Genomic DNA, 115343 nt, shown 5'->3' with positions numbered 1-115343 from the left:
CGAGGCGGCCGAGACGCTGAAGGCGGCGATGGTGACCGACCCGCTGTTCGGGGGCGCCGGCACCCCGGCCGACCCGGGCACGCTGCTCACCCCGTCGGCGGGTCGACGGGCCCGGGTGTCGGTGATCAGCTTCGTCGGGCTCGTCTCGGACCCGCAGCGGCAGAGCTTCGTCAACCAGCTCCAGATGGCGCTGTTCGCCTGGATCCGCCGGCACCCGGCCGGGGACCGGCCGCTGGGCGGGCTGTTCGTGATGGACGAGGCGCAGACCCTCGCCCCGTCGACCGGGCACACACCATGCACGGCCAGTTCGATCGCGCTCGCCTCGCAGGCCCGCAAGTACGGCCTGGGCCTGGTCTTCGCCACCCAGGCACCGAAGGGGCTGCACAACCAGATCGCCGGCAACGCGACCACCCAGTTCTTCGGGTTGTTGAACTCCCCCGCGCAGATCGAGGCGGCCCGGGGACTCGCCCACGCCAAGGGCGGCCGGCTGCCGGACATCGGACTGCTCGGCAGTGGTGAGTTCTACGCCGCCGGGGAGGGCTTCTCGTTCGTGAAGGTACGGACGCCGATGTGCCTGACCCACCATCCGCCCGCACCGCTCACCCCGGAGGAGGTGATCGACCGTTCGCGATGACAGCTCGGCGCACCAGCACGACACTCCGTCGCTGCGTCGTGGCAGCGCGTCTTGACTTACCTTTCCCGAGCCTATACACGTTGCAGGGCAACGTTACTCAGTGTCGTCAGACAGAATCAAGGAGTATCCGGATGCCGGAAGACATCGGGTCGACCGTGCCGCGTCGACAGCTCGGTCGGCTGCTGCGCCAGTTCCGCACCGAGGCGGGCGTGACACTCGACGCCGCCGCCGAGGCACTCGAATACAGCCGGCAGAAGATCTGGCGTATCGAGTCCGGGATGGGATCGGTCCGGGTGCTCGACGTCAAGGCGATGTGCGAGCTGTACGGGGTGTCGTCGGAGATGACCGAGACGATGCGCGCGCTGGCCGTCGAGACCCGTTCCAAGGGCTGGTGGCACACGTACGGCGATGTGGTGCCGAGTTGGTTCGAGCTGTACGTCGGCCTGGAGTCCGCCGCCGCCCAGCTGCGCTGTCACGAGGAGTCGCTGATCCCCGACCTGTTCCAGACCCGCGAGTACGCGCAGGAGATCCACCGACTCAACCGGCCACAGGCGAACGAGGAGGAACGGGGACGCGCGGTCGAGTTCCGGATGCACCGGCAGTCACTGCTGAACCGTTCCACCCCCGCTGCGCCCCGGGTGCGACAGGTCCTCTCCGAGGCGGTGCTACGGCGCGTCGTCGGTGGGTCGGCGCAGATGACGGCGCAACTCCAGCGGCTCATCGACGTCGGGGCCCTGCCCACCGTGTCCATCCGCGTCCTGCCGCTGGCCGCCGGGCCACCACCGGGCGCGGCAGCCGGCTCCTTCGTGATCCTGGACTTCCCGGCGGCCCGGGGCGGCCGGACCGCGGCCGAACCGTCGGTGGTCTACAGCGAGTCGCTCACCGGTGCGTTCTACCTCGACAAGCCCGACGACCTGGCCGCCTACGAGCAGACCTGGCAGGGCATCGACCGGCTCGCGCTTGACGAGGGCGATTCCGTCGACCTGATGAAGAAGATCATCGGGGAGTTGCGGCACGACTGAACGCCGGAGCGGACGACGACGAGGCAGGGGCTGAGCACCGCTCGGCGGCGAACCCGCCGGGCAGCGGCCAGGCGAGGGACGGCAGCGAGCGGTGCGCCTCGGCCGCCGCCGGACAGGGGAGAGTCCGCGCGGTCAGAGGCGCTTCTCGAAGCAGAGCTGGTTGTACGGCGAGGGGCTGTAGGAGACGACCTCCCGGTATCCGCCGCTGCGGTACAGCGCGATCGCCTCGCCCAGCGAGCGATGGGTCCCCAGCCGGACGGTGCCCATGCCCTGCGCGGCGGCGTCGGCTTCCAGGCGTTCCAGGAGCCGCCGGCCCAGGCCGAGGCCCGGCAAGTGGCGTCGGTCCTGTGGGCCTGGATCACCACCGCCACCCGGCCCGGTGAGCACCGCTGGCTACTCATCCGCCGCAACCGCACCACCGGTGAGCTGGTTTTCTACCTGTGCTGGTCACCCCGACCGGTGCCACTGCACACCCTCGTGACCGTGGCCGGCTCCCGCTGGAGCATCGAAGAACTGTTCCAAACCGGCAAAGGCCAGGTCGGCCTGGACCACTACCAGGTCCGCGGCTGGACCGGCTGGCACCGGTCCATCACCCTGGCCATGCTCGCCCTGGCCGTCCTGACCATCCTCACCGCTCAACAGCCCGACGCCGACCCGGAGATCATCGCGTTGACCGTCGCCGAGATCCGCCGGCTCCTGAACGCCCTCGTCCTCACCCGGCCGCTTCCACCAGAACACACCCTGCACTGGTCGATATGGCGACGAACATCCCAAGCCCGAGCCCGACGATCCCACTACCAGCGCAGACTCAGTCACCAAGCCAGCCGAAGGATCAAGTGACGTTGGAGTACTAACGAACCCCCAAGCCCACATCGGACATAGCCTCCCGAACCACCCCCTGAAACCCCAAAACACGCGAAATACGTGAATCAGACGTCCTCTAATGCAGAAGGTGTAAATTAAACGGCAACTCAGGATCTTGACCCGTTCCGGGTGGCGGTGGAGGGAGCGACGGTGCCGCCTCCCGCCAGTATCTCCCGACCGTGCTCTGGTTGGTCAGGTTGCCGGACAGTGTGGCTACCGCGTCCTGGGTGTAGGGGTGGCCGTCGGGGGTGGTCTTACCCTGCAGTCCCTGTGCCCAGGCTTTCACCCAAGCGGCCATCCCCGGCCACAGCCTCCCCTGTTTGTCGGGGTCCAGGGACACCCCGTCGGGGAGTTCCACCGTCTCCAGGTATGCGCGGAGGGTCGCGGGCCCATCCTCACCGGGCCGCCAACGAACCACGTGATCCGGCGGTGGGGGCAGCGGCGGCGCCGCCTCCCGCCAGTATTTCCCGACCGTTCGCTGGGCGATCAGGTCGCCGGACAGTGCGGCTACCGCGCCCTGGGTGTAGGGGTGGCCGTCGGGGGTGGTCTTACCCCGCAGTCCCTGTGCCCAGGCTTTCACCCAAGCGGCCATCCCCGGCCCCAGCTTCCCCTTTTTGTCGGGGTCCAGGGACACCCCGTCGGGGAGTTCCAGCGTCTCCAGATATGCGCGGAGGGTCGCGGGCCCATCCTCACCGGGCCGCCAACGAACCACGTGATCCGGCGGTGGGGGCAGCGGCGGCGCCGCCTCCCGCCAATATGTCCCGACCGATTGCTGGGTGATCAGGTCGCCGGACAGTGCGGCTACCGCGTCCTGGGTGTAGGGGTGGCCGTCGGGGGTGGTCTTACCCTGCAGTCCCTGTGCCCAGGCTTTCACCCAAGCGGCCATCCCCGGCCCCAGCCTCCCCTGTTTGTCGGGGTCCAGGGACACCCGGTCGGGGAGTTCCACCGTCTCCAGGTATGCGCGGAGGGTCGCGGGCCCATCCTCACCGGGCCGCCAAGTGGCCACGTGATCCGGCGGTGGGGGCAGCGGCGGCGCCGCCTCCCGCCAGTATCTCCCGACCGTGCTCTGGTTGGTCAGGTTGCCGGACAGTGCGGCTACCGCAGCCAGGGTGTAGGGGCGGCCGTCGGGGGTGGTCTCATCCCGCAGTCCCTGTACCCAGGCTTTCACCCAAGCGGCCATCCCCGGGCCCAACCTCCCCTTTTTGTCGGGGTCCAGGGACACCCCGTCGGGGAGTTCCACCGTCTCCAGATATGCGCGGAGGGTCGCGGGTCCATCCTCACCGGGCCGCCAATGAACCACGTGATCCGGCGGTGGGGGCAGCGGCGGCGCCGCCTCCCGCCAATATGTCCCGACCGTTCGCTGGGCGATCAGGTCGCCGGACAGTGCGGCTACCGCGCCCTGGGTGTAGGGGTGGCCGTCGGGGGCGGTCTCATCCCGCAGTCCCTGTACCCAGGCTTTCACCCAAGCGGCCATCCCCGACCCCAACCTCCCCTTTTTGTCGGGGTCCAGGGACACCCCGTCGGGGAGTTCCACCGTCTCCAGATATGCGCGGAGGGTCGCGGGTCCATCCTCACCGGGCCGCCAATGAACCACGTGATCCGGCGGTGGGGGCAGCGGCGGCGCCGCCTCCCGCCAATAATTCCCGACCGTGCTCTGGTTGGTCAGGTTGCCGGACAGTGTGACTACCGCGTCCTGGGTGTAGGGGTGGCCGTCGGGGGTGGTCTTACCCTGTAGTCCCTGTGCCCAGGCTTTCACCCAAGCGGCCATCCCCGGCCCCAACCTCCCCTGTTTGCCGGTGTCCAGGGACACCCCGTCGGGGAGTTCCACCGTCTCCAGGTATGCGCGGAGGGTGGCGGGCCCATCCTCACCGGGCCGCCAATGAACCACATGATCCGGCGGCTCCGGTAGCGGTACCGCGGTTGTGGATGTGGGTGGGGGTGGGGGTGGTGAGGACTGCGGGGTCACCGGTCGGGCCGCAGGGGCCGGCATGGACGCCGCCGGCGTCTGCAGAGCTGCCGGGCCGGGGGGCATGACCTGAGTGTCGGAGAGGTCCAGGGCAACCGTCCTGAAATACCCGGATCCGACAACATGGTCACCGTGGAATCCCGACCCGGCAGAGGTCACCGCGATGGTCACTTCATACACCTGCGACATCAGACGTAGCAGCGCCCCCTCAAGGTGAGGAACGGACGTCCCACGCGTGTCCAGGGCCTGCCGCAGCATCGCCACATCCGCCGTGGACAGACCATTCTCCTCCACGAAGCCGGTTCTGCCCACGACGTGGTCGAACTCCACCTGCAGACGATGACGCACATCCTCAGCTCCCGGCGCCAATGTCCGCTCACCCGCCGCCGACCCAAACCCCAGCACACCGGCGAACCGCGTGAACAACCGGTCCCACTCGTCCGACCACGACAACCCGGCCGGCCCGGACGGCAACAGGACAGCAGCGGAAACAGCGGCGTTGTAATGGTTGTAGAGGGCGGGATTCGCCGGGTCGCCAGCGACGTAATACAAGCTGACCCCCCGGCCGTCCAACGGCCCGAACACCGCCACCGGGCTCACCCCCCACCCGGTGCGCTGCAACACCGTGATCCGACTACCCGTGGCATGAGCCAACAACGGCAGCAGGAACTCCCCACCCGGCCCACCCCACCGACGACCCCAATCAGCCACCGTCTCCACGACCTCGGCGAACTCGTCCGCCTCCAACGGCCCATCAGACGTAAGCAACACATGCACCAGATAGTCACGCGCCCGCTCCGGCGCCAACAACGCCACCTGAAAACCCCGACCACGCTCATTGACAAAATCCAACTGCTCCTGCGGCACCTCCGTCACCGGACCCGGATCCCACCCCAACCCGACCAACTCCGCACGCGCCTCCTCATACCGCTGCCCGACCCGCCCCACATCCAGAAACCCAGCCTCAGTCACCACACCACCCGCAAACACCCCCTGACCACCCAGACGTTCCACCAACCGCGCCACCACCTGCCCATCACTGAGCCCCCGCACCTGCCGCCACGGCTCCCCCTGCGGCAGAAACGCCCGCCGCATCACCACATCCGCCGGCAACCCCCCGACCCGAGCACCCAGATACGACAGGACAAGCCCCTGCAACAACCCATCCACCCGGCCCAACTCAGACCCGACCGGCACCACACCACCCAACCGCCCCACACCGACACGCACCCCACCAGGATCAGACAGCCACGCATACAGATCCGCCGGCAACACCCCCGCCCCCGCCAACACGTCCCGCACCCACACCGGATCAGCCACCACCAACGCCGACAACACACAAAACCCATCAGCCGGCACCGGAAACTCCCACCCGGCCTGGGCAACCCCACCCACACCGGCCAGAACCCCCTCCTGCGCAACCCCCACCGGCGCCGGGTCCCCCACCACCGACGCCACCCACGCACCATCCTCATCAAGCGTCAGCACACCCAATCGACCCAGATCCAGATCCAGATCCAGATCCAGATCCAGATCCAGATCCAGATCCAGATCCAGATCCAGATCCAGATCCAGATCCGGGTCCGGGTCCTGGTCCTGGTCCAGGTCCAGGTCCAGATCCGGGCCCAGATCCGGGCCCAGGTCCGGCATCCCCGGATCCTCCACGACCGCCGGGTCAAGAAGCGCCGGGTCAGAGAGTTCCGGGTCGAGCAGTGCCGGGTCGAGGAGTTCCGGGTCGCGTTGAGACGGGTCGTGGTCCCCCGCGTCCCGCTGGTGCGGGACCGCCACGGTCGCGGTGTCCTCCACTGCTGAGGGCGCCCACGGACCATCCAGCCCGGGTACTCCCGTCAGCGGGGACTCGGCCTGTCCGGTGTCCCGCGGCGGCTCCCACTCGTCGTCGAGCTGTGGTGTGCCCAGATCCATCCCCTCCAGATCCGAGGGGACGACATCCGGGAACGCCTGGACACCAAACGCCAGACCAGGACCAGACGAGCCGTCCTCGCCCACCGGACCGGACCTCGGGGAGTCGACCGGGTCAAGAAGCGCCGGGTCAAGGAGTTCCGGGTCGCGTTGAGACGGGTCATGCCCATCCTCGCCGGGCCGCCAAGTGGCCACGTGATCCGGCGGTGGGGGCAGCGGCGGCGCCGCCTCCCGCCAATATCTCGAGACCGTGCTCTGGTTGGTCAGGTTGCCGGACAGTGTGGCTACCGCGTCCTGGGTGTAGGGGTGGCCGTCGGGGGTGGTCTTACCCTGTAGTCCCTGTGCCCAGGCTTTCACCCAAGCGGCCATCCCCGACCCCAGCTTCCCCTGTTTGTCGGGGTTTAGGGACACCCCGTCGGGGAGTTCCACCGTCTCCAGGTATGCGCGGAGGGTCGCGGGCCCATCCTCACCGGGCCGCCAATGAACCACGTGATCCGGCGGTGGGGGCAGCGGCGCCGCCTCCCGCCAGTATGTCCCGACCGATTGTTGGGCGATCAGGTTGCCGGACAGTGTGACTACCGCGTCCTGGGTGTAGGGGTGGCCGTCGGGGGTGGTCTTACCCTGCAGTCCCTGTGCCCAGGCTTTCACCCAAGCGGCCATCCCCGGGCCCAGCTTCCCCTTTTTGTCGGGGTGCAGGGACACCCCGTCGGGGAGTTCCACCGTCTCCAGGTATGCGCGGAGGGTCACGGGCCCATCCTCACCGGGCCGCCAATGAACCACGTGATCCGGCGGTGGGGGCAGCGGCCGCGCCACCTCCCGCCAATATGTCCCGACCGTTCGCTGGGCGATCAGGTCGCCGGACAGTGTGACTACCGCGCCCTGGGTGTAGGGGTGGCCGTCGGGGGCGGTCTTACCCCGCAGTCCCTGTACCCAGGCTTTCACCCAAGCGGCCATCCCCGACCCCAGCCTCCCCTGTTTGTCGGGGTCCAGGGACACCCCGTCGGGGAGTTCCACCGTCTCCAGGTATGCGCGGAGGGTCACGGGCCCATCCTCACCCGGCCGCCAAATGGCCACGTGATCCGGCGGCGGGGGCAGCGGCGCCGCCTCCCGCCAGTATGTCCCGACCGATTGCTGGGCGATCAGGTTGCCGGACAGTGTGACTACCGCGTCCTGGGTGTAGGGGTGGCCGTCGGGGGTGGTCTTACCCTGCAGTCCCTGTGCCCAGGCTTTCACCCAAGCGGCCATCCCCGGCCCCAGCTTCCCCTGTTTGCCGGTGTTCAGGGACACCCCGTCGGGGAGTTCCACCGTCTCCAGGTATGCGTGGAGGGTCGCGGGTCCATCCTGACCGGGCCGCCAATGAACCACGTGATCCGGCGGTGGGGGCAGCGGCGGCGCCGCCTCCCGCCAGTATCTCCCGACCGTTCGCTGGGCGATCAGGTCGCCGGACAGTGCGGCTACCGCGTCCAGGGTGTAGGGGTGGCCGTCGGGGGTGGTCTCATCCTGCAGTCCCTGTGCCCAGGCTTTCACCCAAGCGGCCATCCCCGACCCCAACCTCCCCTGTTTGTCGGGGTCCAGGGACACCCCCTCGGGGAGTTCCACCGTCTCCAGGTATGCGCGGAGGGTCCCGGGCCCATCCTCACCGGGCCGCCAACGAACCACGTGATCCGGCGGTAGGGGCAGCGGCGGCGCCACCTCCCGCCAATAATTCCCGACCGTTCGCTGGGCGATCAGGTCGCCGGACAGTGCGGCTACCGCGTCCAGGGTGTAGGGGTGGCCGTCGGGGGCGGTCTTACCCCGCAGTCCCTGTGCCCAGGCTTTCACCCAAGCGGCCATCCCCGACCCCAACCTCCCCTTTTTGTCGGGGTCCAGGGACACCCCCTCGGGGAGTTCCACCGTCTCCAGGTATGCGCGGAGGGTCGCGGGCCCATCCTGACCGGGCCGCCAACGAACCACGTGATCCGGCGGCGGGGGCAGCGGCGGCGCCACCTCCCGCCAATATGTCCCGACCGATACCTGGGTGATCAGGTTGCCGGACAGTGTGGCTACCGCGTCCTGGGTGTAGGGGTGGCCGTCGGGGGTGGTCTTACCCTGTAGTCCCTGTGCCCAGGCTTTCACCCAAGCGGCCACCCCCGGCCCCAACCTCCCCTTTTTGCCGGGGTCCAGGGACACCCCGTCGGGGAGTTCCACCGCCTCCAGGTATGCGCGGAGGGTAGCGGGCCCATCCTCACCGGGCCGCCAATGAACCACATGATCCGGCGGCTCCGGTAGCGGTACCGCGGTTGTGGATGTGGATGTGGGTGGGGGTGGGGGTGGTGAGGACTGCGGGGTCACCGGTCGGGCCGCAGGGGCCGGCATGGACGCCGTCGGCGTCTGCAGAGCTGCCGGGCCGGGCATGACCTGAGTGTCGGAGAGGTCCAGTGCGACCGTCCTGGGATACCCGGATCCGACAACATGGTCACCGTGGAATCCCGCAAGAAGCGCCGGGTCAAAGAGTTCCGGGTCGAGCAGTGCCGGGTCGAGGAGTTCCGGGTCGCGTTGAGACGGGTCGTGGTCTCCCGCGTCCCGCTGGTGCGGGACCGCCACGGTCGCGGTGTCCTCCACTGCTGAGGGCGCCCACGGACCATCCAGCCCGGGTACTCCCGTCAGCGGGGACTCGGCCTGTCCGGTGTCCCGCGGCGGCTCCCACTCGGCGTCGAGCTGTGGTGTGCCCAGATCCATCCCCTCCAGATCCGAGGGGACGACATCCGGGAAAGCCTGGACACCAAACGCCAGACCAGGACCAGACGAGCCGTCCTCGCCCACCGGACCGGACCTCGGGGAGTCGACCGGGTCGGCAACGGTGGTGTCAGCCCGCATCGCGTGCGACGGGCCGCGTGGCGTGCTGGTCGAGGCGAGCAGGAACCCACCGACATCGGTACCGGCCGCGGTGACCGGCCGCCGGTGCCCGCCGGTCCGGCCGAGGAGACCGCTGATCGTGGTGGGCCGCCCGTCCCCATCGAACACCGCCACCCGGGTACCGGATACGAACAGATGCCGCAGCCACGGATCACGTACCGGATCGTCCGGCTCGGGCCGGTCCACCGCCCCGGGCACCAGAGGATCCCGCACCCGGATCCTCGCCGGCCCGGAACCCCGCGGCTGGCTGGAAAGAGCGAACACATGCTGCGGTTCGTTCGGTGGCGCGACCCTGACCACGACCATCGACCCCGGCACCGCCCGCAACCCCGCCAGCACATCCTCTCCCGCAACCCCGCCCGGCTGAGCGACACGCTCCGGTACCGCATCGAGGATCTCCATCAGCTGCGACCAACCCATAGTCGGCGCGAGCCGCCCATCCGCTCCCATGACCCGGTCGTCGAACACCACCCGGTTACCCAGCCGCCCGTACTCGGCCCGGAACACATCGAACGTCGCCGCCACACACCACCACCCGTCACCGCCGCCGGGACGCACCTGCTCCGCGATAGCCCAGTCACCGCCCCGCCGCCCGGACTCGACCATCCCCACGGCCAGCCCAGTCGCCGTTACGGCCGGCCCAGTCGCCGTTACAGCCGGCTCACCGCGTCCGCCAGGCTCACCACCGATCGGGTCGTCCCACAAGGACACGCCACTGAACGAATCCGTGTCACTGACTTCGCCCTTGACGGGGTCACGGCTGATCGGCTCGTCCCGCGAGGAGAGGTCACTGACCGTCATGGTGTCGTTGAAGCTGCTGTCGCGGCTGAACATGTCGTCACTGGAGACGGACATGTCACTGACTGACATCCGGTCGCTGACGTTGTCGTGGATCGGCGTGCCGTCGGTGCGGGGGGCCGCGCCGACCGGCACCGTACTGCGGCCCCCGGCCGCATCCGGCGTGCCCGGGGTTCCCGGCGCATCCGGCGTGCTGGGGGTGCCCGGCGCACCCGGCATGCTGGGCGTGGCCGGCACGCTGGGCGTGGCCGGCACTCCGGACGTGCCTGCCGCGCCGGGGGTGGCGGTGGCCTGGGCGAGTACCTGGTGGTATCCGTCGACCCAGTCCTGTCGGAAGGACCCGGCGAGGACGTCGTGGTTGGCCGGCTCGACGCCGTACTGGTTGGCCAGGGCGGTGAACTGTTTTTCCGCCAGGCTGGTCGCTGCTGTGGTGTGCTGCTCCGGGGTCACCGGCACCGTCGGCACATCGGGGCGCCGGTTTGCCGGGGTGTCCGTGCTGGCTGGGGTGGCCTCCGGTCCGGTGGTGTCCGGTCCGGTGGTGTCGGGGACGGTCGCGGCCGTGAAGCGGGCGGGTAGGTCGGTGACCACCTGGCGGACCACGTCCGCCACGGCGTTGACCTGCGCGGCGCCCGGACCGGCCACCGCAGCCGACGGCACGGCGGGCGGCACGGTGAGTGGTGCGGTGAGTGGTGCGGTGAGTGGTGCGGTGAGTGGTGCGGTGAGTGGTGCGGTGAGTGGTGGGGTGGTGCCGAGGATCGCGTCGAGGCTCCGGTCCACGTGGGCCCGCACGTCACGCGCGACCGCGGCGCGCACGGCGTCCGACGGCACCGCCGCCGCCCCGGCGGCCCCCGGCACCGCCGCCGCCCCGGCGGCCCCCGGTACCCCAGCACCGCCGGGCACCCCACGGGCCCCCGGCACGCCAGCACCGCCCGGCACGCCAGCCCCTCCCGGCGGGTGAGCGGCCTCTGGCGGGACCACTGCGCCGGGCAGGGTGGCGGGCGTCGGTGTGCCGGTGGTGAGGTACTGGTCGATGTGGTGCTGGGCGGCCAGATGCACAGCCGCGCGCAACGCCTGCCGGTCGAACTCCACCGGCAGCGCGGCGACGACCAGCTCCGGCCGCACCCCCGCCGGGATCTGCCCGCCGGTGGTGACCGCCCCCGCGAGAGTCTCGGTGACACGGGCGACGGCCTGGTCCCGGACCCCGAACAGGTACCGCTCGGTGAGCGCGGTGGCCGGTAGGCCGATCCGGAACAGGAAAGCGGGAACGGCCGGGTCGTTCTGCCGAGCGTCGGCCCACTCGGTGAAGACCTGCTCGACCGGCACGGGAAGCGCGGCCAGGAACTGCCGCGCCTGCCCCGTCCCGGCAAGCAACCCACCGTAACGGTCCACCAGTTCCCGCTGGAACCGCTGCCACTGCTCCACCACCGGCGCGCCGGCGACCGCGACCCACTCCGGCACGGGCACCGGCGGCACCGTCGGCACCGAGAAGTTCGGCACGGACCACGACGGCACCGGCAGGTCCGGCGTCGACCACGACGGCACGGACAAGGTCGGTGCCGACCACGCCGGTACCGGCGGCAACAGCGCCGGTGCCGGCGGCACCGGTTCAGGCGCCCCCGACGCCGGTGCTGACAGCGCCGGTGCCGGCACCGGCGGGACAGGCACCGGGGCCTGCCCCCCGGAGCCCGCACCCGCCGGATCACCGACCTCCGACTGGTACAGGGACGGGTCCGCAGTGACCGGCGGGGGCGGCGGCACCGGCGCGACCGGCCTACCGTCCGCGGTGAAGCCGGTGCCAGCCGGCATCCGCCACCGGGGCCGGGTCGGGCTGAACCCCAGACCCACCGCGCCACGACGCGCACCCATCCCGGCCCCGGTCGCGCCCAGCTCACCCGACCCCGACAACGCCCCGGAAATCGCGGCCATACCGAGACCACTGGGGTCGTAGGTCCCGTCGACGATGTAGCTGGCGGCGATGTCGCCGACCACCTCCATGCCGACTTCCGACACCGGCACCATCGACAGGCTGGTCAACAGGTCACGCGTGGAACCCGACACCCCGAGGTGCGACAGACCACCACCGACGGCACCGGCGAACCGGGCCAACGCCGGCCCGGCCGCCGTGGTGACACCCGCCACCGCCAACCCGTACAACGCCTGCTTACCGACCTGCGCCCAGTCGACCCCCGGCATCAGACCATCAGCCAGCATGCTGATCTGCGCCAACAACGACGACCCCGGCATGAACAACATCTGGATCGCCGTGCTGCTCGCCGCCGCCCGCACCATCGACGACCGCAGGATCGTCTGGATGATCGTCCGAACCTTCACGATGTGCGCCGCCGCCTCCACCGGCAGGAAGAACGCCATCGCGAACGCGACCGCCAACTCCGTCATCATGAAGATGAACATGACCAGCGCCTGACGATCCGTCAGCTCCATCTGGTTCAGGAAGCCCCGCATCGCCTGAGCCACGCCGACCTTCACGTCGGCGACCCCGTCCAACAACTCCACGAACGGAGCCGTCTGCGCCACGAACCGGTCGAAGACCTCACCCTCCCCCGCCGCCCCAACCACCTTGATCGCCTGGGCCAGCTCCGGAACCAACACGGTCCGCACCCGATCCGCCAACACCTCCAACGCGTTCAGGTCATACGCCAACCGCAGCAGATTCGACCGGTGCAACCGCATCCCGGTGAACGCCTCCAACGCCCGCTTCGACGACTCACTGAGCCCAACGGAAGGAACCGCAGCCTCAGCCACCGCCAACGCCCCCTCCCCACCCCCACCAGGGGCACTCAATGCGAATCACCCAGCGGCGCAGACCACCGCCCCAGCCCTCGGCCATCTCGCCTCCGCGGATCAACCCCGCGTGCCACCACTCATGTCCGCAACCAGCTCGGCACCGGTGGCCTCGGCGTTCACCCCGACACAGCGAACCGGGTCCGCCTCCTCGCCCTGAAATCCACAGCCGCACGCATCTCCACCAACAGCTCCTCGTCGCTCAACGCAATCATCCCGTCACCCCCCTCTGTTGCCTCACGACTAAAGCGCGGCAGTGGGTTCACCACCCCGACCGCACGTTCCGAACAACAATGAATATCAGACCGCGCGGGCTCCGGCCTGCTCAGCCTCGGCGCGAGCCTCCCTGCGCGTCCAGCACGGCGGCCCAGCAGGTGCTGGGTGCCTTCACCTCGCTCAGGGCGGCTTCGCACAGGTTGTGCCACAGGTGCCATCTGTCCGCGACCTGCACCGCGTCCGGCAGGGCGCGGCGGATGGCCTCGGCATAGGTGGCGGAGCCGTCACGGCACACGACCTGCACGCCCGGATGCTCGCGTAGCCACGCTTCGAGGGTGTCGGCGGTGCGGTCGGGCAGCACCTCGATCCGTTCATGGGTCTCGGCGTCGATCAGCACAGTGGCGTAGCGGTGCCGCCGGCGCAGAGCGAAATCGTCCACGCTGATCACGCGGGGCATCCGCCCGGTGGGCAACGGGATGCGTAGCAGGGCGCGCAGGGCCGTGTGACGGGACAGACCCATGGCGAGTACCGCCAGCAGACGCGCTCCTGCCCGGCCCGCCAACTCCTTGACCACGGCCTTGACGTGCCGGGACAGGCGGGCCGTGCGTCGCTGGTATCGCTCCAGCACCCCGGGAACCTGTTCGCGGAAGGTGTGGCGGCAGCCGCGCGTGGGACACACCAGACGCCGCACCCGCACACGGACCACCACCCGACGCCCGTCGACCGGAACGTCGGCCACCGTCCGCCAGTGATAGCCGTGGACCCGTCCCGACGAGGCCCCGCACATCGGGCAGACCGCGGTGTCCTGCGGCGTCCGGGCCCGCACCACGATCCGCTCGCCCTCGTCGGCCACACCCTCTACGACCAGCGGAAGAAGACCCGAAAACACCGTCCGCGCAAGCTCATCGACATCCTTCACGCCAGTGTCGACGACCCCCACGACTCCCCGTCACCACCGAATGTGAGACAGGGCCGTTATTTGTACAGTCCCCCGGCGGGTCCTCACGTTCCCCACCCCGACCTGGTCAGCCTTCATCCGCGCAGTTCGCTGACACCTGATCACACGGCTTCGGCAGGTCGTTCGGGACCGATGCGCTACCGGGTACCCGCGTCCCCGTTCCTGTTCGGGCGGTCGTCCGCCGAGGCCGCCTCGGCGCGACCGAGGACGCACCGGCCCTTGACACGCTCAGGTCAGGACGTAGACGGCCAGCAGACCGAGCGACAGCACCGTCCCGACGAGCCCGAGGAGCACCGCCGCCAGGCCGACCCCGTGACTGCCGCTGTTCCTGAGCGACAGAGCACCCAGGACGACACCGGGGACGGCGAGAAGGCCACCCACGCCAGCGCAGAACGCCAGCGGAACGGACACCACGCTCAGTGCGAGCGCCACGGCCGCCATCGTGCCGCCGTGGGGGCGCGGCGGCGATGCGACGACCGGCGGCGTCGGCTGCCACCGGAACTGGTGGGGCAGGTCCCCCACCTGGGCGAAGAGGTGACCCACCGTCACCGCCCGGTGGGTGGCGGCCGTCCGTCGGTCGAACTCCGCGAAGTCGAGATAGCCCTCCGCCAGCGCGCTGGCCAGCAGCTCGGCGACAGCGGTGCGCTGGTGGGTGCCCACCCGCTCACGGAGGTTCATCGACGTGCCGCCGTGCCTGGCCATCGGCCAGTGCGGGGGACGCGGCGGAGCGGTCGGCCGCTGGTACCGCAGGCCGCCATCTCGGGGGGAGGCGGGAAAACGGGGTTCGACGTCCGGCATGTGGACCATGATGGTGCACCCGGTCCACCCCCTGGCCAGCTTCGACGCCCAGGTCAGGGCCAGTCGATCCGCAGCGGCTGCCCGACGAAGTGCCCGTACGGCCCGAACGCCTCCTCGACGCGGGCCCGCTCCGCCGGATCCAGGTCGACCAACGGCGCCACCCGCACCACCGTCTGCTTCCGCCCGACGGTGCGTTTCCAGGTGGCCACCACCCGTCCGGAGCGGACCACCGTCGACTGGAACACCCCGTTGCCGCCGGGGACGATCGCCGACAGGTGCTCCCGGTCGACCATCAGCGACCGGTCCTTGAAACCCAGCAGGTACTCGTCGAAGCCGGGCAGGGTCCACAGGTCGTCGGCCGGAGGTGGAGGGCCGGCGTCGCGCAGCTCGGGGGTCATCACCATCTCGACACCCTCGACGCGGACGGTGGTCAGGGCGTCGCCGGCCGCCGCGATCCCCCGTCGGGCGTCGGCGGCGGTCAGCCCCGTCCAGCCGGCGAAGTCCTGCCGGGTGGTGGGGCCGTGGCTGCGGAAGTAGCGCAGCGCGATGGTGGCCAGCGCCTCGTCCCGCTCCGGCCGGTGCGGGTCGGGCACCCACTCGTCGAGCAGCACGAACGTCTGCTCGGTGCCGACGTGCGGGGCGATGCAGAGCACGCCGCGCTGGCTGGCGTACCAGAGCAGGTGGTAGAGGAGCTGCCCGGCGCAGTCGACGCCGGCCTCGGCGAGCGCCTGGCGGCACTCGTCCCGGGTGAACCGGCCGCCACCGGCCAGCGCCGCGCCGAGCACCTCCACGGCCCGGTCGGCGGTCTGCTCGCTCAGCCCGAGGACCTCCCGGCGTCGCGCCGCGCCGGCCAGCGCCCGCTCCCCCAGCACCGCCAGCATCCAGTGCGCGTCCCGGGACGGCACCAGGTGCACCGTCCCGCGCATCGGCCAGGTGCGCAACGCCTCCCGCCGTTCCAGCGCCGCCTGCACGTCGCCGACGGTGGAGCCAGGCAGACGTACGCCGAGCGACCAGAGGCCGCTGGCGACGTCCTGGGCCTGCATCGCGCCGAACCACTCGACCACCCCGGCGACGTCGGCCGGCGGGCTCAGGTGTCCGGGTCGCAGCAGCAGGCTGGCCATCCGCCAGGCGAGCGTGTCCCGCGTGCTGAACTCCACCGTCGTGTCTCCCCACCGTTTCCGGACCCGTCTCCCCATGTGTAACGCACGGGTCCGACACTGATCGCGGCTACGGCCGGTGACCGTCGCGTCCTCGGCCACCCGGAACACGCGGGCCACGCGTCGGGGCGGCGCCTACCGGCCGGGGGTGGACAGGCCGGGACGCCCGACGGCCGCCGACGTGGACCGGGTCACCTTCGTGCAGGGCGGCCAGCGGCTCGGGGTGCCCCGGACCGACGGCTCGCTCTCCACCGGCCCGCTCACCGCCGCCGACTACACGGCCATGGTCTCCCCACGCTGACCGGGGGCGGGGTGGGTGGCCACCCACCCCGCCCGTACGGTCGCTACAGCGTCCGGGCGAGCCGGTCGGCGAGGATGCGGGTGAACCGGGACGGGTCGGCGAGTTCGCCGCCCTCGGCCAGCAGCGCCATGCCGTGCAGCAGTTCGGCCGTCTCGGTCAGTATCTCCTTGTCGCCGTCCTGCTCGTGCGCCTTGCGCAGCCCGGTGACGAGCGGGTGGGTCGGGTTCAGCTCCAGGATCCGCTTGACCGGCGGGACGTCCTGCCCCATCGCCCGGTACATCTTCTCCAGCGTCGGGGTCATGTCGTACGCGTCGCCGACGATGCAGGCCGGGGAGGTGGTCAGGCGGGACGAGAGACGGACCTCCCGCACCTGGTCGGCGAGCTGCTCGCCCAGCCAGGCCAACAGCGCCTCGAAGTCCTTGCGCTGCTGCTCCCGCTCCGGTTCGGCGTTCTTCTTCTCCTCCTCGGTGTCCAGGTCGACCTGCCCCTTGGCGATCGAGCGCAACGGGCGGCCGTCGAACTCGCCGACCCGCTCGACCCACACCTCGTCCACCGGGTCGGTGAGGACGAGCACCTCGTAGCCCTTGGCGCGGAACGCCTCCATGTGCGGCGAGTTCTCGATCATCGCCCGGGACTCGCCGGTCATGTAGTAGATGTCGCTCTGGCCGTCCTTCATCCGCTCGACGTACTCCGCGAGGGTGGTCAGCTCGGTCTCGTCCCGGGTCGAGGCGAGCGAGGTGATCTCCAGCAGGGTGTCCCGGTTCTCGGTGTCGTCGATCAGCCCCTCCTTGACCGCGCGACCGAACTCGGTCCAGAAGGTGCGGTACCGGTCGGGGTGCTCGGTCATCATGCTGCGGACCGTGGTGAGCACCTTCTTGACCAGACGGCGGCGGACCGCCCGGATCTGCCGGTCCTGCTGGAGGATCTCCCGGGAGATGTTCAGCGACAGGTCGTGGGCGTCCACCACACCCTTGACGAAGCGCAGGTAGTCCGGCATCAGCGCCTCGCAGTCGTCCATGATGAAGACGCGCTTGACGTAGAGCTGGACGCCGCGCCGCCCCTCCCGGGCGAACAGGTCGAACGGCGCGTGGGACGGCAGGAACAGCAGCGCCTCGTACTCGAAGGTGCCCTCGCCCCGCATGTGGATGGTCTCCAGCGGGTCGACCCAGTCGTGGCTGAGGTGCTTGTAGAACTCCTTGTACTCGGCCTCGTCGACCTCGCTGCGGGGCCGGGCCCAGAGCGCCTTCATCGAGTTGAGGGTCGCCACGTCGGTGGTCGTCGTTCCCTCGGCGTCGGTGCGCTCCACCGTCATCCGGATCGGCCAGGCGATGAAGTCGGAGTACCGCTTGACGATCTCCCGGATCTTCCAGTCGGCGGTGTAGTCGAAGAGGTTGTCCTCGCTGTCCTCCGGCTTGAGGTGCACGGTGACCGAGGTGCCCTGCGGGGCGTCGTCGACCTCCTCGATGGTGTAGGTGCCCTCGCCGGTGGACTCCCACCGGGTACCGCCGGCCTGCCCGGCCCGGCGGGTGACCAGCTCCACCCGGTCGGCGACCATGAACGTGGCGTAGAAGCCCACCCCGAACTGGCCGATGAGGTCCTGCGACGCGGAGGCGTCCTTCGACTCCCTCAGCTTGCGCAGCAACTCCGCCGTACCGGACTTGGCGATCGTGCCGATCAGCGTGACCACGTCGTCGCGGGACATGCCGATGCCGTTGTCCCGGACGGTCAACGTCCGCTTCTCCCGGTCGACCTCGATGGCGATGTGCAGGTCGGAGGTGTCGGCGTCGAGCTCCTTGTCGACCATCGACTCCAACCGCAGTTTGTCCAGCGCGTCGGACGCGTTCGAGACGAGCTCCCGCAGGAAGACGTCCTTGTTCGAGTAGATTGAGTGGACCATCAGCTGAAGCAGCTGACGCGCCTCGGCCTGGAACTCGCGCGTCTCGACCCCGTTGCTCACGGGCGACTCCTTTCCGTGACAGGTGGTGTCGCCGGACAGGATACGAGCCGGCGCGCCGGTGCCCCGGCCGGGGCACCCGCTGACGGGTGGCACAGCAGGTGGGGACGGCGAGCCGAGCCGGACGGGCTGTCGGCGGCGACTGTTACGGTGCCGTCGCCGTGGAGCTGCGAGCCGGAGGTTGGCGTGACCATCAGTACCCATGTGACGGCGTTCGACGGTCTGCCGATCGTCCGGTTCGACCGGGAGGCGGAGCTGCCGGCCGACCCCTCGGCGGTGGCGTGGCGGGTGGAGGCTCCCGACTACGACTCCGCGCCGGAGGACCTGGCCGCCGAGCTGGACGCGCTGCTGTCGCGGGTGCCGGCCGACGCGGACCGCTACACCGCCGTCGGGGAGTAGCACCGGTGCCCGTAACCGGCGACCCGCGCCTGGCCGTCGTCGGCAACCCCGACAACCGTCGGGTCCGGCTTTTCACCGAGGCGGCCGTCGGCGCGGGGCTGCCCCGACCGGCCGTACTGTCCTGGCGGGAACTGCTCACCGGGGCCGCGCCGCCCCCGGCGGGCACGCTGGTGCGGGTGGACTCCCCCGGTGAGGACGCCGAGGTCGACCGGCTGCTGCGCGGGGCCGCCGAGCCGGCTCGGCACGGTGAGATCGTCGGGACGGCCGCCGCGCACGCCGGCCTGCGGCGGGCGCTGGACCGGCTCGCCTCCGGCGGGGCGACCCTGCTCAGCCAGCCCGACGACATCGTCACCATGTGCGACAAGCGGCGCTGCCACGCGGTGCTCGACGCCGCCGGGGTGCCGGTGCCGGCGGCGGTGGGCGAGGTCACCGGTTACGCCGACCTGCGCGCGGCGATGCGCCGGGCCGGCTGGTCGCGGGTGTTCGTCAAACCGGCCCACGGCTCGTCGGCGTCCGGGGTGCTCGCCTTCGCGGCCGACGGGTCCCGGGTGGTCGCCACCACGCCGGTGGAGCGGGCCGAGGGGCGGCTGTTCAACTCGTTGCGGGTGCGCCGCTACACCGACGAGGCCGAGGTGGCGGAGATCGTCGACCGGCTCGCCCCGGACGCGCTGCACGTCGAGCGGTGGCTGCCCAAGGCGGGGCTGGACGGCCGGGTGGTGGACCTGCGGGTCGTGGTGGTGGCCGGGCGTCCCACCCACGCCGTGGTCCGGGCCGGGCGTGGGCCGATCACCAACCTGCACCTGGGCAACGCCCGGGGCGACCTGGCGGCGCTGCGCGCGGCGGCCGGTCCGACCAGCTGGGCGGCGGCGATGGAGACCTGCGCGCGGGTGGCGGCGTGTTTCCCGCGTACGCTGCACGTCGCTGTCGACCTGATGTTCCTGGTCGGCTGGGCCCGGCACGCCGTCGCCGAGGTCAACGCCTTCGGTGACCTGCTGCCCGGGGTGCTCGCCGACGGCCGAGACACCTACGCCACCCAGCTGCACGCGCTGCGCGGCGGCTGGCGTCCGGCCGGCGGGGCGGGACGGGAGACGGCGTGCGCGACCTGATCGACTCCCACGACCTGCTGCTGGTCACCCTGGACACGCTCCGCTTCGACGTGGCCGACGACCTGGCCCGCGCCGGGCGCACCCCGACGCTGGCCCGTGTGCTGCCCGGCGGGCGGTGGGAGCGGCGACACAGCCCGGCCAGCTTCACCTACGCCGCCCACCACGCGTTCTTCGCCGGCTTCCTGCCCACCCCCACCGGCCCGGGGCCGCACCAGCGACTCTTCGCCGCCCGCTTCCCGGGCAGCGAGTCCGCCGGGGTGGACACCTGGGTGTTCGACGCACCCGACCTGCCCACCGCGCTGCGCGCCGAGGGCTACCACACGGTCTGCCTCGGCGGGGTGGGCTTCTTCAACCTGCGCAGCCCGCTCGGGGCGGTGCTGCCCGGCCTCTTCGCCGAGGCGCACTGGGAGCCGGAGTTCGGGGTGACCGCACCCGACTGCCTGGGCGCGCAGCTGGACCGGCTGGCCGAGGTCGTCGACCGGGTGCCCACCGGCCGGCCGTTGTTCACCTTCCTCAACGTCGCCGCGCTGCACCAGCCGAACCGGCACTACCTGCCCGGCGCGGCCACCGACGACCGGGCCAGCCACGCCGCCGCGCTGGAGTACGTCGACAGCCGCCTGGACCGCCTGTTCGCGCTGGCCACCGCGCGTGGCCGACCCACCTTCGTGATCCTGTGCTCGGACCACGGCACCGCCTACGGCGAGGACGGGCACACCGGCCACCGGATCGGCCACGACGTGGTCTGGACCGTGCCGTACGCCCACTTCACCCTTCACCCGGGAGACACGTGACCCTCGACGGCTCGCCCTACCAGAGCTACCTCTACGCGTACCCGCACAAGACGGCGTACCGCCCACTGCGACCCCGGCCGCCACTGCGGGAGGTCTGGGCGGCCCAGCCCCGCGACGCGCTCTTCCTCTACCTGCACCTGCCGTTCTGCGAGATGCGCTGCGGCTTCTGCAACCTGTTCACCCGGGCCAATCCGCCGGCCGGGCAGGTGGCGGCGTACCTGCGCCAGCTGCGTCGGCAGGCGCGCCGGGTCCGCGACGCCCTCGGCGACGCCCGGTTCGTGCGGGCCGCATTCGGCGGCGGCACCCCCACCTACCTGGAGGCCGGCGAGCTGACCGAGCTGTTCGACATCGCCGAGGAGACCGCCGGTGGGCCGCTGGCCGGGCTGCCGATCTCGGTGGAGACCTCCCCGGCGACCGCCACCGCCGACCGGCTCGCCGTACTCGCCGAGCGGGGCGTCACCCGGGTCAGCATCGGGGTGCAGAGCTTCCTCGACACCGAGTCCCGCGCCGCCGGCCGGCCGCAGCGCCGTGCCGAGGTCGACCGGGCCCTCGACGCGATCCGGGCCTCCGGGGCGCCGGTGCTCAACGTCGACCTGATCTACGGCATCGACGGGCAGACCGCCGAGACCTGGCGGGCCAGCCTGGAGACCGCCCTGACCTGGCGGCCGGAGGAGCTGTACCTCTACCCGCTCTACGTCCGGCCGCTGACCGGGCTGGGCCGGCGGGCGCACACCCGCGCCGACTGGGACACCGAACGCCTGGCGCGCTACACCGAGGCGGTGGAGCTGCTCGGCGCGGCCGGCTACCGGCAGGAGTCGATGCGGCAGTTCCGCCGCGCCGACGTGCCGGCCCCGGAGGGGCCCGACTACTGCTGCCAGGACGACGGCATGGTCGGGCTGGGCTGCGGTGCGCGGTCGTACACCACCTCGCTGCACTACTCCTTCGACTACGCGGTCGGCGTCTCCGAGGTCCGGGCGGTGATCGACGACTACCTCGCCCGGCCCGAGGCCGACTTCGACCACGCCGAGGTCGGCTACCACCTCGACGCCGCCGAGCAGCGACGACGCTGGCTGATCCAGTCGCTGCTGCGCGTCGAGGGCCTCGACCCGGTCGCGTACCGGAAACGGTTCGGCAGCGGGCCCGCCGACGACTTCCCGGAGCTGGCCGAGCTGACCCGACGCGGCTGGGCGACCGACGACGGCAGCCGGCTCACCGCCGCCGGGCTGGCGCGCTCCGACGCGATCGGGACGTGGCTGGTCTCCGCGCCGGTCCGGCAGGCGATGGCGGGGTACGCGCTCCGGTGAACCTGTCGATCCTCTACCGGGGCCCGCTGGCCAGCTGCAACTACGACTGCCCGTACTGCCCGTTCGCGAAACGGCACGACCCGCCGGAGCTGCTCCGCGCCGACCGGGCGGACCTGGCCCGGTTCACCGGCTGGGTGGCGGCGACCGACGACGTCCGGCTGTCGGTGCTGTTCACCCCGTGGGGCGAGGGGCTGACCCGGAGCTGGTACCGCGAGGCCATGGTCCGTCTGTCCCACCTGGACCACGTGGAGCGGGTGGCGATCCAGACCAACCTGGCCGCCCGGCCGGACTGGCTCGCCGAGGCCGACCCGGCACGCGTGGCGCTGTGGACCACCTACCACCCCGGCCAGGTGACCCGGGAACGCTTCCTGGCCCGTTGCGACCGTCTCCGCGAACTGGGGGTGCGCTTCTCGGTCGGCGTGGTCGGGTTCCCCGAGCACCTGGCCGAGGCGCGGGCGCTGCGCGCGGCCCTGCCCGACGAGGTCTATTTCTGGGTCAACGCCGCCGAGGGGCACCGGTACGACGCCGAGCAGGAGGCGGCCTGGACCGCGTTGGATCCGCTCTTCGGCTACAGCGTCCGCCCCCACCTGTCCCTGGGCCGCCCCTGCCACGCCGGGGAGACGGCGGTGTCGGTACGCGGGGACGGCACCGTCCGCCGCTGCCACTTCATCGCCGAGCCGATCGGCAACCTCTACGACGGCTCGTGGCGGGCCGCCCTGGCCCCCCGGGCCTGCACCAACGCCGTCTGCGACTGCCACATCGGGTACGTGCACCTCAAGCCGCTCGGCCTGCGGGAGGTCTTCGCCGGCGGGGTGCTGGAACGTATCCCGGCCGGCTGGCCGCAGCTGCCCCGGTGAGCGGGGAAGCACCCGGGTTGCCTCGGTCTGCTACCTGTGTCGTCGTGTCGTCACCCGAACCGCTCGCCCGCACTGACGGACCGGCCGTACCCCGGCGGGTCCGTCGCCGCGTACCCTCGTCGCCGGTGTCGCCGCCCGTGCCCCGGCGGCTGCCCGGCGTGACCGGTGTCGCCGGTCGTCCGTACCGCCGTCCCGGGCACGGTGCTCTCCTGGAGGCAGCCCGGTGAACGCCCACGACTGGCAGGTCTCCGGCTACACGCACCGCCGCGAACTCGGCTCGGGAGCGTCGGGTCGGGTGGTCCTCGCCGTACACGACGCCACCGGCACGCCCACCGCGATCAAGTACCTGATCGGGAAGGTCGGCGACGACCCCTCGTTCCGGGCCGCGTTCCGGGCCGAGGCGGAACTGCTCGCCGCGATCGACGACCCGCACGTCGCCCGCCTCTACGAGTACGTGGAGGCCCCCCACGGCGCGGCCATCGTGATGGAACTGGTCGACGGGGTCTCGCTGCGCCAGATGCTGCGCGCGAACGGCCCCACCGAGCCGGAGGCCGCGCTGTACGTCCTCAAGGGCTCCCTGCTGGGGCTGCACGCCGCGCACACCCGGGGCGTCGTGCACCGCGACTACAAGCCGGAGAACGTGCTGGTCACCGCAGCCGGCGAGAGCAAGCTCGCCGACTTCGGGATCGCCATGCCGGTCGGGCGCGAGGCGGGTGCCTCGGTCACCGGCACGCCCCGCTACATGGCCCCGGAGCAGTGGCGCGGGGCGGCGGCCACCCCGGCGTCGGACATCTACGCCGCCACCGCGGTCTTCTTCGAGTGCCTGACCGGGCACGCCCCGTACCACGGGCCGGGCCTGATCGACCTGCGCGACCAGCACGCCCACGCGCCGATCCCGACCGACGCGGCCCCGCCGTCCGTCCACGACCTGATCCGGCAGGGCCTGGCCAAAGCGCCGGAGGAGCGCCCGCAGCCGGCCGCCACGTTCCTGGGCTGGCTGGAGACGGTCGCGGTCGGCGCGTACGGGCCGCAGTGGGAGGAGCGTGGCCGCAGCCGGCTGGCCGAACGGGCGGCGCTGCTGGCCCTGCTCTTCCCGTCCCACGAACCGAGCGACGGCAGCACCGCCGTCGCCGCCACCGCGCTCGCCGACGACCGGGGCCGAGCCTGGGGCTGGGGCCGTAAGGCGCTGGTCGCCGGGAGCGTCGCGGCACTGCTGGTGACCGGGGGCGTGGGCTACAGCTACGCCTCCCGCGACGAGCCGTCGGTCGAACTGGCGGTGGAACCGGGCCCGTCGGCCCCGGTCGTCGCGACACCGGCCGACGAACCCAAGGACCCCACGGACGGCCCGACGACCCCCACGCCCACGCCCTCCCCGACGCCCACCACCACGCCCTCGGCCGCCGTCGCGCCGACGGCGACCGTCAGCCGGACGCCCACGCCGACGCCGAGCCGGACCCCGACGGCGACGCCGAGTCCGCTGGTGAGCACCACCCCGCCCCCACCGCCGGACGTGACCGCCCCGACCCTCGAGGGCGTCGACGCCAGCCCTCGCACGATCGAGCCGGGCGGGTGCCCGTACGGCGCCAGGTCCACCACCGTCACCGCCACGGCCCGCGACGACCGCACCTCGCCCGGATCGCTGCGGGTGAGCTTCCGGTACACCGTCGGCGGGAGGACCTCGACCGTGTCGATGTCGTACACCCGCAGCGGCACCCACCGGGGCACCTTCGGCAACCTGCCGATGGACCCGACGACCCCGCGCATCCCGGTCGACGTCACCGCCACCGACGCCGCCGGCAACACCGCCGGGCCGGTCCGGGTGTACGTCTCCTTCCAGTCGTACTGCACCCCGGGCTGACCGCCGGTGCCCACTTCGTGTCGCAGCACGTCGCACCGCGCGACGCCCGGCGTGACCCCGACGACCACGGGAGGTCGTACCCGATGACCCAACCGACCCTGCCCACCGGGGCGCGCCTGGTGGGGCCGGCGCACGCCGGTGTCTGCGGGACGTGGTGGCGGGCACTGGCGCCGGACGGCACCGATCAGCTCGTCCTGCGGATCGCCACCCCCGACCCGGCGCTGGCGGACCGGGTGATCGTGGCGGCCCGCGCGGTGGCCGCCCTGCGCCACGGCGGCCTGTTCGGCCCCGGGGACCCGATCCGACACAACGGCGCGCTGTGGCTGGCCGCCACCGGGGCGTCCGGCTCGACGCTGTCGGAACTGGCGGAGACCGAAGGCGTCGGTCTCGACGTCCCGGCGGTGGCGACCATCGCGGTGGAGACCGCCCGGACCCTCGTCGCGGTGCACGCCGCCGGTCTCGGCCACGGCGCGGTGCACGGCCGCACGGTGGTGGTCTCCGGTCTCGGCGCGGTGACGCTCACCGAGACGGCCCTGCTGCCGGCGCTGCACGGCGTGCCGGCCGACCCTGCGACGGACCGGCGGGCCTGGGCGGAACTGGTCCGCTGGCTGGTCGCCCGGTGGTGCGGCACACAGCCCGGCGCCGACCTGCTGCTGCGCTGCGCCGCGCGGGGCGAGCAGGACCTGGCCCAGGCGGTACGGGAGCTGCGTGACACCCCGCTGCCGGTGGGATCCGACGGCCGGACCGGACTACTCGCCGCCGTCACCGCCCACCGGCACCGGGCCACGTCCACCGAGGACCAGGACGGGTCCGTGCCCACCGAGGCGTTCTCCGCCGGGGCCGTGGGCACGGAGGCGTTCCCCACCGCAGCCGTGGCCACGGAGGCGTTCCCCGGTGGGGCCGTCCCCACCGAGGCGTTCACGCTCGGCGGGTCGGCCAACGTGCTACCGGGCCAGGCCGACACGGCGCTGTCGATGCCGCCGCCGGTGGACCCGTTCGTGTCGACGCGGGTACCGACCCTCCTGCCCGACCAGCCGTCCCGCACCGGCCGGACCTACCGGTCGGTGGAGTCGACGGCCACAACCCCGCCCCCGGTGACCACCGATGCCACCGCCGCCGCCCCGGGCCCGACCACCGAGAGTTATCGGTCGACCGGGCGGCCCGAGCCCGCCGGCCCGCCCCCTCTGCCCAGCACCGAGGTGCGCTTCGGACCGGGCGTACCCGGCGGGCCGCCGACGGCACCCGGCTGGCAGCGCCCACCGGCCCCGCCTCGCCGCTCCCGCTGGCGGTTGGTCGGCTCGGTCCTGTCGACGCTGCTCACCCTCGCCCTGCTGGTCGCGGTGGGGCTGCACCTCTGGCAACGGATGAGTCCGCTGGAGATCCGTTCGGTACGGGTGACCGTAACCGAGCCGCCCGGCGAACGTTGCGACGTGACCGTGGACGTGGTGGCGACCGTGGAGACCAACGGTCGGGCCGGCACCATCCGCTACCAGTGGCTGCGTGACGGTGCCGAACCGGGTGGCCTGCTCACCCAGCGGGTGGCCCGGGGCCAGCGGACGGTGACACTGCGCCTGAAGTGGGCGTTCAGCGGGACGGGCTCGACGACGGAGACCGCCGTCATCAACATCACCGACCCCACCCCCACCCAGGGACGGACGGTCTTCCGCTACCAGTGCCCGACCGGGTGATCAGTCCCGTGACCAGCGGGTCGTCCCGGTCCGGGCACAGCCCCGCCGGGTAGCGTGCCGCCTGTGACCCTGCGCACCTCTGGCACCTGGCGGGAATGCCGGGCGGCCGTCGGGATTTGGTCGCAGACATGAGCGCAAACGATCAGACAGGCGGTACCCGTTGAGTGTCACCATGGAGGCCGCGCCACCACCGACGGCGACCCCGGGCGAGCTGATGAGCCCGGGGCAGCGGGTCCGGCTCGTCCTGGTCCTCGGTTCCCTCATCGCGATCGGGCCGCTGACCATCGACATGTATCTTCCGGCGCTGCCGTCGATCGTCGACGACCTGCGGACCACCTCGGCGGCGGTGCAACTCACTCTCACCGGCACGCTCGCCGGACTCGCGATCGGTCAGCTCGTGATCGGGCCGCTCTCCGACGCGCTGGGCCGCCGGGCGCCCCTGCTGGCCGGCACGGCGTTGCACGTGCTGGCGTCGTTGCTCTGCGTGGTGGCGCCCTCGGTGGAGGTGCTCGGCGCACTACGGGTGTTGCAGGGTCTCGGCACGGCCGCGACCGCGGTCGTCGCGATGGCCGTCGTCCGTGACCTGTTCAGCGGGGCCGCGTTCGCCACCCTCTTCTCCCGGCTGATGCTCGTGATGGGTGCCGCGCCGATCCTCGCCCCCACGCTCGGCAGCGAGGTGCTGCGCTGGACCAGTTGGCGGGGGATCTTCGTGGTGCTCGCGATCTTCGGAGTGGCCCTGCTCTCCGTCGCCGCCTTCGGTCTGCGGGAGACCCTGCCGGTGGCCCTGCGGCGGTCCGGCCGGATGGTCGACACCCTGCGGACGTACGGGGCGCTGCTGCGCGACCGCGTCTTCGTCGGGCTGGTACTGGTCGCCGGTCTCGCGATGGCGGCGCTGTTCGCGTACGTCGCCGGGTCGTCGTTCGTTCTCCAGGACCAGTACGGCCTCGACGAGCAGGAGTTCGGCCTGGCGTTCGGCGCGGGTGCGGTGGGTCTGATCCTGGCCACGCAGCTCAACGTGCGACTGCTGCGGCGGTACACCCCTCAGCGGATCCTGCTGGTCTCCCTCGGCGCCGGCACCGTGGCCGCGCTCGGGCTGCTCGTCTTCGCGGCCACCGGCCTCGGCGGGCTGCCCGCCCTGCTGGCCACCCTCTGGGTGGTGCTGGCGGCGGCCGGGCTGGCGATGCCGAACGCCCCCGCGCTGGCGCTGTCCCGGCACGGGGAGGCGGCCGGCACCGCGTCGGCGCTGCTCGGCGCGGTGCAGTTCGGCGTGGGCGCGGTCGCGGCACCGCTGGTGGGTGTGCTCGGTACCGGGGCCGTGGCGATGGCGCTGGTGGTGGCGGGCGGCATGGCCTGCGCGATGATCGTCCTGCTGGTCGTGGTCCGGCCGGCTCGTCTCGGCGCGGTACCGGTGGCCGGTCCCGGGCACTGACCGGGCCGCGCCGGGACAGCGGAGCGTCGCCCGCCACCGTCCAGCGCCGTTGTGCCAGGCTGTCCGCGTGGCTCAGCGACCTCTCCTTCTCATCGACGCCCCCAGCCTCTACTTCCGCGCGTACTTCGGCGTCCCGGAGTCCAGCGCGCGGACCGCCGACGGCAGCCCGGTCAACGCGGTGCGTGGCTTCCTGGACATGCTCGCCACACTGGTGCGGACCCGCCGGCCAGACCGGATGGTCTGCGCGCTCGACTACGACTGGCGACCGCAGTGGCGGGTGGCGCTGCTGCCGTCGTACAAGACGCACCGCCTCGCCCCCGAGGGTGAGGGGGAGGTGGTGCCCGACACGCTCGGCCCGCAGGTGCCGGTGATCCTCGACGTGCTCGCCGCGATCGGCATCCCGGCGGTGGGCGCCGACGGCTACGAGGCCGACGACGTGCTCGGCACCCTCGCCACCACGGAGCCCGCACCGGTCGAGGTGGTCTCCGGGGACCGGGACCTGTTCCAGCTCGTCGACGACGCGCGACCGGTGCGGCTGCTGTACGTCGGCCGGGGCGTCGCGAAGCTGGAGGACTGCGACGACGCGGCGGTCCGGACCCGCTACGGCGTCCCCGCCGACCGGTACGCCGACTTCGCCGCACTGCGCGGCGACCCCAGCGACGGCCTGCCCGGAGTGCCCGGCGTCGGGGAGAAGACCGCCGCCCGCCTGATCGAGCGGTACGGCAGCGTCAGCGGCATCCTCACCGCGCTGGACGAGCCCGGCTCCGGCTTCGCTCCCGGCCTGCGGGCCAAGCTCGACGGGGCACGGGACTACCTGGCCGTGGCACCGACGGTGGTGCGGGTGGCCCGGGACGTACCGCTCGGCCCGATCGCCACGGCGCTTCCGGCGGCTCCGGTCGACCCGGAGCAGCTGCTGGAGTTGGCGGAACGCTGGAACCTGGCCAGTCCGGTCCGACGGTTGGTCGACGCCCTCGCCGACCAGCGCTGATCCCACCAACGCGCGCCCTGCTACCACCTCAGGCGTGCGCCCCGCGTGTGTGTGCGCAGGTCAGCGGGGGGAGTCGTCGATGCGTCGGTTGCCGCATCGCAACCACCTTCCGTTACGTCAGGCGGGAGCGTGGTACGCCAGGACACCCCGGTTGACCGCGGCGATGGCCTGCCGGGCGGTGGCGCGCAGCTCCGTGCTCGCCCCACCGGAGTCGGCGAGCTGCCCGAGCAGGTCGACCACCTGCCGGGCCCACCGGACGAAGTCCCCGGCCGGCATCTCGCCGTCGAGCTGATGGCCGCTGGCCAGCACCTTGGCCAGCGCCTCGCCCCGCGCCCAACGGTAGATCGGCCAGACGAAGCCCAGGTCGGGTTCCCGGGTGACGTTGAGCCCCCGGCCCGCCTCGTCGGCCTCGATCTCGCTCCAGAGCTTCAGCGTCGCGTCGACCGCGTCGACGATCGCGCCGCGCGGCACCGAGGCCCGCTCGTCCACGTCCCGTCGGGCTTCGAAGACCACCACCGACACCGCGGCGGCCAGTTCGGCCGGGGAGAGACCGTCCCAGACGCCCCGGCGCAGGCACTCGGCGACGAGCAGGTCCGCCTCGGTCCAGATCCGGGCCAGCATCCGGCCGGCGTCGGTGACCGACCCGTCGGCGGTGAGGTAGCCCCGGGCGGTGAGCAGCGCCACGATCCGGTCGAAGGTACGGGCCAGCGAACCGGTCCGGCTGGACACCCGCTGGCGCAGTTCCTCGGTCTCTCGTTCCAGCCGGCGGCGGCGTTCCGCCCAGCGGGCGTGCTCCTCCCGCTCCGGGCAGGCGTGGCACGGGTGGCGGCGCAGCTCGGACCGGAGCTGGATGAGCCGGTGGTCCTCCCCCACCGCCTGCCGGGACCGGCCGCCGCGCCGTCCGCCGTGCCGGTCCAGACCGGTGCCGCTGACCTCGGCGGCGAGGTCCCGCCGGGCCGCCGGGGAGCGGTGGTTGAAGTGCTTGGGCACCCGGATCCGGGCGAGCACCTCGGCCGGGGTGGTGAAGTCGGCGGCGCTGATCCGCCCCGCCCAGCGGTCCTGGGTGAGCACCAGCGGGCGGGGTTCGCCGAACCCGCCGGTCGCGGGATCGATCACGACCGCGAGGCCGGCCCGCCGCCCCGACGGCACCCGGATCACGTCGCCGACCCGCAGCCGCTCCAACGCGGCGATCGCGGTCGCCTTGCGCTGGGTCTGCCCCTGCCGGGCCAGCGAGCGCTCCCGGTCGCCGATGGCCACCCGCAGCGCGAAGTACTCGTCGAAGTCGCCCTGGTGGCAGACCGCCTCCGCGCCGTACGCCTGGATGGTCTCGGTGTTGCGCTGCACCTGGCGGGCCAGACCGACCACCGAACGGTCCGCCTGGAACTGCGCGAACGACGACTCCAGCAGCGCCCGGGCCGGCTCCGCGCCGACGCTGCCGACCAGGTTCACCGCCATGTTGTACGACGGCCGGAAGCTGGACCGCAGCGGGTAGGTCCGGGTGGACGCGAGCCCGGCCACGTGCCGGGGGTCGGTCTCCGGCGACCAGACCACCACCGCGTGACCCTCGACGTCGATGCCCCGGCGGCCGGCGCGGCCGGTGAGCTGGGTGTACTCCCCCGGCGTCAGGTCGACGTGGGCTTCGCCGTTGTACTTGACCAGCCGTTCCAGCACCACGCAGCGGGCCGGCATGTTGATGCCCAGGGCGAGGGTCTCGGTGGCGAACACCGCCTTGACCAGACCGCGGACGAACAACTCCTCGACGACCTCCTTGAAAGCCGGCAGCATGCCCGCGTGGTGGGCGGCGAGACCGCGCTCCAGCCCGTCGAGCCACTCCCAGTAGCCGAGGACGGAGAGGTCCTCGCCGGGGATGGCGGTGACCCGGCTCTCCACCACCCGGCGGATCTCCGCGCGTTCCTCGGGCGAGGTGAGCCGCAGCCCGGCGGCGAGGCACTGCTGCACCGCCGCGTCGCAGCCGGCCCGGCTGAAGATGAACAGGATCGCCGGGAGCAGACCCTCGCGGTCCAGCCGGTCGACGATGTCCGGCCGCAGCGGACCCCGCCACCGGGGGCCACGCCGCCGGTCCGGGCCGACCCCGCGCACCTCCCCCAGTTCGAGTCGGCGCACCGTGTCGCGGGTGTAGCGGAGCAGCTCGGGGTGGACGTCGTGCTTGCGTGCCGCGTCGGCGTCGTGGAACAGGTCGAACATCCGCTTGCCGACCAGCATGTGCTGCCACAGCGGGACCGGCCGGTGCTCGCTGACCACCACGGCGGTCTCACCCCGGACGGTGACCAGCCAGTCGGCGAACTCCTCGGCGTTGGAGACGGTCGCCGAGAGGGAGACCAGGGTGACCGACGCGGGCAGGTGGATGATCACCTCTTCCCAGACCCCGCCCCGGAAGCGGTCGGCGAGGTAGTGCACCTCGTCCATCACCACGTACGCCAGGCCGTCGAGAGTGGCCGACCCGGCGTAGAGCATGTTCCGCAGCACCTCGGTGGTCATCACCACCACGGGGGCGTCGCCGTTGATCGCGTTGTCGCCGGTGAGCAGGCCGACGTGCGCGGCGCCGTACCGGTCGACCAGGTCGTGGTACTTCTGGTTCGACAGCGCCTTGATCGGGGTGGTGTAGAAGCACTTGCGCCGGGGCGCGCCGGCCGTCACCGGCCGGTCCGGAGTGCCGCGCAGCGCCAGGTGCACGGCGAACTCGCCGACCACGGTCTTGCCGGCACCCGTCGGGGCGCAGACCAGCACCCCGCTGCCCCGTTCCAGGGCCTGACACGCCTCGCGCTGGAAGTCGTCGAGGTCGAATCCCAGGTCGAGGGCGAACTCGTCCAGGGCCGGGAAGAGGGTGGCCTGCGCGGCCCGGCGGCGCGCCGCGGCGTACCGCTCGGCGGGACTCGACATGCCACCAAGATTAATGCGTCCCCGCCCGGCCCACCCGTCAAGGCCGCCAGCGCATCCGCACGGTCCCCCGGCGGGCCCGGCATGGCCGTCCGCCGGAGGCGTCGGGGGCGGTCGGTAGGGTGCACCCCGTGCCGGATCAAGCCCATGCGCCCGACCCCCGCGCCACCCACGCCACCGACCCCCGGGAGGTTCCCCGCCGCCGGATCGAAGCCGTTCTGTTCGATTTCCACGGCACCCTGGCCCAGGTGGAGGACGCTCGGGAGTGGGTGCTGGCCGCTGCGACGACCTGCGGGGTGACGCTGGAACGGATGCGCGCCACGGTGCTGGCCGACCGGCTGCTCACCGCCGGCCGGGCCGGCGGGCCGTTGCCGCACCGGGTACCGCCCCGGCTGGCCGAGGTCTGGTCCGACCGGGATCTCTATCCGCACGCCCACCGGGCGGCGTACACCGGGCTGGCCGCGACGGTGGACGCCGGGATCGACGGGCTCGCCGACGCCCTCTACGAGCGGGTCCTGAGCCCGGAGGGCTGGGTGCCCTACCCGGACACCGCCCCCACCCTGGCGGCGCTGAGGGCGGCGGGCGTGAAGGTGGCGGTGGTCAGCAACATCGGCTTCGACCTGCGGCCGTTGTTCGACGCGTGGGGGCTCACCGACCTGGTCGACGCCTTCGTGCTGTCGTACGAGGTGGGTCGGTGCAAGCCGGATCCGGGCATCTTCCTGCGCGCCTGCGGCATGGTCGGGGTCGATTCGGAACGGGCGCTGATGGTCGGTGACACCCCGGCGGACGCGGGGGCGGTCGGGGCGGGCTGCGCGGTGCTGGTGCTGCCTCCGGCCGAGGTGGGGCGACCGAACGGGCTCGGTGCCGTGCTCGACCTGGCGCTGGACGACCGGCCCGCTGGCACGGAACGCTGACAACACGATCATGATAGCGCCGATACGAGGCAACGCTAACGACTCGGCGCTAACGTCGCTGTCATGACCAGCCTCGAGGTTCCGGCCCGTGACCGGATCGTCCGGGCGGCCGCCACCCTGCTCGTCGAGGGCGGCCGGGAGGCCGTCACCACGCGGGCGGTCGCCCGCGCCGCCGGGGTGCAGGCCCCGACCATCTACCGGCAGTTCGGGGACATGCGGGGACTGCTCGACGCGGCGGCCAGCTACCACCTGGCCACGTACCTGGACGCCCAAGCGGCCCGGCCGCCCGCCGACGACCCGGTCGACGACCTGCGGCGCGGCTGGGACATGCAGGTGGAGTTCGGCTCGACCCACCCGGCCGTACACGGCCTCATGTACGGCGACCCACGTCCCGGCCCCGTCCCGACGGCGGCCCGGGTCGCCCGGGACATCCTGCGCCACCTGGTCACCCGGGTCGCCGAGGCGGGACGGCTGCGCATTGAGGTCGACCGGGCCACCGACCTGGTCCACTCGGCGTGCTGCGGGGTCACCCTCACGCTGATCCGTACCCCGGCCGGGCAGCGGGATCCGGGCCTGTCCACGCTGACCCGGGAGGCCGTGGTCCGCTCGGTGGCCACCGACACCGTCGCCGCCCGCGCGCCACGCCGCGTCGACCGACCGGTACGGCACGCGGTGGCGCTGCGGGCGGTCCTGCCCGAGGTGGCGGCCGACCTGACCGCAGCCGAGCGGGAACTGCTGACCGAGTGGCTGGACCGCATCGTCCACGCCGCCCCACCGCCCTGACGTCGCCGGTGCCGGATCCCGGCTACCGCAGGTTCTGCCACAGCAGGGCGAACCCGAACGCCGTTCCGAACGTGACGATCGCCACCCGGACCACCCTCTCGGGCAGCTTCCGGACGAGCCGGGCACCACCGTAGCCGCCGACGACGGTCGCCGGCACCAGGAGCGCCACCGCCGGCCAGTCGATGCGGCCGAGAAGGACGAAGAGCACCACGGCCGTGAAGGAGATCGCGGCCGACAGCAGGTTCTTGACCGCGACCGTCCGGGCCAGCGCCTCGTCCCGCAGGAGGGCCAGGGCGGCAACCAGGACGATGCCGAACCCCGCGCCGACGTACCCGCCGTAGACACCGCCCAGGGCGACGAGCGCCTGCAGGATGGCCGGGTGTCTCCGACGGGGGCCGGCACGCACGACCCACCCCATCAGTCGCCCCTGCGACGCGAAGACCGCGGAGGCGGCAAGGACGAGGAAAGGCACGATCAGGTCGAAGACACGGGTGGGCGTCAACAGCAGCAGCACCGCCCCGGCGACACCTCCGAGCAGTGCCGCCGGCAGGATGCGGTTCGTTGCGCCGGCCGATCAGCACCCGGGGCGTACCGGAGGAGGCGTGGAAGGCGACGTGCCGTTCGAGGAGGCTCTCGGTGGCGTACGAGTCGCTGTCCAGGAACAGGATCGTGTCCGCGGTGGCACGTCGGATGCCCTCGTTGCGTGCCGCGGACCGTCCGCGGCGGGCCGGCAGCTCGACGAGGCGGAGGTCGAGGCCCTTGCCGTGGTCCGCCACGGCGGTGTAGTCCTCGGCCCCCTCCGTCCCGCCGTCGCGCACCACGACCACTTCGAACCGGTCGGCCGGCAGTGACTGCCGGCTCAGCGAACGCAGCGTCAACTCGAGACTCTGGGCGTCCTTGAAGGTCGGAATGACGACGCTGAGCAGCGGCGCGTGCGGGGTCGCACCGCCGAAATGTAGCCACCATCCGGACAGGACGACATTCGTTTATCTGAATCTTGGCGGAAGCTTGACCTACCACGGCGGGCCTGGCCGGGCCACCACATGCGAAGGAGCCGGGAAGGGCATCGCCCTCCCCGGCTCCGTGCCGGTCGTACCGGTGGTCAGCCCTGCTCCGGGCGGGCACCGTGGGACGGCCCGAGGTGCCGGGCGTACGCGTCGGTGGTGAAGAACGCCGGCAGGTCCTCGCCGAGCGCGGTGTCCTCGAAGATCCGCGCCGCCGCCTCGGCCCGCTCCCGGGCGGTGTCGTCCCGACCCTCGGCGAGGGCGGCCAGTTCCTCGGCGAGGATCGACCGGACCAGGTCCTCGGTGACGCAGCCCCCGTCGGCCAGCGGCGTGCCATGGTGCAACCACTGCCACACCTGGCAGCGGGCGATCTCGGCGGTCGCCGCGTCCTCCATCAGGTTCCACAGCGCCACCGCGCCGGTGCCCCCGAGCCAGGCGTCGACGTAGCGCAGCGCCACCGCGACGTTGGACCGCACCCCGGCGGCCGTGACCTGGCCCGGGGTCTTGTCGACGGCCAGCAGGTCGGCCGCGGTGACCTGCACGTCGTCGCGGAGCCGGCCCAGCTGGTGCGGGCGGTCGCCCAGCGTCGCGTCGAACACCTCGCGGCACACCCCGACCAGGCCCGGGTGGGCCACCCAGGAACCGTCGAACCCGCCGTCGGCCTCGCGTTGCTTGTCCGCCCGCACCCGGGCCAGGGCGGTCTCGTTGACCGCCGGGTCCCGGCTGGGGATGAACGCGGCCATCCCGCCGATGGCGTGCGCGCCACGCCGGTGACAGGTCTGCACCAGCAGCTCGGTGTAGGCACGCATGAACGGCACGGTCATCGTGACGTCGGAGCGGTCCGGCAGGACGAAGTCCGGCCACTGCCCGAAGTTCTTGATGACGCTGAAGATGTAGTCCCACCGGCCGGCGTTCAGTCCCGCCGAGTGCTCGCGCAGCTCGTACAGGATCTCCTCCATCTCGAGCGCGGCGGTGATCGTCTCGATCAGGGTGGTGGCCCGGATCGTCCCGACCGGCAGGCCCAGGTAGTGCTGGGCGAAGACGAAGACGTCGTTCCAGAGCCGGGCCTCCCGGTGGGTCTCCAGCTTCGGCAGGTAGAAGTACGGCCCGGAGCCGGCGTCGAGCTGCCGCCGCGCGCAGTGGTACAGGTAGAGCCCGAAGTCGACCAGGCTGGCCGAGATGGGCCGCCCGTCGACGGCGATCCCCTTCTCCACGAGGTGCCAGCCGCGCGGCCGGACCACGATCGTCGCCACCTGGTCGCCGAGGGCGTAGCGCTTGCCACGCCCGTCGGTGAAGTCGATCCGCCGGTCCAGGGCGTCGATCAGGTTGAGCTGACCGCCGATGACGTTGTGCCAGGTCGGGGCGGTGGCGTCCTCGAAGTCGGCGAGCCACACCCGGGCGCCGGAGTTGAGCGCGTTGACGGTCATCTTGCGGTCGGTCGGCCCGGTGATCTCCACCCGCCGGTCGACCAGCCCCGGCGCGGGCGGTGCCACCCGCCAGGAGGGGTCCGCCCGGATGTGCGCGGTCTCCGGGAGGAAGTCGGGAAGCTGGCCGGTGGCGTACCGGGCCCGGCGGGCCCGCCGGGTGTCCAGCAGCGCCACCCGGCGGGCGGCGAACTCGCTGTCCAGCGCCACCAGGAACGCCAGCGCCTCGGGGGTGAGGACCTCGTCGAAGCGGTCCGCCAGCGGACCGATGATCTCGTACCTCATGCGAACTGCTCCTCTTCGGTGGAGCCGCGCAGGGCGGTGGTCTCGGCGGCCGGGTTGAGCACGGTGCTGATCAGGTCGAAGTAGCCGGTGCCGACCTCCCGCTGGTGCTTGACGGCGGTGTATCCGGTCTGCTCGGCGGCGAACTCGCGCTCCTGGAGGGAGACGTAGGCCGGCATGCCGTCGGCGGCGTAGCCGCGCGCCAGGTCGAACATCGAGTAGTTGAGCGCGTGGAAGCCGGCCAGGGTGATGAACTGGAACTTGTACCCCATGTGCCCGAGTTCGCGCTGGAACTTGCCGATGGTCGCGTCGTCGAGGTGCTTGCGCCAGTTGAACGACGGCGAGCAGTTGTAGGCGAGCAGCTGGTCCGGGTAGCGGTCCTTGATCGCCTCGGCGAAGCGGCGGGCCACCTCCAGATCCGGGGTGCTGGTCTCCATCCAGAGCAGGTCGGCGTGCGGGGCGTAGGCCAGGCCCCGGGCGATGCACGGCTCGATGCCGTTACGGACCCGGTAGAAGCCCTCGGCGGTCCGCTCGCCGGTGACGAAGGGCTGGTCCCGCTCGTCCACGTCGGTGGTGAGCAGCGTGGCGGCCTGCGCGTCGGTGCGGGCGATGACCACCGACGGCACCCCGGCGACGTCGGCGGCCAGCCGCGCCGCCTCCAGGGTGCGGATGTGCTGGCCGGTGGGGACGAGCACCTTGCCACCGAGGTGACCGCACTTCTTCTCACTGGCGAGCTGGTCCTCCCAGTGCACGCCGGCCGCGCCGGCCGCGATCATCGCGGTCATCAGCTCGTACGCGTTGAGCGGGCCGCCGAAGCCGGCCTCGGCGTCGGCGACGATGGGAGCCAGCCAGTCGGCCGCCGAGGTGTCCCCCTCGGCGGTGGTGATCTGGGCGGCGCGGAGCAGGGCGTTGTTGATCCGGCGCACCACCGCGGGCACCGAGTTGGCCGGGTAGAGGCTCTGGTCGGGGTAGGTGTGCCCGGCGAGGTTGGCGTCGGCGGCCACCTGCCAGCCGGAGAGGTAGATCGCCTTCAGCCCGGCCCGCACCATCTGCACCGCCTGGTTGCCGGTGAGCGCGCCGAGCGCGTGGATGTAGTCCTCGCGGTGCAGCAGCCGCCACAGTCGCTCCGCGCCGTGCCGGGCCAGGGTGTGTTCCTCCTGGATCGCGCCCCGCAGCCGCACCACGTCCTCCGCGCGGTAGCTGCGCCGCACCCCCTGCCAGCGCGGGTCGGTCTCCCAAACGTGTCGCAACTGCTCGACTGCGGTCAGCATGGTCCTGCTCCTTCCGGTGTGGTCGGCTTGCCGGTGTGTCGACTACGGTCACACGGGCGCGGCGGGCTGGTCGAGGGACGCAATCAGCCAATTATTGAAAAGTCTCCACGCCATTCTGTTAAGTTGCGAATGCCTTGATTCACAGCGGTGTTAATGTGGGGGAACGCAGTTCACGCGTGGGGAGGTGAGGGAGATCGCCAAGACCTTCGCCGGTGCCCGGCTGCGCCGGATGCGGGAGGACCGGGCGCTCAGCCAAGCGGATCTGGCCCGCCTGCTGAACATCTCGCCGAGCTATCTCAACCAGATCGAACACGACTCCCGGCCGCTGACCGTCCCGGTGCTCATGCGCATCACGGAGGTGTTCGGCGTCGACCCGACCGTCTTCGCCCCGCACGACACCCCCCGACTGGTCTCCGGGCTGCGGGAGGCGCTCGGCGGCCGGATCGGCATCGGCGACCTCACCGAATTCGCCGGCCGGCTGCCCGAGGTGGCCGAGGCCGTGCTCGAACTGCACCGCCGTCACCAGCAGGTGGAGGAGCAGCTCGCCGAGCTGGTCGGCGACCGTGACCTGGTGGGTCGCAGTCCGCACGACCAGGTCACCGAGTTCTTCTACCGCCGGCAGAACTACGTGCCGGACCTGGACGAGGCGGCGGAGCAACTGGCCGCGCGGATCGGGTTGCGACGCGGCGAGGTCCGCGCCGTCCTCCAGGACCGGCTGGCGCAGCGGCACGGGATCCGGATCGCCCGCGAGGAGGCCGGCGCGCTCGGCGGGGAACTCCACCGCTACCGTCCCCAGACCCAGACGCTGCACCTGTCCACGTCGCTGCGGGGTGGGCAGGAGGCGATGCGGATGGCCGCGCAGATCGCGCTGCTGGAGTACGCCGACGTGATCGACGAGATCGTCGAGGAGGAGCGGTTCGGCGACACCCAGACCCAGATCCTCACCCGGGTCGGCCTGGCGAACTACTTCGCGGCGGCGCTGCTCCTGCCGTACGGGCAGTTCCTGGCCGCCGCCGAGCGCCGCCGGTACGACATCGAGCTGCTGACCGAACACTTCGCGATGGGCTGGGAGACGGTCTGCCACCGGCTCAGCACTTTGCAGCGGCCCCGGTCGCGGGGCGTGCCGTTCTCGTTCGTCCGGGTCGACCGGGCCGGCAACATGTCCAAACGCCAGTCCGCCACCGGCTTCCCGTTCTCCCGTACCGGCGGCACCTGTCCGCTGTGGAACGTCTACGAGGCGTTCAGCTCGCCCGGCCGGGTGGTGACGCAGGTCGCCGCGATGCCGGACGGGCAGCGCTACCTCTGGATCGCCCGGACGATCACCCGCCACCACGGCGGCTACGGCCAACCGGGCAAGGTCTACGCGATCGGCCTGGGCTGCGAGACCCGGCACGCCGGCCGGCTGGTCTACTCCGCCGGGATGGACCTGCACGCGGCGGAGGCCGCGACCCCGATCGGGCCGGGCTGCAAGACCTGCGAGCGGATGAGCTGCCCCCAGCGCGCCGCACCGCCGATCAGCCGGCAGCTCGACCTGAACGAGAACCGCAGTACCTTCATCCCGTACCCGCTGAAGGACTGAACGGACGCGGCCCCGTTCCCGCACCGGCTCTTCACAGCGCCCGGGAACTCCGCCAGGATGAGAGAGCGCTCTCCCGCCGGGCACCGTGCCCCCGCCGCGGAAGCACCGACCGCCCCCGCCGATAGGACGAACCCCATGACCATCGCCCCCACCCACCCGTGGCGACAGCCCGGCCGGGCGTTCACGCTCGGGCTCGCGCTGGCTCTCGCCGCCACCGCGGCGAGCGGCCCCGCCGTCGCCGGCCCGCCCCGAGACGACACCCCGGACCTCGGACGCCACGTCACGGTCTTCGATCCGAGCATGCCGATCGGCGAGATCCAGGCAAGACTGGACGCGACGCACGCGGCGCAGGTCGACGCGGAGATGGGTACCGAACGGTTCGCGTTCCTGTTCAAGCCGGGCACCTACGGCACCGCCGAGCAGCCTCTCCAGATCAGGGTCGGGTACTACACCGAGATCTCCGGGCTGGGCGCCGCGCCCACCGACGTCGTGATCAACGGCAAGGTCGAGGCGTACAACCGCTGCCTCACCGGGGGCGGCACCGGCAACTGCATCGCCCTGGTCAACTTCTGGCGTACCGTGTCGAACCTGTCGCTGCGCGTCAACGCGGCGGGCCAGGACGGCTGCCGCTCCACGGCGAACTTCTGGGCGGTGTCCCAGGCGGTGTCGATGCGGCGACTCGACATCAGCGGCGGCGGGCTGTCGCTGATGGACTACTGCACCGCCGGCCCGCAGTACGCCAGCGGCGGCTTCATCGCCGACTTCCGGCTGCCCGCCATCACCAACGGTTCGCAACAGCAGTGGCTGACCCGCAACAGCGAGATCGCGGGCTGGTCGAACGGTGTGTGGAACCAGGTCTTCGCGGGTGTCGTCGGTGCTCCCGACGACGCCGGGTTCCCCGACCCGCCGTACACCACACTCGACACCACCCCGGTGAGCCGGGAGAAGCCGTACCTGTTCGTCGACGGGAAGGGCCGGTACCAGGTCCGCGTGCCCGCCGCGCGGCGCGACACCCGTGGCGTCACCTGGGCCGACGGCCTCACCCCGGGTCGGACCATCCCGATCGGCGACTTCTTCGTCGCCCGGCCCTCCGACCCGGTGCACGTGATCAACCGCGAACTCGCCCGCGGCCGGCACCTGCTGCTCACCCCGGGTGTCTACGACATCGCGCGCAGCATCAGGGTCGAGCGCCCCGACACGGTGGTCCTCGGCATCGGGCACGCCACGCTGACCGCCGTGGACGGCGCCGTCCCGCTGGACGTCGCCGGTGTCCCCGGTGTGGTCGTTGCGGGCGTCACGATCGACGCCGGTCCGACCGAGTCGCCGGTCCTGCTGCGGGTGGGCCGGCGGCACGGGCCCGACCACAGCACCCCGCACAACCCCACCACGCTCTCCGACGTCTACTTCCGCGTCGGCGGCCCCCACATCGGCCGGACGAACATCGCGCTGGAGGTCAACAGCGACCACGTCCTCATCGACCACAGCTGGGTGTGGCGCGGTGACCACGGCGTCGAGGGCTTCACCGAGGGCGTGAACGGCGACACCGACCGGTGGCGCACCAACACCGGCCGCTACGGGGCCGTCATCAACGGCGACCACGTGACCGCCACCGGCCTGTTCGTCGAACACTTCCAGCGGTACAACACCGTGTGGAACGGTGAGCACGGCACCACGGTCCTCTACCAGAACGAGCTGCCGTACGACCCGCCGACGCAGGCCGACTGGATGAACGGCGACGTCGAGGGCTGGGCGGGCTACAAGGTCGGTGACCGGGTGCGCCACCACACCCTCCACGGTGGCGGCGTCTACGTCTTCAACCAGAACAACCCCTCGATCCACACCGAGAACGGCTTCGAGGTCCCGGTGACGCCGGGCGTCCGGCTGCATCACGTGATGACGGTGAACCTCAGCGCCGGCACCATCGACCACGTGGTCAACGGCGTGGGCGGACCGGCCGACACCACCCGGATCGGCGTGCCGGTCCACCTCCCGCGGTATCCGGTGTCCTGACGGGAGGGTCGTCGACCGGGGCCGACGTCCGGCCCGCGCCGGCTCCGGTCGACGCACCCACCGGCCACCCGCTCCGCTGCGCCCCGACGGGTGCCGCCGGGCCGGAGCGGGTGGCCGGCTGATCGGCTACGGTGTGCGTCGTGTCCCGGAGGGCTCGCACGGGAGCCGTTCCGGCGTCGGGCGGGCCGCCCGGCGAGCTGACGGGAAAGGGCCCACGTGGCGAAGACGGTCGTACTCGACGATGATCCCACCGGCACCCAGTCCGCCAGCGGAGTCCGCGTGCTGCTGCGCTGGGACGCCGACCGGCTGACCGAGACGCTGCGCGGCGTGGACGCGGTCTACCTCCAGACCAATTCCCGGGCGATCGACGCTGCGGCGGCCGTGGCACTCGGTCGGCGCATCCGCGCCGAGATCGAGGCCGCCTCCACCGCCCTGGGCGAGCGGGTCGACGTCGTCCTGCGCGGCGACTCGACCCTGCGGGGGCACGTCTTCGCCGAGACCGACGTCTTCACCGGCGACGACACGCCGATCCTGTTTCTGCCGGCCTTCCCGGCCGGCGGACGGACCACCCTCGGCGGGGTGCACTACGTGCTGGTCGACAGGGTGCGGACCCCCGCGCACGAGACGGAGTACGCGGCCGACCCGGTCTCCGGCTTCCGTCACGGCGACCTGGTCGGCTACGTACGGGAGACGTGGTAGGTGTCCAGCTGGAGGAGCACGTGGTCGTGCCCCAGCCGGTCGATCAGGGCGAGCACGTCGGCGACCCGGGGCAGCAGGTAGCCGGGGATGTCGTGGTCGTTGATCGGTTCGACGACGAGCCGCCGGCCGGCCGCCCCGGCCACGTCGGCGGCCCAGCGCAGGTTGTCGACCAGGCAGTCGTGTTGCTCCTCCACGCCGAACCCCGGCAGCTGGATGCCGGCCAGCACGTTCACCAGCGGGCAGTCGACGTCGACGGCGAGCTGCACCGCCTCCCGCAGCCGCTGCCGCCACCGTACGGTCAGCCGGGGGTCGTTGCCGTACCCGCGCTCCCCGGCGGCGAGGTCCCCGGCGTCGGAGTTGAGCAGGGCGACCCGTGACCCGGCGGCCCGCACCAGGCGGGTCACCTCGTCGGGGGTCGGCGGCGGCCAGGGCGTCCCGCCAGAGCGCGCGACCGGCGAGCATACCGGACGCACCGGCCCGGCAGGCGGCCTCGACGGCGGTGGGGAAGTCCGTCGCGGCGACCCCGTTGGAAAGCACCACCCAGGGCCGGGCGAGCTGCCGGTCCAGTTCCCGCAGGCGGTCACCAGGTCGTCGAGGTCGCCCTGGCCCGGCGGGGCACCTGTCCCTTGTAGAGGTCCGGTCCGAGCGGCCCGAACGCGGCGGCGGCGTCGAGGATGGCCGCGTCGAGGTCGAAGTCCCGCTGGTCGGGGGCCGCCACCGCGACCGGTTCCAGGACGGAGAGCAGCCCGGCGCCCCGGCAGAGCGCCACGAACCGCTCGGCGGTGGCCACCCGGCGGTCCTCGTGGCCGTCCCGCTTCCAGATGACCAGGAGCTTCAACGCCACCACGCCGTCGCGGCGTGCCTGGTCGACGTCGACCGCCTCGTCCAGGTCGGTGTCCTCGACCGGGCCGCCCGGCTGCTGGGTGAGCGCGTCCACGGCGAGGATCAGCCCGCAGCCGGCCGGCAGCGGTCGGGTGCTGACGAGTTTCGGGTAGCCGTGGTACCGGTCGATGAGGAAGGCCGACGCCAGCGGGGCGAGTACGGCCGCGACGTCGAGTTTGAACGACACCAGCGCGGCGTCGTCGGCCGGGTGGGACTCCTCGCGGAGCATGGTCCGCAGGCTCTCCCGCTGGTCCATGGCGACCATGGCGAACCTCCCGGTGCCGGGGCGGGCCAGCCGGTCCAGGGTGGGGGGTGCGGTGGCGGTCACGGGGTTTCCTCACTGCCGGAAGGGTCGGGGCTGGTGGCCAACGGTAGGAATCGGGAGCGGTACGCCGTCTCCCACGCCGGGTGGGGCGCGGCGGCGGGTCGGGGTGGTGGCGGGTCGGGCGGGCCGTCCTCGACGCCGATCGCCCGGCCGGCGAGTTGCGCGGCACCGAGCACGGCGGACCGGTGGTCGGGCAGGACCACCACGGGCACCGGCATGACGGCCGCCTTGATCCTCATCCAGGTGGGGTTGGCGGTGGGGCCACCGAAGACCGTCACCGCGTCCGGCCGGTGGCCGCTGGTCGCCACCTGGCTCTCCAGCATCCAGCGCACCTGCATGCACAGCCCTTCGAGGACCGCGCGGCCGAGGTCGGCGAGGTCGTGTTCCGGGCGGACGCCGTGGAACGACAGGGCACGGTGCGGCTCCGGCTGCGGGCTGGCCCGCCCGTGCAGGTAGGGCAGCACGGTGATGCCGGTGGGTGGACGGTCGGTGGTGGCACCGACGAGGTCGGTGAACCAGCGGTACCGGTCCGGGCAGTCCGGCGGCGCGAAGCGCTCCAGCCACCAGTCGACCAGGCCGCCGCTGCTCGACAGGCCGCTGATCAGGCAGTACGACCGGCCGTCGAGGAAGGGGCCGACCGAGATGCCGGTGGGCGTGGCGGGCATCGGCGGCACTGCGGCGACCGGGGTGAGGACCGCCTCGGCCGTCCCCATCGAGTCGGCCGTCCGGCCGGGACCCCGGACCCCGGCGGCCCAGGCCGCGGCGAGGTGGTCGTGGCCGGCGAGGACGACCGGGGTACCGGCCGGCAGACCGGTGCGGGTCGCCATGGCCGGGGTGACCCGGCCGGCGACCCGGTCGGCGGCGACCACCGGGGGCATCTGGTCGGGCCGCAGACCCGCCAGGTCGAGCAGGTCGGACGCGTACGCCATGGCCCGGAGGTCGAACGCGCCGGTCCGGGCGGCCAGGGTCGGGCTGGTGGCGACCGTCCCGGTGAGGGCGGCCAGTACCAGGTCCGCGCTGCTCGCCCAGCGGGCCATCCGCCGGGTCCGGTCGGGGTCGTGCCGCCGCAGCCAGATCCAGCGGGCCAGCGGCAGCTTCGCGCTCGGGTGCAGGCCGGTCGCGACGAAGAACGGCGCGCGGCCGACCGTCTCGGCGAGGTGGTCGGCCTCCCGGTGGGCCCGGCGGTCCTGCCAGTGCAGCAGCTCGCCGATCGGCTCGCCGTCGGCGTCGAGCGGCACCCCGGTCTCGGCCATGCTGGCCAGACCGACGGCCACCGGCGGTACGGGGGCGACCGAAACGCACTCGGCGAGCAGTCGCAGGGCGGTGTCCCGCAGCCCCTCGGCGTCCGGCGGGGTGGCCGCCTGACGCTGCGCCACGGGGGTGCCGTCGGTTCGGTAGACCCCGGCCTTGGTGTGTGTGGTGCCGACGTCCACACCGGCCAGCAACGTCGGCCCACGTGTTCCCCCCGCCATCGGTGTCACTCTGCGGGTGTGAACGAAGGATGTCAATCGTCACGGCCGGGTGGCGGAGCCGGGTCAGGTCCCGGGTTCGTCGAGGGTCAGCGCCCGGCCGGGGCAGATGTGGACGGCCTCCCGCACCCGGACGACCGTCGCGTCGTCCGGGGGACGGTCGTCGAGGACGACGACCATGCCGTCGTCGTCCTGGCCGAACACGGCGGGGTCGGTGAGTACGCACTGGCCGGCGCCGACGCAGCGGGTCCGGTCGGCGGTCACCTGCATCATGCCTCCTCCCAGGTGACCGGGAGGGAGTAGAGGCCGTAGACACCGGCGTCGTCCTTGAACGGCAGCTCCTCGACGGGCGCCGCGAGCGCGAGGCCGGGGACCCGGGCGAAGAGGGTGTCGAAGACGATCTGGAGTTCGATCCGGGCGAGGTTCTGCCCGAGGCACTGATGGGGGCCGAAGCCGAACGCGAGGTGGTGACGGGCCTGGCGCCCGATGTCGAGGGTGTCGCCGTGGGCGAACGCGGCCGGGTCGCGGTTCGCGGTGTTGGCGAGCGTGATGACGCCCTCGCCGGCGCGGATCAGGACACCGCCGACCTCCACGTCCTCCCGCGCGACCCGGGAGGTGGCGAGCTCGGCGATCGTGAAGTAGCGGAGCAGTTCCTCGACGGCCCGGGGCGTGACGGCGGGATCGTCCTTCAGCGCGGCCAGCGCCTCCGGCCGTTCCAGCAGCGCCATCGTGCCCAGCGAGATCATGTTGGCGGTGGTCTCGTGCCCGGCGACCAGCAGCAGGAATCCGAGGCCCGCCAGCTCCCCCGGGTCCGCGCCCCGGGCGATCTGGCGGCCGAGCAGGTCGTCGGCCGGCGTCCGCGTCTTCTCGGCGATGAGTCCCGCCATGTACTCACGGACCTCGGTGACCGCCGCACGACGCTCGACGGTCGGGGTGGAGCGACCCAGCAGCGTGGCGGAGCGGCTCTGGAAGAACTCGTGGTCGGCGTACGGCACACCGAGCAGCTCGCAGATGACCAGGGACGGCACCGGTAACGACAGCGCGGCCACGAGGTCGGTCGGGCACGGCCCGGCGAGCATGGCATCGATGCACTCGTCGACGATCTGCTGGATGCGGGGACGCAGCGCGTTCATCCGTCGGACGGTGAACTCCCCGACGACCGCCCGTCGCGCCGCCCCGTGCTCCGGCGGATCGAGCCCGATCATGGACGGTCGCTCGGAGGAGAACGCGGCGCGCAGTTCGGCGGTGACCAGCGGGTACCCCTCCCGCCTGCGGTCGGAACTGAACCTCGGATCGGTCAGGACCGCGCGGATGTCGTCGAGTCGGCTCAGCGCCCACGCCCACGATCCGTCCGGCAGCGTCACCCGGGCCACGGGTGCGTCCCGTTGCAGTTGGAGGTGCTCGGCCGGCGGGGCGTAGGGGCAGGTGCGTTCCAGCGGAAGCAGTCGAAAATTGGTCATCCTGTGCCTCTCCACCTGAAGAATGATCAAACGGATGAAGCTCGTTCCAAGGGCAAAGCTTACTACCTAAGTGGAGGAATCCGATCCACTTGGGAGACCACCACTCCAGCGCGCGCAGTCGCGCGCCCGCCGAGCCACCGCGATCGTCGAGGCTTCCCCTGGCTCTAGATTTCTGCCACCATTCATCGACGCATTGAAATTTATTGCCTTGGAGGTGCGATGGTCACCCGTCTGCTCCGAATGGCGGCGGCTACCCTGCTCGCCGCCGCCGCTGCCGTGGTCGTCCCGGCGTCCGCGGCGATGGCCGCTCCGACGTTCAAGGTCCCGTTCCCGTGCGGGCAGTCCTGGTCGGGGCAGACCAGGACCGATCACAGCCCGGCCTACGCCATCGACTTCAACCGCACGGACGACCTCGGCGACCCGGTCGTGGCGAGCGCACCCGGCACCGTCGACGTGGTGACCGACCTCGGCGGCACCAGCTACGGCAAGTACGTGCGGATCAACCACGGCAACGGGTACACCACCTACTACGCCCACCTCAACGGCTTCAACGTCTCGGTAGGACAGAGCGTGGGCTACGGGCGGGTGATCGGCTACGTCGGCAGCACCGGCGGGTCGACCGGCCCGCACCTGCACTACGAGCAGCGCCTCAACGGCAACGACATCCAGATCCGGTTCAACGGTGCCCTCGCGCTGTACTGGGGCACCATGACCTACACCAGCGACAACGGCTGCTCCAGCGGCGCCGGCTCCGGCACCGTGAACACCAGCGGCACCGCGCTGACCGTCCGCTCCGGCCCGGGTACGGGCTACAGCGCCGTGGGCACCGTCGCCGACGGCACCCGGGTCACCATCTACTGCCAGACCACCGGCACCACCGTCACCGGCACCTACGGCACCAGCAACATCTGGGACCGGATCGGCTCCGGCCGGTACATCGCCGACGCCTACGTCCACACCGGCTACGACGGCTTCATCCCGGGCGTACCCCGCTGCTAGTCCACCGCCGGTGGGCCGGCAACCGGCCGACCCACCGGCATCCATCCGGCCCACCACCGCATCCCGGAAATCTGGAGTGGTCTTGCTGAACAGAAGACGCCTGCTCGTCAGCGCCGCTGCCGCGACGGCCGCGGTCGCCGTCGGGCGACCGGCCGCCGCGGTCCTGCCCCAGGTCAACATGGAGGCGCTGATCAAGGCCGCGCAGATCGATCCCCGGCGCGCGGACAGCGCCATCACCACCGGCAGCAAGGACAGCGTGCTGCTGGTGGAACGCGCGTTGCAGGCCCGTGGCCTGCTCGCCAGCACCTACGTGGACGGGCACTTCGGCACCAGCACCGTCGCCGCCTACGCCGCGTACCAGCGTTCCCTGGGATACTCCGGCCTCGACGCCACCGGCCTGCCCGGGATCACCTCCCTGCGGCTGCTCGGCGAGCAGCGCTTCACCGTCGTCCAGCCCCTCTCCCCGGGCGGTGTCGTCGCCTTCCGGGGCGTGAGCGTGAACACCCGCACCAGGGCCATGCTGCTGGAGGCGGAGCGGCTTCTCGGCGCCCAACTGGTCGTCACCCAGGGCTCCTACACCTCCGGCAACTCGACCTCCGCCGGCACCCACGACGGTGGCGGAGTACTCGACCTGTCGGTGAGCGGCATGACGACGACCTACCGCACCACGGTCGTGCAGCGCCTCCGCCTGGTCGGCTTCGCCGCCTGGCTCCGCACCCCGTCCCAGGGGGACTGGCCGTACCACATCCACGCCGTCGCGCTCGCCGACACCGACCAGTCCGCCCCGGCCCAGCACCAGGCCGGGGACTACTACCTCGGGCTCAACGGGCTCGCCAACCGCGCCCCCGACGACGGGCCCGCCGTCAGCCCCAAGCGGACCTGGGAGGAGTACCAACGAACCCTCTGAACGGCGGTCGAGCCCCTCGCCGACCCCGGTCAGCCGACGACGGCGAGGACGATCTTTCCGGTCGTACGTCCGGTCTCGCCGATCTCGTGGGCCCGGGCCACCTGGTCGAACGGCAGCACCACGTCGACCTCGGGGCGCAGCTGCCCGGCTTCGACGAGCGCCGCGACCGCCTTCATCCCCGCGTGGTCGGGTTCGACGATCGTGAATCCGGCCCGGAGGCCACGCTCGCGCGCCTCCGCCGCCAGGTAGGCCTCCGCCGGTGAGGTGAGCGACACCACGATGCCGCCGGGGCGCAGGGTCCGCAGTGAGCGCGGCCCGTAGTCACCCCCGATGGTGTCGATCACGATGTCGATGTCGCTCACCGCCGACGCGAAGTCGACATGCGTGTAGTCGACGACCTCGTCGGCGCCGAGGCCGCGCACGAAGGCGTGCTTGGCCGCGCGGGCCGTACCGATGACGTACGCGCCGTGTGCCTTGGCGATCTGGACGGCGAGGTGGCCGACGCCGCCCGCCGCGGCGTGGACCAGCACCCGCTGGCCGGGGCGCACCCGGGCGGTGTCGACCAGCGACTGGTACGCGGTGAGCGCCGCCACCGGCAGCGCGGCGGCCTCCACGTGGGAGAGCGCGGCCGGCTTGCGGGCGAGGTGCCGGGCCGGGGAGGTGACGTACTCCGCGTACGCGCCCGCCGGTCGGGGTAACCGCGGCATGCCGAACACCTCGTCGCCCGGCGCGAACATGGTCACGCCGAGTCCGACCTCCTCGACCACGCCGGACACGTCCCATCCGAGCCGGACCGGCGTGTCGCCCAGCAGGCCACCGGTGGCCCGGTGCCACCAGTCGGTCGGGTTGACGCCGGCCGCGTGGACCCGGACGAGGACCTCCGAGATCCCGGGTTCCGGGCGGTCCACCTCGACCACCTTCAACACCTCGGGTCCACCGAGCGAGTCCTGGCTGACAGCGCGCATGATCATTTCCTGTTGCTCCCATACGTTCGGCGATTGACGTACCGCCAACACTGCGGGACGCCGGACCGCCCCACGAGTGGCCAGATCGCCAACATGTGAAAGGATCTGGCCATGCATCGAGTCGTCGTTCTCGCCCTCGACGGTGTCTATCCGTTCGAACTGAGCATCCCGGTCCGGATCTTCGGCACCGCGACGGACGCTGGGGGCGCCCCGCTCTACGAGGTGGTGACGTGCAGCCTCGACCGTGGCCCGGTCCGGACCAGCGCGGACTTCGCCCTGGCCGTGGAGCACGGCGCCGAGGCCCTCGACACGGCCGACACCCTGGTGATCCCGCCGTTCGCCTGCGACCCGACCGAGGACCGGAGCTGGCTCCCCGACGAGCTGGCCGGGGCGCTCACCCGTCTCCGACCGGGCGCGCGAATCGTGTCGATCTGCACCGCGTCGTACGTCCTCGCCGCCGCAGGTCTGCTCGACGGCCGCGCGGCGACCACGCACTGGAACGAGGCCGACCGTTTCCAACGGATGTTCCCGCAGGTCAAGCTCGATCCGGACGTGCTGTTCGTCGACGACGGCGACGTGCTCACGGCGGCGGGGGTGGCCGCCGGACTCGACCTGTGCATGCACCTCGTACGCCGCGACCACGGCAGCGAGGTCGCCAACCGGGTCGCCCGCCGATGCGTCATACCGCCCTGGCGCGAGGGCGGTCAGGCGCAGTTCATCGAACGGCCGGTGCCCGAGCCCTCGGCGGCCACCACGTCCACGACCCGCGACTGGGCACTCCGCCAGCTCCATCGACCACTCTCCCTGTCCGAGCTGGCCGGTCACGCCCGGATGAGTGTGCGCACGTTCTCCCGGCGCTTCCGGGACGAGGTCGGCATGACCCCCGGCCAGTGGTTGACCCAGCAACGCGTCGAACACGCCCGTCGGCTGCTGGAATCGACCGACCTCCCGGTCGACCGCGTCGCCGGCGAGGCGGGATTCGGAACGGCCGCCTCGTTGCGCCAACACCTGACCGCCGCGATCGGCGTGCCGCCGACGGCCTACCGCCACACGTTCCGCGCCGGCCGCCCGGCGGCGGCCGGCGAACCGCTCTGACCGGTCTTCCCGGTCGACGGAGCCCGGCGGCCCCGACGCTCCGCCGTCCTTGACGCCGCACGGACACCGAGGTCACGCCCCTCGGCGAGCACCGACGAGGTACCGTCCAGGTCCACGTCGCCAGTCGCGCCGACCGAGAAGGGCACCATGAGCAACTCCACACCGCCGTCCGTCACCTGGTTGATCGACAGCGTGACCGGGCGGCCGGTACGTCGGCACCCGGACACCGGCGTCCTGTACGTCCGCAAGGCCGGCTGGCCGCACTTCTGGGGCCGGGCCCTGGACGCTCTCGTGGTGATGGTGGTGGCCGGGGCCCTGATGGGCGCGGTCCACGCGGCCAACCAGGACTTCGCGCTCGGCACGTTGGGTTCGGCCATGTCCGCCAGCACCGGCGGGTACGTCGCCGTCATGGTCGCCGTCTGGTTCGCGGTGGTCGTCGCGTACGGCATGGTCTGGGGCTCGATCGGCAGCCTCGGGGACGTCGTCGCCGGCATGCGCTCGGTCAGGATCTCCGACGGGCGGCGATCCGGCGCCTGGCGGGGAGGCTGGCGGGCCTTCTGGTGGTCCTTCGCCCCGTTCTACCTGCTGGTGGCCATCGCCGCCGCCTTCGAGGGCAGCGGCGGGGACACCTTCGACTCCAGGTACACCGCCGTCGACCTGCGTTCCGGCCTCGCCCGGGGCCACGATCCCGTTCCCGACGCGGCGGCCTCCCGCCCGACTGCGCCCACCCGGGTGGCGTGAGCGGGTCAGGGCTGCCCGGTCAGGCCCGGCTGCGGGCACTGGCGTTGCCGATCGCGTCACCCACCATGCCGGCCAGGACGAAGCCCGTCGGCCCGAACCAGAAGTGGCTGCTCTCCCGGTACTGCACGGTGGTGCCGTAGAAGCGGGCGTACCCCAGCGTCGTGTCACTGAAAATCGACTCGTCCGGGCTCAGCCGCAGGCCGGTGGGAGGCAGTGCGACCAGGTGGCCCCCACGCGCCAGGTGCTCGTACAGCTGGCAGGCACTGCTCCAGCCGTCGCGCAGCACGGCGTCGAGAGCGGCGGCCGAGTCTCTGCGGGCCGGAGCGAGCCAGGAGAGCTGTTCGATGCCGGCGCGCCGGCCGGCCGAACAGGCCGAACAGGACGAACAGGGCCGCCTGGAACGCGTTCAGCACCGCGAACACGGCGAGCTTCGCGCTGAGGTAGGCCCCGGGCGCCAGGCCCACCGCCCGTTCCCGGCGGTAGATGGCGCTCTCCCCGACGAACTGCCGGATCCCACCGGCCAGCCCGATGAAGATCGCTCCGGTGATCAGGATGACCAGCAGCTCGGCGGCCTCGGTGCCACGTCCGAGTGGTTGGGCAGGCACGCCGAGACCGTCGGACCCGGGGACCACGTGCAGCAGGGCGGCGAGACCCACCGGCAGGCCCAGGGAGAGGGCCGCGTACAACCGGTCGGCGAGGGTGACGGCGACCGTGCGGCGGGGCAGGATCGCCATCTGCCGCCACCAGCCCTGGCGCGGCGGCGGCGCGGCGGCCGGCGCGCGGGTGGCCGCGAACCGGGTGGCCCAGACGTCCGGCTCGGCGGCGGCCGCGGTGAACATGTCGGCGTACTCGGCCGCCCCGAAGAAGTCGAGCAACTCGTCCGGTGGGCCGAAGTAGGCGACCTTGCCGCCCCGGGCGAGGACGAGCACCCGGTCGCACACGTTCAGGTGCAGCGGGCTGTGCGTCACCACCACGACGGTCCGGCCCCGGTCGGCCAGCTCGCGCAGGCCGTGCATGACGTCACGGTCCAGCGCCGGATCGAGCCCCGAGGTCGGCTCGTCGAGGAAGAGCAGCGACGGCTCGGTGAGCAGTTCCACCGAGGTGCGCTTGCGCCGTCCGCCGGAGAGCGTGTCGATCCGCTGGTCGGCGTGCGCGGTGAGGGCGAGTTGGTCGAGCACCTCGTCGATGCGTCGGTCCCGCTCCGCGGGCGTCACGTCGGTGCCGAAGCGCAGTCCGGCCGCATAGCGCATCGCCCGGCGTACGGTCAGCTGGCGGTGCAGGATGTCGTCCTGCGGCACCAGGCCGATGCGGTGCCGCAGGTCGGCGTACTCGGCGTAGAGGTCGCGGCCCTGGTAACGGACCGTGCCCGCCTGCGCCGGGCGGTTGCCGGTCAGCGCCCCCAGCAGCGTCGACTTCCCGGCACCGCTCGGCCCGACCACTGCGAGCAGACTGCACTCGTCCAGCGCGAACGAGACGTCCGCGAGCAGGTTCCGCGCGCCGACCGTGACCCGCAGCCCCTCGGCGCGCAGCGACACCCGGCCGGTGTCGACGTAGTCGTGCAGGGCGATGCCGTCGAACACCATCTGGTGGTGCCCGAACGAGAGGAGGTCGCCGTCGGAGAGCGCCGCCTGCTCGACCTGCCGCCCGTTGACGTACGTGCCGTTCGAGGAGGCCATCAGGGCCGACGAGACTCTGTCGGCTTTGGCCCGCTCGACCAGCTGCTGCGCGAACTCCATCTCAGCCGCTGTCGGTTCAGGAAGCTGGACCGTCTTCTTCTTGTCTGCCCTGACGTGGTCCTTCCCGGACAGGGGCACCGTCCTGTCCAACGAGCCGCACCCAGGTCGCACAGGGAATCTAGGCAGTCCCCCGGTGAACCCACTGTCGGGATTCGGTCGTGGGGTAACAGGAGGGGGATGGAGTGGTCGCGTTGGGTGATGGGGGGTTGTTGGTCGAGGTGTGTGCGGTCGTGGATGTCGGGGCGAGGTGGTGGGCGTTGGTGGCGGTGGCCGGGGTGGGCATGGTCGCCGCTGGTACCGCGGGTTGGTTGCGGGCATGAGCGGTGGTGTGTGGGGCTGGTCCGGGTGAGAGGGGTGGTCGGGGGTGGGGTGGTGGTCTGAGGTTGTGGGGTGGTTCGTGGTGAGTGCCCCTGGTCGGGGGTGGGGAGGGGGCGTTGGTGGTGGGTGAGGCCCCCGTTCCCTCCGTTGGGCTCCCTGAGTCGTCGAAGCAGGCCCTGGAAAATTTCACCGGGATGCGGTTGCACCGGTCGAATCTGCCGATGTTGGCGTACGACCTGAACGCGTTGGAGGTGCTGGCGGATCGGGTGCGGACCCTGTTGGTTCCGGAGCTGATCCAGGCGATCAAGGCGGTTCGGGCGGCGGGGGAGGGTGAGGTCTTCGACCGGTTCGTGGCGCAGACGGCTCCGTTCGTGGAGTTGTTGGACGGGGTCGCCGATCTGAAGGTGAACGCGGCCCAGGCGATGCGGGGCTTCCTGAACCAGATGGAGCTGACGGATCGTCAGGCGCTGGTCATGTTCATCTTCATGATGACGGAGTTGGCGGTCGCGTTCGCGATGGCGTTCTTCCTGCCGGTGGAGGCGGCGGCGCACATCGTGAAGACCCGGACGATCATCCAGACGATCCTGCGGTCGTCGATGGTGCGGTCGGCGGCGAGCAGCACGGCGATCCAGATGTTGTTCATGCCGGGGTCGTCGTTGTTGGCGCAGATCAGCATGCTGGCTGATGGTCTGATGCCGGGGGTCGACTGGGCGCAGGTCGGCAAGCAGGCGTTGTACGGGTTGGCGGTGGCGGGTGTCACCACGGCGGCCGGGCCGGCGTTGGGCCGGTTCGCCGGTGCCGTGGGTGGTGGTCTGGCGCACCTCGGGGTGTCGGGTTCCACGCGTGACCTGTTGACCAGTCTGATGATGGTGCCGGTGTCGGAAGTCGGCATGGAGGTGGTCGGCGGTGCCGCCGCCGGCTTGATGGTCGACGGGTACTACGACACGGGCAGTGTCGGGCCGGACGCGCTTTCCGGGGCGTTGTCGGGGTCGGGTGAGTTGGCCGGGACGGCGGCCGGGATGGGTGCGCGTCGTGGCGCGGTCGGTTTGGGGTTCAACCCGACCCGGCCCCGGTGGAACATGCCCGGTGGCACCGGGTTCACCGCCGACGGTAGGCCGGTGGCGCCGGTGCCGCCGCCCATCCCGGTCACTGCGGACCCGTCGGCGTATCAGCCGGAGGTCGGCGATCCGGCCGGTGCGGGCTCCGGCGGGCCGGCGCCGGTGCCTGTCCCGCTGGTGTCGGCACCGTCGCTGTCGGCACCGGCGCCAGTGGCGCCTGAGCCGGTGCCGCCGGTGCCGGCGTGGTCGCCGCCGGACCTGTCCGTGCCGTCGTGGTCGGTGCCGGACCTGCCGGTGCCGTCGTGGTCGGTGCCGGACCTGCCGGTGCCGTCGTGGTCGGTGCCGGACGTGCCCGTGCCGGCTGCGCCGACGGTGCCGGTGGTACCGGTGCCGGAGTGGGTCGTGGCCGCCGGTGCGCCGGTGGTGGAGCAGTGGCAGCGGTTCCAGCGGGAACTGGTGGACCAGTACGGTGGGCTGCTGGCCGGGACGGGGCAGGCGCGGCAGTTCCTGGCCGCGCTTCCCGTGCCGGTCGAGCAGGTCTTCACCGAGTGGGCCGACGCCCGGCAGAACGACCCAACCGTTCCCGCTTTCCTGTCCCGGATCGGCCTACCCGCCACCGCGCTCACCGAGCAGTACCTGTTCGGTGTCCGGGACCAGGCCGTCGCCCGCATCACCGAGACTCTCGCGCAATCGGTCACCACCGGCGGGCAAATCCCAGCCCTGGTACGGCCGGAGCAGGTGATCGCCGCGCTGCCGGCGGAGTTCGACCGGCAGGCGTTGCGTTCGGTCGTGCACCTGGCCGTCCAGCACCACATCGACCAGTACCTCACCACCGGCCGACCCACAGACACACACACCCCGGCAGACACACACACGCCGGCAGGCGCGGATGTGTCGGGGGTGTGGTCGGCTGGCGTGTTCGGGGCGGTCGAGGGCGGTGTGTGGAGTCAGGTGGAGCGGGGGGTTGATGCGGTCCTTGGTGTCTCTGCCGTGCTGCCGGCTGTGGTGGCTGGTCCGGACGCTGGGCAGGTCAGTGCGGTGGCGAGGGTGGTCCGGCAGGTGGTTGCCGATCTGCCCGCTCGTTTCTCGGCGGCGGCTGTTCCTGGTGTCACCGCAGTGGCTGCTGGTGTGGTTACCGTCGATGGCGGAGAAGGCGGGGGTGTCGGCGGGCCGATGGTGCCGGTGATGTCCGAGCGGCACACCGCGGTGGCGGCCGGTCTGGCGCAGGCTCAGTTCACCGTGTTGGCCCGCCGTTACGGTGTCGATCCGGCCGGTCATGCGGCGCTGGTCGCCTCGTTTCAGCGGGAGTGGCTGCACGGGTATCACCAGGTGCTCGCGTCGGCCGGTGGCAGCGCGATGTCCGGGACGGTGGATGTGGTCGGGGCCCGCGGTCCGCTGCCGGGCGGCGCCGGTTCCCGTGTCGGTGGCATGTCGATCGCCGACGTCGTCAGCGCCGATGACACGACGCCGGTCAGTGACGTGTCTGCCGCGAGCGGTGCGGTGTTCAGCCCCGATCCCGGCTCCAGGAACACGGATTCCAGCGGTTTCAGGGACACGGGTTCGATCAGTGGGGTGTCGGTGCGAAACGAACCGGTCGGTGCCGGCTCTGGGGGTCTCGGTGCGCCGGCCGTCGCGGCCACCGGGCCGGCCGCGCAACGAATTCATGATCTCGCCAGTGGTGGCCACGGCCATGCCAGCGAGGTTCAGCTGCACCGGCTCGCCGCGGACCTCGGTATCCAGACGACGTCGCCGGACGGGGTCCTGCCCCAACTGTTCGAGGCATCCAGGGACATCGTCATGGCGGACACGTTCAGCGGGGTGCACTTCGCAGACCCGGCAGCGGCGGATCCGGACGCGGCGGCGGACCGCACAGCGGCGCAGGCGCTGCCGCGGGTGCAGGGATGGTTCACCATCGCCGGGCACCGGAACCTGGCCGAGCGGCTGGCCGACGATCCCGTACGTCAGGCCTTGTTCCTCCGGATGCTCACCGCCTCGCCCGCCTGGCAACACGCCGTCGCGCAGGCGCGGCAGCGCGGCGGCGACGCACCCGACATCATGCTGGTCTGGTGCGACGCGGCATGGCAGGCACCGGGACAGGCCACCTCCTTCGGTGAATGGCTGCGCCCCCGGCTACGTGCCCGACGCCTGATGTCCTCCACACACCAGGTGGACCAGATACCCGGCGAGTTACGGCCACACATCAACGAGCCGGCGCGGTCGGTGTTGTTCTCGGACGCTCCCGTGGAGTTGTTCGGGCCGGACCTGGTGGAGGCGGTACGGACCGCGGACATCGTGCAGAACGGTCAGGAACCCGGCGTGCGCTGGCCGGATCAACAAGACTTCGCCGCCGCTGGCGGCCGGCACCGGTGGGCCGGCAACACCTCAGGCAGGCCGTCCCCCGACCCAGCGGAAGGCCCCGACCCGTCCAGCCCCGCCCCGGTGTCCGCTACCCAGTGGATGTGGGACCCGACACGGAACCCAGCAGCCCAGTCGCCGCTGCCACACCCTGCCCTAGAAGCGGACCACCCACCCGGTGAGGACCTGTCCTGGCTGAACGACGGGAACACGTTACCGATACCCGGGCCGGCACCCGCCTCGCCGACGGGCACGAGCCTGCCACAGCTGCCCGGGCCGTGGGACGACCCGGACGCCCCCACCACGCCGGCCTGGCCGACAGGGTGGGCAGAGTGGGCGGAACCAGCAGGGTGGGCGGAACCGGGGTGGCTGGTTCCCGGCATGGATGTGACCGACGAGCACGGTGCGGCGATGTCCACCGACTTCGGCCAGCCCAGCATCGACGATCAGGCCGACGACGGCAGCAGGAACTTCGACGACTGGGCCGGCGACGGCGGGAACCTCGGCGACTGGGCCATCGGGCAGGGGCCGGACATGGACTGGCAACCATCCCTCACGCCACCCCCAGCGGTGACCCACACCGACGCCGGCACCATCCACACCGGCGACAGCCCTCACCACCCCACCGACGAGCCACCCGCCACACCCACCCCACTGCACCCCGACCAACCCCAACCCACCGCCAGCAGCCGACAAGTACGCCACCCGGACGAGGCCCGGGCCCTGTTCGACCTGCACGCCAACCACATCGCCACCAGCACAGCGCAGCGAGACCAACTGCGGCAGTTGTGGCACGCCCTGATCGACCGGATGGACGACAACGGAACCATCACCGCCAGCGAGTCAGACCTCGCCAAGGCGACAGCCACACCGCAGCGGACGGTGCATGACCGGATCGGGGTATTGCGCGACCGTGGTCTGCTGCAGCGGGTCCAGGAAGCACACGGTCGCGGGGCGGCGCGGTACGAAGTGACCGACCCGGGCCGGCCCCAGCAAACACCGCTGCCCGCCCCTCCCGAGGGCAGCCGGTGGGTGCACAACCCGGACGAGGCCCGGGCCCTGTTCGACCAACACGCCAACCACATCGCCACCACCACAGCGCAGCGAGACCAACTGCGGCAGTTGTGGCACGCCCTGATCAACCGGATGGACAACAACGGAACCATCACCGCCAGCGAGTCAGACCTCGCCAAGGCGACAGCCATACAGCTGCAGACGGTGCATCGCCGGATCGGGGTATTGCGCGACCGTGGTCTGCTGCAGCGGGTCCAGGAAGCACACGGTCGCGGGGCGCCGCGGTACGGGATGACCGATCCGGGCCGGCCCCGGCAAGCACCGGTGCCGGGCCCTGCCCTCGGACCGCACCGCCCACAGGGTGGAAATCTGTCCTGGCTGGACCACGGAGCTACGGCGCCGATACCCGGGCCGGCACCCGCCTCGCCGACGGACACGGACCTGCCACAGCTGCCCGGGCCGTGGGACGACCCGGACGCCCCCACCACGCCGGCCTGGCCGACAGGGTGGGCAGAGTGGGCGGAACCGGGATGGCTGGTTCCCGGCACGGGTGTGACCGACGAGCACGGTGCGGCGATGTCCACCGACTTCGGCCAGCCCAGCATCGACGATCAGGCCGACGACGGCAGCAGGAACCTCGACGACTGGGCCGACGGCAGCAGGATCCTCGGCGACTGGGCCATCGGGCAGGGGCCGGACATGGACTGGCAACCATCCCTCACGCCACCCCCAGCGGTGCCCCACACCGACGCCGGCACCATCCACACCGGCGACAGCCCTCACCACCCCACCGACGAGCCACCCACCACACCCACCCCACTGCACCCCGACCAACCCCAACCCACCGCCAGCAGCCGACAAGTACGCCACCCGGACGAGGCCCGGGCCCTGTTCGACCTGCACGCCAACCACATCGCCACCAGCACAGCGCAGCGAGACCAGCTGCGGCAGTTGTGGCACGCCCTGATCGACCGGATGGACGACAACGGAACCATCACCGCCAGCGAGTCAGACCTCGCCACGGCGACAGCCATACAGCTGCAGACGGTGCATCGCCGGATCGGGGTATTGCGCGACCGTGGTCTGCTGCAGCGGGTCCAGGAAACACACCGTGGCGGGGCGGCGCGGTACGCAGTGACCGATCCGGGCCGGCCCCAGCAAACACCGCTGCCCGCCCCTCCCGAGGGCAGCCGGTGGGTGCACAACCCGGACGAGGCCCGGGCCCTGTTCGACCAACACGCCAACCACATCGCCACCACCACAGCGCAGCGAGACCAACTGCGGCAGCTGTGGCACGCCCTGATCGACCGGATGGACGACAACGGAACCATCACCGCCAGCGAGTCAGACCTCGCCAAGGCGACAGCCACACCGCAGCAGACGGTGCATCGCCGGATCGGGGTATTGCGCGACCGTGGTCTGCTGCAGCGGGTCCAGGAAACACACCGTGGCGGGGCGGCGCGGTACGCAGTGACCGATCCGGGCCGGCCCCAGCAAACACCGCTGCCCGCCCCTCCCGAGGGCAGCCGGTGGGTGCACAACCCGGACGAGGCCCGGGCCCTGTTCGACCAACACGCCAACCACATCGCCACCACCACAGCGCAGCGAGACCAACTGCGGCAGCTGTGGCACGCCCTGATCAACCGGATGGACAACAACGGAACCATCACCGCCAGCGAGTCAGACCTCGCCAAGGCGACAGCCACACTGCAGCAGACGGTGCATCGCCGGATCGGGGTATTGCGCGACCGTGGTCTGCTGCAGCTGGTCCAGGAAACACACGGTCGCGGGGCGGCGCGGTACGGGATGACCGACCCGGGCCGGCCCCGGCAAACACCGCTGCCCGCCCCTCCCGAGGGCAGCCGGTGGGTGCACAACCCGGACGAGGCCCGGGCCCTGTTCGACCAACACGCCAACCACATCGCCACCACCACAGCGCAGCGAGACCAACTGCGGCAGCTGTGGCACGCCCTGATCAACCGGATGGACAACAACGGAACCATCACCGCCACCGAGTCAGACCTCGCCACGGCGACAGCCATACAGCTGCAGACGGTGCATCGCCGGATCGGGGTATTGCGCGACCGTGGTCTGCTGCAGCGGGTCCAGGAAACACACCGTGGCGGGGCGGCGCGGTACGGGATGACCGATCCGGGCCGGCCCCAGCAAACACCGGTGCCGGGCCCTGCCCTCGGACCGCACCGCCCACAGGGTAGTGAAGATCTGTCCTGGCTGGACCACGAAGCTACGGCGCCGATACCCGGGCCGGCACCCGCCTCGCCGACGGACACGGACCTGCCACAGCTGCCCGGGCCGTGGGACGACCCGGACGCCCCCACCACGCCGGCCTGGCCGACAGGGTGGGCAGAGTGGGCGGAACCGGGATGGCTGGTTCCCGGCACGGGTGTGACCGACGAGCACGGTGCGGCGATGTCCACCGACTTCGGCCAGCCCAGCATCGACGATCAGGCCGACGACGGCAGCAGGAACCTCGACGACTGGGCCATCGGGCAGGGGCCGAACATGGACTGGCAACCACCCCTCACGCCACCCCCAGCGGTGACCCACACCGACGCCGGCACCATCCACACCGACGACACCCCCCACCACCCCACCGACGAGCCACCCACCACACCCACCCCACTGCACCCCGACCAACCCCAACCCACCGCCAGCAGCCGACAAGTACGCCACCCGGACGAGGCCCGGGCCCTGTTCGACCTGCACGCCAACCACATCGCCACCACCACAGCGCAGCGAGACCAACTGCGGCAGCTGTGGCACGCCCTGATCGACCGGATGGACGACAACGGAACCATCACCGCCAGCGAGTCAGACCTCGCCAAGGCGACAGCCACACCGCAGCAGACGGTGCATCGCCGGATCGGGGTATTGCGCGACCGTGGTCTGCTGCAGCGGGTCCAGGAAACACACCGTGGCGGGGCGGCGCGGTACGCAGTGACCGATCCGGGCCGGCCCCAGCAAACACCGCTGCCCGCCCCTCCCGAGGGCAGCCGGTGGGTGCACAACCCGGACGAGGCCCGGGCCCTGTTCGACCAACACGCCAACCACATCGCCACCACCACAGCGCAGCGAGACCAACTGCGGCAGCTGTGGCACGCCCTGATCGACCGGATGGACGACAACGGAACCATCACCGCCAGCGAGTCAGACCTCGCCAAGGCGACAGCCACACCGCAGCAGACGGTGCATGACCGGATCGGGGTATTGCGCGACCGTGGTCTGCTGCAGCGGGTCCAGGAAACACACCGTGGCGGGGCGGCGCGGTACGCAGTGACCGATCCGGGCCGGCCCCAGCAAACACCGCTGCCCGCCCCTCCCGAGGGCAGCCGGTGGGTGCACAACCCGGACGAGGCCCGGGCCCTGTTCGACCAACACGCCAACCACATCGCCACCACCACAGCGCAGCGAGACCAACTGCGGCAGCTGTGGCACGCCCTGATCAACCGGATGGACAACAACGGAACCATCACCGCCAGCGAGTCAGACCTCGCCAAGGCGACAGCCATACAGCTGCAGACGGTGCATCGCCGGATCGGGGTATTGCGCGACCGTGGTCTGCTGCAGCGGGTCCAGGAAACACACCGTGGCGGGGCGGCGCGGTACGGGATGACCGATCCGGGCCGGCCCCGGCAAGCACCGCTGCCCGCCCCTCCCGAGGGCAGCCGGTGGGTGCACAACCCGGACGAGGCCCGGGCCCTGTTCGACCTGCACGCCGACCACATCGCCACCACCACAGCGCAGCGAGACCAGCTGCGGCAGTTGTGGCACGCCCTGATCGACCGGATGGACGACAACGGAACCATCACCGCCAGCGAGTCAGACCTCGCCACGGCGACAGCCACAACGCGGCGGACGGTGCGTCGCCGGATCGGGGTATTGCGCGACCGTGGTCTACTGCAGCTGGTCCAGGAAACACACGGTCACGGGGCGGCGCGGTACGGGATGACCGACCCGGGCCGGCCCCAGCAAACACCGCTGCCCGCCCCTCCCGAGGGCAGCCGGTGGGTGCACAACCCGGACGAGGCCCGGGCCCTGATCGACCTGCACGCCAACCACATCGCCACCACCACAGCGCAGCGAGACCAGCTGCGGCAGTTGTGGCACGCCCTGATCGACCGGATGGACGACAACGGAACCATCACCGCCAGCGAGTCAGACCTCGCCACGGCGACAGCCATACAGCTGCAGACGGTGCATCGCCGGATCGGGGTATTGCGCGACCGTGGTCTGCTGCAGCTGGTCCAGGAAGCACACGGTCACGGGGCGGCGCGGTACGGGATGACCGACCCGGGCCGGCCCCGGCAAGCACCGGTGCCGGGCCCTGCCCTCGGACCGCACCGCCCACAGGGTGGAAATCTGTCCTGGCTGGACCACGGAGCTACGGCGCCGATACCCGGGCCGTGGGACGACCCGGACGCCCCCACCACGCCGGCCTGGCCGACAGGGTGGGCAGAACCGGCGGAGCCGATGGGGTGGGCGGAACCGGGGTGGCCGGTTCCCGGCACGGGTGTGACCCACGAGCACGATGCGGCGATCTCCACCGACCCCGGCCAGCCCAGCAATCAGGCCGGCGAGGGCAGCGACAACCTCGACGACTGGGCCACCCACGAGATGGACCCAGCCGATTTACTCGATGTGGCCCCGGCCGATCTGCTCTACCTGCTCGAGGCCGTGGGCACGGAACCCGACCCCGAACCGCAACCGATGCATCCGCCCCGGCCGCAGACCCCGCCCCGCCCGACATCGTGGCCGCAACCCAACGGCGACCAGCCCAGCCAGTCCCCCGGGACTCAGTCGATCCCGCCCGGACCAGGCATGCAGAATCCGGCACCTCAATCGCCGACGCCCGATCCGGCACCCACCCCGCCAGCGGGGTGGGCGGAACCGGCGGGGTGGGCGGAACCGGCGGGGTGGGCGGAACCGGCGGAGCCGGATCCCGGCATGGATGTGACCGACGAGCACGGTGCGGCGATGTCCACCCACCCCGGCCAGCCCAGCATCGACGATCAGGCCGACGACGGCAGCAGGAACCTCGACGACTGGGCCGACGGCGGCGGAAACCTCGACGACTGGGCCGACGACGGCGGAAACCTCGGCGACTGGGCCATCGGGCAGGGGCCGGACATGGACTGGCAACCACCCCTCACGCCACCCCCAGCGGTGCCCCACACCGACGCCGGCACCATCCACACCGGCGACACCCCCCACCACCCCACCGACGCGCCACCCACCACACCCACCCCACTGCACCCCGACCAACCCCAACCCACCGCCAGCAGCCGACAAGTACGCCACCCGGACGAGGCCCGGGCCCTGATCGACCTGCACGCCAACCACATCGCCACCAGCACAGCGCAGCGAGACCAACTGCGGCAGTTGTGGCACGCCCTGATCAACCGGATGGACGACAACGGAACCATCACCGCCACCGAGTCAGACCTCGCCACGGCGACAGCCACACCGCGGCGGACGGTGCGTCGCCGGATCGGGGTATTGCGCGACCGTGGTCTGCTGCAGCTGGTCCAGGAAGCACACGGTCGCGGGGCGGCGCGGTACGAAGTGACCGACCCGGGCCGGCCCCGGCAAACACCGCTGCCCGCCCCTCCCGAGGGCAGCCGGTGGGTGCACAACCCGGACGAGGCCCGGGCCCTGTTCGACCAACACGCCAACCACATCGCCACCACCACAGCGCAGCGAGACCAACTGCGGCAGTTGTGGCACGCCCTGATCAACCGGATGGACGACAACGGAACCATCACCGCCAGCGAGTCAGACCTCGCCACGGCGACAGCCACACCGCGGCGGACGGTGCATCGCCGGATCGGGGTATTGCGCGACCGTGGTCTGCTGCAGCTGGTCCAGGAAGCACACGGTCACGGGGCGGCGCGGTACGGGATGACCGACCCGGGCCGGCCCCGGCAAGCACCGCTGCCCGCCCCTCCCGAGGGCAGCCGGTGGGTGCACAACCCGGACGAGGCCCGGGCCCTGTTCGACCAACACGCCAACCACATCGCCACCACCACAGCGCAGCGAGACCAACTGCGGCAGTTGTGGCACGCCCTGATCAACCGGATGGACGACAACGGAACCATCACCGCCACCGAGTCAGACCTCGCCACGGCGACAGCCATACAGCTGCAGACGGTGCATCGCCGGATCGGGGTATTGCGCGACCGTGGTCTGCTGCAGCGGGTCCAGGAAACACACCGTGGCGGGGCGGCGCGGTACGGAGTGAGCGACCCGGGCCGGCCCCGGCAAGCACCGGTGCCCGGCCCTGCCCTCGGACCGCACCGCCCACAGGGTAGTGAAGACCTGACCTGGCTGGACCACGAAGCTACGGCGCCGATACCCGGGCCGGCACCCGCCTCGCCGACGGGCACGAGCCTGCCACAGCTGCCCGGGCCGTGGGACGACCCGGACGCCCCCACCACGCCGGCCTGGCCGACAGGGTGGGCAGAACCGGCGGAGCCGATGGAGTGGACGGAACCGGGGTGGCTGGTTCCCGGCATGGATGTGACCGACGAGCACGGTGCGGCGATCTCCACCGACCCCGGCCAGCCCAGCATCGACGATCAGGCCGACGAGGGCAGCGACAACCTCGACGACTGGGCCACCCACGAGATGGACCCAGCCGATTTACTCGATATGGACCCGGCCGACCTGCTCTACCTGCTTGAGGCCGTGGGCACGGAACCCGACCCCGAACCGCAACCGATGCATCCGCCCCGGCCGCAGACCCCGCCCCGCCCGACATCGTGGCCGCAACCCAACGGCGACCAGCCCAGCCAGTCCCCCGGGACTCAGTCGATCCCGCCCGGACCAGGCACGCAGAATCCGGCACCTCAATCGCCGACGCCCGAGCCGGTTCCCGGCATGGATGTGACCCACGAGCACGATGCGGCGATCTCCACCGACCCCGGCCAGCCCAGCATCGACGATCAGGCCGACGACGGCAGCAGGAACCTCGACGACTGGGCCGACGACGGCGGGAACCTCGGCGACTGGGCCATCGGGCAGGGGCCGGACATGGACTGGCAACCACCCCTCACGCCACCCCCAGCGGTGCCCCACACCGACGCCGGCACCATCCACACCGACGACACCCCCCACCACCCCACCGACGCGCCACCCACCACACCCACCCCACTGCACCCCGACCAACACCAACCCACCGCCAGCAGCCGACAAGTACGCCACCCGGACGAGGCCCGGGCCCTGATCGACCAACACGCCAACCACATCGCCACCACAACGTCCCGGCCGACGGGGCGGGCAGAACCGGCGGAGCCGGATCCCGGCATGGATGTGACCGACGAGCACGGTGCGGCGATCTCCACCCACCCCGGCCAGCCCAGCATCGACGATCAGGCCGGCGACGGCGGAAACCTCGGCGACTGGGCCATCGGGCAGGGGCCGGACATGGACTGGCAACCACCCCTCACGCCACCCCCAGCGGTGCCCCACACCGACGCCGGCACCATCCACACCGACGACACCCCCCACCACCCCACCGACGCGCCACCCACCACACCCACCCCACTGCACCCCGACCAACACCAACCCACCGCCAGCAGCCGACAAGTACGCCACCCGGACGAGGCCCGGGCCCTGATCGACCAACACGCCAACCACATCGCCACCACAACGTCCCGGCCGACGGGGCGGGCAGAACCGGCGGAGCCGGATCCCGGCATGGATGTGACCGACGAGCACGGTGCGGCGATCTCCACCCACCCCGGCCAGCCCAGCATCGACGATCAGGCCGGCGACGGCGGGAACCTCGGCGACTGGGCCATCGGGCAGGGGCCGGACATGGACTGGCAACCATCCCTCACGCCACCCCCAGCGGTGCCCCACACCGACGCCGGCACCATCCACACCGGCGACAGCCCTCACCACCCCACCGACGAGCCACCCACCACACCCACCCCACTGCACCCCGACCAACACCAACCCACCGCCAGCAGCCGACAAGTACGCCACCCGGACGAGGCCCGGGCCCTGATCGACCTGCACGCCAACCACATCGCCACCACCACAGCGCAGCGAGACCAACTGCGGCAGCTGTGGCACGCCCTGATCAACCGGATGGACAACAACGGAACCATCACCGCCACCGAGTCAGACCTCGCCACGGCGACAGCCACACCGCAGCAGACGGTGCATCGCCGGATCGGGGTATTGCGCGACCGTGGTCTGCTGCAGCGGGTCCAGGAAACACACGGTCACGGGGCGGCGCGGTACGAAGTGACCGACCCGGGTCAGCCCCGGCAAGCACCGCTGCCCGCCCCTCCCGAGGGCAGCCGGTGGGTGCGCGACCCGGACGAGGCCCGGGCCCTGTTCGACCAACACGCCGACCACATCGCCACCACCACAGCGCAGCGAGACCAACTGCGGCAGTTGTGGCACGCCCTGATCGACCGGATGGACGACAACGGAACCATCACCGCCAGCGAGTCAGACCTCGCCACGGCGACAGCCACACTGCAGCAGACGGTGCGTCGCCGGATCGGGGTATTGCGCGACCGTGGTCTGCTGCAGCGGGTCCAGGAAGCACACCGTGGCGGGGCGGCGCGGTACGGGATGACCGACCCGGGCCGGCCCCGGCAAGCACCGCTGCCCGCCCCTCCCGAGGGCAGCCGGTGGGTGCACAACCCGGACGAGGCCCGGGCCCTGTTCGACCAACACGCCGACCACATCGCCACCACCACACCGCAGCGAGACCAACTGCGGCAGTTGTGGCACGCCCTGATCGACCGGATGGACAACAACGGAACCATCACCGCCGGCGAGCCAGACCTCGCCAAGGCGACAGCCGCAAAGCAGCCGACGGTGCATCTCCGCATCGCGGCATTACTGCGCGGCCGTGGTCTGCTGCAGCGGGTCCAGAAAGCTCACGGCAGCGTGGCGGCGCGGTACCGGGTGAGCGATCCGGGTCAGCCCCGGCGGCATGTGTCAAGGGACTGAGGCCGGTGGGAGTCAAGCCTCGATCCGTGGACGAGCCCTCGGGATGATCCCGCTTGCGAATTGGTGGATCTTGCTGATGAGGTGTGCTGATCCGATGCCCAGCGTGCTCGGTCCCGCTCGTTGGTAGGTGTGGATGCCGGGGTTGGCGGAGATTCGTGCCCTGTCGTTGTCGGTTAGGTCGCGTAGACGGCTTAGTTGCAGGACCAGGCCGGTGTCGTCGATCAGGATGAACTTGAACGGGAACCGTCGGCGGGTGACCCGCAGGGACGCCCGGTGCCCCTTCTCCTGCTGGAGTGCCAGGATGCCGCGGCAGTGCTTGAGCAACCGGCCGGTCCTGGCCCGCCGCAGCGAGTTCGCCGGGTCCGACACCTGGATGACGCGCTTGTACGCCACCGGCCGCACCCGGTGCCGGAGCATCTCCACGAACGCGTCGAACGCGTTGTCCTGGTGCGACTGGAGGATCGCGTCGTTGGGCCACTGCCCCTCCTCGAGGAGCAGGTCCAGGACCCGGATCTCCCTCGTCGCCGTGAGCATGAGCTGGACGGTGCGGTCCTCGACGGAAGTCGCCCTGTTCAGCTCGCTCAGCATCATCGTGTCGACCCGGATGCCGATGTGCTGGGACAGCGTCCGGATCTCGTTGCCGAGGGACCGGGTGAGACGTTCATGGTCGGCGGTCGCGGTGCGCATCTCGGTGACGAGTTCCGCGTCCGCGGTGCTCCGCGACTCGACCAGCGCCATGAGTGCGGCGATCGAGGCGATCGTGCCCAGGGACACCACGACGACGACGGCTGCGGCCAACCGCAGCCTGGTGTCGAGCAACTCCTGGGTCGCCGCCCCCAGAATCGCGGCGATCAACGCACCGCTGGCCGTGACGGCGATCTTCCGGCGCTTCTCTGTCCTGGACATCGCGGCCAGCCCCTCGTCACGTGCCGACGTCAAGGCCGAGTGTGACAGGACCCGGACAACGGGTGACCGTGCCGACGGCCGACGCCGCCCCGCTGACTGTCGGGGTCGCGACACCGGTGTACGGGATCAGCCCAGCGGCGCGGCCTCCACCGCGCGGACCTCGATGCCGGCGCCGAACAACCCGAGCAGGATGTCCCGGACCGCGTCCCGCAGCGCCGCGCACGCGACCGGGTCGATCAGGCTGGCCAGGGAGGCGATGCCGAGGTCGAACCGGGACGCGAACTCCACCCGCACGTCGTCGTCGACCTCGACGACCAGCCACGAGCCGGTGAACGTCGCGAAGTCGCCGCTCAGCTGGTCGAAGGTGATCCGGCGCTCGACGGGGTCGATCTCGTCGCGTTCGGTCCAGACCAGGATCCCCTTGCGGAAGTTCACCTCCCAGGTCGACGTCACCTCGGTCGGACTAACCTGGGTCACCCCGACCGTCCGTACGGTGTCGGTGAAGTTCGGGTAGGCGGCGAAGTCGGCCAGCCGGTCGAACGACTCCTTGGCGTCCGCCCCGGGCAGCAGAGCGTGCACGACGACCGAGCACTCCATATGGGTGGCCTCCTCAGCTCAGGTCGACGATCGTCACGTCAACCCCTGGACAAGATGGTGCAGGGAAACCCGCCACGCGTCCTCGACCTCGGTGGCGGTCATCGCGGCCGGTCCGCAGGGGATCGTCCCGAAGGAGGTGGGCAGCAGCTCGGGGATGATCACCAGCCCGCAGACCGCCACCACGCCGTCCAACCGGGCCAGGTCCTCGGGAGCGAGGACGTCCGCGAACGCCGGCCGCACCAACCGGTCCACGATGGACGGGTCGGCCAACCGTGGCGTCGGCATGTCGATGCCGCGCTCGCGGCCGACCTCCGTCACCAGGTCGAGGTAGCGCTCCACCGGCATGCCGGCCGGCCCCGCGGTCAGCCAGAACTCCCCGGCGCGCAGGTCGGCGTCGAGCACCGCGCGGATCCCCCGGGCGACCATGTCCTGCGGTACCAGGTCGAAGAACGTGCCGGGGTGCGCCGGGATGAAGGGCAGCTTCCCGGTCAGCAGGTACTCGGCGAGCAGGTGCACCCCCTGCTTCTGCCGGATGACGCCGGTGCGGGAGTCACCCATGACGATCGCCGGGCGGACGATCACCGCGTCGATGCCGCTGTCGCGGACCATCCGCTCGCCGAGGTACTTCGACGTCACGTACTCGTCCGTCCGGGCGGCCACCTTCTCCGTGCCCAGCCGGCCGCCGCCACCGGTCTGGCCGTGGCGGGACACGTAGGCGGTGCTGACGTGGACCAGGACGGCGTCCGCCTCGGCGGCGAACTCGATCACCCGGCCCAGGCCCTCGATGTTGAGCCGGTCGACCTCGGCCTGGTCGGCGGAGAAGTTGACGATGGCGGCCGAGTGGATGACCACGTCGACCTCCGCGCACAACTCGCGGTACGCGCGCGGGTCGAGCCCCAACGAGGGGGCGTGCAGGTCCAGCCGGACCGCGCGGTCCGAGCCGGCCGGCAGGCGCCGGAACACCCCGGCGATCACGTCGTACCCGCCCAACTCGGCCAGGACGGCGGTACCCACGACGCCGCTGGCGCCGGTGACCAGGACGGTACGTTTCGTCATGCCGTGGGACCGGTCGTCGTGGCGGGGAAGCGGGCCGCCAGCGCGGCGCAGGCCCGCGTGAACGAGGCGATCAGCCGGGCCTCCTCGTCCGCCGTCATGGTCGCCGGCGGGGTCAGCCGGAGCACCGGGTGCGCGTTCATCGAGTGGTTGACCACCACGTGGTTGTCGAGCAGGTCCATCAGGAACTCGGCGGCGTGGTGACCGGCCCGGAACTCGACGCCGATGAGGAGGCCGACCCCACGGACCTCGGCCACCAGGTGGCCGATCACGCCCGTCGCCTCGGTCAACGCCGCCAGCAGCCGTGCGCCCAGTGCGCCCGCGCGGTCGACCAGTCCCTCGTCCCGGATCACCTCGACCGTCGCCCGGACCGCGGCCATCGTGATGGGTGCCGCCGAGAAGGTGGACGTGTGAAGGTAGGGGTCCTTGTCGAGCGGCGCGAAGGCCGCCGCGGTGGCCAGGGTCGCCGCGACCGGCACCAGACCTCCACTGAGGGCCTTGCCGACCAGCAGGATGTCCGGCCGCACCCCGTCACGGTCCGCGCCCCACCAGGTTCCGAGCCGACCGAGTCCGGTCATCACCTCGTCGAGGACGAGCATCGCGCCCCGGTCACGGCACAGCGCCTCGACCGCCTTGAGGTAGCCGGGCTCCGGGATGACCACCCCACCCTCGCTCTGCACCGGCTCCACGACCACGCAGACGTCCCGGTCGACGACGGCGGCCAGTTCGTCCAGGTCACCGAAGCGTACGTGGGCCACGTCGGGCAGCAGTGGACGGAAGGGATCCTGGTAGAGCGACCGCGCGGTGAGCGACAACGCACCGGTCGTCTTGCCGTGGTATCCACTGTGCATGGAAACCAGCCGGTGCCGCCCGTTCACTCGGGCGATCTTGATCGCGGTCTCCACCGCCTCCGCGCCCGAGGTGGAGCTGGAAGCACGCTGACCGCCTCGCCCGGCCACGGCGGGTGCGTTCGCCGCCCTGCACGACTCGGTCGAGGGGTAGTGCTCGATGTCGTTGTAGATGACGCTGCCGGCGGGGATGCCCAGCGACGTGGCCGCGATCGCCGCGCTGGTCGCCCGGGTCGCCCCCTGGGATCGGCCGGTGGCCGGGTCGTACGACATCTTGGGCGTACGGGTGCCGCACGGCGCCTGGTTGTCGAGTTCGATCGGGATCAGGTGCCAGCCGCGGTTGATCTGGTTGGCCACCCAGGTCGCGGTCAGGTTGGCCTGGGTGCACGAACGGCTGGCCCCGCTGATGTAGATGCCGGTCGCAGGCGTTGGACCTGGCTCACCCCCGAGCACCACCGCCCCACCCTCGACGAGGTGCCCCGCACCTGGAATGCCGAGCCGGGCGGGTGGCGCTGTACGAACCCGGCGCACCTGAGAGGGCACAAACCCCGGGTCCGCCCCCACTCTTTTTCCGCCCGTGGCACCCCCGTGTCACCGGCGCGTCGACACATCCCGTGGCACCCCCGCGCCACGCGCCCCCGACCAACGGAAAGGCAGGACACCCTCATGACCACGCTGATCCGTAAGGCCGCCCTGACCATCGCCGGTGCCGCCCTGGCCGGTGGCGCCATCGCCGGTCCTGCGACCGCCTTCGCCGCCCCCGCCTCGGCCAGCGCCCCCACGGCCGTGTCGTCGGTAACCACCGACCGCGGACCTGACCGGGACGACCGTGGCAACGACCGCGGCGACCGTGGCAACGACCGCGGCGACCGTGGCAACGACCGCGGTGACCGTGGGAACAACCGTGGTGACCGTGGCAACGACCGTGATGACCGTGGACGCGGCAACGGCAAGAGCGAGAGGGAGCTGCGCGTGCGCTACCAGGCGCAGCCGAACTTCTTCTACTGCGGCCCCGCCGCCGCCCGTAACGCCCTGACCACCATGGACAAGGACATCTCCCAGGACGACCTCGCCCGGGAGATGGGCACCACCGAGAACGGCACCGACTCCGTCGACCTGATCACCAAGGCGCTCAACGCCAAGATGGGCAAGGACGTCTACCGCACCACCGAGATCCCCACGTCCATGGCCGACGACAAGCAGACCGACAAGCTGCGCGCCGACGTCGTCACCGCCATCGACGACGGCCGGGCGGTCGTCGCCAACATCATCGGCACCGCCACCGACACCGACGGTGTCGCCCACTCCTTCGAAGGTGGCCACTACATCAGCGTCGTCGGCTACCGCGACAACGGCAACACCGTCAAGATCGCCGACTCCGCCAACCCCGACCAGGCCTCCTACTGGATCACCACCGAGGCCCTCGCGGACTGGACCGCCACCCGCGGCTACTCCGCCTGACCCACACACGCACGACCACGACGGGCCGGCCCCCATCCCGGGGGCGGGCCCGTCGACGTGTCACTGGCCAGGCGTTCACGCAGGGCCTCTAACTAGATACCAGGCGATGACACTCGACGCCATCGCGCAGGGCACGATCACAGCGGGCGGCGAAGACGCTGAGGTCAGCGGCACTCCACCGGACGGCGCCCAGTCGATCCTGCTGACGGCGCGGCGCACCGACTCCATGGCCTGTCGCGCCACCTTCCAATGGCTCTACGCGGGCCTGGACTGACGGGGCTGAACCCCACCTGACAAGCTAGACAAGCGGTCCGGACCCCGGCTGCGTCACCTCCAGCCAGTCGTCGCCGACCGCCTGGTGTCGAAGCAGGCCGGCCGGCGCGGCGCAAGGGTCCCCGGACATGCAGGGCGGGCACCACCGCGAGAAGGGCCTCCCGACCGCAACCGCATCCTGCCCCGACGACCCCGTGCAAGCCCCGTCGGCCGACTCCTATGCCTGGCTGAGGTCGAGGATGCTCCACCCCGCGGGCAGGACAGCGGCAGCCAACTTCGGGTCGGTGGTCGCCAGGTGGGCTTGGCAGACGATGGCGGTACGAGCGGCATGGCCCAGGGCAAGGTCACCGCCAACGGCACGAGCCAGAACACCGACCTGGCGGGCATCGTCAACGCCGGGCTCGGCCCCGAGAGGAACCACGGTCACCGCCGGCGTACTGGCAAGCAGGGTCAGCAGCGCCGCACCGACATCACCGGTAGTGGCAGCATAGGCGGCAGCGAGACAGGCAGCCGGGACAGCCACCTGCCGGCCCTCGTCAGCGACCTCAGCGATCAGCTCACCGACAGCGACCTGCCCGTCGACGTAAGCGACCAGCGCGGTGACGTCCAGGACCACCGCGACCTGACCGCCGCTCACGCGGCCTCATCGAGCATCCGCTGTCCCTCGGCCAAGGCAGCGTCAGGAATCGGGGCCGTCAACCGCTCCCGCCAACGGGCCTTGCCCGCCTCGGTGACCTCGATACCAGCGCGGCGCAGCGCCTCCTCCAGTTGGGTGCCGGCCATCTGCGCCCGCACCGCCGCAGTGATCGCAGCGGAGACGTTCGGTTGACCATCAAGCCACTCGGCGACATCATCCGGAACGCTGATCGAACGTTTCACGGTCATGCTCCCAGCCTACCTGGCTGGTAGCACCTGCGGTGCTACCAGCCAGACAAGGCCAGTCGCCGGCTGCCGCTTCTGCGTGTCGCAAGATCGACGCACGAGCCAGGAGTCGTTCGCGGATCGCCGAGGACCCGGCAGGTCCTGCCGAAGAAGCCAACCAAGACATCGGCAGCCGTGTCCATAAACCAGAGAAGGAAACTTATATGCACGGCAAAAGCCGCATTTCGGGCGTGTCTCGGGGTTGGTTCGCAGCCGCTGTGACAGACGCGTGTGACCCCGGCCGGACAGCCAGACACCATCCCGGCCGGGAGGGCTTCTCGTTTCCCCTGAGGCGGGCCTGCGGACCGCAGCCCGGCGAGGACCGGGACAGTTCGGATCCTGACGCGGCCAGCCGACCGGTCGTTGGTTCGGCACTCGGTGTGCGTGCCAGCCGCACCGGCTGGACCGCCCATGCTCGGCGGCCAGCGCGGCAGGGTGCGGGTCCGGTGGGTCAAGTCCCTGGGAGTGGTGTTTCGCGGTTGAGGCGTGATCTTTTCGGTCTGGGTTAGAGGTCGCGCGGAATGGTGGGTTGATCGGCGCGCCTGAACGGATGCAGACACAGAACTGGTGATCATGAAGTTGCTGACGCTCCGTGATCACGGGAGGTTCTGTGCCTGCCATCCCAGCATGGCTGATCGAGCCGTTGTGGGTCCAGTTCGCCGCGCTGCTCCCCGATCGGCCGACCTACCAACCGACACATCCGCTGGGCTGTCACCGCAAGCGGATCGATGACCGCATCGTGTTCGACAAGCTGGTCCAGGTGTTGCGGTTCGGCTGCGCCTACGAGGCGATCGCCGATGCCACCTGTTCGGCCACCACGATCCGCGGCCGCCGTGACGAGTGGATAGAGCTTGGGGTGTTCGCCCAGCTCAAACAGATCGCCCTGGACGCCTACGACCGGCTCGTCGGCCTGGTCCTCGACGACATCGCCGTGGACGGCTGCATCACCAAGGCTCCCGGCGGCGGCGAGGCCGCCGGACGCTCACCGGTCGACCGGGGCAAGCAGGGCATGAAACGCTCGTTGATGGTCGACGGCTACGGCATCCCCCTCGGCCGGGTCCTGGCCGGCGCGAACCGACACGACTCACCCCTGCTCGGCCCCACCCTCGACCACCTCGACGACCTCGGCCCACTACCCCAGGCCATCACGGTGCACCTCGACGCCGGATACGACTCCCAGGTCACCCGCGCCCTGCTGGCCGAGCGCGGCCTGACCGGTGAGATCGCCCACAAGGGCGACAAGGCGCCCATCCAGGCGAGCCAACGGTGGCACGTCGAACGGACGAACAGCTGGCACAACGCGTTCAACCGGCTGCAACGCTGCTACGAACGAACAGAGAAGGTCATCGACGCCTTCTTCGACCTCGCCGACGCGATCATCACCGTCCGCAGCCTCATCCGGCGTGCATGGACCCTCTACCGGTGGAACAACCGACCCGCCCGCCGCCGATGATCAACAACCATTCCGCGCGACCTCTTAGAAGGGGTGTTCTGCGGGGTCGGTGGTGGAGTCGTTGCTGGTGGGGGTCCATTGATCGATGTCGTCGGGCCAGGGTGCGGGGCGGCCGTGGTCGTCGTAGAAGCCGGTTTCGGCGCCGGTGGCGGCCAGCGTGGCGTTGAGTGCGTGGCGGGTGGCCCGGTCGGGGATGTCGGGGTGTGGTGTCGGGTGGCTCATGCTGCGGCCTGCATGGCGGGTCGGTCGGCGGCGGTGGTGTCGGGTGTGGGTGTGGTGCGGGCGCGGGCGAGGACGTCGAGGGCGAAGTAGCGGCGGCCTTCGGTCCACTCGTCGTGTTGTTCGGCCAGCACGGCGCCGACGAGGCGGATCAAGGCGTGGCGGTCGGGAAAGATCCCGACGACGTCGGTGCGGCGGCGGATCTCCCGGTTCAGGCGTTCCTGCGGGTTGTTCGACCAGATCTGTCGCCAGATCTCTTTCGGGAAGCCGGTGAATGCCAGAACGTCATCGCGGGCAGCTTCCAAGTGCGTGGCGACGGCGGGCAGTTTGGTGTGCACGGTGTCGATGAGGCGGTCGTACTGGGCGTGCACCGACGTGGTGTCGGGTTGGTCGTAGACGCTGTGCAGTAACGTTCTCACCCACGGCCAGGACGCCTTCGGCGTGGCGGACATCAGGTTCGCCGCGTAGTGAGTCCGGCATCTTTGCCAGGACGCGCCGGGCAAAGTGGCGCCGATCGCCTCGACGAGGCCGCGGTGCGCATCCGAGGTCACCAGGCGCACGCCGGTCAGACCGCGGGCGGTCAAGTCACGGAAGAACGCGAGCCAGCCGGCGCCGTCTTCGGCGCTGGTGACCTGTAGGCCGAGGATCTCGCGGTGCCCGTCGGCGTTCACGCCGGTAGCGAGCAGGGCGTGGACGTTGACGACGCGGCCGCCTTCACGAACCTTGAGCACGAGGGCGTCAGCGGCGACGAACGTGTACGGCCCGGCATCGAGGGGGCGGGTGCGGAACGACGCGACGTGTTCGTCGAGGTCGCGGGCCATCACGCTGACCTGCGACTTCGACAGCCGGGTGATCCCCAAGGATTCGACCAGTTTGTCCATCCGCCGGGTGCTGACGCCGAGCAGGTAACACGTCGCGACGACCGATGTCAGGGCCGCCTCGGCACGCTTACGGCGCTCCAGCAGCCAGTCCGGGAAGTACGAGCCCTGCCGCAACTTCGGGATCGCGACGTCGAGGGTCCCGGCGCGGGTGTCGAAGTCGCGGTGCCGGTAGCCGTTACGGGTGTTGACCCGATCCGGGGAGCTGGTGCCGTACTCCGCGCCGCACACGGCGTCGGCCTCGGCGGACATCAGGGTGTCGATGAACGTGGTCAGCAGTGAACGCAGCAGGTCCGGTGATGCCGCGGCGAGGTGCTCGTGTAGGAACCGGGCAGGATCGATACTGGGGGTGGCCATCGCGTTGATCTCCTCGAGCTTGAGCGGGAACTCAGTCCGAATGATCACGCGGTGGCCGCCTCACGTCTACGCCAAACCGGCTCTGAGCTGCAGGTCTGCCATACACCACTCTGCCGGACGCAACTCGCCGGCGGGATCTCCAGGACTTCCCGCTGTCGGGCTTCTGCTGCCGTCTCGCCTCCGCTTACTGGAGCCCGCATGTTCGAAGGGGAATCTGTTCGAGTTCCCCTATCGGCGGAGTCGAGCGGAGAGGATGAGTCCGTCGAGGTCAACAGGTACCCACCGGTCCCGGCCGGCGGTGCGAACTGCCCAGCCTTGTTCGTTTCGGGCGGGTTCGATCATGATGGCTTGTCCGTCTCCTACCCGGGTGGCGAGTGTTGCCCAGAGGCGGTCGCGGATGCGGGTGCTGGGGTTGCCGACGAAGACTCCGGCGGCGACTTCGACCATCCAGCGGGTGAGGTGGCCGCGGAGGCCTTCGGCGACGGCGATGAGGACGACAACGGTCAAAAGTCCACCTTGGGTTCGTGGACCTCGGGTCCGGTGATGGCGATGAAGGTGGTGGCGTCGAGGGCGTCGGCGTAGTCGTTGGCCCAGTTGATACCGCCGGGAACGGAGCCGAGGGATTCGTCCCAGAGTTCGTGGGCGTCCTGCTCGGGGACGTCGGTTACCTCGCTGAGCAGGAGTGCCTTGATGTCCTGGACGATGCGGGTCATGAGTTTGCCGTCGGCGATGCGATCGCGGAAGGCGGTGCGGGCGTCGCGCTCGCTGGTGTGGCCTTTGGCGGCGAGGTCAAAGGCGAGGGGGATCGTGTAGTCGGCCTTGTAGAGGTCGGCGATGTCGAGAACGAAGGAGGTGGCGCCGCCAGTGTGGACGAAGCCGAGTCCCGGGCTGGCGCCAAGGCCGACGATCGCGGCGTGGCAGATGCCGTAGAGGCAGCTGTGTCCTGCGGAGAGGAGTCGGTTGACGTCGTCGCCGGTTTCGAAGGGTTGGCCGGGTTTGTAGAGTCGGCCGTCCCAGGGCACGCCGGTGCGGGCCGAGTGGGTGCGGTAGATCTTCTTGACGCGTGCGCCTTCGCGTCCGCGTAGTTGTTGCATGGTGGAAGCGCTGACGTCTTCGTCGGGGAAGCGCATCCCGTACATGCGGCGGGCGACGGCGAGGCGTTCTTTGGTGCGGGTGACCAGGTATGCCTGGCGGAGGAGGAGTTGGGATCCTCGGCTGGGGCCGATGCCGGAGGCGTAGAGGCGTACGCCTTTCTCGCCGACCCAGCACAGGGCGGTGCCGGAGTCGGCGAGCAGGCGTACGGCGGCGGTGGTGATGCGGGCTCCGGGGCCGACGAGGAGGGTGGCGACCATCGCGGCGGGTATGCGGACGGTGCGTTCGCGGTTGACCAGGACGACCGCGTTGTCGTCGCGGTCGATGTGGCAGCGTTCGACGTAGACGCTGGAGATGCGGTCAGCTACGCGGTGCAGGTCTTGTGGGTCGGCCAGCCACCACACGTCAGGACTCCTGGAGGGGGCGTGGTGGGGCGAGGGTGAGCAGGCCGAAGCCGTAGGCCTTGCCGGTGCCGATGCCGTCGAGCAGCGCCGATCGGGTCGTTGCCGGATCGTCGACTTGGAGCAGGCCGTCGAAGGTGACGGCTTCCAGGGTCACGGGTGTGTCTGCACGGCGGCCGTTCTTGTGGAAACGGAGCCGGTGCCGGTCGGTCGCCCGGACGGCAGGCACCTCGTTGTCGTTGATGGTGTCGGTCGGGACGGTGCAGCCTGCCCGGTGAAGCTTGGCCAATAGCCAGTCGACCTGTTCGGGCAGTTTGGTGTGTGCTACCCGAACGCCCCGTGGCCGTTCGTCGGCGAGGTGTTCCGCCTGCGTCGTGGTTGGTTTGATCAATTTCTTGGTGGCGCTGGTGGGGTTGGCCTTGAGTCGGAACGCGAAGGTTCGGCCGCGCTGGATCTGGTCGAGCAGCGGTTCGTACGGTTTGACCAGGGCTTGGGGTTCGTCGGCGTTGGGCCAGCCGGCCTGTTCGATGAGGTGTTCCCAGGACGGTTTCGTCTGGGTGAGGACGAGGACGGCGAGGTGGTGCTGGTGGGTTTCCAGCCGCCACAGGACGCGTTCTGTGACGGGTTGGCGGCTGAGGCCGCCGAGGACGGCGGCGTGGAGCACCTGGGGGTTGTTCAGCATCCGTTGGGCCTGGGTGCGCAGCGGGTTGAGGTGGATACGGGACAGGTAGGGCATGGTGGCTACCACCCGAGTAGGGCGAAGGGATCATGGTCAGGTTGGCTGTTCTCGGGTTCGCCGGTGGCGAGGCGCACCCATTCTTGGCGGACCCGACGGGTGTTGAACCCTCGGTGTAGTGGGTCGAACGAGGCGGGCACGTCGACACGGATGTCGTCGCCATGCTCGTCGTCGACGGTGACCGGCAGGTCCACGGTTGCGGGCATCGTTTTGCGGTGGGAGCGGGAGGTGCGGTGGGAGTCGCTGGCTTGCCAGGGCACGCGGTGGAGCACCTCGAGGGGCTGTCCGGGCCAGAGTGCGTCACGGTCGACGCGGTGTGTGTCGTCGGGGGTCAGCAGCAGCGGCTGGGTTGGCGGGCAGGATCGCCGGCCGAGGGCCAGCGGGAAGGTCGGGCTACGCAGGGCGTCGACCAGGGTGCGTAGCAGGTCGGTCGGGCCGTTGACGGCGGCGACGAAGACCGCGTCCTGAAGATAGAAGCGTTGGGTGACGTGGGTGTGCTTCGGCGGTGAGGTCGGTTTCTGCACACCCTTGGCGTTGACTGCGGCAGACGGCAGCGGACGGCCGCGGTAGTCGCTGACGGTGTGGTAGTCCCGCAGCAGCGATCCGGGTTGGTCGGTGCGTACACCCAGGTTGAGGCCGAGCAGCTTCTCGATGGAGTCTTGCCGGCGCAGGCCCTGGGCGGCGGCGAGGAGGCCGAGGATTCCGCTCTTGGTGGGTTCGTCGAGGGTGTCACGGCGGTTGAGCTGGCCGCGTCCGCCCCACGACTGCAGGGGCCCGGCCAGCCGGAGCACCAGGCAGAACGTCGAGTCGCTCATCGCGTGGTCGAGGTTCCGGTCAGCCGGGTTCGCACGGTGGCGATGGTCGCGTCAATCGCGTCGGCGAGGCTACGCGATTCGCCGAAGACCCGCGCGATGGTGGAGGCATCGGCCAGGGTTGGGTCGTACACGCTGGCTACCGCGAGGGGGGTGAGCCCCCAGGCGGTGCTCGTGCGGTCCAGTTCGGTGGCCAGGCGCGTGGTGGCAGCGGCGGCGATGCCGTCGCGGTTGCGGATCGGCTTCTCGAAGGCGTTGACGAGGTTGACCGGCTGGTTGGTCCGGACGACGTAGGAGACGAGGCTGGGGATCGTGCGGTGGGCGAAGGTGTTCTGGTGTCCGGTGGGCATGGAGGTGACGAAGGCGTGCAGGAATGCCTGGGCGGCCTCGACAGTCGCCTCGAGGTCCTGGTCGAGGTTGCCGGCGAGCTGCCGCACGTCGAGGGTGGCGAACCGGTACAGGGTCGCGGAGGTGAACTCGACGGTGCCGATCATCGCCGCGCCAGCGTCCTCGTCGGGCTTCTTCTCGTCGTCGACAGCCGTGTAGTAGTCGAACTCGATCTCCACGGGGTGCACCGACAGGGCGTGCGCGACCTGGGTGGCCGCGTCAACGTTGAGGGTGGGGATGTCGGCGACCATCCGGCCGAACAGAGCGACGTCGATCGGGTGCTTGACGGTCAGCTGCGCGCGCACCGGTAGGTCGGCGACGGCCTTGGCGAGTGCGTCGTCGGGCAGCGCGGTCAGCTCGGCGGCCCGGTCGGCGACCAGGTCGACGATCGCTTCGAGTTGGTTCCGGCCGACGAACAGTAGGTAGGCGGTTTCGGTGGGCTTCTTGCCGGGCTTGATGTCCAAGTCGTGTGCGAGCAGTGCGTTGCTCAGCCGGGTCGCGGCCTCGTCGTCGAGGTTCGTCCGGGCGGCCAGTCGTTCGGCCAGTAGCGTCGACACCCGCTTCGTGCGGGTTCCCAACTGGCTGGGCGAGTAGTCGAGGTCTTCGGTGAAGGACTTGCGGGTGGCGCGTTTCCATGCCTGGGAGGAGACACGGGCCCGGCGGGCACCGCCGTAGATGGCTTGTTTCGGGCTGCCGGCGTCGTCTCGGTTGAGGTTCGACGGTGGCACGGTCTGCAGGATGTGGATGTCGATGTAGGTGCGCGCTTCGGTCACCGGTTCTCCCAAGGTGTGCTGGTGGCTTGTTGGTGTAAAGCTCTGTGCAGGGTGTCGTCTCAGGCGGCGGCGCCTGCGTCAGTGACGTTCTCCGTCTTCTCGCGGTGGGTGAAGTACTGGGAGCCCCACCGTCGCCGGATTTCGTGCACGTTTTCCGGGTCCTGCCACCTGCACAGATCCCAGAAGAGCTGGGTGTAGTCCAGCGGCTGTGTCGGGGCGAGGGCACGCAGTTGGGTCACCAGGCCCCGCAGATGAGCGACGACCTCGGTGAAGCTGGTTGCCGTCGCTGCCGCGCCGAACCGGCCAGTGACCGCGTCGGCGCTGAACTTTCCGCAGTCACGTAGCTTCGCCACCGCCAGGCCCAGTCCGACGTTTGGCTGGTGCACCAGTCTTGACTGGGACTGCTGATGCAGAGCGAACAGCACCAGCGCGGCGTGCTCGGCGTGTAGCTGCGGGCTCGCCCAGCCGTCGGCGCGCAGTCGCGTGTAGTGCGGCCACATCGCCGGTACCGCACCGGCCGGTCGTCCCCACCCGCGGCGCAGCGCGGCAAGGTCCGCGCCCTCGGGTGGACTCTTCGCATAGTCCTTCTCCCAGAAGAACGGGCGGTTTCCCTTCCGCTGGCCCTGATCGTCGGTGCTGGTCATCCCTGCGCCTTCCATTCGCTGACATGAGCGGGCTCGACACCGAGGATTTTGCGGACCGCTCCCTCGTACCACGCCTCGGCGAGGCTCGCCCGATACGTCTTCTTCTGTTTCTTGGCCTGCTTGTCGTCCTCCTCACGGCCGAGGAACGCCGTCGGCGGCACGGCCGCCAACGCGGGCTCCGCGGCCTTGAGCGCCAGTCCGTAAGCTGACCGCCGCCACGCGTCCTCCGCTTCCTCGCACCGCTCCGGTTCGCGCTGCAGACCCGCCAGCAAGCGCCGCACCACCCGGTTGAGTTCATGCATCAACGCGTCCCCGGGCCGCAGTCCCCTGTCCCAGGGCACCGGATCACCACCGGCGGCCCGCCGCAGGTCGTCATCGAGCCGGTTACCAGCCCTCCGTAATTCCTCAGCCTGCTCGACCACCGCCTCAACCAGGCGCCGCACCTCACCGGCCGCGAACGCGGCCAGCGGCAGCGGGATCATGTCCGCGAGGATGTCCTCCACCACCGCCGACTGGTTGCCGTATGCGACGCCCACCGTCAACACCTGCAGCGGCAGGTCACTGACCTCGACGTCACCGAGCTGGGTGAGTAGGATGCTGCTGCTGTAGGCGAGGTCGGTGCCCGGCACGGTGGCCAGCATCGGGGTGAGCCCTCGCCACGCATCCCGACCCGGGGCATGCCGCATCGGCATATGCGATGCCTGGCCGGCGCGTGGCTTATCGACCCTGCGCCAAGCGGTGTGCGGCTCCACATCCCTCGGTATGAGCTGCAGGCGGTCACCGGCGGTGAGCACCACTCGCCGCACCACGGTCGCCCCACCGGCGTCGTTCTCGGGGATGAGACGTATCCGGCGAGACTGCCAGGTCAGCAGATCCAACAACCCCAATGCGGACCGCGTCTCCCAGACCCCGGTCATCGCCAGCTCACGCCGCCACTGCGGGCGGTCCTCGCGCGGCGGCTGCCGCACGATCGGGCTGTTCAACAACAAGGTCTCGAACAGGTTCCGGCCGATCGGCACGACAACGCCCAGCGCGCCACATGGACCGGTAGGGTTCCCGGTGGTCTTGCCGCCCTTCACCTGCGGATCGTCAGCGGCGCCCGACTTGATGGCGGCCGTGTCCCAACACTGCGCGGCCAGCATCGCCCTCACCGCTTCGGCCGGTGTCATCGACGGCGGGTTCGCCTCGTTCCGAGACGTGAACAGCGGCACGTTGTTACCGGTCGCCGTCGCCGCGACCAACAAGGAGATGGGCTTGTCCTCGTCCTTCGCCGTCCGCAGTCCCGCTGCCTGGCCGAACGGCCGGTCGCCGAACAGGTCAAACCGCACCCGATGCTCGTCCAGATACGGCTTGAGCAGACCAACGTCGACCTGGCCGACCGCCCGCCGGTGTTCCCACTCGGCTTCGCTGTTGGGAATGCCGCACGCATCCAGGTAAATCGGCAGCAGTACCTGCCGCAGTACCGCCACGGTTTCCAACGGGTTGGCAGTACTCAGTCCGTCGATCTCATGCGCTCGGACCAACACATCCATGAGCGACAAGCACCTCGGCTGGCCGCCCTCCACGACCGGCACCCACTCCTGGTCCAGCAGATTGAACGAGTGTCTCTCCATCAGCACCCCACATGTCTTATGACAACCACCGGTCGCTCGGGATCACGCTGACCGGCATGGCGAGGACCTTGCGACGGAGCACGACCTCGCCCACGACTTTCTCGGCAGAGAAGCCGCTGGCGGGAACCCCGCATGCTTCGTGACTCTACAGTGGACAGCCAAGCTGATATGGCTAGCGGGTGCTGGCGTGTTTTGAGACCGTGGCTTGATCATCGATAGGGTGTGCACGTCTGGCCAACGCCGGAGTGGTCCGCTGATGTGGCTGGTACTGCGCGAAGCCCGAGGGTGTCCCCGCCAACGCGGGGTTACTTGCCATGATCGTCATGCCTTGTTTTCCAGCAGTCCGAGCTGGTGGTCGTAGGTGAGTCGCCGGTCACCGAGGACGACTGAGTTGCAGTCGTCGACGCAGAGGGCTCGGGCCTTGTGGAGCCAGGGGTTGCCGTACCAGCCGGGAAGGGGCTCGAGTGCCTTCGCGGCTTCGGTGACGCGGGCGGGCAGACGTACGATCGCCCCGATCACCTCCTCGGCGATTCCACTGCCGCTGACGTCACCGTTAGGGCCGAGGCGACGCCCGTCGAGCGTGTAGTAGCAGTCGCCGATCCTGCGGACAAGGACAGCCTCGACGGTCTCAGGGCCGTCCCGCACGACCGCTGCCAGTTCGTCGTCGCTGGGTGCCTCACCCGAGGGACGGTCGTGCAGCCCGGCCAGGGTCGGGGCGCCGAGGTTGCTCTCACCGGCGAGCAGGAACTGTTCCCCCGCGTGCCGCCGGGCCTGCTGCTCGGTTCGCCACGCCTCGTGCGCGGCCTCGGTTGCCAGCAACCACGTCTCTGGAACGGCGTGGGTGGTGGTGTCGTAGCCTCGGCGGACCAAGTCGGGCACGTCGGCGGGGATGCTCCATCCGCCGGCGCCTACGGCTTCGGTGACCAACGCGGCGGCTCGAAGCAGAGGGTAACGCCGATACACGGCCTCGCTGCCAGGCGGGAACGACGGTGGTCCGTCCTGCGCGGTCCGTATGCCAGTGACATACACCTTCGGCAGACGCGTGCGCCCCGGACGGACATGCCGGTGCACACGGCCGACCCGCTGCAGCACAAGGTCGATCGGGGCAAGATCGGTGACAAGCACATCCACATCAACGTCGAAGGATTGCTCGGCGAGCTGTGTGGCCACCACGATCAGCCGGTGCGGGCGCGAGATCTCACCGCCGGGCGGCCCGAGCAGCTCCAGCGCCTTCTGCGTACGCTCGGCGCGCGCAGCGGTCGTCAACCGTGCGTGCAGAAGAATCAGGGTGTCGTCGCCCCAACGGTCCATCAGAGCCTGGTAGGTGCGCTGGGCGCGGCCGACCGTGTTGCGGATGACCAAGGCGCAGCCACCGTCACGCAGCTCGCCGTCGAGAAGACCCACAACCGGGTCTGGGCTGCCAGCGGAGGCCTCCTGCACGATCTCCACGGCCACCCGACTCGCCTCCCGCCACGGGGCTGCTGTCCGGGTCGTGCAGGTGACGGTGTCACCGGAGACGGTCAGCGCGTGCAGGGCCGGATAGCCATCGGTCTCATCGAGGGCTGGCAGCTCGACGTCACGGCGGCCCTGCACCCCCTGCAGGTAGGCGCGCATCAGGCTCTGACGCTGCTGCGGCGGCAGGGTCGCTGACAGCAGGATCACCGGCACCCCCGCATCCGCCAGCCAACGCAGCGCCTCGTGCAGGAACTGCGACATGTAGACGTCGTAGGCGTGGATCTCGTCCAGGACCACCACTCGGCCGGCCAGGCCGGCATGCCGGAGCATCACATGCTTGGTGCGGGTCGCCGCGTACAGCAGGTGGTCGATGGTCCCGACGGTGATCGGCATGAACATGCCCCGTTTCGCCCCAAGGAACCATTGCGCTGGGGCATGCGCGGGACGGATCGTTTGGCTTGGCCCTGTGAGGTCGAACTCGTCCTCGCACCCCATGTCGTCGATACCGGCGAAGTGGATGCTGCGCTGGAGGGCGTTCCACTGAGGGTTGAACATGCGCTTGCCGTGCAGCAGGCCCACCGGTAGATGCGGATCGACCTTGCCGGCCCACTGCAGCACCCGGTCGAACATGGGGTCGCTGGTCGCCTGCGTGGGCATGCCCACAAAGATTCCGTCGAAGCCGAACCGCCGGCCCAGAACCTCGCTGGCGGCCAACGCCCCCTCGGTTTTCCCCTCCCCCATCGGCGCCTCGATGATCAGCAGCCCCGGTGCAGCCATCTGCTCGGCCAACGCGACGCACGCGGCCTGCAACGGACGGGCTCCCTTGCCAAACCGCGCCGCCACCAGATCCGGCACCTGACGGTACGCACCCCCACCCCACCCGCCACGCAGCTCCAGCGTCGCCCAGGCATTAGCCGCCCGTTTACGTGCCTCGGCCATAGTGACGTCGGGCAGGTGGAAGACACCACCGAAGTGATCGCTGCTGGCGATCCAGTCCGCCATGATTATGAAACCGGCTAGGCCGAGCTGCTCGCCCCGGCGTGGAGTCTTGACTGGAGCCGCACCCGCCAGATCGACACCGAGGTGATCAGCGACAGCACGCACCAGCGCGGCCTGCGTCTCCTGCCAGGCGGCACCGCCACCTTGTGCATCAGGGAACCTGCCAGCCGCCGTGAACACGTCGCGACGCGAAGGAACCAAGCCGTGATGGCCAGCCACCATCGGCCAAACCCACTCGACAGCCTCCCGGCGCCACCCCGCCTCCTGCAGAACCGATGAAATGATCACCGCTCCCGCCCGCGTGTGATGCCACCTCATCGACTGCGCATTCAGGTGACGCCACGTCAGACCGGCGGCCCGCACTCCTTGCGCCAGATGATCGACCTTGTTCTGGAACGCCGGGGAAGCCTTCCCCACGTCATGCCAGCCACAAAGAAGAGCAAAGAATCGACGACCATTACCACCGGAAAGCTCGTCGAGCCACCACTTGACACGGTCAGCGAGATAGCTGTCCCAGATCAACTCTCCAACCGCGGCGGTATCCAGGAGATGCTGCAGCAGCAGGTTGGGATACCCGCCAGCATTCGACTTCCCCCACAACGCGGCAAGTGCACGGGCATGGTCCGACGACATGGCGGCGACTGTAAAAGCCACCACCGACATATCCTCACCCCGCCACCTGGTGAGTCGCCTTCCCGACACAAGTCGACTTTGACCCCACCCAGATTCATTTCCGTGCTCGCGAAAACCCATCCAACGAACCAGCCGTACGGCACCGAGGGACAAGGCCCTGCGTCGCGCCCGCTGGTGACCGGCGCTCCGTAGGATTGAGTGAACGCGGCGATCGAGGAGGCCACCTGCCATGACACCGACGTCCACGCGAACCTGATCGATGAACCAACTGAATGAATTTGCGATGCCTGCGCGATAAAGCCCCAGGTCAGCAAGTGTCGTCCCCGCACGCGCGGGGGTCTTCCTCGTGGGACCAGGTCGGCCCGCACGCGGTCGGGGTCGTCCCCGCACGCGCGGGGGTCTTCCTACGCCGCCGGTGGTCGCGCCGGTGGTGGTCGCGTCGTCCCCGCACGCGCGGGGGTCTTCCCGACCGGGCCTGACGGAGTTCCTTCGCCTTGGGGTCGTCCCCGCACGCGCGGGGGTCTTCCGGCTAGAGCATAGACCCCGTGGGAGGAAACAGAGTCGTCCCCGCACGCGCGGGGGTCTTCCGAGGCCTGGTGGACGGTGCCCGCCAACTACCAGGTCGTCCCCGCACGCGCGGGGGTCTTCCGCACCGCGCCAACGGTCTGACCGATGACGGATCGTCGTCCCCGCACGCGCGGGGGTCTTCCGATGACCCATCCCCCTGTTCGGGGAACGTGTTCGTCGTCCCCGCACGCGCGGGGGTCTTCCTTCGAGGCCTCCCGCGTGCACCCGGACGCCGCCGTCGTCCCCGCACGCGCGGGGGTCTTCCCCTCATCCGCCTACTCGGCTGGCTCCACCCCACGTCGTCCCCGCACGCGCGGGGGTCTTCCCGGATGACTGCGACGGTATGCCGGCCCCGGCCCGTCGTCCCCGCACGCGCGGGGGTCTTCCGGAGACCGAGCGGCGCCGCGCCCTGGAGGAGCAGTCGTCCCCGCACGCGCGGGGGTCTTCCGCTCACCGGCCCGGCCGGGTTCGTCTTCCCGGCGTCGTCCCCGCACGCGCGGGGGTCTTCCAGGCCAGCACCCGAGGGATCAGCCCGTCCGAGGGTCGTCCCCGCACGCGCGGGGGTCTTCCCTGATGGGCCTGCACCGACAGATCCGGGGCGTCGTCGTCCCCGCACGCGCGGGGGTCTTCCGTGGGCCGAACAGAGCCGGGTCCGTGAGCACCGGTCGTCCCCGCACGCGCGGGGGTCTTCCCGACCGCGCCAGGTACGCCGAGGCCGTCCGCGTGTCGTCCCCGCACGCGCGGGGGTCTTCCAGACGGCGACCTGTACCGGTTCCTCGATGACGCCGTCGTCCCCGCACGCGCGGGGGTCTTCCGCGATGCGCGCCTACTGGTGGGCCCACGACCGGGTCGTCCCCGCACGCGCGGGGGTCTTCCCACGAGGTACGGCAAGCTGACCGCCGCGCGGACGTCGTCCCCGCACGCGCGGGGGTCTTCCGCTCGGTCGGGTCGAGGATGGCGGGGTGTTCCTGTCGTCCCCGCACGCGCGGGGGTCTTCCCACGCTGCTCAACACCGCCGTCTGCGAGATGCCCGTCGTCCCCGCACGCGCGGGGGTCTTCCCGTCGCCGTCTCCGGCGACTCGCTGCGGGACATGTCGTCCCCGCACGCGCGGGGGTCTTCCGGTTCGCGAGATGGTGCGGGAGTTGCAGCAGGCGTCGTCCCCGCACGCGCGGGGGTCTTCCGGGGTATGGGCAGCGCGTTTCGTCTGCCCGTTCGTCGTCCCCGCACGCGCGGGGGTCTTCCCGGCACCTTCCAGCCCGTCGAGCTGATCAGCGAGTCGTCCCCGCACGCGCGGGGGTCTTCCGCCGGTTTCCTCCGTTCGGCCGACGCGCGCCACGTCGTCCCCGCACGCGCGGGGGTCTTCCCTCCGCCGACCAGGCCACGTAGTCCGCGACCGGGTCGTCCCCGCACGCGCGGGGGTCTTCCCTCGCGGAGCGCGATACCGGCATCCTCGATCCCGTCGTCCCCGCACGCGCGGGGGTCTTCCGCCAGTCACAGCGACCTTCACACCGGCCCTGACGTCGTCCCCGCACGCGCGGGGGTCTTCCGACCTTCTCGCGCCGCGACATCCGGCTCACAGAGTCGTCCCCGCACGCGCGGGGGTCTTCCCCACCTCGGCCAGATCATCACCCCCGCCGCCGGGTCGTCCCCGCACGCGCGGGGGTCTTCCGGTGGTCGCCGGGGTCGCGGACGTGATGGACAAGTCGTCCCCGCACGCGCGGGGGTCTTCCCGCCGTCACGATCTCCGGCGTGGCCGTGGCCCGGTCGTCCCCGCACGCGCGGGGGTCTTCCCTGGACCGTCGAGCGCGTCGAGCGGGAGGGCTGGTCGTCCCCGCACGCGCGGGGGTCTTCCCGACGCGCCCGCGTCCGGTGAGGCGTCGTACGCGTCGTCCCCGCACGCGCGGGGGTCTTCCCCGGACGGTGAAGGCGGACACCGGCCCGGCCCGGTCGTCCCCGCACGCGCGGGGGTCTTCCCCCGGATGGGCCGCGTTGGCGTGCCCCGTGTAGGTCGTCCCCGCACGCGCGGGGGTCTTCCCAGGGGCGTCTCCACATCGCCGCGGATCCCGGAGTCGTCCCCGCACGCGCGGGGGTCTTCCGTCGGCCGTGCAGGCTGTCATCGGTGCCCTGGCGTCGTCCCCGCACGCGCGGGGGTCTTCCCGGCGTCGCTTGCACTCCGGGGCTTGAGGCTGAGTCGTCCCCGCACGCGCGGGGGTCTTCCGTTATCCACAGGCATGACGTCGGCGGGTTGCCTGTCGTCCCCGCACGCGCGGGGGTCTTCCCACCCAGGACCCGCAGGGCGCGCTGCTGTGGCAGTCGTCCCCGCACGCGCGGGGTCTTCCGCTGACGACCGCTGCGACGGCCGCCGAGATGACGTCGTCCCCGCACGCGCGGGGGTCTTCCCGCCATCCACGACCGCATCCCCGCGCTCCTGCCGTCGTCCCCGCACGCGCGGGGGTCTTCCCAGGCCGTCGAAGTACCGGCCGTCGGGCAGGTCGTCGTCCCCGCACGCGCGGGGGTCTTCCATCGGCCCGCTCGTTCGGGTGGAACAGCGGCGTGTCGTCCCCGCACGCGCGGGGGTCTTCCGTGCTACATCTGCGGCAGGCCAGCCACCGTCCGGTCGTCCCCGCACGCGCGGGGGTCTTCCCCGTCATGGATCGCTTCACGACCACCCCGACGGGTCGTCCCCGCACGCGCGTGGGTCTTCCCTGGTCGACGGTTCGGTAGACGGGAGCCGTGTGGTCGTCCCCGCACGCGCGGGGGTCTTCCGGTTGGGGCGCAGATCGTCGGCGGTGTCGCGGCGTCGTCCCCGCACGCGCGGGGGTCTTCCGTTCCCGGGCGCGTACGCCGTGCTGTGTCACCTGTCGTCCCCGCACGCGCGGGGGTCTTCCGATCGAGGCGGGGGCGGTCACCGCCGACAAGGTGTCGTCCCCGCACGCGCGGGGGTCTTCCCCAGGGCAACGGGTCGACCATGGCCGCCCTAGCGTCGTCCCCGCACGCGCGGGGGTCTTCCGGTTTCGGCGTAGCAGTTGTCGCAGCCGGGGGTGTCGTCCCCGCACGCGCGGGGGTCTTCCCGCACACTGCGCGGCACCTCATGCCGCTGCCTCGTCGTCCCCGCACGCGCGGGGGTCTTCCCCGTCCGGCCGCGCGGCGGCGTCTCGCAGCACCGTCGTCCCCGCACGCGCGGGGGTCTTCCGATCGAGAACGCGCGGTGGCATCTGTTCGCCCGGTCGTCCCCGCACGCGCGGGGGTCTTCCACCGTCACCGTTGTCCGCGACTACTCGATCGCCGTCGTCCCCGCACGCGCGGGGGTCTTCCCCTGCGCGGGTGGCTCCGGCCCACCGACCGACCGTCGTCCCCGCACGCGCGGGGGTCTTCCCCGGCTGGTAGCCGTCGCTGGGCAGGGGCATGGGTCGTCCCCGCACGCGCGGGGGTCTTCCACCGGGCTGGACCTTCTGGGCGACCCACGGATTGTCGTCCCCGCACGCGCGGGGGTCTTCCTCGGAGACCGCAGCGGTGGCAGCGGGTGGCCATGTCGTCCCCGCACGCGCGGGGGTCTTCCCCCGGTCGGAGTTGAGACTTGACTCTTCGGGGGGTCGTCCCCGCACGCGCGGGGGTCTTCCGTACGCCAAGGCAGTCGAGGGATTTGAAAGTGCGTCGTCCCCGCACGCGCGGGGGTCTTCCGTTCGCCACTGGTGGATGGCTATTCCGGCGAGCGTCGTCCCCGCACGCGCGGGGGTCTTCCGGACAAGGGGAAAGGGGAGAAGGAGGAGAAGTGGTCGTCCCCGCACGCGCGGGGGTCTTCCCGAACACCACCGCGGCGAGGCGGCGGCCGCCCTGTCGTCCCCGCACGCGCGGGGGTCTTCCGTCGTCGACGACGGTCTGGAGGTCGGTGGTGGTGTCGTCCCCGCACGCGCGGGGGTCTTCCCCGTGGTCGCCTGCCTGGCGGCAGTCGCCCTCGGTCGTCCCCGCACGCGCGGGGGTCTTCCGCCGGTCGGCCTCGCGGTCACCTCCACCAGCGGGTCGTCCCCGCACGCGCGGGGGTCTTCCCTTCAACACCGAGAACTCCACGAGCGTCTGGGTGTCGTCCCCGCACGCGCGGGGGTCTTCCTGGCCGCCGAGCAGCGGGTCAACGCGCTGGCCGGTCGTCCCCGCACGCGCGGGGGTCTTCCCGACGTCACGGCGTCCCGACCCGACGGCGGGTCGTCGTCCCCGCACGCGCGGGGGTCTTCCCGCCGGCAGGCGGAGCCAGAGCGCCGTCAGCCTGTCGTCCCCGCACGCGCGGGGGTCTTCCGGCCGGGTGGCGGCGACGCGTCCAGGTCGAGACGTCGTCCCCGCACGCGCGGGGGTCTTCCCGGCAGCCACACTCCCCCGGATAGCGCGAGTACGTCGTCCCCGCACGCGCGGGGGTCTTCCGGTTGCGCACCTCCCGGTACGGCACCAGCAGGTGTCGTCCCCGCACGCGCGGGGGTCTTCCCCTTTCCGAGCGCCTGACAGGCGTGCCGGTTGGGTCGTCCCCGCACGCGCGGGGGTCTTCCGTGCTTCACGGCCCGCCACTGGCGGCGGACCTCGTCGTCCCCGCACGCGCGGGGGTCTTCCGGGCGAGTGTGGACGGGCGGGACACGGCGTGCAGTCGTCCCCGCACGCGCGGGGGTCTTCCCTGGTCGCGCCCGGCGCCGACACCCTGATCAGTGTCGTCCCCGCACGCGCGGGGGTCTTCCCAGGCCGCCGCCTACGTCGACGAGCTCAAGGCCGTCGTCCCCGCACGCGCGGGGGTCTTCCTTCGGGCGCCTCTCGTTTCTTCGCGGATTTCGGGTCGTCCCCGCACGCGCGGGGGTCTTCCGGTGTACGCCGCCGCCACCTACGGCGGCGGGACGTCGTCCCCGCACGCGCGGGGGTCTTCCCTGGCCGGCCTCTACCGGTATCTCGACTCCCGCGTCGTCCCCGCACGCGCGGGGGTCTTCCGGAGATGCGCGCCCGGCCGTGGCAGTACGTCGGGTCGTCCCCGCACGCGCGGGGGTCTTCCGCTCACCAAGGAGGCCGACGCCGCCACCGTCGGGTCGTCCCCGCACGCGCGGGGGTCTTCCCTGCTCACCGCGTACGACGCCGCCGCCGCGCGCGTCGTCCCCGCACGCGCGGGGGTCTTCCGCTCGGCGGCCTGGTCGCCGCCGGCCTGCTCGAGTCGTCCCCGCACGCGCGGGGGTCTTCCGGCCCTCGGCCACGAGCTGCTGCACAGCTCGTCGTCGTCCCCGCACGCGCGGGGGTCTTCCGCTTGGCTTTCAGGTCTTCCGGGTCTACATCGAGTCGTCCCCGCACGCGCGGGGGTCTTCCTCTGAGCGCCGTATCGGCGTAGGGCACTTCGAGGGTCGTCCCCGCACGCGCGGGGGTCTTCCCATGGCTCGGCAGATCATCACCCGGCTTGTGGAGTCGTCCCCGCACGCGCGGGGGTCTTCCGCCGGCCACCGCTCCCCGCAGCGCATCGCCGACGTCGTCCCCGCACGCGCGGGGGTCTTCCGCCCCGCCAGGCGGGCAGGTCGGTGTAGGTGAGGTCGTCCCCGCACGCGCGGGGGTCTTCCTGCGGCGGCTTATGGCCGTCGAAGAGGAGGTCCGTCGTCCCCGCACGCGCGGGGGTCTTCCCCCGGCGACCAGGGGCAGGCCCAGCAGTAGGGCGTCGTCCCCGCACGCGCGGGGGTCTTCCTGTCTTTGGTCGGGGGTCCGGCCGGTGGTCGACGTCGTCCCCGCACGCGCGGGGGTCTTCCGCCGACATCGCGTCCGAGGCGGGGAGGGTTCAAGTCGTCCCCGCACGCGCGGGGGTCTTCCGGCTGGGCCCAGGACGCCACCGCCGGACCGGTCGTCGTCCCCGCACGCGCGGGGGTCTTCCCTACGTCGAGCTTGCGACGTTCGCTATCCCGAAGTCGTCCCCGCACGCGCGGGGGTCTTCCCCGATCGTCGTACTCCGGGACCTGGTCCGAGCTGTCGTCCCCGCACGCGCGGGGGTCTTCCCGGCGGTTATCTGGTCCCGTTCACCCTGGATCCGTCGTCCCCGCACGCGCGGGGGTCTTCCCCACCACGGCTCACCAAACCCTCTGCCGCGCTCGTCGTCCCCGCACGCGCGGGGGTCTTCCCCAGCTACGGATCAACGGGGTCGCGGTGTTGGCGTCGTCCCCGCACGCGCGGGGGTCTTCCGTCCAGCGACTCGAAGAACGTCACCACGGAGGTGTCGTCCCCGCACGCGGGGTCTTCCGGAGCGGATCAACCGCACCGGCCGGGCGGAGGAGTCGTCCCCGCACGCGCGGGGGTCTTCCGTTGCCCGACATCACGGAGCGCCGAACCCGCCCGTCGTCCCCGCACGCGCGGGGGTCTTCCTACCGAAGGAATGTCGATGACCCGAGCTCGCCAGTCGTCCCCGCAGCACACCGAGGCGTCCTCCCCACGCACGTGGGGGTGCTCCGCGGACCTTGGATCCGCCGGTGGCGGCGGTGGTGTCCTCCCCACGCACGTGGGGGTGCTCCGCCGTCGCTGAGAACGTCCGCACAGAAAGCGAGGGTGGGGGTGCTCCGCCGGCGCTGTTCGGCCAGTCCGCGTCGTCGGTGTCCTCCCCACGCACGTGGGGGTCCTCCGCCGAGGTGTCGGCGTTTTGGCGCGACCTCGAGTCGGTGTCGTGTCCGGCCCGGCCAGCGCAATTGAGGTCACGGGGCGGCCCGGTCAGGCTGCCTGGTGCCGCGTATCGCTGATGCGGAACGGGTGGGTGTACTCAGCACCGCAGCCGGCGCACCAGGCCCGGAACAGCATGCTGGTCGCGGTGTCGCCGAGACTTGGTTCTACCTCGTAGCGAGTGCCTTCGATCATGGCGTAGAGGTGCCGCCAGCGGATCGGGCAGAGGCAGGCCGTCGCGCTCATGCCATTGCCTGCCCGTCCTCGGGATCGGGGGCTCGCCACTCTCGGGGCTTGGCGCCGGTGGCGTCGGCGACTTGGGCGACGTCGCGGTGGCTGTAGGCGGTGCGCACGCCGGAGATGGACAAGCCGGCGGCTGCGGCCAGGTCGCCCAGCGTGTAGGGGCGGGGTTGGACGAACTCGCGGCCGTAGGCGATCAGCTCGCGGATCCGCTGCTCGGCTTCCTCCTTCGCGCGGCGGGCACCGGCCAGCGCGCCGATCAGCGGGTCCTGATCGCCTCCGTCCCACGCGGCCCGCAGGTTCTCGGCAGCGCGTTCTTGGTCTTCGGCAGCTTCGTCCCGCGCGGCGGGGAAGCCGTCGTCGTGTTCCTCGCCGGGGTCGGGTTGCGGGATCGGGTACAGGATCGCGGCCACGTCGGTGAAGATGTCTCGTCGAGTCATGCCTTACATATTGCGCACTATTTTGCGATGATCGCAAGTCATTGTGCCTGTCGCATTTGGCGACCGACTCTCCGGGATTCTGGATCTTGTTCGGGAAACGATCGTTTTCCGGACAAGATCAAGATGGGTCGCCGGGGCGGGTAGATCGCGTCCGAAAAACCCGTCTGGAAAGTCGGCGTGTCCAACAACCCGACGACGGGTTTGATGGGCACTCTGGACGGCGTGACCGTCACCCCCATGCCCGTCGAGGGCGACCTGCTCGCCCCGACTCCGCTCGCAGGCGTGCTCGTCGGCTACGGGCGAGTCTCCACCCGCGAGCAGAACCTCGCCCGCCAGCAAGCCGCACTGACCGCGGCCGGCTGCGCCAAATGCTTCTTCGACAAGGCATCCGGGAAGAACACCGATCGGCCCGAGCTAGCCAAGGTGTTCGAGTACATCCGGCCCGGCGACGTGCTCACCGTCGTCTCGCTCGACCGGCTCGGCCGCTCGCTGGAAGACCTGATCGGCATCGTCGGCCGGCTCAAGCGCCACGGCGTTGGCTTCCAGTCCCTGCACGAAAAGCTCGATACCACCACCGCAGGAGGGATGTTCGTCTTCCACGTCTTCGCCGCGCTGGCCGAGTTCCTGCGTACCATCATCGTGGCCAACACCAACGAGGGCCTGGCCGCAGCTCGCGCCCGCGGGCAACGGCTCGGCCGGCCGCCGGCCATGACGCCGGAGAAGGTCGCGTACGCGCTGCAGCTGCTCGCCGAGCCGAACCGCACGATGACCTCGATCGCCAAGCTGCTCGGCGTCTCTCGCAGCACCCTGTACAGCGCGCTGCCTAACCTCGTTCCGACCCAACGCGACAACCAGGCCGCCCTGCAAGACCGGTGAGCAGCGGCGTTGTGCTGTATGCGGTGAGGGGGCTGCCGGAGCTGCCGACCGGATGGACTCCGGCCCCGCGCCCGGGCCAGCTCCCGAGGTTGGCCGAGCGCGACGGCTGCCCCGACCGCCCCCAGCGGTCGTGTGCGCTGCCGGGATCGGCCACATCGTCGTCGAGGTTCAGTACCCCACGGAGAAAAACTGAACTGCCACTATGGACTCCCACGCTGGCGCCGGAAGGGTCGGCGTGCCACGTAGGGGAGGCGCGATGCAGGCGGGGGCGGACGATCAAGCCTGGCTGGCCGGGTGCGATGAGTGACGAGCGTCGGTTTCGGTCGCTGCAGGACGCGGCCCGGTTTATGGAAACCGAGATTGACCAACCGGTGGCAAGTCGGGTAACTGACCTTGGTAGCGGTCTCGTGCTGCACACCAGCGCGTTGACCTTGGCTGGCGGTGGTTTTACCAATGTCTATGACTTGAGCTGGGAATCGAGCGCCACAACTGCTGCGGTGCGTTTCACGCCTCGCCCGACCGTCGCCGTAGATGCAGCACGGAATAGCCCAGCAACCTCCAGCGCCGCGTTCTTCACGCTGCTCGATGAAGCATCAGGCCTGCCCGTTCAAACGAGCCTCAACCTCGCCATCGAGCAGGGCCAGGTGCTCAGCATGCCGGTGGTCGATCGCGAGGCGCTGATTTCTCGGGCTGGGGCGCTGTCTATGTGCAATCTCACCGCAGCCGGCAGAGTCAGCATCAACGGGACCGAGCTGACCTGGACGGGTAGCCGCACCGAGCGGCAGGCCGAGTGTTATGTCTTCGGTAACGGCAACATGGTGATCACCCGCCGGGATGACCCAGAGAAGGGCAGCGTGCGCGTCCTGGACGAGGCATCACGCCTGACGCCGGTCCTGCCGCCCCGGGCCGGCTGGGTCGATGTCGGTTTTACGTCGACCGGCGGGCGCGGGTTTCGCTCCACGGGCATCGCCACTGATGGCGGGTTGGACATCTTCGCCTATGACCTTGTGATGAGGTGTCAGGCGAGGCACGTCGACCTTCGTGGTGACAACCTGCTGGAGATCCGCAGCATTGGTGAGCTGCATGTCGACGCGTTTCCCGACTCCGCCGTCACGGTCGGGCCGTCGCTGAACGTCGCCGACTTCGCCACGCACCCCATCAACACCGACCGGTCACTAGACGTCCTACCGCCGTTCGCGCCCAGCAGGAGGGCTCGGATGACGGTCTTTGAGGACCGCGTGGGCCGAACGCACCTACGGCTGTTCGACGGTCGGCCGGGGTCTCTGGTCTTCCAGGGCGCTACTCCGCAGGAGGCGCGAGACTCCATTGCCGCCGATCCAGGATTCCGCTGGGGCTGCTTCATCGACGGTGGGCAGACGGCCAAGATGTGGGCCTCGCTCAACGGTGAGCTAACCAGCTTCGGTAACCGGCACTACCTACGATGGCCAAAGGCCGACGAGAAAGAGTTCGTCTGGGTGCCGGACAGTGGCCGCCCGATTTCCAGCATCATCACCCTCCAGCACCGTAGCGAGACGCAGCGGGCGGTCAATGCGGCCAGATCGGCGTCGCTGGCCTTTCCACAGCGTCCTCCTGCGGCGCAGATTGACCCGGAGTTCTCTTCTCCTCGTCCGTCCACGTCCGCTGCCGCAGCGAGGCTGGGTCGCGGCGGTCCGGGCTCTGACGCCGGTAGGGGCCGGTGATGCCCCGGCCGATTATCAGCAGCCGCTGACGAATGCCTCAGATCAGCGATTGCTGATAATGGCGGGACAGTAGGAGAAGGTCCGGCTCACCGAACTTCTCCACCAGCGCCGCGAACCGGGCTACCTTATCCGCACCGAATCGCCGCACGCCGGCAGCGTAGGACGCCGCGGTCACGAACGTGGGCGGCGTCGTCTTGCTGTGAAACTTGTCCGCGTACATCACCAGCTGCTCCTCCACGGTGCCGGCCGTGTAGTCGCCGACCGGTAGTGGCAGGCTCTGCTGCAGGACGTCCTCGCGGGTGAGACCGACACCGGTGTGGTGGGAACAGAACCTACCCACGTGCTCAGGAAATCCGAGGTCACGCAGTAACGCGTGCCCCAGCACCCCGTGGCGGATGTAATTCTCCTGATCGAGTTTCCCCGCCGCCCCGTACAGACGGTAGACACCGATGTCGTGCAGGAGACTCCCCACTCGCACCAGATCGACGTCCAGGGCCGAGGAATACCTATCGAGCAGTTGCTCCGCCACGGCCCAGACGATTCGGCAGTGAGTGTAGACGAGGTCGAAGGCTTCCTCGGTGGGCGCAAACCGTTCGTGTAACGCTCGGATCTGCTCGTCGGTCGGGATTGCCAGCGCGTGATCGACCGTCACGTGCCTGCTCCTGCTCCGCAAGGCCGCCACCAGTAGCCGGCAGCACCGTTGGGACCAAGATTGCGGTAGCGGCTGCCCGGATCCGATGCCGCCGCCATGTGTATCACATCGAGCCATCGCACCTGGTGAAGCGTCTCCAGGAAAGCTTCAGGGGTGTCAGGATCGATCCACCAGATCTGACCGGGCCCCGCTACGCGGGGCTGCTCCCGGTCCCCAAGCGGCCGGTAGAACGAGGTCACCAGCACCAAGGGCACCACACCAGCCCAGACGTCGACGTCGGGTGGTGCCATGTTCTGCTGAGGCAGCAGAACCTGCCGCTGCTCATCGGTGCTCTGCTCGAAGACCTCGCCGGCATTGAGCAGCGCCTGCACCAAGTTCCGGGCCTGCAACGCCAGATTGAGCCGGGCCCGCATCCGAGCCGGCCCAGGCTTGAGATTCGCATAATCATCAGCGATTACCCCAAGGGCTTCCTCCGCGCTGGAGGCACATATTCTCCACCCGTCGTGGAGCACCTCCACGGGGTACGAGGAATCGCCCGGATCTGAACTCGGAACTCGCACGACCACACGCTCTCCTGACCGCCGCCGACGACAGCACCGGCCGGCTTGCCAACTCTAGCGGCAGTCCGCAGCACTGACGGCCCCGCACATGCAGCGAACTCTCGGTCGCGCCGGCTGGCCGGCCGCCGGTCTCGGCAGTGGATTCGGGTGGCCGGCGGGGCAGACCAGCCAGTCCACCGTGAACCAAAGGGGGCCCGACGTGCCGATTCCGAGGAATCGGTGGCTCATGCATGCGCCGCACCCCGGTGCGCTCCTCGCGTCACGCCTGTACTTCGGCCAGTTCCTTGGCCGCCAGGTCAGCGATCTGTTCCGGGTGCGCGTACCAGCAGGTCAGGCCGAACCAGGCCGGAGTCCAGGTCGACCCGTCGCCCGTGGGGGAGGCCAAGTCCCAGCTGCCCTCCCTGCTCAACGACAGATGCCGACCCTCGCCCAGTTCCCACACGGTTCGCCACTCGAAGACGTGCACCTCGGTGACCTCGATGCCGCGGGCTCGTAGTTGCTCGATCACCCCAGCGATAAGCGCGTCCATGTCGAGCGCCGGGCTAAGGTCTGCCGGCACAGCTACCTCCACCGCCTCTACGTCTCGGGTAGTCCGCAGCGTGTACGGCTCGCGCAGCACGTCGCCCAGCACCCCGGTCTTCTCCGACAGGTAGCGGGCGCTGGCCACGGCGTACAGCGCGGTGGTGGCGCCCGGCTTGTCGCCCAGCCCCTCCAGATGCTCGTTGTCGTGGGAGTCGTCTTGGTAGATGTGCTCGTAGTCGTTCTCCACGTTGAGCGTGTACTCGCCGTGGTAGTGCACCGGCACCCGCGCGACGATCTCGGTCTCGATGTCGGTCTCGGTCTCGGTCATCTCGTTCCTCTCGTCTCGGGGGGTCCTGTCATCCCAGAGTCAGGCGTCAGGCAACTGCGCCAGCACCTCGGTTGGAGCGGGCTCTACATGCAGAGGCTCCGGGTCGCGGTGCCGGTCCGACCCGCAACGGGTGAACGGGCCGGCATCGCCGGTCAGGACCGCCAGGTGCGGGTCGAGGTGGTCACGCCACCAGACGCTCATGCCGGTGTGGGGGTCGTTGACGCGTAGAGCTTCCCAGGCCCGCCACAGGGCGTAGAGGCGGGATAGCGCTTCGGGGTGTGCCCACCAGCGGGGGCACCAGTTGATGCCGGGTGTGGGCCCGGAGGCGACCCGACGTTCTAGGACGAGCGCGAGGTAGCCGGAGACGAACTGGTCGATGTTGCGGAAGACGGGTTCCGGTGCGTTCGGGTCGTGTGCCGGTGCCGGTTCCTCAGGCGTGCCGGCGATTTGGTCGAGCGGGTTGGTCAGGTCGGCGACCGGGTCGGTGCCTGGTCCGGACGTCGGGCTGGTCATGTGGTTGGCTCCGGCGGCGCTTCGGGGGACAGGATCCAGTCGGTGCGGCTGTCGGGGTCCCAGCGGGCGATCGAGGCGCGGATCGCCTCGGCGTACGGCCCGTCCTGCCAGGGGGCGGTGCGGGCGAGCGCCGGCGGGGCGCCGGAGGCGTAGACGACCATCCGGCCTCGGGGCAGGGCGTGCAGGTCGGACACGTCGAGGATCCGCTGCCGGCGGGTGGCGTGGGAGACGGACCGCTGGCCCCACCCGGATCCGCTGCTGCTGGTCGAGCGGGTGGCGACGTCGTGCTCGCCGATGGCGGATGTTCGTCCGGTTCTGCCAGGGCCGGACCAGCTTCGACGAGACACTGACCCGCGCGCCGGTCCGCGCCGCGCTGGCCCTCCTGGACCGCCTCCCGGCTCGGGTGCGCTGACCGGCGTCCAGGGCCGTTGTCGCACCTCGACTGGCCGGCCTCGTGCCGGCGGCAGAGGGCAGAGGCAGAGGTGACGTGGCGGTGGTGGGAGAGATTGCTCGACAGTTTGGTGAACCACGAGGCACTCCCGGCCGTGAGTCAGGTGGGAGCACGTGGTTCCGGTACGAAGTTCCACGTCGCGCCCGACTCGCCGATGACCGGGAGCTGTCCGCCGCATGTTCGCCAAGGAGGAATGATGCCCGCACTTGTCATTACCCGTGGCCTGCCCGGCTCTGGCAAGACCACCTACGCCAAGCGGTGGGTGGCCCAGGATCCTGAGCGCCGATTCCGCGTGAACCGCGACGACCTGCGGGCCATGGGCCACGGCGGTAGGGCCGGTGTGCGGTGGCAGGAGGACGCGGTGACCACCGCGCAGAAAGCGCAGGTGCTCGCCCTGCTGCACGCCGGCCTGAGTGTGATCGCGGACGACACGAACTTGCCGGACGCGTCGGTGGAGCAGTGGCGGCAGCTTGCCGAGCAGGCCGGGGCGCACCTGGTGGCGGTCGACCTGCGGGACGTGCCGGTGGAAACCTGCATCGCCCGAGATGCGGCCCGTGGTGCCGGCGGTGGCCGGCTGGTGGGTGGAGACGTCATCCGCCGGATAGCCGACGAGGGCCGGTGCCGGGTGCTCGACGCCGCATAGCCGGCAGGGAGCCGGGGGCCGCCCGCGCGGCGGGACACGCCCGCTGTCGCCGCAGTGGTCTACGACGCGATCGAGTCCGCGCAACAGCAGATCCCCGCGCTCCTGGACGCCCGCCGCGCCGCGCCCCAACCGGCCGGCGGGGGGCCTGTTCGCCCGACACGCCAGCGACCAGAGAGGCGACGCCGGACGGGTTACCTGGACCTTCAAGACCACACCCGCGAACCGTCGCGTCCTCGACCAGCTCGTCGACGCGCACGGCGCGGTGTCCCGCAGCGAACTCGTGTCCACCGTGCTCGAACACGCCTACCCGCCCCGCCACCAACTGACCACGTCGACCACGTGCCCCGCAGGGTCGGGGCGGGTGCCGGAACCAACGGCGGCGGCCGACCCGGCACAGCACCCGACACGGCCTCGACGACGGCGACCAGGTCGCGCCGCACGCGCGGCAGAGCAGGCCGCGCGGTTCGGCACCGGATCGGGTGCGGCTGGATGTGCTCGTCGGAGGGCGGCAAGGCCGCCTTGCGCCCCCGCAAGGGAGCCTTGCCCCCGGCTTCGCGGCGGCGGGCACCCGGCACGGGACGGCAGGCGAGTCCTCCTGCCCATCCTCGCCACCATCTGGTTCACCGCAGGCCAGGCGGAGTAGCACGACAAACGCCTGGGACTGGATGGACATTCGGGGCTCCGCCTCGGGCATAGCCAGCGCCCTGACAGAGCAGCACCTCGTCGTCGGCAACTCCGACTGGTCCGGCAAAGCCCGTGACGCCTACGTCAGCAGCGTCACCAGCCACTCCACCGCCGCCGGCAAGATCAGCTCCATCGCGGCCAGCACCTCAGGCCACCTCCTCGCGTGCGCGGCAGCCGGAGCGGCCTTCTACGCCACCCTGGCCGTCGTCCTGGCGAAACTCATCGCCGCCACCATCGTCGCGATCGCGGCCCTTGGCTCCGCCGTCTTCTCCTGGGCCGGCGCCGCCCTCATCCTCGAAGAAGCCGGCGTCAACATCGCGATCATCGGTACCGCGCTGGTGACCCTGTCCGCCTTCCTCGCCGCACAGGCCACCAGCATGGTCAACCTCCACGGCGAAGCCGTCGACAAGACCGCCTTCCCCGCAGGCAAATGGCCATCACCCAACTCCTTCACCTACAACGACGCCACCGTCAAAGACGGAGACGCCGACTGGTCACTGGCCACGCCCTGAACGGCGCCCCAGAGGGGGTGCCCAGAGCGGTGCTGGTGGCCGTGGTGGCGCGGGAACGGGTGAGGGGCCCTTCCCACGCGGGAAGGGCCCCTCATCATCGTGTGCTGTGTGGGTCACTTGGTCCAGAGCTCGGCGACCAGGTCGGCGGCCTGCTTCTCCCACTGCGCGTAGTGGTCCGGGTAGGCCGACACCTGCACGGTCTGCGCGGCCTGGGTCAGCGGCATGTCCTTCCACCCGTCGACCTGCTTCAACCCGGTCAGGAACGCGGTGGTCGAGTACGCGGGGTCGGTGATCTGCTCGACCGTGCCCCACCCGCTCGACGGGCGCTGCTGGAACAGACCCTGCGAGTCGTGGTCGTTGCGGTCACCCAGGTGACCCAGGTTCTCCAGCTTCGACTCCTGCAGGCTCGTGGCGATCGCCACCACGGCAGCCCGCTCGTCCATGCCGTTCTTCTTGGTGGCCTCGATGATGGCCTTGGCGTTGGCCTTCTGCTCGTCGGTCAGCGGCACCGTCGACTGCCCGGCCGGCACACCGTTGGGCAGCAACTTGTCCATCGACACCTGCTGCTTGTCGGTGGCCACCTGCTGAGTCGCCGCCACCGGCTTGGTCTCGGTCACCGGGGTGTCGTGGCCCAGACCCAGGCCCGGGCCGGCGGCGATTCCGGCTGCGGCGGTCAGACCGGCGATGGACAGCACACCACGCTGAATCAGCTTGTTCATGATCAAAGCTCCATTCGGGGGTTGGCGCACGCACCCGGACACACCACCCACGCGGGCGGGGACGGGACAATGCGCTAAGCACCACGCGTACGGGCGCTCTGAGGAAGATCCGGGGGATAGTCACGCGCCGGAGAAGGGGGATCGGGGGATCCGCCAGGCCCGCGGTGCGGGCTGCTGCATCGGCGTCGACATGGTGTAACGACCGGCGGGCGGCCCCATTCCCGGGGCCGCCCGGCCACCCGCCCGCTCACCAGCGGAGGGCTACGGCCGCACCGGGGAGACAACCAACCCGCCCCCACCGCCATTCCCCGCCAGCAACCCCCGACCGCCACGCCACGTCACGTCACGCGGCCCGTGGTGGACCTAGACGACGCGGGGCGCAGAGGCCCCGCGTCAGCATCTCGGCGGCGTGGGGGACAGCGGCCCGTAGGCACCGGCCTTTCGGGATATCCGCTTCATTCCGCGTGTCCGGGCAGCTGTTCGGTGCACCGGTACCAGCCGCATGCGGATTGCCGGCTACGGCCCCGGCTGTCCGATACGACCACCCCTGGCGCGGCTGCCGCCCCGGGGAATCGGGCCGGGGACCGCCCGGTACGGCGAGCTGGCGCGCCAGGTGTCCATCGTCGACTGCGACGGGGCGGTGCGCGTGTCGAAGCCTTTGCCGGTTTAGGTGCCCGGCTGGGGGCTGTTGGCCGAGGGCGTGACCGTGGCAGGCACCGGGGCCGCGCGGACGGCGTCCGGAGAGACCGGGGTGGCACCTCTCCCGAGGCTGGCGGAGGCGAGGATCCGACGGACCGTCGATTCGGTGTCCGGCGTGTGTTCGGCTGTGACCAGCACGCCCGCGTCGCGGACCGCGACCTGGACGGACCCGTCACGGGACGGCAGGGCGTCCACGGTTGCCCTGCCGTTCGCCGTGACGGCGGTGTCCCCGGTGAGGCGAGGGGCGGTGACGGCGTCGAGCGGCTCGATGACCAGCCCCCCGTCCGCCCGACCAGGCCCGAAGGACATCAGGGCTCGTCGCCGGGTGGCCCAGGTAGACCGTGGGTCGGTCGAACCGGACGCATGCGTGGGGGTCGTCGGACAGGTCGACGACCCGCCAGTCCAGCGGGACCGTCACGCGGTAACCGTGGTAGCTGACGGTGCGCTCGTCCGGTGAGGCCGCCCAGGTCGGGGTGACCAACCCGGCCGAGCCGAGGAGGACCGCCGTGAGGCTGCCCGTGAGCCTTCGTATCCTCATCGAAGCCTCACTCGGGGGGAACGTGCCGAAGGGGAAGCTGTTCTGCAAGATTCCTACCACTCGCGGGCCGACATGGCCATAGATGCATTTTGATGAATTTGAGGTGTCGGGGCAGGTCGGTCAGGCCGGCAGTCCCAGGTAGGCACGTCAGGGTCGTCGAGCATGGCCGGCCCGGTCCCCGACTTCGCGACCCGGCCGGGTTCGACCACGAGGCCCCGGTCGGCGACCACGAGGGCCTGCACCGCGTTCCGCTCGACCAGCAGCACGCCCACCTGGTGCGTGGCCAGCGCGTGGAGCGCGGCGAAGACGTGGTGCCGCGTCCGCGGCGAGAGCCCCGGTGACGGTTCGTCGACGAGCACCACCTTCGGGTCGAGCATCGGCGCCACCGGAAAGGTCTGGCACGCCCGGTCGATCCCGGCCGCGACGGCAGCTCACCTCGACGCCGTCGACCCGGATCGACCCGCCGCGCGTGGCCACCCTGCCGCAGACGGTCCGCGCGCTCGGCGCGCACCAGACGGTTCGATCCAGAACCGCTGGTGGCGCGCAGGCCACGCGGCAGCCGGGACAACCGCGCCGACCTGGACATCCGGCAGGAAATCGTGGAGCGCGAGCCATCGAAGCCGCCGACAGACGACAGACACGAGTGCTCGCCAAACACCCCTCGATGTCTAAGCTGGTGGAGTTTCAACTCGGGCGCAGGAAGGCAGAGGTGGTTGCTGCGCAGGGTTGGCGAGCCAATACTATGAGTGACGCAAGTCGATGTAAAGGTGCAGATTCGCCCAAAGGGCGCCGAGAAGGGGTTCCGTCGGATGTTCAGTCGTGTCGCCATCGTCAACCGGGGCGAGGCCGCTATGCGGCTCATCCACGCCGTCCGGGATATCGCTGCGGAGACCGGGACACGGATCGAGACGGTCGCGTTGCACACCGACGTCGACCGTACGGCCACGTTCGTCCGCGAAGCGGACCTCTCCTACGACCTCGGTCCCGCGTCCGCGCGGCCGTACCTCAACCTGAAGGCGCTGGAGCGCGCGCTGGTGGAGACCGGGGCGGACGCCGCGTGGGTCGGCTGGGGCTTCGTCGCCGAGGATCCGGCGTTCGCGGAGCTGTGCGAGAAGATCGGCGTCACCTTCGTCGGCCCCAGCCCCGACGCCATGCGCAAGCTCGGCGACAAGATCGGCGCGAAGCTGATCGCCGAGGAGGTCGGCGTGCCGGTCGCGCCCTGGAGCCGTGGCGCGGTCGAGACCCTGGACGCCGCCGTGGCGGCGGCGAGCGAGATCGGCTACCCGCTGATGCTGAAGGCCACGGCGGGCGGCGGCGGGCGCGGCATCCGCGTCATCAACAACGAGGCCGAGCTGGCCGACGCCTACGAGCGCACCAGCCAGGAGGCCGCCCGGGCGTTCGGCAGCGGCGTCGTGTTCCTGGAGCGCCTGGTCACCGGCGCCCGGCACGTCGAGGTCCAGGTGATCGCCGACGGCGAGGGCACCGCGTGGGCGCTCGGCGTCCGCGACTGCTCGGTGCAGCGGCGCAACCAGAAGGTCATCGAGGAGTCGGCGTCGCCGGTGCTCAGCCCGGCGCAGGCGGCCGAGCTCAAGGCCTCGGCCGAGCGGCTGGCCGTCGCGGTCGGTTACCGCGGCGCGGCGACCGTCGAGTTCCTCTACCACCCCGGCGACCAGATGTTCGCGTTCCTCGAGGTCAACACGCGGCTACAGGTCGAGCACCCGATCACCGAGGCCACCACCGGCTTCGACCTGGTCAAGGCGCAGCTGCACGTGGCCTCGGGCGGGCGGCTCGAAGGCCAGCCGCCGGCGGAGCGCGGGCACGCGATCGAGGCCCGGCTGAACGCCGAGGACCCGGACCGTGACTTCGCCCCCTCCCCCGGTCGTATCGCACGGCTGGACCTGCCGGCCGGACCTGGCATCCGGGTGGACACCGGCGTCAGCGAGGGTGACACCATCCCCGCCGACTTCGACTCGATGATCGCGAAGATCATCGCCTACGGCCGCGACCGCGACGAGGCGCTCGGCCGGCTGCGCCGGGCGATGGCGCAGACCACGGTGATCATCGAGGGTGGCGCGACCAACAAGAGCTTCGTGCTCGACCTGCTCGACCAGCCCGAGGTGATCGACGCCAGCGCGGACACCGGCTGGATCGACCGCGTCCGTGGCGAGGGCCGGCTCGTCTCGCACCGGCACTCCGCCGTCGCGCTGGCGGCCGCCGCCATCGAGGCGTACGAGGAGGAGGAGCGCGCCGAGCGGGAGCGGCTGCTCTCGACGGCGTTCGGCGGACGCCCGCAGGTGCAGCACGAGAGTGGCCGACCGCTGGACCTCAAGCTGCGGGGCGTCGGCTACCGCGTCCGGGTCGCGCGGGTCGGCGCGCACCGGTTCCGCGTCGGCATCGAAGCGGGCGACGACGTCCGCACCGCCGACGTCGAACTGGACCGCTTCGACCGGCACAGCGGGCAGGTCGTCGTCAACGGCACCCGGTACCGCCTGCTCACCGGCACGCACGGGCCGATCCACCTGGTCGAGGTGGACGGCGTGACCCACCGGGTCAGTCGTGACGAGGGCGGCGTCGTCCGTTCGCCCTCGCCCGCGCTGGTCGTCGCCACGCCGCTGAAGGTCGGCGCGGAGGTCGAGGCGGGCGCACCGGTGCTGGTGCTGGAGAGCATGAAGATGGAGACGGTGCTGCGGGCCCCGTTCAAGGCGCGGCTGAAGGAATGCGTCGTCTCCGTGGGTAGCCAGGTGGAGGCCGGCGCGCCGCTGATCCGCCTGGAGCCGCTCGCCGACGCGGAGGCCGAGGACACCTCGACCACCCAGACCGTCGAGCTGGACCTGCCCGCCGCGCCCGGGACCCTCCCGGCGCGCAAGCGCACCACCCGTGGCCAGGAGGACCTGCGCAGCCTGCTGCTGGGCTTCGACGTCGACCCGCACGACGAACGCCGGGTGCTCGACGACTACCTCGCCGCCCGTCAGGCGGCCATCGCGGACGGCCACCGGCCGCTGGCCGAGGAACTCGAACTCGTCGACGTCTTCGCCGACCTGGCCGAGCTGAGCCGTAACCGGCCGACCGGCGAGGACGGCGGCGGCGATGGCCACGTGCACAGTGCCCGCGAGTACTTCCACACCTACCTCCAGTGCCTCGACGTCGAGCGAGCCGCGTTGCCGGAGGCGTTCCAGGCCAAGCTCGCCAAGGCGCTCGGGCACTACGGGGTCACCGAGTTGGAGCGCTGCCCCGAGCTAGAAGCCGCCGTCTTCCGGATCTTCCTCGCCCAGCAACGGGCGTCCATCGACGCCATGGTCGTCACGGCACTGCTGCGCGCCTGGCTGCGGGAGTCCCCGCCGGACGAGGCCCTGCGCGAGCCCGCCGGTCTCGTGCTGGAGCGGCTGGTGGCCGCGACGCAGGTCCGCTTCCCCGTGATCGCCGACCTCGCGCGCGGCGTGGTGTTCGCCTGGTTCGCCCAGCCGCTGCTGCGCCGCAACCGCGCCATCGTGTACGCCAACGTCCGCCGGCACCTGCGCCACCTGGACGCGCACCCGGACGCGCCGGACCGCGCCGAGCGCATCGCCGAGATGGTGCGCAGCACCGAACCGCTGGTGCGGCTGCTCGGCCAGCGGCTGGTCCGCGACGACCTCGACAACGCCGTCATGCTGGAGGTGCTGACCCGGCGGTACTACGGCAACAAGGGGCTCGGTGTCCGCACCAGCGAGGTCGCGGGCTGCACGTTCGTCATCGCCAAGCGGCCGGACTCGTGCGTGGTCTCCGCCGCGGTGAGCTTCGACGCGCTGGGCGATGCCTTGCGTGGGCTCGCGGAGCTGGCGAGCGGCGAGGGAGCCATCGACGCCGACATCTATCTCGCCTGGGAGAACCAGCCGGATGACTCCGACGCGATGGCGGCCGCCCTGCACGAGGTGGTCAGCGCGCACCCGTTGCCGGTCGAGGTCCGCAGGCTCACCGCCACCGTCGCGGGTCGCAGCGGCGCGGTGATGCACCACCACTTCACGTTCCGCCCGTCGACCACCGGGATGAGCGAGGAACGGCTGGTCCGCGGCCTGCACCCGTACATCGCGCAGCGGATGCAGATGGAGCGGCTGAGCAAGTTCGACCTCACCCGGCTGCCGTCGTCGGACGAGGAGGTCTACCTCTTCCAGTGCGTGGCGCGGGAGAACCCGTCGGACAACCGCCTGGTCGCGTTCGCCCAGGTGCGCGACCTGACCGCGCTGCGCGAGCACGACGGCCGGCTGATCGCGCTGCCGACGGCCGAGGACACCGTGGCCGCCTGTCTCGACTCGATCCGCCGGGAGCAGTCGCGGCGGCCCTCGACGAAGCGCGTCAACACCAACCGGATCGTGATCTACGTCTGGCCGCCGAGCGACCTCACCCGCACGGAGCTGGAGATGATCGCCGGCCGCGTGCTGCCGACCACCGCCGGTGCCGGGCTGGAGGAGATCCTGTTGATCGCCCGGCAACGCGACCCGGGGACCGGCGAGCTGACCAAGGTGGCCGTGCGCGTCTCCTTCGACGTCACCGGCGGCACCGAACTGACCGTCGGCGCGCCGTCGGACGAGCCGGTCGAACCGCTCGACAGCTACCGGCAGAAGGTGCTCCGGGCCAGCAGCCGCAACACGGTGTACCCGTACGAGCTGACCGGTCTGCTCGGCGACTTCGTCGAGCACGACCTCGACGAGCAGCACGCGCTGGTGCCGGTCGACCGGCCGAAGGGACGCAACACCGCGGCGGTCGTCGCGGGCGTCGTCACCACGCCGACCCGGCGGCACCCGCAGGGCGTCACCCGGGTCGTGCTGCTCGGCGACCCGACCAAGTCCCTGGGCGCGCTGTCGGAGCCGGAGTGCCGCCGCGTGATCGCCGCGCTGGACCTGGCCGAGCGGATGCGGGTGCCGCTGGAGTGGTACGCGCTGTCCGCCGGTGCCCGCATCTCCATGGAGTCCGGCACGGAGAACATGGACTGGGTGGCCGCGGCGCTCAAGCGGATCGTCGAGTTCACCCAGGACGGCGGCGAGATCAACATCGTGGTCGCGGGCATCACCGTCGGGGCGCAGCCGTACTGGAACGCCGAGGCGACGATGCTCATGCACACCAAGGGCGTCCTGGTGATGACGCCGGACTCGGCGATGGTGCTCACCGGCAAGCAGTCGCTCGACTTCTCCGGCGGCGTGTCGGCCGAGGACAACTTCGGCATCGGCGGATACGACCGGGTGATGGGCCCGAACGGTCAGGCGCAGTACTGGGCGCCGAACCTGGCCGCCGCGCGGGACGTGCTGATGCTGCACTACGACCACACGTACGTCGCACCCGGTGAGGACTCGCCGCGACGGGCGAGGACGACCGACCCCGTCGACCGCGACATCTCCACCTTCCCGCACGCCGTGGAGGGCAGCGACTTCACCACCGTCGGCGAGATCTTCTCGGCCGAGGCCAACCCGGACCGGAAGAAGCCGTTCGACATCCGGACCGTGATGCGGGCCCTCTCCGACCAGGACCACCCGGTGCTGGAACGGTGGGCGGGCATGGCCGACGCGGAGACCGCGGTGGTGCAGGACGTGCACCTCGGCGGCATGCCGGTGTGCCTGCTCGGCATCGAGTCGCGGTCGGTGCCGCGGCGGGGCTTCCCGCCCACCGACGGTCCCGACACGTACACCGCGGGCACGCTGTTCCCACGGTCGTCGAAGAAGGCCGCGCGGGCGATCAACACGGCCAGCGGCAACCGGCCGCTGGTGGTGCTGGCGAACCTGTCCGGCTTCGACGGTTCCCCGGAGTCGATGCGGAAGTTGCAGCTGGAGTACGGCGCCGAGATCGGCCGCGCGATCGTGAACTTCCGGGGCCCGATCGTGTTCTGCGTGATCTCGCGGTACCACGGCGGCGCGTTCGTGGTGTTCTCGAAGGCGCTGAACCCGAACATGACCGTGCTCGCGCTGGAGGGCTCGTTCGCCTCGGTGCTCGGCGGTGCCCCCGCCGCCGCCGTGGTGTTCTCCGGCGAGGTCAACGCCCGCACCGCGGCCGACAAGCGGGTGCGCGACCTGGAGGCCCGCGTCGCGACCGCCGCCGGCACCGACCGCGCCTCGTTGACCGCGGAACTCGACGAACTCCGCTCAGCGGTCCGCGCGGAGAAGCTCGGCGAGGTGGCCGCGGAGTTCGACCGCGTGCACAACATCCAGCGCGCGGTCGAGGTAGGTTCGGTCGACGCCGTCATCCGCGCCGCCGAACTCCGCCCGCGCATCATCGAGGCCATCGAGGCCCGCCTGAAGTAGGCCGGACGCTCAGGGCCCGCGTGGGCGGGCCCTGAGCGCTCCCGACAGCGCGCCACCGCCGGTGCCGCCCGCGCCGGCGCTTGCGCGGCTCTTCCCGGCGTCAGCCCGGTCGCGTCAGAGGTCGATGCCCTCGCTGCGCACGGACGAGTCCTTCAACGCGGCCTCGTCCGGTTCCACCCCGATCCCCGGCCCCGTCGGCACCTCGATCCACCCGTCCCGCATCACGACCGGTGGGGTGATGTCCCGGGCGAAGAAGCGGTCCGACGCGGACACGTCGCCGACCAGGGTGAAGTTCGGGAGGGCCGCCAGCGCCACGTTGGCCGCCCGACCGATGCCGGTCTCCACCATGCCGCCGACCCACACCGGCACACCGTGTGCGGCGCAGACGTCATGGATCCGGCGCGCCTGGAGATAGCCACCGACCCGGCCGGGCTTGATGTTGACGATGGCCGCGGCCCCCGACTCGATCGCCTCGACGGCCCGCACCGGAGAGGTGACCGACTCGTCCAGGCAGATCGGGGTGCGCAGCCGCCGGGCCAGAGCGGCATGCCCGCGCAGGTCGTCCTCGGCCAGCGGCTGTTCGATCATCAGCAGGTCGAAGGCGTCGAGCTTGGCGAGGTGGGCGGCGTCCGTCACGGTGTACGCCCCGTTCGCGTCCACCTGCACGGGCACCGCGTCGCCGATGTGCTCACGCACGGCGCGAACCGGCGCCACGTCCCACCCCGGCTGGATCTTCAGCTTGATCCGCTGGTATCCGGCGGCCACGTAACCGTCGACGGTGTCGAGCAACTCCGGGATCGACGTCATGATGCCGACGGAGACGCCGGCCGGAACCGCCGGCTGGACGGAGCCGAGGTACTCGGCCAGCGACATGTGGGCCTGCCGGAGCTGGGCGTCGAGGATGGCGATCTCCAGCGCCGCCTTCGCCATCGGGTGCCCCTTGACGGCGGCGAGGGCGTGTCCGACCGTTGCCGCGGAGACGGCCGGCAGGGCGCCGACCGCGGGGATCAGGAACCGGACCAGCGCGTCGGCAGCGCCGTCGACGTACTCGGCCGAGTAGTCCGGCTGTGGCATGGCGACGCACTCGCCCCACCCGACGGCGTCCGGCGTGATCGCCTTCACCAGGAGCGCCTCGCGCTCGTACTCCGTGCCGAACGACGTCCGGAACGGCGTCACCAGTGGCAGCCGCACCCAGTGCAGCTCGATCCGGGTGAGCTTCACGGCTCGTACGACGGGGTCGCGCCGGCCGGCAGGAGAACGTACTGATGGTTCCTGGTCATGCCCACCACCCGGTAGTCGTCGTCGAAGAGCGCGAGGAAGCGGTCCCGCACGGCGTACCGCTCGCTCTGTGCCCGCCTGCGGTCGGTCCGCCGCAGCAGTTCGATGTCCTCCGGCACGACGATCAGTTCGGCCCCGGGCACCACGCGGGCGTGCCGGCGCGCCGCCCCGGGCTCCCCCACCATGGCCTGCTCGACCCACTCGGCCCGGAGGTCCCACTCGACCAGCAGCCGGTCGGTGCGTTCGTTGGTGTTGACTCCGTCGTCGAGCCGCCCGTAGAAGTCCGGCCGGTAGTCGGTGACCGTCGCGCCGAGCTTGCAGAGGTTGAAGTACCCGTTTCGACAGACCAGCGGGTCGTACGTCCACGAGATGGTGTCGAGGCCGCGGTCCAGCGCCCACCGGCGTTGATGCCGTTTGAGCGCGAGCCCGGTGCCCCGGTTACGTTCCGGCTGGTACACCCCGGTGATGTAGGAGTGCAGGTGGTCGGGTCGCCCGGCCCGCGCGCCGAACATCCCGACCGTGCAGCCGACCAGACGGCCGTGCTGGTACGCCCCCACCACGTAGTTGCCCGAGTGGCACAGGGTCCGGAGCAGGCCGACGGTGATCAGCTCGCTGCGCTCGGCGTCGGTCCGGGCTCCCCAGACCGTCCACAGCAGGTCGGCGGCGGCCTCGATCTGTTCCGCGGTGTGCAGCGCCGTGATCGTGGGTCCGGCCTCCGACGCCATGGTGTCCGAACTGTCCGGCGGGCCGGTCGCGTCGGCATTCGTGCCGACTGCGGCTCGCCGCTCAGCCACGGCGCCCTCGGTCTGTACCACCGCTACCTACCGTTCTCATGCGCGAGAACGCGACACGCAATCCGTGCTCACCCTGGAAACATAACCACAAGTTAACGCTACGTGTGCATTCAGCGCAAATCCGAGATAACCTGACGTTATTGTCGCCCTGGGCAGCACGAATCCGAGTGGACCTAACGTTACCCAGAACGGCGTACAAAGTAACGTACGCGGGGGCGGAGATGCCGTCGGCCCGGCTGCGATCCACTAACGAAACAGCGGAGCGGCTTCCGCCGGCCGGTGCGCCAGCGCGGCGGCCATCGCGATCTGGTCCCGGATCCGCCGTACGGACGCCTCCCACTGCCGGGAGAGCCCGGGCCGACCGTCCAGCCCCTCCCACACCGACAGCGCGAACCCACCCAGGCGGGCCGCCGGCATCCACAGGTGCAGCAGGTGGTCGACGGCGGGCCGCAGCCGGTGGATGATCTGGACAGGCTCGTCGACCCCGATCCGGCTCTGCTCGATGATGGACACCAGCGCGGTCAGCAGCCAGTCGTGCAGGGCCAGATCCTCACACAGTTCGACGATGTCGGCCACCGGCACCTGACCCAGCAACAGCCGCACGGTCCGCAGGCCGTCCTCGTGGACGGTGAACCGCACCCGGACCCCCTCGATGTCGGAGTCGGTCAGCGCGGCCCAGCGGAGCACGGTGCGGCGCGCCCGGACCGGTGGGCGCCGGTCCAGCAACGACGATCCCTGGACCTCGGCGATCAGGCGGTTGCACACCGCGCCCATGCCCATGGTGGACGAGGACCGGTCCGCGCCGAGGTGGGCGGCGGCCGTCCCGGGCAGGTCGGTCCGGCCGAGCGTCTCCACCACGCCCGGTCGCGCCAGGTAGTGCGACCACGCCCGTCGGTGGCCGCCGCCGATCGGCTCGACCCGCACCACCGCGGAGCCCTGCAACACCCGCCCGCCGGTGAGACAGACCCGGCCCATGAGCGTGCCCACGCCACGCACCCGGGCCCCCGAACGGGCGGCGATCCGGCAGTCCACCCCGGTGAGGACGTGCGGGCTGACCGCGTGGGAGATGGGGCGCTCGGAGACGCGGACCCGCTCGCCGGCCAGCAGCGCCAGCACGCCTTCCGCCAACTCCCGGGGCACGCTGCCGGAATGCCGCAGGGCGGCGGTCTGCACCTCACCCAGGACCAGCACCACGCACCGGTCCGGTGTCCACGAACAGGTGTTCGATCCGGTCGACCACGGCGGGCGGCAGGACGATCCCCTCGTCGGCGCCGCGCGCGGCGACCTGGCCGAGCACGGTGGGATCCACCGCCACCTGCTGGAGTATCGTCCGGACCGCGTTCTCGACCGGCAGGAACAGGGGTGCGCAGATGGTCATGGTCCGGTAGGCGCTGAACGGCGCGGCCCGCTGGTTGAGCTGCAGCACCGGGGGCAGCCGGCGCCAGTCGTCCGGCAGCTCCTCCGGCACCGGTCTCGGCACCGCGACGCGACGCCCCTGGTCCCGCAGGACGCCCAGCCGCAGCAACTGCCAGACCGCGGCCAGCATCGCGCAGGACCACTGACGGCCCCGGTCGCCGTCCCGCCACAGCTCGATGTCGGCGAAGACGGAGTGGTTGACGGCGGCGTTCTCGGCGGGCGGCAGCCACGCGGCCGGGCGCTTCATCGCCTCGTGGCGATCCGTGGCCGGTGACCGCTGCCCGTTGCACAGCCACCCGGTCTGGCGCACGGGCGGGCGGGCCCCGGTGGTGTCCGGCGGCGGGTCCTCGACGATCCGCGCCTCGACCAGTTCGGCCAGCGACAGGCCGGTCGGGCCGGTCTCCGCGGGCTCCGCCGGGTCGGGGTCGACGGGCTCCGCCGGGTCGGCGCAACCGGACTCCCGGGCGAGGTAGTCGATTTCCAGACCTCCGTTCCGGGCCGCCCGGATCAGTTTCGGAAGCAGCAAGCGGGGCGATTCCGGCTGGCCGAAGTAGTCGTCGATCAGGACGCAGGTGCTGATCCGCGCATTCCTTCCCCGGACCGCGTCGTGGCAGGCCGCCCGGGCGGTCGCGGACCATCTCGCGATCCCGCGGAAGTGCTCGACGAAGAAGTCGTCGTCCTCGCTGAGGTCCGGGGAGTAGAAGTGACCGAGTTCGACCGACAGGTGCGCCAGCGGGACGGACTCCACCCGCGCGTCGGCGGTCGACTCGAAGAACTCGGCGTCCGCTCTCATGTGGTCGCCCACATCTCGTCGTCCACGAGGTTCCGGGCGAGTTCGTCGAACGCGGCCACGGTCGACAGGTTGGCGATGTCCCGGGCGACGACGTCGTTGTCCGAGAGCAGCTGCTCGCGCCACTGCAACACCGGGTCGAGCGGCACCGAGCCGAGCAGCGCCAGCCGCCCGACCCGGTGCCGGGCGGCGAGCCGCCGCAGGTCCTGGTCGCAGTCGCGCAGCCAGGCGACCTGCGCGGGCCGCAGGCCGCGCAGCTCGGCCGAGTCGGGGTCGACCACCGCCGTACGGACGAACCGGATCGACGCGGCCAGCCGGTCCCGGTCGTGGCCGGCCCGCTCGCCGACGTCGAGGATGCCGTCCCGGCCGTAGACGAGGCCGGCGGCGGCCGGGATGTGCTGCCGGGTCCAGCGGTGGAAGACCAGCCAACGGGCGACCACTCCGTGCAGGGCCGGGTCCGCCGTCGCCTCCAGCACCAGCTGGGTCGCGTACGACCGTCCGGCGCTCAGGTCGACCAGGCACATGTCGAACTCCTCGTCGAGCGCGAGGAGCAGCCGGACGCACCGGCGCAGGGCCTCCTTGTCCGGGCGGAACTCGCCGCCGTCCTGGTCGCCGGGGAAGAGCATGAGCTGGCCGGAGCCGGGCGGGCGATGACGCAGGCTGGCCCGGGCCGACCGGTTCCAGACGTCGATACGCCGGGGTTCCTCGACCGCCGCCTGCGGATCCTGCTCCATCAGGTACGAGTGCAGTCCACCGCCCTCCCGCACCCCCCGCGCGGCGTCGACGATCTGGAAGATGGACCCGGCCGTGGGCGACCCGAAGTCGAAGTCCAGGTAGCAGACCTCGGCACCGGCGAGCGCACGTCGGTACACGACGTTGCAGCTCGTGACCGACCTCCCGGTGCCGCCCTTGTCGGACGCCGCGAAGACCAGCACGCTAGTCTCCAGTCTCGGATTCCCGGGCCGCGGCGAGCTTGTCCAGCTCGCGTAGGACGTCCAGGATCAGGGAGGCGGCCGTGCCGGGCCGGGTCGGCAGCAACCGGCGGGCCCGCCGGAGACCGATCGCCTGTCGGCTCAGGCTGTCCCGCAGAGCCGGGCCGCCCTCTCCCGAACCGCGCAGCTGCTCCTCGTCGAACACGTCCTCGGCCTCGACCAGCAGCTCGGAGGCGACGTCCGACAGCATCATGCCGGGTGGTGGCTCGCCCCGGATCAGGTCCGCCGCGGTGCCCATGCACTGCACCACCCGGGTGGTGTGGTACCAGCTGGGCGAGCCACGGCGGGGCAGCGTCGGGTACACGTTCGCCGCCTCGTCCCACAGACCGGTCCCTCGGCCGTCGCGCAACCGACGCTGTTCCAGGTGTCGCCAGGCCTCGTCGGCCAGGCGCAGCAACCGGGCCCGCAGGCGATGGTCGTTGACCTGGGCCGCGAGGGCCAGCGCCCGACTGAGCAGCAGGGTGCCCAGCTCGCCCAGCCGCCAGCCGAGTGGGGGCGCGTCCGGCCCGGCCAGCTCGCTGCCGTTCAACGCGACCCAGGTGCCGGGGTGGTGCAGCTTCAGCGCGGGGTCACCGGCGAGTGGCCGGCGTCTGATCCGGCCCCGGTCGGCCAGGTCCTCGAGGACCCGGGCGATCCGGGCCAGGTCGGAGTCGGGGGCGCCCCGGTCGACGAGGGCACGCCGGACGAGCGAGACGACCAGGAGGCTGTAGTAGTCGCTCTCCTCCTCGTCCGTCGTCCGCCACGGCATGTCCTCGACGGGCCACCGGTCCTCGCCGAAGGTGGCGATCGTGGACCAGTACCGCTGGGCCAGGTCCCACTGGAGGTTGAGGGTCCGGGCGAGCGACTGCTGCTCCTCGTCGAGCAGGCCCTTGAGCCGGGTCTCCCGGGAGAAGAGGTCCCGGATGCCGTCCACCGCCACCACGGTGAAGTAGAGGTACGGGGCCGACTCGGCGAGCCCGGGCTGGGCGTACACGGTCGTCGCCGTCTTGACCGGCTCGGCGTCCCGGACGATCCCCCACGACCAGCCACACTCGAACAGCAGGTCGCGGTTCTCCAGCAGGGCGTCCACCTCGTCGACGGACGAACCCAGCTCGCGGAGGCCGGCCATGACGTCGCCCAGCGAGTCCCGGAGCCGGGCGACCAGTTCGGCGGAGTAGCCCTCCTCCGGGTTGACCGTCTCGCACAGCGCCCGCCCCTCGCGACTGTCCCCCGGGAAGACGCTGAGCGCGAAACTCCGCTGGAGTCCGGCCATCGCCGCCGTGAGGCGCTTCTGCGCGGCGGCCTCCACCCGGTCGATTTCCTCCCGGTGGGAGGGACGCTGGACCTGCCGGCGGTACCCGCGCACGAACGCGATCGCGGCCGTGGTGAGCACGACCGATGTGGAGTACGAGTCGACCACCTCGAGCGTCCGCTGCTCGGCGGTGGGCTCCCGGTCGTCGTCGGGCGCGGTGGTGAGGTAGCCGCCGCCGGAGAACTCCGGCAGCCCGGTCTCCGGGTCGGTGTAGTCGTGCAGGTACTCCCCGATGAGCCGGACGACCCGCTGCGGGATCTCCACGGCGCTACCGAAAGAGGCGAGCGCGGCGCAGACGTCGGGCTTGGTCTCGTCCGGCCGGTCGTAGCGGATGTCCGGCAGTTTCGTCGGTGGGAGCAGGAGACAGAGCAGCAGCTCGGCGTCGCTGATGGAGTTGCGCCCGGCCCGGTCACCCCAGGAGAAGCTCTGCCCCGAGCCGCACCACCTGGATATTGCCTTCCATACCGACAGCAATTCCTGGCGCGGCTGGAGTCTCATTGATCGGCAACCACCGTTCATTCACCGTGAGCAATGACGTGTGCGGTCTCGTCCACGCGTGCGGGCGACTCGGGAGCGACCTTCAGCTGGTGGGTAGCATATCCCGGCCCACCACTTGATCAACAGCTTAAACATTAGGGACAAGCCGTATCTAAGCCGCAAAGGGGAATCGCTCGTCTTTGGATCATCGTAAATTGATAGGCTCGTAACGGCCATGGTCAGCGCAGAGTGCTTCCGGCCGCGCCCCGCGCGTCGCGCCGCCCTCCGGCGGTTCCGGGAGCGTTCCGGGAAGTGGGGGGGCACCGGTTTACACCACGTCGCCGATCA

At 71.2% G+C, this 115343-nt stretch carries 79 protein-coding genes, 4 pseudogenes and 1 CRISPR repeat array (2 of these 84 cut by a window edge); of the genes and pseudogenes, 32 read left to right on the top strand and 51 right to left on the bottom strand.

What is annotated here, in order from left to right; translation table 11 throughout:
• Both GA0074694_RS21610 and GA0074694_RS21605 read left to right on the top strand, forming a co-directional pair.
• Nucleotides 1–634 carry the 3' end of an ATP-binding protein gene (locus tag GA0074694_RS21610; protein WP_091461241.1) on the top strand. 2561 nt of this gene lie to the left of the window's left edge, so only the last 634 of its 3195 coding nucleotides appear in the window; its start codon lies off the left edge, out of view; the stop codon is at nt 632–634.
• A 131-nt stretch (nt 635–765) separates the two neighbouring features.
• A complete protein-coding gene (locus tag GA0074694_RS21605) occupies nt 766–1656 on the top strand; it encodes a helix-turn-helix domain-containing protein (RefSeq protein WP_091461238.1) in 891 nt (296 codons plus the stop codon).
• A 132-nt stretch (nt 1657–1788) separates the two neighbouring features.
• Here the strand turns inward: GA0074694_RS21605 and GA0074694_RS21600 are convergent, their stop codons facing one another.
• The gene (locus tag GA0074694_RS21600) at nt 1789–1989 is read right to left on the bottom strand and encodes a GNAT family N-acetyltransferase (RefSeq protein ID WP_091461236.1); all 201 of its coding nucleotides are present in this window, start codon (nt 1987–1989) and stop codon (nt 1789–1791) included.
• Nucleotides 1990–2001: 12 nt separating this feature from the next.
• On the opposite strand from GA0074694_RS21600, the pseudogene GA0074694_RS33120 reads away from it, so the two are divergent.
• A pseudogene (locus tag GA0074694_RS33120) lies at nt 2002–2496 on the top strand (IS701 family transposase); the annotation flags it as partial.
• A 100-nt stretch (nt 2497–2596) separates the two neighbouring features.
• Here the strand turns inward: GA0074694_RS33120 and GA0074694_RS21590 are convergent.
• The 4 genes and pseudogenes from GA0074694_RS21590 to GA0074694_RS21575 all read right to left on the bottom strand — a co-directional run bounded on the left by GA0074694_RS21590 (nt 2597) and on the right by GA0074694_RS21575 (nt 16069).
• Nucleotides 2597–12862, bottom strand: a complete 10266-nt coding sequence (locus GA0074694_RS21590) for a hypothetical protein (protein ID WP_091461234.1) — start codon at nt 12860–12862, stop codon at nt 2597–2599.
• Nucleotides 12863–13250: 388 nt separating this feature from the next.
• Nucleotides 13251–14036 (bottom strand): annotated as a pseudogene (locus GA0074694_RS21585) (ISL3 family transposase); the annotation flags it as partial.
• Between the two features lie 267 nt (nt 14037–14303).
• Nucleotides 14304–14873, bottom strand: a complete 570-nt coding sequence (locus GA0074694_RS21580) for a DUF1707 SHOCT-like domain-containing protein (RefSeq protein ID WP_176738058.1) — start codon at nt 14871–14873, stop codon at nt 14304–14306.
• Nucleotides 14874–14926: 53 nt separating this feature from the next.
• Nucleotides 14927–16069 carry a winged helix DNA-binding domain-containing protein gene (locus tag GA0074694_RS21575; protein ID WP_425413629.1) on the bottom strand — a complete coding sequence of 381 codons (1143 nt, stop codon included), beginning with the start codon at nt 16067–16069 and terminating at the stop codon, nt 14927–14929.
• A 40-nt stretch (nt 16070–16109) separates the two neighbouring features.
• On the opposite strand from GA0074694_RS21575, the gene GA0074694_RS21570 reads away from it, so the two are divergent.
• The gene (locus tag GA0074694_RS21570) at nt 16110–16331 is read left to right on the top strand and encodes a hypothetical protein (protein WP_091461229.1); all 222 of its coding nucleotides are present in this window, start codon (nt 16110–16112) and stop codon (nt 16329–16331) included.
• Between the two features lie 43 nt (nt 16332–16374).
• Here GA0074694_RS21570 and htpG read toward each other — a convergent pair whose 3' ends face one another.
• A complete protein-coding gene (htpG, locus tag GA0074694_RS21565; protein WP_091461227.1) occupies nt 16375–18288 on the bottom strand; it encodes a molecular chaperone HtpG in 1914 nt (637 codons plus the stop codon).
• Nucleotides 18289–18471: 183 nt separating this feature from the next.
• Here htpG and GA0074694_RS21560 point away from each other — a divergent pair, with 183 nt between their 5' ends.
• The 9 genes from GA0074694_RS21560 (at nt 18472) to GA0074694_RS21520 (ending at nt 28705) form a co-directional block, all read left to right on the top strand.
• Entirely contained in the window at nt 18472–18684 is a 213-nt protein-coding gene (locus tag GA0074694_RS21560) for a hypothetical protein (RefSeq protein WP_091461225.1), read from the top strand.
• Nucleotides 18685–18689: 5 nt separating this feature from the next.
• Entirely contained in the window at nt 18690–19790 is a 1101-nt protein-coding gene (locus tag GA0074694_RS21555; protein WP_176738057.1) for an STM4014 family protein, read from the top strand.
• The gene (locus GA0074694_RS21550) at nt 19778–20581 is read left to right on the top strand and encodes an STM4013/SEN3800 family hydrolase (RefSeq protein WP_091461223.1); all 804 of its coding nucleotides are present in this window, start codon (nt 19778–19780) and stop codon (nt 20579–20581) included. Before GA0074694_RS21555 ends, GA0074694_RS21550 begins: the two co-directional genes overlap by 13 nt.
• Entirely contained in the window at nt 20578–21885 is a 1308-nt protein-coding gene (locus GA0074694_RS21545; RefSeq protein WP_091461221.1) for an STM4012 family radical SAM protein, read from the top strand. Before GA0074694_RS21550 ends, GA0074694_RS21545 begins: the two co-directional genes overlap by 4 nt.
• Nucleotides 21882–22742 (top strand): STM4011 family radical SAM protein, encoded by an 861-nt coding sequence (locus GA0074694_RS21540; RefSeq protein WP_091461219.1) that lies wholly within the window; start codon nt 21882–21884, stop codon nt 22740–22742. Before GA0074694_RS21545 ends, GA0074694_RS21540 begins: the two co-directional genes overlap by 4 nt.
• Nucleotides 22743–22965: 223 nt before the next feature.
• Nucleotides 22966–24600 carry a serine/threonine-protein kinase gene (locus tag GA0074694_RS21535; protein WP_091461217.1) on the top strand — a complete coding sequence of 545 codons (1635 nt, stop codon included), beginning with the start codon at nt 22966–22968 and terminating at the stop codon, nt 24598–24600.
• An 83-nt stretch (nt 24601–24683) separates the two neighbouring features.
• A complete protein-coding gene (locus GA0074694_RS33115; protein WP_245714837.1) occupies nt 24684–26288 on the top strand; it encodes a protein kinase family protein in 1605 nt (534 codons plus the stop codon).
• A gap of 172 nt (nt 26289–26460) precedes the next feature.
• Nucleotides 26461–27717, top strand: coding sequence for a multidrug effflux MFS transporter (locus GA0074694_RS21525; protein WP_245715019.1), 1257 nt, complete (start codon nt 26461–26463; stop codon nt 27715–27717).
• 67 nt (nt 27718–27784) lie between these two features.
• A complete protein-coding gene (locus GA0074694_RS21520) occupies nt 27785–28705 on the top strand; it encodes a 5'-3' exonuclease (protein WP_091461215.1) in 921 nt (306 codons plus the stop codon).
• Between the two features lie 117 nt (nt 28706–28822).
• Here the strand turns inward: GA0074694_RS21520 and GA0074694_RS21515 are convergent, their stop codons facing one another.
• Complete coding sequence (locus tag GA0074694_RS21515) at nt 28823–31606, bottom strand: DEAD/DEAH box helicase (RefSeq protein ID WP_091461212.1); 2784 nt, start codon at nt 31604–31606, stop codon at nt 28823–28825.
• A gap of 128 nt (nt 31607–31734) precedes the next feature.
• On the opposite strand from GA0074694_RS21515, the gene GA0074694_RS21510 reads away from it, so the two are divergent.
• Both GA0074694_RS21510 and GA0074694_RS21505 read left to right on the top strand, forming a co-directional pair.
• The gene (locus GA0074694_RS21510; RefSeq protein WP_245714836.1) at nt 31735–32517 is read left to right on the top strand and encodes an HAD family hydrolase; all 783 of its coding nucleotides are present in this window, start codon (nt 31735–31737) and stop codon (nt 32515–32517) included.
• A gap of 63 nt (nt 32518–32580) precedes the next feature.
• Entirely contained in the window at nt 32581–33300 is a 720-nt protein-coding gene (locus tag GA0074694_RS21505; RefSeq protein ID WP_091461210.1) for a TetR/AcrR family transcriptional regulator, read from the top strand.
• Nucleotides 33301–33322: 22 nt separating this feature from the next.
• Here GA0074694_RS21505 and GA0074694_RS21500 read toward each other — a convergent pair whose 3' ends face one another.
• From GA0074694_RS21500 to aceA, 4 genes and pseudogenes are all read right to left on the bottom strand, one after another.
• Entirely contained in the window at nt 33323–33850 is a 528-nt protein-coding gene (locus GA0074694_RS21500; RefSeq protein WP_091461208.1) for a sulfite exporter TauE/SafE family protein, read from the bottom strand.
• Between the two features lie 55 nt (nt 33851–33905).
• Nucleotides 33906–34211 (bottom strand): annotated as a pseudogene (locus GA0074694_RS34295) (glycosyltransferase family 2 protein); the annotation flags it as partial.
• A 191-nt stretch (nt 34212–34402) separates the two neighbouring features.
• A complete protein-coding gene (aceB, locus tag GA0074694_RS21490) occupies nt 34403–36013 on the bottom strand; it encodes a malate synthase A (protein ID WP_091461205.1) in 1611 nt (536 codons plus the stop codon).
• Nucleotides 36010–37281 (bottom strand): isocitrate lyase, encoded by a 1272-nt coding sequence (aceA, locus tag GA0074694_RS21485; RefSeq protein ID WP_091461203.1) that lies wholly within the window; start codon nt 37279–37281, stop codon nt 36010–36012. The genes aceB and aceA overlap by 4 nt, the downstream gene beginning before the upstream one ends.
• A gap of 184 nt (nt 37282–37465) precedes the next feature.
• On the opposite strand from aceA, the gene GA0074694_RS21480 reads away from it, so the two are divergent.
• The 3 genes from GA0074694_RS21480 to GA0074694_RS21470 all read left to right on the top strand — a co-directional run bounded on the left by GA0074694_RS21480 (nt 37466) and on the right by GA0074694_RS21470 (nt 41569).
• Nucleotides 37466–38860: a short-chain fatty acyl-CoA regulator family protein gene (locus tag GA0074694_RS21480; RefSeq protein ID WP_218105766.1), complete on the top strand. Its 1395-nt coding sequence runs from the start codon at nt 37466–37468 to the stop codon at nt 38858–38860.
• Nucleotides 38861–38995: 135 nt separating this feature from the next.
• A complete protein-coding gene (locus GA0074694_RS21475; protein ID WP_425413628.1) occupies nt 38996–40870 on the top strand; it encodes an adenylyl cyclase in 1875 nt (624 codons plus the stop codon).
• A 216-nt stretch (nt 40871–41086) separates the two neighbouring features.
• Complete coding sequence (locus GA0074694_RS21470; protein ID WP_091461202.1) at nt 41087–41569, top strand: four-carbon acid sugar kinase family protein; 483 nt, start codon at nt 41087–41089, stop codon at nt 41567–41569.
• Here the strand turns inward: GA0074694_RS21470 and GA0074694_RS21465 are convergent.
• From GA0074694_RS21465 to GA0074694_RS21440, 6 genes and pseudogenes are all read right to left on the bottom strand, one after another.
• On the bottom strand, nt 41548–41973 hold the full coding sequence (locus tag GA0074694_RS21465; protein ID WP_176738056.1) for a TIM barrel protein: 426 nt from the start codon (nt 41971–41973) through the stop codon (nt 41548–41550). The genes GA0074694_RS21470 and GA0074694_RS21465 overlap by 22 nt on opposite strands.
• A 43-nt stretch (nt 41974–42016) precedes the next feature.
• Nucleotides 42017–42136: pseudogene (locus GA0074694_RS34290) on the bottom strand (hypothetical protein); the annotation flags it as partial.
• Between the two features lie 13 nt (nt 42137–42149).
• Entirely contained in the window at nt 42150–42779 is a 630-nt protein-coding gene (locus tag GA0074694_RS21455; RefSeq protein WP_091461198.1) for a beta/alpha barrel domain-containing protein, read from the bottom strand.
• On the bottom strand, nt 42776–44248 hold the full coding sequence (locus tag GA0074694_RS21450; RefSeq protein WP_091461196.1) for an FGGY-family carbohydrate kinase: 1473 nt from the start codon (nt 44246–44248) through the stop codon (nt 42776–42778). The genes GA0074694_RS21455 and GA0074694_RS21450 overlap by 4 nt, the downstream gene beginning before the upstream one ends.
• Nucleotides 44249–44311: 63 nt before the next feature.
• Nucleotides 44312–44515: a ferredoxin gene (locus GA0074694_RS21445; RefSeq protein WP_091461195.1), complete on the bottom strand. Its 204-nt coding sequence runs from the start codon at nt 44513–44515 to the stop codon at nt 44312–44314.
• A complete protein-coding gene (locus tag GA0074694_RS21440) occupies nt 44515–45705 on the bottom strand; it encodes a cytochrome P450 (RefSeq protein ID WP_091461193.1) in 1191 nt (396 codons plus the stop codon). The genes GA0074694_RS21445 and GA0074694_RS21440 overlap by 1 nt, the downstream gene beginning before the upstream one ends.
• 219 nt (nt 45706–45924) lie before the next feature.
• Here GA0074694_RS21440 and GA0074694_RS21435 point away from each other — a divergent pair, with 219 nt between their 5' ends.
• Both GA0074694_RS21435 and GA0074694_RS21430 read left to right on the top strand, forming a co-directional pair.
• A complete protein-coding gene (locus GA0074694_RS21435; protein WP_245714834.1) occupies nt 45925–46704 on the top strand; it encodes a M23 family metallopeptidase in 780 nt (259 codons plus the stop codon).
• 82 nt (nt 46705–46786) lie between these two features.
• Complete coding sequence (locus tag GA0074694_RS21430) at nt 46787–47611, top strand: peptidoglycan-binding domain-containing protein (protein ID WP_091463553.1); 825 nt, start codon at nt 46787–46789, stop codon at nt 47609–47611.
• 29 nt (nt 47612–47640) lie between these two features.
• On the opposite strand, the gene GA0074694_RS21425 is transcribed toward GA0074694_RS21430, so the two are convergent.
• A complete protein-coding gene (locus tag GA0074694_RS21425) occupies nt 47641–48576 on the bottom strand; it encodes an NADP-dependent oxidoreductase (protein WP_176738055.1) in 936 nt (311 codons plus the stop codon).
• 111 nt (nt 48577–48687) lie between these two features.
• Here GA0074694_RS21425 and GA0074694_RS21420 point away from each other — a divergent pair, with 111 nt between their 5' ends.
• Both GA0074694_RS21420 and GA0074694_RS21410 read left to right on the top strand, forming a co-directional pair.
• Nucleotides 48688–49671 carry a GlxA family transcriptional regulator gene (locus tag GA0074694_RS21420; protein ID WP_091461189.1) on the top strand — a complete coding sequence of 328 codons (984 nt, stop codon included), beginning with the start codon at nt 48688–48690 and terminating at the stop codon, nt 49669–49671.
• A 147-nt stretch (nt 49672–49818) separates the two neighbouring features.
• Nucleotides 49819–50412 carry an RDD family protein gene (locus GA0074694_RS21410; RefSeq protein ID WP_091461186.1) on the top strand — a complete coding sequence of 198 codons (594 nt, stop codon included), beginning with the start codon at nt 49819–49821 and terminating at the stop codon, nt 50410–50412.
• A gap of 164 nt (nt 50413–50576) precedes the next feature.
• Here the strand turns inward: GA0074694_RS21410 and GA0074694_RS21405 are convergent, their stop codons facing one another.
• Nucleotides 50577–52148: an ATP-binding cassette domain-containing protein gene (locus GA0074694_RS21405; protein ID WP_091461184.1), complete on the bottom strand. Its 1572-nt coding sequence runs from the start codon at nt 52146–52148 to the stop codon at nt 50577–50579.
• A gap of 404 nt (nt 52149–52552) precedes the next feature.
• On the opposite strand from GA0074694_RS21405, the gene GA0074694_RS21400 reads away from it, so the two are divergent.
• Entirely contained in the window at nt 52553–65884 is a 13332-nt protein-coding gene (locus tag GA0074694_RS21400) for a hypothetical protein (protein WP_141714234.1), read from the top strand.
• Between the two features lie 12 nt (nt 65885–65896).
• Here the strand turns inward: GA0074694_RS21400 and GA0074694_RS21395 are convergent, their stop codons facing one another.
• From GA0074694_RS21395 to GA0074694_RS21380, 4 genes are all read right to left on the bottom strand, one after another.
• Entirely contained in the window at nt 65897–66823 is a 927-nt protein-coding gene (locus GA0074694_RS21395; RefSeq protein ID WP_141714233.1) for a hypothetical protein, read from the bottom strand.
• Nucleotides 66824–66916: 93 nt separating this feature from the next.
• Nucleotides 66917–67387 carry a type II toxin-antitoxin system RatA family toxin gene (locus tag GA0074694_RS21390; RefSeq protein ID WP_091461179.1) on the bottom strand — a complete coding sequence of 157 codons (471 nt, stop codon included), beginning with the start codon at nt 67385–67387 and terminating at the stop codon, nt 66917–66919.
• Nucleotides 67388–67420: 33 nt separating this feature from the next.
• A complete protein-coding gene (locus tag GA0074694_RS21385; RefSeq protein WP_091461177.1) occupies nt 67421–68443 on the bottom strand; it encodes an SDR family oxidoreductase in 1023 nt (340 codons plus the stop codon).
• The gene (locus tag GA0074694_RS21380; RefSeq protein ID WP_245714833.1) at nt 68440–69744 is read right to left on the bottom strand and encodes an aminotransferase class III-fold pyridoxal phosphate-dependent enzyme; all 1305 of its coding nucleotides are present in this window, start codon (nt 69742–69744) and stop codon (nt 68440–68442) included. Before GA0074694_RS21380 ends, GA0074694_RS21385 begins: the two co-directional genes overlap by 4 nt.
• A 210-nt stretch (nt 69745–69954) precedes the next feature.
• Here GA0074694_RS21380 and GA0074694_RS21375 point away from each other — a divergent pair, with 210 nt between their 5' ends.
• A complete protein-coding gene (locus GA0074694_RS21375; protein ID WP_245714832.1) occupies nt 69955–70749 on the top strand; it encodes a C39 family peptidase in 795 nt (264 codons plus the stop codon).
• Nucleotides 70750–70855: 106 nt separating this feature from the next.
• Nucleotides 70856–71023 (top strand): hypothetical protein, encoded by a 168-nt coding sequence (locus tag GA0074694_RS31890; RefSeq protein ID WP_176738054.1) that lies wholly within the window; start codon nt 70856–70858, stop codon nt 71021–71023.
• A gap of 216 nt (nt 71024–71239) precedes the next feature.
• Here GA0074694_RS31890 and GA0074694_RS21370 read toward each other — a convergent pair whose 3' ends face one another.
• Both GA0074694_RS21370 and GA0074694_RS21365 read right to left on the bottom strand, forming a co-directional pair.
• A complete protein-coding gene (locus GA0074694_RS21370; protein ID WP_091461175.1) occupies nt 71240–71659 on the bottom strand; it encodes a hypothetical protein in 420 nt (139 codons plus the stop codon).
• The gene (locus GA0074694_RS21365; protein WP_091461172.1) at nt 71656–71907 is read right to left on the bottom strand and encodes a hypothetical protein; all 252 of its coding nucleotides are present in this window, start codon (nt 71905–71907) and stop codon (nt 71656–71658) included. Before GA0074694_RS21365 ends, GA0074694_RS21370 begins: the two co-directional genes overlap by 4 nt.
• Nucleotides 71908–72553: 646 nt before the next feature.
• On the opposite strand from GA0074694_RS21365, the gene GA0074694_RS21360 reads away from it, so the two are divergent.
• Nucleotides 72554–73396: an IS5 family transposase gene (locus GA0074694_RS21360; protein WP_091453604.1), complete on the top strand. Its 843-nt coding sequence runs from the start codon at nt 72554–72556 to the stop codon at nt 73394–73396.
• Nucleotides 73397–73420: 24 nt separating this feature from the next.
• On the opposite strand, the gene GA0074694_RS21355 is transcribed toward GA0074694_RS21360, so the two are convergent.
• The 12 genes from GA0074694_RS21355 to GA0074694_RS21300 form a co-directional block, all read right to left on the bottom strand.
• Nucleotides 73421–73618, bottom strand: coding sequence for a hypothetical protein (locus GA0074694_RS21355; RefSeq protein ID WP_091461169.1), 198 nt, complete (start codon nt 73616–73618; stop codon nt 73421–73423).
• Nucleotides 73615–74850 (bottom strand): IS256 family transposase, encoded by a 1236-nt coding sequence (locus GA0074694_RS21350; protein ID WP_141714315.1) that lies wholly within the window; start codon nt 74848–74850, stop codon nt 73615–73617. Before GA0074694_RS21350 ends, GA0074694_RS21355 begins: the two co-directional genes overlap by 4 nt.
• Before the next feature lie 228 nt (nt 74851–75078).
• Nucleotides 75079–75297: a type I-E CRISPR-associated endoribonuclease Cas2e gene (cas2e, locus tag GA0074694_RS21345; protein WP_245715017.1), complete on the bottom strand. Its 219-nt coding sequence runs from the start codon at nt 75295–75297 to the stop codon at nt 75079–75081.
• Nucleotides 75298–75353: 56 nt separating this feature from the next.
• Nucleotides 75354–76346 (bottom strand): type I-E CRISPR-associated endonuclease Cas1e, encoded by a 993-nt coding sequence (gene cas1e / locus GA0074694_RS21340; protein ID WP_091461163.1) that lies wholly within the window; start codon nt 76344–76346, stop codon nt 75354–75356.
• A 1-nt stretch (nt 76347) separates the two neighbouring features.
• Entirely contained in the window at nt 76348–77079 is a 732-nt protein-coding gene (cas6e, locus tag GA0074694_RS21335) for a type I-E CRISPR-associated protein Cas6/Cse3/CasE (RefSeq protein WP_091463550.1), read from the bottom strand.
• 5 nt (nt 77080–77084) lie between these two features.
• On the bottom strand, nt 77085–77894 hold the full coding sequence (cas5e, locus tag GA0074694_RS21330) for a type I-E CRISPR-associated protein Cas5/CasD (protein WP_091461161.1): 810 nt from the start codon (nt 77892–77894) through the stop codon (nt 77085–77087).
• Nucleotides 77891–79051, bottom strand: a complete 1161-nt coding sequence (cas7e, locus tag GA0074694_RS21325) for a type I-E CRISPR-associated protein Cas7/Cse4/CasC (protein WP_091461159.1) — start codon at nt 79049–79051, stop codon at nt 77891–77893. The genes cas5e and cas7e overlap by 4 nt, the downstream gene beginning before the upstream one ends.
• 59 nt (nt 79052–79110) lie before the next feature.
• The gene (casB, locus tag GA0074694_RS21320) at nt 79111–79695 is read right to left on the bottom strand and encodes a type I-E CRISPR-associated protein Cse2/CasB (protein ID WP_091461156.1); all 585 of its coding nucleotides are present in this window, start codon (nt 79693–79695) and stop codon (nt 79111–79113) included.
• The gene (gene casA / locus GA0074694_RS21315) at nt 79692–81308 is read right to left on the bottom strand and encodes a type I-E CRISPR-associated protein Cse1/CasA (protein WP_091463547.1); all 1617 of its coding nucleotides are present in this window, start codon (nt 81306–81308) and stop codon (nt 79692–79694) included. The genes casB and casA overlap by 4 nt, the downstream gene beginning before the upstream one ends.
• A 321-nt stretch (nt 81309–81629) precedes the next feature.
• Nucleotides 81630–84395, bottom strand: a complete 2766-nt coding sequence (locus GA0074694_RS21310; RefSeq protein ID WP_091463544.1) for a CRISPR-associated helicase/endonuclease Cas3 — start codon at nt 84393–84395, stop codon at nt 81630–81632.
• A 316-nt stretch (nt 84396–84711) separates the two neighbouring features.
• Nucleotides 84712–91146: a CRISPR direct-repeat array (repeat unit 28 nt; unit sequence GTCGTCCCCGCACGCGCGGGGGTCTTCC).
• 519 nt (nt 91147–91665) lie between these two features.
• On the bottom strand, nt 91666–91860 hold the full coding sequence (locus GA0074694_RS21305; protein ID WP_091461153.1) for a hypothetical protein: 195 nt from the start codon (nt 91858–91860) through the stop codon (nt 91666–91668).
• Nucleotides 91857–92294 carry a hypothetical protein gene (locus GA0074694_RS21300; RefSeq protein WP_091461151.1) on the bottom strand — a complete coding sequence of 146 codons (438 nt, stop codon included), beginning with the start codon at nt 92292–92294 and terminating at the stop codon, nt 91857–91859. The genes GA0074694_RS21305 and GA0074694_RS21300 overlap by 4 nt, the downstream gene beginning before the upstream one ends.
• 177 nt (nt 92295–92471) lie before the next feature.
• Between GA0074694_RS21300 and GA0074694_RS21295 the strand changes: the two genes are divergently transcribed.
• Entirely contained in the window at nt 92472–93170 is a 699-nt protein-coding gene (locus tag GA0074694_RS21295) for a recombinase family protein (RefSeq protein ID WP_245714831.1), read from the top strand.
• Between the two features lie 299 nt (nt 93171–93469).
• On the top strand, nt 93470–94870 hold the full coding sequence (locus GA0074694_RS33110) for a hypothetical protein (protein WP_245714830.1): 1401 nt from the start codon (nt 93470–93472) through the stop codon (nt 94868–94870).
• Between the two features lie 37 nt (nt 94871–94907).
• Here GA0074694_RS33110 and GA0074694_RS21285 read toward each other — a convergent pair whose 3' ends face one another.
• The 5 genes from GA0074694_RS21285 to GA0074694_RS31050 all read right to left on the bottom strand — a co-directional run bounded on the left by GA0074694_RS21285 (nt 94908) and on the right by GA0074694_RS31050 (nt 97792).
• Nucleotides 94908–95522 (bottom strand): HD domain-containing protein, encoded by a 615-nt coding sequence (locus GA0074694_RS21285; RefSeq protein ID WP_218105765.1) that lies wholly within the window; start codon nt 95520–95522, stop codon nt 94908–94910.
• The gene (locus GA0074694_RS21280) at nt 95519–96034 is read right to left on the bottom strand and encodes a hypothetical protein (RefSeq protein WP_091463540.1); all 516 of its coding nucleotides are present in this window, start codon (nt 96032–96034) and stop codon (nt 95519–95521) included. The genes GA0074694_RS21285 and GA0074694_RS21280 overlap by 4 nt, the downstream gene beginning before the upstream one ends.
• Nucleotides 96035–96341: 307 nt before the next feature.
• Nucleotides 96342–96932, bottom strand: coding sequence for a hypothetical protein (locus tag GA0074694_RS21275; protein WP_091461146.1), 591 nt, complete (start codon nt 96930–96932; stop codon nt 96342–96344).
• 39 nt (nt 96933–96971) lie between these two features.
• Nucleotides 96972–97445 carry a DUF4913 domain-containing protein gene (locus GA0074694_RS21270; RefSeq protein ID WP_091461144.1) on the bottom strand — a complete coding sequence of 158 codons (474 nt, stop codon included), beginning with the start codon at nt 97443–97445 and terminating at the stop codon, nt 96972–96974.
• Nucleotides 97442–97792, bottom strand: a complete 351-nt coding sequence (locus tag GA0074694_RS31050; RefSeq protein ID WP_245715065.1) for a hypothetical protein — start codon at nt 97790–97792, stop codon at nt 97442–97444. The genes GA0074694_RS21270 and GA0074694_RS31050 overlap by 4 nt, the downstream gene beginning before the upstream one ends.
• A gap of 300 nt (nt 97793–98092) precedes the next feature.
• On the opposite strand from GA0074694_RS31050, the gene GA0074694_RS21260 reads away from it, so the two are divergent.
• Nucleotides 98093–98539 carry an AAA family ATPase gene (locus GA0074694_RS21260; protein WP_176738053.1) on the top strand — a complete coding sequence of 149 codons (447 nt, stop codon included), beginning with the start codon at nt 98093–98095 and terminating at the stop codon, nt 98537–98539.
• A 665-nt stretch (nt 98540–99204) separates the two neighbouring features.
• Nucleotides 99205–99735, top strand: a complete 531-nt coding sequence (locus GA0074694_RS21255) for a hypothetical protein (RefSeq protein ID WP_245714829.1) — start codon at nt 99205–99207, stop codon at nt 99733–99735.
• A 113-nt stretch (nt 99736–99848) separates the two neighbouring features.
• On the opposite strand, the gene GA0074694_RS21250 is transcribed toward GA0074694_RS21255, so the two are convergent.
• The 3 genes from GA0074694_RS21250 to GA0074694_RS21240 form a co-directional block, all read right to left on the bottom strand.
• Nucleotides 99849–100454 (bottom strand): hypothetical protein, encoded by a 606-nt coding sequence (locus GA0074694_RS21250; RefSeq protein ID WP_091461137.1) that lies wholly within the window; start codon nt 100452–100454, stop codon nt 99849–99851.
• 666 nt (nt 100455–101120) lie between these two features.
• The gene (locus tag GA0074694_RS31885; RefSeq protein ID WP_176738052.1) at nt 101121–101462 is read right to left on the bottom strand and encodes a hypothetical protein; all 342 of its coding nucleotides are present in this window, start codon (nt 101460–101462) and stop codon (nt 101121–101123) included.
• A gap of 282 nt (nt 101463–101744) precedes the next feature.
• A complete protein-coding gene (locus tag GA0074694_RS21240) occupies nt 101745–102068 on the bottom strand; it encodes an ATP-binding cassette domain-containing protein (RefSeq protein ID WP_141714230.1) in 324 nt (107 codons plus the stop codon).
• Nucleotides 102069–102500: 432 nt separating this feature from the next.
• Here GA0074694_RS21240 and GA0074694_RS21235 point away from each other — a divergent pair, with 432 nt between their 5' ends.
• Entirely contained in the window at nt 102501–107957 is a 5457-nt protein-coding gene (locus tag GA0074694_RS21235; protein WP_091461132.1) for an ATP-binding protein, read from the top strand.
• 114 nt (nt 107958–108071) lie between these two features.
• On the opposite strand, the gene menC is transcribed toward GA0074694_RS21235, so the two are convergent.
• The 6 genes from menC to GA0074694_RS21205 all read right to left on the bottom strand — a co-directional run bounded on the left by menC (nt 108072) and on the right by GA0074694_RS21205 (nt 115016).
• Complete coding sequence (menC, locus tag GA0074694_RS21230; protein ID WP_091461129.1) at nt 108072–109178, bottom strand: o-succinylbenzoate synthase; 1107 nt, start codon at nt 109176–109178, stop codon at nt 108072–108074.
• Entirely contained in the window at nt 109175–110029 is an 855-nt protein-coding gene (locus GA0074694_RS21225; protein ID WP_141714229.1) for a GNAT family N-acetyltransferase, read from the bottom strand. The genes menC and GA0074694_RS21225 overlap by 4 nt, the downstream gene beginning before the upstream one ends.
• 246 nt (nt 110030–110275) lie before the next feature.
• A complete protein-coding gene (locus GA0074694_RS21220) occupies nt 110276–111223 on the bottom strand; it encodes an SCO2521 family protein (protein WP_091461123.1) in 948 nt (315 codons plus the stop codon).
• Entirely contained in the window at nt 111204–112238 is a 1035-nt protein-coding gene (locus GA0074694_RS21215) for an SCO2522 family protein (protein WP_091463537.1), read from the bottom strand. The genes GA0074694_RS21220 and GA0074694_RS21215 overlap by 20 nt, the downstream gene beginning before the upstream one ends.
• The gene (locus GA0074694_RS21210; RefSeq protein ID WP_091461120.1) at nt 112235–113170 is read right to left on the bottom strand and encodes an SCO2523 family variant P-loop protein; all 936 of its coding nucleotides are present in this window, start codon (nt 113168–113170) and stop codon (nt 112235–112237) included. The genes GA0074694_RS21215 and GA0074694_RS21210 overlap by 4 nt, the downstream gene beginning before the upstream one ends.
• 1 nt (nt 113171) lies before the next feature.
• Complete coding sequence (locus tag GA0074694_RS21205) at nt 113172–115016, bottom strand: SCO2524 family protein (protein WP_141714228.1); 1845 nt, start codon at nt 115014–115016, stop codon at nt 113172–113174.
• 326 nt (nt 115017–115342) lie between these two features.
• Between GA0074694_RS21205 and GA0074694_RS21200 the strand changes: the two genes are divergently transcribed.
• Nucleotide 115343, top strand: partial view of a WD40 domain-containing protein gene (locus GA0074694_RS21200; RefSeq protein WP_091461115.1) — a 1-nt sliver only. The gene runs 4976 nt beyond the window's last position; just 1 of its 4977 coding nucleotides falls inside the window; the start codon is cut by the window's right edge — 1 of its three bases falls inside, at nt 115343; the stop codon falls past the right edge of the window.

Source organism: Micromonospora inyonensis, assembly GCF_900091415.1.
Lineage (GTDB): Bacteria > Actinomycetota > Actinomycetes > Mycobacteriales > Micromonosporaceae > Micromonospora > Micromonospora inyonensis.
The sequence above is the reverse complement of the archived record's forward strand: the minus strand, read 5'-3'. Positions and strand labels throughout refer to the sequence as shown.

What these genes read in the sequence shown, in the direction of transcription:
- cas2e (WP_245715017.1), bottom strand. Translation starts at nt 75,297, where the DNA reads ATGGTCGAAGTCGCCGCCGGAGTCTTCGTCGGCAACCCCAGCACCCGC.
- aceA (WP_091461203.1), bottom strand. Translation starts at nt 37,281, where the DNA reads ATGCTGACCGCAGTCGAGCAGTTGCGACACGTTTGGGAGACCGACCCG.
- GA0074694_RS21450 (WP_091461196.1), bottom strand. Translation starts at nt 44,248, where the DNA reads ATGGCGGGGGGAACACGTGGGCCGACGTTGCTGGCCGGTGTGGACGTC.
- casA (WP_091463547.1), bottom strand. Translation starts at nt 81,308, where the DNA reads ATGGAGAGACACTCGTTCAATCTGCTGGACCAGGAGTGGGTGCCGGTC.
- GA0074694_RS21580 (WP_176738058.1), bottom strand. Translation starts at nt 14,873, where the DNA reads ATGCCGGACGTCGAACCCCGTTTTCCCGCCTCCCCCCGAGATGGCGGC.
- GA0074694_RS21365 (WP_091461172.1), bottom strand. Translation starts at nt 71,907, where the DNA reads ATGACCGTGAAACGTTCGATCAGCGTTCCGGATGATGTCGCCGAGTGG.
- GA0074694_RS21475 (WP_425413628.1), top strand. Translation starts at nt 38,996, where the DNA reads ATGACCATCGCCCCCACCCACCCGTGGCGACAGCCCGGCCGGGCGTTC.
- GA0074694_RS21575 (WP_425413629.1), bottom strand. Translation starts at nt 16,069, where the DNA reads ATGGGGAGACGGGTCCGGAAACGGTGGGGAGACACGACGGTGGAGTTC.
- GA0074694_RS33115 (WP_245714837.1), top strand. Translation starts at nt 24,684, where the DNA reads ATGACCCAACCGACCCTGCCCACCGGGGCGCGCCTGGTGGGGCCGGCG.
- GA0074694_RS21385 (WP_091461177.1), bottom strand. Translation starts at nt 68,443, where the DNA reads ATGACGAAACGTACCGTCCTGGTCACCGGCGCCAGCGGCGTCGTGGGT.
- GA0074694_RS21310 (WP_091463544.1), bottom strand. Translation starts at nt 84,395, where the DNA reads ATGTCGTCGGACCATGCCCGTGCACTTGCCGCGTTGTGGGGGAAGTCG.
- GA0074694_RS21235 (WP_091461132.1), top strand. Translation starts at nt 102,501, where the DNA reads ATGTTCAGTCGTGTCGCCATCGTCAACCGGGGCGAGGCCGCTATGCGG.
- GA0074694_RS21240 (WP_141714230.1), bottom strand. Translation starts at nt 102,068, where the DNA reads ATGCTCGACCCGAAGGTGGTGCTCGTCGACGAACCGTCACCGGGGCTC.
- GA0074694_RS21275 (WP_091461146.1), bottom strand. Translation starts at nt 96,932, where the DNA reads ATGACCGAGACCGAGACCGACATCGAGACCGAGATCGTCGCGCGGGTG.
- GA0074694_RS21390 (WP_091461179.1), bottom strand. Translation starts at nt 67,387, where the DNA reads ATGGAGTGCTCGGTCGTCGTGCACGCTCTGCTGCCCGGGGCGGACGCC.
- GA0074694_RS21525 (WP_245715019.1), top strand. Translation starts at nt 26,461, where the DNA reads ATGGAGGCCGCGCCACCACCGACGGCGACCCCGGGCGAGCTGATGAGC.
- cas5e (WP_091461161.1), bottom strand. Translation starts at nt 77,894, where the DNA reads ATGAGCGACTCGACGTTCTGCCTGGTGCTCCGGCTGGCCGGGCCCCTG.
- GA0074694_RS31885 (WP_176738052.1), bottom strand. Translation starts at nt 101,462, where the DNA reads ATGTCCTTCGGGCCTGGTCGGGCGGACGGGGGGCTGGTCATCGAGCCG.
- casB (WP_091461156.1), bottom strand. Translation starts at nt 79,695, where the DNA reads ATGACCAGCACCGACGATCAGGGCCAGCGGAAGGGAAACCGCCCGTTC.
- GA0074694_RS21260 (WP_176738053.1), top strand. Translation starts at nt 98,093, where the DNA reads ATGCCCGCACTTGTCATTACCCGTGGCCTGCCCGGCTCTGGCAAGACC.
- GA0074694_RS21375 (WP_245714832.1), top strand. Translation starts at nt 69,955, where the DNA reads ATGACCACGCTGATCCGTAAGGCCGCCCTGACCATCGCCGGTGCCGCC.
- GA0074694_RS21440 (WP_091461193.1), bottom strand. Translation starts at nt 45,705, where the DNA reads ATGACCAATTTTCGACTGCTTCCGCTGGAACGCACCTGCCCCTACGCC.
- GA0074694_RS21205 (WP_141714228.1), bottom strand. Translation starts at nt 115,016, where the DNA reads ATGAGACTCCAGCCGCGCCAGGAATTGCTGTCGGTATGGAAGGCAATA.
- GA0074694_RS21425 (WP_176738055.1), bottom strand. Translation starts at nt 48,576, where the DNA reads ATGCGCGCTGTCAGCCAGGACTCGCTCGGTGGACCCGAGGTGTTGAAG.
- GA0074694_RS21305 (WP_091461153.1), bottom strand. Translation starts at nt 91,860, where the DNA reads ATGAGCGCGACGGCCTGCCTCTGCCCGATCCGCTGGCGGCACCTCTAC.
- GA0074694_RS21270 (WP_091461144.1), bottom strand. Translation starts at nt 97,445, where the DNA reads ATGACCAGCCCGACGTCCGGACCAGGCACCGACCCGGTCGCCGACCTG.
- GA0074694_RS21445 (WP_091461195.1), bottom strand. Translation starts at nt 44,515, where the DNA reads ATGCAGGTGACCGCCGACCGGACCCGCTGCGTCGGCGCCGGCCAGTGC.
- GA0074694_RS21350 (WP_141714315.1), bottom strand. Translation starts at nt 74,850, where the DNA reads ATGGCCACCCCCAGTATCGATCCTGCCCGGTTCCTACACGAGCACCTC.
- GA0074694_RS21435 (WP_245714834.1), top strand. Translation starts at nt 45,925, where the DNA reads ATGGTCACCCGTCTGCTCCGAATGGCGGCGGCTACCCTGCTCGCCGCC.
- GA0074694_RS21605 (WP_091461238.1), top strand. Translation starts at nt 766, where the DNA reads ATGCCGGAAGACATCGGGTCGACCGTGCCGCGTCGACAGCTCGGTCGG.
- aceB (WP_091461205.1), bottom strand. Translation starts at nt 36,013, where the DNA reads ATGAGGTACGAGATCATCGGTCCGCTGGCGGACCGCTTCGACGAGGTC.
- GA0074694_RS21515 (WP_091461212.1), bottom strand. Translation starts at nt 31,606, where the DNA reads ATGTCGAGTCCCGCCGAGCGGTACGCCGCGGCGCGCCGCCGGGCCGCG.
- GA0074694_RS21420 (WP_091461189.1), top strand. Translation starts at nt 48,688, where the DNA reads ATGCATCGAGTCGTCGTTCTCGCCCTCGACGGTGTCTATCCGTTCGAA.
- GA0074694_RS21300 (WP_091461151.1), bottom strand. Translation starts at nt 92,294, where the DNA reads ATGACTCGACGAGACATCTTCACCGACGTGGCCGCGATCCTGTACCCG.
- GA0074694_RS21250 (WP_091461137.1), bottom strand. Translation starts at nt 100,454, where the DNA reads ATGAACAAGCTGATTCAGCGTGGTGTGCTGTCCATCGCCGGTCTGACC.
- GA0074694_RS33110 (WP_245714830.1), top strand. Translation starts at nt 93,470, where the DNA reads ATGAGTGACGAGCGTCGGTTTCGGTCGCTGCAGGACGCGGCCCGGTTT.
- GA0074694_RS21255 (WP_245714829.1), top strand. Translation starts at nt 99,205, where the DNA reads ATGGACATTCGGGGCTCCGCCTCGGGCATAGCCAGCGCCCTGACAGAG.
- GA0074694_RS21405 (WP_091461184.1), bottom strand. Translation starts at nt 52,148, where the DNA reads ATGGAGTTCGCGCAGCAGCTGGTCGAGCGGGCCAAAGCCGACAGAGTC.
- GA0074694_RS21410 (WP_091461186.1), top strand. Translation starts at nt 49,819, where the DNA reads ATGAGCAACTCCACACCGCCGTCCGTCACCTGGTTGATCGACAGCGTG.
- cas6e (WP_091463550.1), bottom strand. Translation starts at nt 77,079, where the DNA reads ATGCCCTACCTGTCCCGTATCCACCTCAACCCGCTGCGCACCCAGGCC.
- GA0074694_RS21355 (WP_091461169.1), bottom strand. Translation starts at nt 73,618, where the DNA reads ATGAGCCACCCGACACCACACCCCGACATCCCCGACCGGGCCACCCGC.
- GA0074694_RS21505 (WP_091461210.1), top strand. Translation starts at nt 32,581, where the DNA reads ATGACCAGCCTCGAGGTTCCGGCCCGTGACCGGATCGTCCGGGCGGCC.
- GA0074694_RS21215 (WP_091463537.1), bottom strand. Translation starts at nt 112,238, where the DNA reads ATGAGAGCGGACGCCGAGTTCTTCGAGTCGACCGCCGACGCGCGGGTG.
- GA0074694_RS31890 (WP_176738054.1), top strand. Translation starts at nt 70,856, where the DNA reads ATGACACTCGACGCCATCGCGCAGGGCACGATCACAGCGGGCGGCGAA.